Here is a 112,531-nt window from a genome sequence, read left to right on the forward strand (position 1 = left end):
CGCGCGGAATTCGGCAACGCGATGCGCCATGTGCAGTCGGCCATAGCGGCGATACAGCCGATGGATTCGGTCGAGCGTTACGAGGGTCTCGGCGTGCGGGTGATCGCGGAGTCCGCCCGATTCACAGGTCCGACCAGCATCGTGGCCGGCGATTACCGGATCGACGCCCGGCGTTTCGTCGTTGCCACCGGATCGCGGGCCGGGCTGCCGCCGATCCCGGGGCTCGATACGGTGCCTTATCTGACCAACGAGACCCTGTTCCGGAACACGGTCCTGCCGACCCACCTGATCGTCGTCGGTGCGGGGCCGATCGGCCTCGAGATGGCCCAGGCGCATCGGCGACTGGGCGCGCGGGTGACCGTGCTCGAAGCCTACCGGGCGCTCGCCAAGGACGACCGGGAACTGGCTGCCATCGTCATCGACCGGCTGCGCGGCGAGGGCATCGAGATCGTCGAGGGTGCCGAGATCACCGGCGTGAAGTCGCGCGACGGCATCGTGGTCACGCTGGCCGGCAAGGGCGGCGGCGACCCGCGCGAGATCCGCGGCAGCCATCTCCTGGTCGCCGCCGGACGTCGACCCAACGTCGACGGTCTCGACCTCGAGAAGGCCGGCATCGAGTACGACAAGGGCGGGATCAGCGTCGACCGCCGGATGCGCACCACCAACCGCAAGGTCTTTGCCGTGGGCGACGTCGCGGGCGGGCCGCAGTTCACCCATGTCGCGGGCTACCAGGCGGGCATCGTGATCCGGAACGCGCTGTTCCGGCTGCCCGCCAAGGTCGATTACGCGGCGCTGCCCTGGGTCACTTTCACCGATCCGGAGCTCGCCCAGGTCGGCCTCGCGGAGGATGCGGCACGGGAGCGCCATGGCCGCATCAGCATCCTGCGCTGGCCCTATGCGGAGAACGACCGGGCCCAGACCGAGGGCCTGACCGACGGGCTGATCAAGGTGATCGTCGGCCGCCGCGGGCGGATCCTCGGCGCCTCGATCGTCGGTGCGCAGGCCGGCGAGCTCATCCAGCCCTGGGGCCTTGCCATCGCCAACGGGCTGAAGATCGGCGCGATGGCCGGTGCGATGGTCGCCTATCCGACGCTCGGCGAGATCAGCAAGCGCGCTGCCGGCAGCTACTATACCCCGTCGCTGTTCAGCAACCGGACGCGGGCGCTGGTCCGTTTCCTCGCCCGCTTTGGCTGAGCGGGCGCGTCACAGGGTCGTGATGCGAGTTGATTCGCGTGCCTTGCGCCCCGGTTCCATGTTGGAAGCGGCAATGCGAACCCGCATCCGCCCTGCGAACGACATGAGCTACTGGAGGCTTCACAATGCTCAAGGAACTGATGACTGCGGCCGCGATCTCGGCTCTGGCAAGCGCTGCCATCGTGCCGACGGCGATCGCCGCCTGCGCGCCGACCAAGAAGGCCGCCTGCAATCCCTGCGCCGCGAAGGCCTGCAATCCGTGCGCGGCGAAAGCCTGCAATCCCTGCGCGGCAAAGGCCTGCAACCCCTGCGCTGCGAAGAATCCGTGCGCCGCGAAGGCGTGCAATCCGTGTGCCGCGAAAAAGACGACCGACTGAACCTGCGACCACGGGGCGGGCGCTCCGGCGCCTGTCCGACCCGGTTCCGGAACCCGGCGTCTGCAATGGCGCCGGGTTCCGATTTTCGCTAACGTGGCGCGATGTCGAGCCCCCTACGCGCCATGCCCGTCGCGGCGGACAGCCTTTCAGCCCGACTGCTTGTCCTGACCGTCGCGTTCGTGATGCTGAGCGAAGTCCTGATCTTCGTTCCATCGGTCGCCTTCTTCCGGGTCAATTACCTGGAGAAGATGGTCGAATCGGCGCATCTCGCGTCGCTGACGCTGATTTCCTCGCCCGACTACATGATCAGCGAGGCGCTGAAAGAGGAGCTCCTGGCCGCGATCGGCGCCCGCGCCATTGCCTTCAAGAGCCCGAATACCCGCTCGCTGATCCTCAGCGAGGCAATGCCGCCGAAAGTCGATGCCCGCTTCGATCTCGAGGAGCGCAGCCCGCTGACCCTGATGGCGGACGCGCTCGCCACCCTGATGATGCCGGACGGCAGGATCATCGAGGTCAGCGGACCGATCGCGCAGAATCCGAATGCCTCGATCGAGGTGCTGATGGACGAGACGCCGTTGCGCGCCTCGATGCTCGGCTATGCCTGGAACATCCTGCAGCTCTCGGTGATCATCTCGCTGCTCACCGCGACGCTGGTCTACCTGGCCCTGCAATGGATGATGGTCCGGCCGATGCGACAGTTGACCGCCAGCATGGTCGCCTTCCGGCGCGAGCCGGAGAACGCGTCCCGGGTCGTCGAGGCAACGCGCCGCCGGGACGAGATCGGCGTCGCCGAGCGGGAATTGCGCGAGATGCAGATCGGGCTTCGCCAGGCGCTCCACCAGAAAACCCATCTCGCGGCGCTCGGCGCGGCGATGACCAAGGTCAACCATGATCTCCGCAACATGCTGGCGGCGGCGCAGATCCTCTCGGACCGGCTGAGCCAGAGCAGCGACCCGGAGGTCACGCGCCTTGTGCCCCGGCTGTTCTCCAGCATCGACCGGGCAATCGACCTTTGCACCTCGACGCTGCGTTACGGGCGCGCGGTCGAGCCGGAACCGAAGGCAAGCTGGTTCCCGCTGCTCGGGCTGCTGCACGAGGTCGAGGGCGCGGCGGGATTGCCGGCGGAGGGCGCCAGCGGCTGGCAACTCGACGTTCCAGCGGATCTCGCGGTTCATGCCGACCGGGAACAGCTGTTCCGGGTCTTTCTCAATCTCGGACGGAACGCAGTCGAAGCGCTCGGCGAGGGCGGCCGGATCTGTGTGGAAGCGCGTCCCGTCGGCGACATGCTTGTCATTGAATTCGCCGATAACGGTCCGGGCCTGCCGCAACGTGCCCGGGACCATCTGTTCGAGCCGTTCGCCGGTTCGACCCGTGCTGGCGGCACCGGCCTCGGCCTGTCGATCGCGCGCGAGCTGCTGCAGGCCCATGGCGGGGCGATCGAGCTCGCCCGGAGCGATGCATCCGGTACGGTATTCCGGATCACGTTGCCCATGCGGAAACTGCGTCGGGTCGAAACGGCGGCGTAAGGGTCTGTTTACGATTTCCTGCTCTGCTGTACGGCGAAAACAACCGTCTTCCGCCTGCGCGAGCCCGACCCCGCCGATGAACCGCCTGATCGCCCATGCTGCCCTCCTCGCTATGACGGCGATGCTGCTTGCCGGCTGTACCTCGGCTGCGATCGCGGTCATCGACGAGAAGATTTCCTCGATCGTCGACATGGACTGCACCTCGGTCGGCCTGATCCTCAACGGCAGTTATTGCCGGAGCCGCGATAGCGACGTCGCGGCCGCGGCCCCGGTCTACTGCTATCGCACGCTCGGTCGCATCGACTGTTATGCAAGCGAAGCGGAAGAGGGCAGCGGCACCAGCCCGCGCGTTGCGCCAAAGGCCACGGTCGCCAGCCCCTTGCCACCGGCCGCCGGGCAGGATGACCATGACGGCGAGCGGCTGGCAACGACCGAGTAGGCCGGGCGACCGCCGCCGCGGCGAGGCTCGCTTCCCCCATTGCGGCCCGAGGCGGGCATCGTCATCATGAAGTGCGCTTTCGCCAACTGACGGACGCTTCATGACCTGGGATCCCGCCACCTACCTGCAATTCGCCGACCAGCGCCTGCGCCCCGCGATCGACCTGATGGCACGCATCGACCTCAGCCGGCCGATGCTCATCTACGATCTCGGTTGCGGTGCGGGCAATGTCACGAGCCTGCTCCGCGAACGCTGGCGCGAGGCGGTCATCACCGGCGTCGATTCCTCGGCGGAAATGCTGAAGGCCGCCGCCGACAGCCATCACGGCATCGAGTGGCGGCAGGCCGACATCGCCAGCTTCAGCCCGACCGATCGCGCCGAGCTGATCTTCTCGAATGCCGCCCTGCACTGGCTCGGCGACCATGAGACGCTGTTCCCGCGTCTGCTCGGCCTGGCCGCGCGGGACGGCATGCTCGCCGTCCAGATGCCGGACAATTTCGACCAGCCGTCCCATGTCGCCCTCGCCGAAACGGCGGAGGATCGGCGCTGGCGGGACAAGCTTGCCCACCTGATCCGCCCGGCCCCGGTGCATGGCGCGGAATTCTACCGTTCCTGCCTCGGCCCGCAGGCCAGCGATGTCGATGTCTGGCGGACCACCTATTATCACGAGATGGAGGGTGAGGACCCGGTCTACCGCTGGACGTCGGGGACCGCGCTCAGGCCCTTTCTCGCCCCGCTTGACGAAACCGAGAAGGCATCCTTCGTCGAGATCTACAAGGCGCGCCTGCGCGAGGCCTATCGCCCTGCCGCGGACGGGCGGATGCTGTTTCCGTTCCGCCGGCTCTTCATCGTCGCCCGCCGCGCCTGATCCGGGCGTGTCGCGGCGATGATCTTTCTCGTCACCGACTTCGGGCTGGAAGGACCCTATGTCGGGCAGATGAAGGCGGTGCTGGCGTCGAGGGCGCCCGGAGTTCCGGTCATCGACCTGTTCGCCGACGCGCCCGCCTTCCGGCCGCGACCGTCTGCCTACCTGCTGGCCGCCTATGCGGCGATCGGGGCGCCGGGGTCGGTGTTCCTCGCGGTTGTCGATCCGGGGGTCGGCAGCGAACGCGCGGCGCTCTTCCTGCAGGCCGGCGGGCGCTGGTTCGTCGGTCCCGACAACGGCCTGCTGGCGATCGCCGCGCGCGCCGGCGAGGCGCGTGTCTGGCGGGCTGGGACCAATGCTGCGCCGCTCTCGGCGACCTTCCACGGCCGCGACCTGTTCGCCCCGCTGGCCGCCGATCTGGCGCTCGGCCGGCAGCCCGATCGAGACGAAGGTGCGCTTGCCGACATGGTCGGCGCGGATTGGCCGGACGACCTTGCGGAGATCGTCTATCTGGATCATTACGGAAACGGAATGACGGGTATCCGGGCGGCGACACTCGGCCCCGATGCGACCGTGGAGGTAGCCGGGCAGCGACTCGGCCACGCCCGGACCTTCTCGGATGTCGCGGCGGGGGCGGCCTTCTGGTACGGCAACGCCAACGGACTGGTCGAGATCGCCGTCAGCGGCGGTCGCGCGGACGCCGTGCTCGGCCTCGAGATCGGCATGGCCGTGACGGTCGGCATTCGGCCCTGAGCGGTCTTGCGATCAGGTGGTCTGGTAGCCCGCCGAGCGCCAGGCCCCCATCGATCCGAGGAAGACGTCGACTTTCGTGAAGCCGGCCCTGAGCAGGACCGATGCGGCGATCGTCGCGCGGGCGCCGCTCGCGCACATCACCGTGTAGTGGCGATCCTTCTCGAGCCCGTCGAGTTCCGTCGGAAGCTTGCCGACATAGACATGCCGCGCCCCTTCGACGCTGTCGGCGTCGAACTCGGCATCGTCGCGCACATCCAGCAGAGTCCAGCCGTCAGGACCATCCGCGACGCGGCGCGCGACCTCGCCAACGTCGACGGCGGCGACCGATCGGAACGGCCGCCCGTTGGCCGCCCAGCCCGTCGGCGCCGCGGCCAGGAACCCGGTGACGCGGTCGTAACCGATCCGCGCCAGATGCCGGGCCGCCGTCTCGGCCTGGGCGGCGTCGGTGGCGACCAGCATCAGGTCCTGTTCCGGGTCGAGCAGCCAGCCGGCGAAGGCCGGCACCATGTCGTCCGGGATGGCGAGGCTGTCGGGAAAATGCGCGCCCAGAAACGCGGCCACGCCGCGCACGTCGATCGTTACCGCCTTGCCGCTACACTCCACGAATGTCGCCAGGTCGAGGGACGGCGGGGTAACGACCCGGTTCATCGCGGTGCCGCCTTCCAGGTTGAGACGCTCCATCCGTCGGAAATAGGGCGGCTGATCGTGATGCTCGGCGACTTTCCGTGCGACGAAGGTTTCCCGGTCGGCGATCCGCAGCATCGGGTTCGACTGGCGTTCGTAGCCGATCGTCGAGAACTCGCGGTCAGCCATGTTGTCGCCGCATACCGAACCGGCGCCATGTGCCGGGTAGACGATGGCCTGGTCGCCGAGTGCTGTGATCTTCCGCAGGCTGTCGAACAGCAGGCCGGCGACCTCCTCGGCGCGGTCCGGATAGAAGTCGGTCCGTCCGACATCGCCGACGAACAGCGCATCGCCCGTGAAGACGCCGACCGGCTGGTCGCCGAAGTCGGTGTCGAAGACGGCGAAAGAGAGGCTGTCGTCGGTATGACCGGGCGTCTCGACGACCTTGAGACGGAGCTTGCCGAAGGTGAAGTCATCGCCCTCGCGTACGGTTTCCGCATAGCGCACGGCGCCGTCCGGGTTGGGACCGTGATGCACCGTCGCCCCGGTCAGGCGGGCGAGTATCGGCGCCCCTGACACGAGGTCCTCGTTGCGATGGGTCTCGAAGACACGGGTGATGCGGCAGCCCAGCGCCCGGGCCTTCTCGACATAGATCTCGCAATCGCGGCGCGGGTCGATCACCGCGGCCACGCCGCCGTCCCCCAGTAGATAGGAGAGATGGGCAAGGCCGTCCGATTTCACTTTCTCGATGAACATGATCCGTCGCTCCGCAAGTTGGTGGTTGCCGATCACCGGTCATAACGAATCTGCCCGGTAGAGGTTCCGGTGCGCATTCCGTCCGGTCCGTGCTTTCGCCCCGAACGGGAACATCGCGGGCCCGGGCTGCGTTGACCGGTCACGTTCCGGTCGGAAACGGAGAGAAGGAGCCAAGATGTCCACGTCTGCATCCTCGGCGCTTACAACCCGAGAAGAAGCCGCGCTTTATCGCATGGTCACGGCCGAGCATATCTGCCCGTTCGGTCTGAAGGCCCGCCATCTGCTCAGGCGCAAGGGCTACGACGTCGAGGATCATCCGCTCGAATCGCGCGCCGAGGCCGACGCCTTCATGGCGCAGCACGATGTCGAGACCACGCCGCAGGTTTTCATCGGCGGCGAGCGGATCGGCGGCTACGACGCGCTTCGCCGTCATTTCGGCCTCGCGTCCGAGCAGGGCGAGGGAACCTCCTACCAGCCGGTGCTCGCGGTTTTCGCGGTGGCCGCCCTCATGGCGCTGGCGACGAGCTGGTCGCAGTTCGGCGCACTGCTGACCGTCAGGACCGGCGAATGGTTCATCGCCTTCAGCATGGCCGTTCTCGCGACCCTGAAGCTCCGCGATCTGGTCGCCTTCTCGAACCAATTCCTCGGTTACGACCTGGTCGCCCAGCGATGGCCGCCCTACGCCTGTCTCTATCCGTTCGGCGAGGCGCTCGCGGCGATCCTGATGATCGCCGGCGCGTTGATCTGGATCGCGGCGCCGGTCGCCTTCGTGGTTGGATCGATCGGCGCGGTGTCCGTCTTCAAGGCGGTCTACATCGACCGGCGCGAGCTGAAATGCGCCTGCGTCGGCGGCAACAGCAACGTGCCACTCGGCGCGGTCTCGCTCACCGAGAATCTCATGATGGTGGCCATGGCGGTCTGGATGACCGTCAGCTAGAGCCCCGGCCTCAGTCGCCGAGCGCCACGCCCTCGCGCCGCGGATCGGCGCCACCGAGCAGACCGTCTTTGGTGACCTGGATGCCATGCAGGCCGCTGGTCAGCGAACGGATGTCGACCTTGTGCCCGATCGCTTCGAGTGACGGCCCGAGCGCCGCCGCATCGGTATCCGCCTCGAGATCGATTGCCCCCGTCCGCGTGACGTAATGAGGCAGTTCGATCGCCGCCTGGATATCCAGCTCCCAGTCGAGCACGGCGAGCAGGGTCTGGGCGACAAAGCCGATGATCCGGCTGCCGCCCGGTGAGCCCACGGCGAGCATGAGGTTGCCGTCGCGGTCGAGCACCAGGGTCGGCGACATCGAGCTGCGCGGCCGCTTGCCCGGTTCGACCCGATTGGCGACCGGTCCGTCCGGCCCGTCCGGGCGGAACGAGAAATCGGTGAGCTGGTTATTGAGGATGAAGCCGCGCACCATGTGGCGCGAGCCGAAGACATTCTCGACCGAGGTCGTCATCGAGACCGCGTTGCCGTCGCCGTCGACGACCGCGAGATGGCTGGTCGAGGGCAGCGCCAGGTCATGCCCGGGAACGACTTGCCCGGCCCGGCCGGGGGGATCGCCGGCGGCGGCCGGTTCACCGGCCCGCTCCGGGTCGATCAGGTCCGCCCTGGCAGCCAGGTAGCCCCGGTCGAGCAGGCCCGCGACAGGCACCGAAACGAAGTCCGGGTCGCCCAGGTAAGCGCCCCGGTCAGCGAAGGCGAGGTGGCTCGCGCGGGCGAACAGATGCGCTGCCTCGGGCGACAAAGGCGCCATGGTGGACAGCGGAAAGCGTTCGAGCAGGCCGAGGATCTGCAGTACCGCGACCCCGCCGGAGGTCGGCGGTGGCATGCCGCAGACCCGCCAGTCCCGATAGGGCCGGCAGAGCGCCGACCGTTCCTTGGCCACATAGCCTGCAAGATCCGCGACCGAGAGCGCGCCCGGGTTGCTTGCCGCGTTGCGGACCGCATCGACGATATCGGCAGCGATCGGACCGGTGTAGAAGGCGTCGGCGCCGCCCTCGGCGATCTGGCGGAGCGTGTCGGCAAGCGCCGGGTTTCTCAGCAGGGTGCCGACTGCCTTCGCCGTGCCGTCTGGTTCGTAGAAATAGGCCCCGGCCGCCGGCTGAAGCGGCAGAAACCGGTCGATCGACAGCAGGTAGTGCAGCCGCTCGGAAATCTCGAATCCGTCGCGGGCGAGCGCGATCGCGGGCTCGAACAACCTTGCCCAGGCGAGCTTGCCATGCGCCCGGTGGGCGAGCTCGAGCATGCGGAGCACGCCGGGCGCGCCGACCGAGCGGCCGCCGACCACGGCCTCGTAGAATTTCATCGGCTCGCCGTCCGCCTGCAGGAACAGCGTCGGAGCGACCGCCGCCGGCGCGGTCTCGCGTCCGTCGTAGGCGGCGACCGCGCGATCGCTCTGCCGGAAATGCAGCATGAAGGCGCCGCCGCCGATGCCCGACGATTGCGGCTCGACGAGGGTGAGAACGAGCTGGGCGGCGATCGCCGCGTCGACCGCAGATCCGCCGGCCCGCAGCATCTCCAGTCCGGCCTCGGTCGCCAGCGGATTGGCCGCCGCGATCATGTATTTCCCGGCATGCGCCGGCGGCTTGGCGTGCGCATCCGGCGCGAGGCCGCCGGCCAGCAGGGCCAGGAGCATCAGCAACGGGGCGAAGAGGCCGGGGTTTCGGTACGGGCGTGAACGGGTCCGGTCGGGCAACATCCCCTCCCTGCGGATTGTCGCGCGCCGCAGGTTCGCGGCGGTCGCTGGAAGTCCGGCATGCGCGGCGCGTTGACCGCCGCCGGGGGCGCCGCTAGGCTCGGCGCACGGTTCGAGAGTAGGGGGTTCAGTGAGGCCGGGGAAACGAAATCTCATCACCGATGTGGACGGCCTGAAAGTCGGCAATGCCGCCGATCCGGTCCTCCGCAGCGGTGTTACCGTCGTCATGCCGGACACCCGCGGGGTGGCCGGTGTCGATGTCCGCGGCGGTGGTCCCGGGACGCGCGAGACCGAGGTTCTGCGTCCCGATTGCATGGTCCAGCAGATCGACGCGATCTGCCTGAGCGGCGGCTCGGTCTACGGCCTCGACGCCGCTTCCGGTGTGGTCGGCTGGCTGCGCCGTGCCGGCCGGGGGATTCCGGTGCATGGCCATCACGTGCCGATCGTTCCGGCAGCGATCCTGTTCGATCTCGGCAATGGCGGGGTGAAGGACTGGGCGGATGAATCGCCGTACCGGGCGCTTGGCCGGCGCGCCGCCGGGGCGCTCGATCTCGACTTCGATCTCGGCAATGTCGGCGCCGGTTACGGGGCCATGGCCGGCCGCATCAAGGGCGGCCTTGGCAGCGTGTCGCTGGAGAGCGACGACGGCATCGTCGTCGGCGCGCTGGTCGCGGCCAACCCGGTCGGATCAGTCACCATGCCGGGCACGGCGCAATTCTGGGCCTGGCCGTTCGAGCAGGACGATGAATTCGGCGGCCTCGGCGGACCAGCCGAGATGCCGTCGATCGACCGGGAAATTCCGGTCGAGTCGCGGCTCGCGGGCAACACCACGATCGGCGTCGTCGCAACCAACGTGACGCTCGGCAAGGCCGAGGCCCAGCGTGTCGCGATGATGGCCCAGGACGGCCTGGCGCGCGCGATCCGGCCGATTCATACGCCTTTCGACGGCGACACGATCTTTACGCTTTCGACCGGGAAGAAGGCGATGCCCGAGCCGGCACCGCTGACAATCGCCCGGATCGGATCGATGGCCGCCGATTGCGTGGCGCGGGCGGTGGCGCGCGCGATATACTCGGCGGAGACTCTGGGGGAGTTACGGAGTTACCGCTCGTTCCACGCTGGCAGGACGGCCGGCTGATTCAGGAGGAGGCAAGAATGAGAAAATTGTTTGCAGCGGCGGCACTGGGGTCGCTCGCCCTGGTGCCGTTCCAGGCCCAGGCAGCGAACGACAGCGTTGTCGTCGGAATGCAGCTGGAGCCGCCGGGACTGGACCCGACGACCGGTGCCGCGGCGGCGATCAGCCAGATCACGCTTTACAACCTGTTCGAGGGGCTGACCCGGATCGATGCCGACGGCAAGGTACAGCCGTTGCTCGCCGAAAGCTGGACGACCAGCGACGACTACATGACCTGGACGTTCAAGCTGCGTTCCGGCGTCACCTTCCATGATGGCGAGGCGCTCGATTCCAGCGACGTGAAGTTCACCTTCGAACACAACGCCGTCGAGGGCACCCAGAACAAGCGGGCCGACCGGTTCCGCAACATGGAATCGATCGAGACCCCGGATGCGACGACCGTGGTCATCAAGCTGAAGACCCCGAGCGCGACCTTCCTCGCCAGTCTCGCGGAAGCCACCGCGGTGATCGTCGATCCCTCGGACATCGAGACCAACGAGACCGAACCGGTCGGCAGCGGCCCGTTCAAGTTCGTCAAATGGAACAAGGGACAGTCGGTCGAGCTCGCCAAGTACGACGGCTATCGCGACGCCGCCGACATCAAGCTCAACTCGGTCACCTTCCGCTTCGTCGCCGATGCGGCGGCGCAGGCCGCGTCGCTGCTGTCCGGCGACGTCGATTACTACCCGCTGTTCGGTGCGGTCGAGGCGCTTGGTCAGTTCGAGAACAACCCGGACTTCGAGGTTCTCGTCGGCACCACCAACGGCGAGACCATCCTCTCGACCAACAACAAGGCGAAGGCGCTCTCGGACCTCCGCGTCCGCCAGGCGATCGCGCACGCGATCAACCGCAAGGAACTGATCGACGGAGCGATGTACGGTTACGGCACGCCGATCGGTTCGCATTTCGCGCCGCATCACCCGGCCTACGAGGATCTCACGGGCACCTATCCCTACGATCCGGAGAAGTCGAAGGCGCTGCTCAAGGAAGCCGGCTATGGCGACGGCCTCGAGCTCTCGCTCAAGCTGCCGCCGACCGCCTATGCCCGCAACGGCGGCCAGATCATCGCCGATCAGCTCGGCAAGGTCGGCATCACCGCGAAAATCGAGAATGTCGAATGGGCGCAGTGGCTCGATCAGGTCTACAAGAAGAAGAACTACGATCTCTCGATCGTCAGCCATGTGGAGCCGATGGACATCGGGATCTACGCCCGGCCCGACTATTACTTCCAGTATGAGAACCCGACCTTCAACGAACTGATCGAGAAGGCGGATTCCGCGGTGACCGAGGAAGAGCAGGACAAGTATCTCCGCGAAGCGCAGGAGATCCTCGCCAAGGATGCCGTCAACGGCTACCTCTTCCAGCTTGCCAAGGTCGCTGTCTACAAGAAGGGCCTGGTCGGCGCCTGGAAGGATTCCCACCTCTTCGCCAACGACATGGCGCGGATGCACTGGGAGAACTGATCCGCCGCGAACGCGCGGAGATCGAAGGCCCGCCGGCTGACCCCGGCGGGCCTTTTCCTTTGCCTGCTCGGCAGGTCGTCTGCCGTCGGGGCTGTGTCCGGAAAGATGGGGCTGCGCACGCGGCGCACGAAAGAGGCCGGCGCGCGTGTCGCGGCCGGCCCGGTTCGTGTGCTCTGCTCCGACGGCGCTCTATGCAGCGGCGCCTGCCCGGCTTCAGCGGACGTAGATATGGACCTCGTTGGTCGCGGCCGCCGGGCTGGTGGTCGAGGAAAGCGCGACGCGCGACGGCGGCAGGCCCATGTCGGTCAGCGTCCGGAGCACGCGCTGCGCCTGTCGCGAGGCGGCCGTCTGGTTCTGCGCATTGCTTGCCGCGCTACCCTGGGCCGGGACCACGGCGACCAGGTTAAACTGGGCCTCGGGGCGCTGTTGCAGGGCGCGGGACACGGCGTTGTAAAGCGCCTGTTCGTAGGCCACGTCCGGCCGGTCGAAGCGGATCACCACCAGCGGCCGGCGATTCTCGATGGCGAAGCTCGAACGCCCGGCCGCCGACGAGGAGAGCGCCGGGGCCTGGGAGGCCATCGGCGCGGCCGAAAGATAGGCGCGGTTGGCCAGGCTCTGGCCGTATATCTCGCCGTTCTTGATCGCCAGCGAGAGCGTCGTGAGGTTGCCGCGCTCGTTGCTGAGATAGGTGGTCTGGCGCGAAACGTCCTCGGACAGTTCGTTGAGCAGCCGGTCGATCAAGACGACGGTGCGGTTGGTCTCGTCCTCGAGGATCGCGAGTTGGCGGTGGTCCTCGTCGATCGCGCCCGACAGGCCGTAGGTCGCGCGCGCGGATTCGAGAAGGAAGGCGGACATCGAGCTGTCGGCCGCGACCTCGTTGGCGAGGCTGTTCATGGCCGCGATATCGATCGCGATTCGGTCGAGCTCGGCCTGGGCCTGGTTCCACTGGTTGATCAGGACCGGGTTGCCGGGTGTCGTGCCGAGCTGCAGGCGCGTGTTGATGGCCGCCATCGTGCCGTGATAGCGCTGCGAATTCTGTGTCGTCGAGACGCGGATCTGCTGAAGCTGGCGGTTGCGCGCGTTGAGCCGGAGCTGAAGCTGCTGCAGTTCGCCCCGCATCTGCTGGGTCTTCTGGCCGACGAAGGTGCCGGTGGTCGAGAAGGGGGTGACGCCCGGTGCCTCGAACGAGCCGGTGCCGAGTTGCGGCGGCTGATTCGGCAGCGACGATGGCTGTCCATACGGGCTCAGCGTCGGCTGGGCACTGCCCTCCGACGGCGCGGCCGCAATGGCGATCTTCTCGGGCGTCTCGCCGCTCGGGTCGTCACCGGTCAGCGACGGCCAGAGCGAATCCGACATGAAGGAGCAGCCGCCAAGCAACAGCGCAGCGCTCATCGCGATTGAAAAACCGGCCCGTGAACTCATGTGGTTGGATACTTCCGCGTTGCCAACAAATCCGCCACCCCGCTGGCGGGCAGGACCAGCCTGCCGGACAAGCCCTAATCACTCGTGAAGGAGCGGAAGCCCCTCCGCGAGTAGCGGCGAGTGTAACCAAAGGAGGGTACTGCCACAAGGCGCATTTCCCTTGCGATTCCGCCACTTTTGGCAATTTCTTCGGGTGTTGCTTTTTTCGCCCGCATGGGCGCTTGCCTTGGACGCCGCTTTTGAGTAGTGTCCCGGCCTCGGTCGCGGCAGGCGCTGACAATGCGTGCGACGCGGCCGTTCTTATACCCCTCGGGCGCCGGTAGCTCAGCTGGATAGAGCACCAGACTACGAATCTGGGGGTCGGGAGTTCGAATCTTCCCCGGCGCGCCACTTTTCCACCATATCCGTACGAACCGCGGCCTGATCCGGCCCCTGGGCTGACGCTCGGCTGCGTCCGCGCCGTCGGGAACCCGGCCGCACGAAGGCGAGTCGGGTCCAGCGGATGCCAGGCCGGGGAATGATCGCCGCCTGGTTTTCCAGCACGCGGCGCGTGGCAAGGCCGTTCGCCGCGGCAAGCCCCAGGGTCTCGGCGGTTCCCACCTCGAACATCCGCCGGCCTGGCGGCACCGTCCCGTGGCGGATCGTGAGTGTTAGCAGTCCGCCTGGCGCGAGCAACCCGGCGATGACCGGCATCGCCCGGGCCCGTTCCGCCGCATCCAGATGCATCCAGACCGCCGTCAGCATGACGATATCGAATGAGACGTCGCGCCAGGCGAGGCGGGACAGCTCGGGCAGTGCGTCGTCGAGCCACTCGATGGCCGGATCCGGATGCACCAGGCGCGCGCGCTCGCGGAACTCGCGAACCGGTTCGACCGCGACGACCCGGTGACCTCGTGCGGCCAGCGCGGCGGCATCCCGTCCGGTCCCGGCGCCGATGTCGAGTGCCCGGCCCGGCCGGTCCGGCATGAGATCGAGAAACTGCCGATGAACCTGCTCGAGCGTGAGCGCTTCATACGGGGCAACGAGGGCATCGGCTTCCGCGGCGTAGCCGGCTGTGCTCGCCGGCATCTCGCCGTCGGTCATCAAGCGGATGCGCCGAACTTGATGACGAGCGACTGGCCGGTCGGCAGGAAGAGCGGCTTCTCCGGCTTGTCGGCGAAGAAATCGTCGATCGCGCGGCGGGCGCCCGGGCAGGAAACGAGGCCGTAGTCGTCGCAGATCATCATCCCGCCGGGCGTCATGCGATCGTAGAGGAAGCGGAAGGAGGCAAGCGTCGGCTCGTAGAGATCGACATCGATATGCGCCAGCGCGAAACGTGTATCCGTCAATTCGGCAAGGCTGTCCGGTATCCAGCCCGGATGATAGACGCAGTTCCCGAACCCGGCGAGCAGATGTTCTACCTCGGCCCGGGTCACCGCGAGATCCCCGGCCCGCCAGTCGTTGGCAAGCCCGGTCTGGCGCACCTGGTCAACCGGCTGCGGTGTCGACAGGCCGGCGAAGGAATCGACCAGGTGATGCGGCCGCGACGGCTCGGCGAAGCCGGACAGGATGAAATGCGAGCCGCGGCCGTAACGCACCCCGCATTCGATGCTGTCGCCCTTGATGCCCTCGTGTCGAAGCGTTTCGGCGGCCGAGAAAAGCGTGAAACAGCGGTCGATCGGAATGCCCGGCGTGACGCCCCAGCGGTCAGTCGCCGCCTGAAAGGCACCGGGCAGCATCCAGGCGATATGGGACTTGTAGACATGCAGCTTGTGATCGCCGGCCAGTGCTTCGAGATGGCGGTGCCAGGCTTTCCGTCGCCGGTCCGGCGTCCCGAAATAGCGCTTCCAGAGATTTCTCGGCTTGAGGATCGCGCGCATCGTCGACTGGTGAAATATCCCCCGGGAATCGCCATCATATTAGAAAAGCGTCGATTTCCGGCAGATCTTTTTTCCGCCCGGCTCAGCCCCCTGCCGGAAAGCAAGACGGCGACCCGAAGGCCGCCGTCCACTGCTACTACCGTAACTCGGTACTCGGGTCGTGATACGCTGACGCCACTCTTACGCGGTCACTGCGTTACTGGTGTTACGCGGTTACGCTACGCGGTACTGAAGGCGGGCGAGGTCATGCGGTCGACGGCATAGCCCGAGTGCGACGGAAATAGCCGAGGCCGAGGAGGGCCAGGCCGAGGAGGCCGAGCGCGCCCGGCGCCGGAACCTCGTAGTTTCCGCTGTAGAGCACGCCGAACGGGTTCGCCTGCGGGCTGGCGCCGGTGCCGGTCTGGTAGGCGACGATGGTCAGCTCGTGCAGGCCGGTGCCGAGCAGGAGTTCGACGATCCTGTAGCCCTCGTTCGGCTCGCAGCCGATGGTGCCCCGGGCGCAGACATTGTCGGTGAAGTTGGCGGCGATCAGCAGCGCGCCGTCGAGATAGAGGTCGGCGGTGTCATCGGCCCAGACGGCGAAGTTCAGCAGGCCGGTGTTGGCACCGAAATCGAAGCTCTCGGTAATCGTCATGATCGACCGGCGGCCGTCCGGATTGCTCACCGAACCGGATTTCGGCGCCAGCGTCGAGCCATCGATACCTGTGTCCGCGTAGGAAACCCAGGCCGCTCCCCGGCCGTCCGGATTGGCCGGCTGCCAGAGCGGGTGCGCCTGGATCTGCTGCAACGTGCAGGCGCCGGCGCTGCCGGAACCGGGGCCGAGCGTGCAACTGCCGCCGCCGGCCTTGGAAACGATCGGCGTCGCGGCGGCAAGGCCGGCGATGGCGGTCATCATGAAGCCCGCGACTGCAACACCGGCGATCCTGATCAATGCATTCATGGTCGTTGTCCCCTGAAAAAGCCGTTCTCGTGCATCAAGGAAAGAAAATGCCGTGCCAAGAATGGGAAATATAGAATCAATCACTTAGATAATTAACAAACGATTAACACGATTCAGTGTCAGAACGACTTACAACATTCGGCTTCATTAGAGAGATTATCGCATGCGAATCTTCACAAGTGATGAACAGTGGTTAAGATCGCTTAATAATATGTGTTCCACATGCCGAACTGGCTCGTGCTTATCGCAATATTCCCGCGCGAATATTTACTTCCTATTAACGATTATGGCATTAACTGCTCCGTGAGCAGTAATAATTGAACGCCGACGCGCCGAAGCGCCGACCGGCAGGAGACACCACCCGCCATGTCCCGTCGCCCGGAAGACTGTCTGCCACCCGGTGTTCTTGCCGATTTCGCGCATGCCCTCGCCGACGAGGATCCGGCGCCGTGCGGCACGAACATGCTTCTGTCGGCGCATCTGACCGGCCTGCCGCCGCATGCGGAAGTGATCGCGGGCGGTGCCACCTTCACGGGCAAGACCAATTACACGATCACCCCCGACGAATTCGACAGTCTCGAGATCCGCCTTCCGGCCGGCGAGATCTGCCATGCGGTCCGGGTCGAACTGGTGTGGCTGGACGGCTCCGGCCGGCCCGGCAGGCGCGAAATCTCCCTGCCGCTCGAACGGCAGCCGGCGCCCGCCGTCGCGCCGGCGACGGCAAGGGCAACCGTCGCTGCCTGAGCCGTTCCGTGTTCGCGTCGGGCTAGGCCCGGTCGATGACTTGTGCCGATGCAGTTCGGGGCGGCTGTCCCCGGAACGCACGAGGCGCGCCCGGTGGCCGGACGCGCCTCGCATCTTGAACCGGCGCTGTTGCGCCGTCGTGTCAGCCGGCCTCGCCTGGCGGTCCGTCGAACCGCCGGGAGGTCCGGGGCCGGGTCAGGCGACCTCGAACAATCCCGCCGCGCCCATGCCGCCGCCGATGCACATCGTGCAGACGACATACTTGGCGCCGCGCCGCTTGCCCTCGATCAGGGCGTGGCCGACCATCCGCGATCCGGACATGCCGTAGGGATGGCCGATCGCGATCGCGCCACCGTCCACGTTCAGCCTGTCGTTCGGAATGCCGAGCTTGTCACGGCAATAGAGGACCTGGACGGCGAAGGCCTCGTTGAGCTCCCAGAGATCGATATCGTCCATCTTGAGGCCGTTGCGCTCGAGCAGGCGGGGTACAGCGAAGACCGGGCCGATGCCCATCTCGTCCGGCTCGCAGCCGGCAACGGCGAGGCCGCGGAAAAAGCCGAGCGGCTCGATATTGCGCTTCTCGGCAAGCTTCGCGTCCATCACCACGCAGGCCGAGGCGCCGTCCGAGAGCTGGCTGGCATTGCCGGCGGTGATGAAGGCGTCCTCACCCATGACCGGCTTCAGCTTGGCGAGCCCGTCAAGCGAGGTGTCGGGCCGGTTGCCCTCGTCGCGGGAGAGGGTCACTTCCTCTTCCAGGGTTTCGCCCGTCTCCTTGTTGACCAGCAGCTTGACCGTCGTCATCGGCACGATCTCGGCGTCGAGACGGCCGGCCTGCTGGGCGGCGGCGATCCGCATCTGGCTCTGCAGGCCGTACTCGTCCTGGGCCTCGCGGCTGATGCCGTAACGCTTGGCGACCACCTCGGCGGTCTGGATCATCGGGTAATAGACTTCCGGCTTGTGCTCGGCGATCCAGGCGTTCTCCGACCGGAAGCGGTTCATGTGCTCGTTCTGCACGAGGCTGATCGATTCGAGGCCGCCGCCGATCGCCACCGGCACGCCGTCGACGATGACCCGCTGGGCCGCCATCGCGATGGTCTGCATGCCGGACGAGCAGAACCGGTTGACCGTTACGCCGGACGTCGTGACCGGCAGCCCCGCGCGAATCGCGGCCTGGCGGGCGATATTGCCACCGGCGGCGCCTTCCGGGTTGGCTACGCCCATGATCACGTCCTCGATCTCGGCCGGATCGACGCCGGCCCGCTCGACGGCATGCTTGATGGCGTGGGCGCCGAGATCGGCGCCGTGGGTGTTGTTGAAGGCACCGCGATAAGCCTTGCCGATCGGGGTGCGGGCGGTCGAGACGATTGCGGCCTCAGCCATGGTCGGTGTTCCTCCGGAGATCTTGAACGCTGGTTCTGAATTCGCCACCGACTTTATGCAGGGACTTGGCCCAGGTAAAGCGGATGACGACGATTCAGGTCGCCCGGCGCCCGCTACCTGTCGGCGTCGCGCCCGCCGAACAGAGCGATTGCGGCATCCGCGGCGGCCTCGAAACTGGTGTCGCCCCGGGCGAGTCGATCGCAGAGCGCCTCGAGTGCCGGTCCGGTGCCGTCCTGGATTCGCGTCTTGAGACGCTCGGCGGCGAGCGAGGCGAGCAGCCGGCGAACCCGCCCGGCCGGATCGGGCCGCGCGACCCCGGCCTCGCGGCGGGCAAGGATCGCCTCGGCGAGCTCCGGCACGCCGCGCCCGGTCAGGGCTTCGGTTTCGAGGACCGGAACCGGTTTGCCGAAGGCGCCACCCAGCATCGCCTCCAGGCGCCGCCGGCTGGCCCGGGCAAGCGGGCTGTCGGCCTTGTTCACGACCATGATGTCGGCGATCTCGAGAATTCCGGCCTTGATCGTCTGCACGTCGTCGCCGAGGCCGGGGGCAGAGATGACGATCCGGCTGTCGGCGAGTTCGGCAACCTCGATCTCGGACTGTCCGGCGCCGACCGTCTCGACCAGGACGATATCCTTGCCGGCGGCGTCCATGACGTCGATCACCCGGCTAGCGGTACGGCACAGGCCGCCGAGGTGGCCCCGGCTCGCGAGGCTCCGGACGAAGACCTCGCGGTCGCCGGCATGACGGGTCATGCGGATCCGGTCGCCGAGCACCGCGCCGCCGGTGATCGGACTGGAAGGATCGACGGCGATGACCCCGACCGAGAGCGCGCGGTCGCGGAAGGCGTCGACCAGCGCGGCGACCAGCGTCGATTTGCCGGCCCCCGGCACGCCGGTGATGCCGACCACGTGGGCGCGGCCGAGACGGGGCGCGATGGCGGCCAGCAGTGGCGCCTGTTCGGCGCGCTCGTTCTCGACCACGGTGATCGCGCGGGCAAGCGCCAGCCGGTCGCCGGCGAGCAGGCCGGCGACCCAGTCGGGCGATGCTGCGGGGACTTGTGTAGTGATGATCCCGCTCCGCCGTTCAGAGAATGTCGAGCACGGCTTCGGGCGGACGCCCGAGCGCCGCCTTGCCGTTCGCCGTCACCACGGGGCGCTGCATGAGCTTCGGGTGAGCGGCCATCGCGGCGACCAGCGTCGCCTCGTCGAGCGACTTGTCGGCCAGGCCGAGCGCCTTGTACTCTGCCTCGCCGGTGCGCAGCAGGTCCCGGGCGGAAATCCCGAGCCGGGCAATAAGGTCGCGTAACCCGGCCTCGTCGAGCGGCGTTTCCAGGTATTCGACGATCTCGGGCTCGATCCCGCGGTCCTGGAGCAGGGCGAGCGTCTCCCGCGACTTGCTGCAGCGCGGGTTGTGATAAATCGTGACGGACATGGCTTTCTCGGATGCTTCGGGTGTGACGTTGCGATCGGCGCAAAGGAAAGCCACGCCGGGGGGCCTTGTCAAACGTCGTCTGCTGTGACTTGTTTCGCAGCCGCCGGCGGAAGCCGGAATCGCGCGCAGCCGACGCGCCCGCAACAGTGAAGACGCCATGATCCGATCCTCCGATCGCCCGTCCGGCGCCCTTGCCGGCACCGTCAATTATGCCGACTGGCTTGGCCTCTGGACCCTGTACTGGAAGGAAGTGCAGCGCTTCCTCGTCGTGCCGATGCAGACGCTGGCCGCGCCGGTCATGACGACGCTTCTGTTCTTCGCGATCTTCTCGCTCGCCATCGGTGGCGACGGACGGGGCGTTGCCGGCGTGCCGTTCGCGCATTTCATCGCGCCGGGGCTGCTGATGATGGCGCTGCTGCAGAACGCCTTCGCCAACAATGCCTCCTCGATCATGATCTCGAAGGTCCAGGGCAATATCGTCGACGTGCTGATGCCGCCGCTTTCTCCGGCCGAGCTGACCATCGGCTATGTCATGGCCGGCGTGACGCGCGGCCTCGTCGTCGCCGGCATGGTCGCGCTCGTCATGTGGCCACTCATCGGCCTCGGCTTCGTGGCGCCGCTGCTCGCCTTCTATTTCGCCTTCGCCGGTTCGCTGATGATGTCCCTGGTCGGCATTCTCACCGGCCTCTGGGCCGACAAGTTCGACCATCTGGCGACCATCACGAATTTCGTCGTCACGCCGCTGGCGCTGCTCTCGGGCACCTTCTATTCGATCGACCGCCTGCCGGAATCGGTACAGGGCATCGCGCAGTACAATCCGATCTTCTTCCTGATCGACGGCTTTCGCCACGCCACGATCGGTGTCGGCGATGCCCATCCGCTGACCGGGGCGATCGCGGTCGGGGTGATCGACGCGGCGCTCGCGGTCTTCGTCTACCTGCTCGTCCGCCGAGGCTACAATCTGCGCGCCTGAGCGCCGCTTGACAGGGGCCCGAAGCGCCCCGATAGTGTCGCGCTTTCCGGCATTTCGGGGGGCTTGAGGGAGTCTCTCCGACCCGGCAGGGAGACTCCAGTGGAATCAGCCGTATTGCCCACCTATGCCCGCGCTCCGCTCTCGTTCGAACGGGGCGAGGGCGCCTATCTTTTCGACGAGGACGGCCGCCGCTATCTCGATTTCGGCGCCGGCATCGCCGTCTGCGCGCTCGGCCACGCGCATCCTCATCTGGTCGCGGCGCTGACCGAACAGGGCAGCAAGCTGTGGCACAACTCCAACGTGTTCCAGATTCCCGGCCAGGAAAAGCTCGCCCGACGGCTGACCGAGCGCTGCGCGCTGGACGCCGCCTTCTTCACGAATTCGGGCGTCGAGGCGCTCGAATGCGCGTTCAAGATCGCGCGCCGCTACCAGTATGAGCAGGGCCGGCCGGAACGCTATCGCATCCTCACCTTCGACGGCGCCTTCCATGGCCGCACGCTCGCCGGCATCGCGGCCGGCGGCCAGGACAAGCTTCTGAAGGGCTTCGGGCCGAAGGTCGACGGCTTCGACCAGTCGCCGTTCGGCGACCTGGCGGCGGCCAAGGCGGCGATCGGGCCGGAAACCGCGGCGATCCTGGTCGAGCCAATCCAGGGCGAGGGCGGCATCCGGGTTGCCGATCCGGCCTTCCTGAAGGGCCTTCGTGCGCTCTGCGACGAGCACGACCTGCTGCTGATGTATGACGAGGTGCAGTGCGGCATGGGGCGCACGGGCAAGCTTTTCGCCCATGAATGGTCCGGCGCCGCGCCCGACGTCATGGCGCTTGCCAAGGGCATCGGCGGCGGCTTCCCGCTCGGCGCCTGTCTCGCGGTCGAGAAGGCGGCGAAGGTCATGACGCCCGGAACGCACGGGACCACCTATGGCGGCAACCCGCTGGCGATGGCGGTCGGCAACGCGGTTCTCGACGTCATGCTGGCCGACGGCTTCCTGGAGACCGTCGAGCGGCGCGCCAACCACCTTCGGCAGCAGCTGTCGGGCCTCGTCGACCGGCACCCGACGATCCTCGAGGAACTGCGCGGCCAGGGCCTGATGCTCGGCCTCAAATGCCGGGTGCCGAACGGCGACCTGGTGACGGCGCTCCGCGAGCACGGGATGCTCGCGATCCCGGGCGGCGATAATGTGGTCCGCCTGATCCCGCCGCTGATCATCAACGAGAGCCACATCGCCGAGGCGCTGGAAACGCTCGATGAGGCGTGCCGGGAGCTGGAAGGGTGAGTGGTCCGAGGCACTTTCTCGATCTCAACCGTATCGACGCGCCGTCGCTACGCGGCATCGTCGATACGGCGGCGACCGTGAAGCGCGCGCGCGCCGGCTTCTCGCAGGGCACGCGCGACGCCGGCCGGCCGCTCGACGGCAAGCTGCTGGCGATGATCTTCGAGTTTCCCTCGACCCGGACCCGTGTCTCCTTCGACGTTGCCATGCGCCAACTCGGCGGCGAGACACTGATCCTGAAAAGCGACGAGATGCAGCTCGGCCGCGGCGAAACGGTGGCCGACACGGCGCGCGTCCTCTCGCGCTACGTCGACGCGATCATGATCCGCACCGACAGCCATGCGAAGCTGACCGAACTGGCCGAGCATGCGACGGTGCCGGTGATCAACGGCCTGACCGACCGCTCCCATCCCTGCCAGCTTATCGCCGACGTGATGACCTTCGAGGAACATCGCGGCGGGATCGCCGGCAAGGTTGTCACCTGGGCCGGCGACGGCAACAACATGGTCAATTCCTGGGTCCATGCCGCCGGCCGCTTCGATTTCGAGCTTCGCCTCGCCTGCCCGCCGGAATGCGCGCCCGATCCGCGCGCGCTCGATTGGGCGAAGGAGAACGGTGCCCGCGTCGTCGTCTATGACGACCCCTTCGCGGCGGTCGCCGGCGCCGATTGCGTGGTCACCGATACCTGGGTCTCGATGGGCGAGGAGGCGGCCAACCGCCACAACGCCCTCAAGCCCTATCAGGTCAACGAGGCGCTGATGGCGGCGGCGGCCAGGGAAGCGATCTTCATGCATTGCCTGCCGGCACATCGCGGAGAGGAAGTGACCGATGCGGTCATGGACGGTCCGCGTTCGGTGGTCTTCGACGAGGCCGAGAACCGGTTGCATGCCCAGAAGGCGATCCTGCTGTACTGCCTCGACCGGTAATCCCGCACACCCTGACCCCCGACCGGGCGCCCGCTGCCCGGGTCGCGAGCGGATGAGAGCATGAGCGATCGCATCGCAACCGACGACATGATCCGGCCCTTTCAGCTCGAGAGCGGCGATGTCCGGGGCCGCCTGATCCGGCTCGGCGGTGACCTCGACAGGATGCTGACGCGGCACGACTATCCGGCACCGGTCGCCGCCCTGCTCGGCGAGGCGGTCATGCTGGCGGCCCTGCTCGCCTCCGTGGTCAAGGAAGGCGGGATCTTCTCCGTCCAGGCCCAGGGCGAGGGGCCGGTGCGCTTCCTGGTCGCGGACTATCGGGACGGCGGCGCCCTTCGCGGCTATGCCAGCTTCGACGCGGATGCGGTCGCCGAGGCGCTGGAAGCCGGGGGCGGTTCGTCGAAGGTGCCGAAGCTGTTCGGGCGCGGGCATCTGTCGTTCACGGTCGATCGGGGCGAGGAGGCGGAGCCCGGTGAGGCGCCGCGCTATCAGGGCATCGTGGAGCTTGCCGGCGACACGCTGGCCGAATGCGCGCAGCGCTATTTCCTGCAGTCCGAGCAGATCGAGACCGCCCTCAAGCTCGCCGTGGCGCCGGTGGTCGACGGCGACGGGAACACGCGATGGCGGGGTGGCGGCCTGCTTCTGCAGCGCCTGCCCGGCGAGGCCCACGATGAGGCGGAGCGCGACGAGGCTTGGCTCGAGGCGCTGGTTCTGGCAGGGACCGCGACCGCCGGCGAGCTGACCGACCCGACGCTGGACGGTGACAGTCTTCTCTACCGCCTGTTCCACGAACCCGGCATCCGCGTTTTCCCCGAGACGCCACTCCGGGAACGATGCACCTGCGGCGCCGAACGGGTGCGCATGGTGCTGGGTTCGTTCCCGCCGGCGGAGATCGTCGAGATGGAAGTGAATGGGCAGATCGAGGTGAAATGCGAATTCTGCGGCCGGCGCTACGATTTCCCGCTGTCGGAGTTCGAAGGGAATGGCGACGGGGATGGCGGTGCAGCTTGAACCGGCCGTCGGTTCTCTGTTAATGCCTGTGTGATCGGACCCTGAAACGCGCGGAATCCCTGACCATGATTCGGAAGCTCGCCCTGTCGATCCTGGCCGTTGCCGGCCTCGCACTGGCCGCCTGTTCGACGCCGCCGAAAGAACCGGTCTTCCCGGATATCACCTTCGCCCACAAGCCGCAGATCCGTCTCGCGGTCAGCGCGATCACGGTTCGCGAAAGCTATCTCCCGCCGCTCAAGGCGCCCAATGTCGAGCATGAATTCCCGGTGACGATCTCGCAGGCGGCGCGCCGCTGGATCGCCGACCGGCTGGTTGCCGTCGGCGGCCCGGGCGTGGCGACCGTCGATATCGTGCAGGCGAGCGCGGTCGAGACCGAGCTGCCGAAACAGGGCGGGGTCAAGGGCCTGGTCACCAAGCAGCAGGCACAGCAGTATGACGCCACGCTCAAGGTCGAGATCACCGTCCAGGAGCCTTCGGGCGCCGGCGGTTTCGCCGCGGCGGAAACCGTGCGCACCATCAGCGTGCCGGAGAACATCACCCTGAACGAGCGCGACAAGGCCTATTACCGGCTGACCGAGGGCGTGATGAACGATTTTGACATGGTGATGGAGGACAAGATCCGGCAGTTCCTCGGCGCCTATATCCGTTGACCGGACGTCCTCCGCCGCCGCTTCCGATCAAATCGCGAGCGGCAGGCTTTCGATGCCGCGAAAGCGGATGCGGTTGCCGAGCTTGGCCGGACCGGTCGCCCTGAGCCCCGGAAAGCGCGCCGTGATCCGCGAGATGGCAACCCGGCCCTCGATCCGGGCCAGCGTGTTGCCGGCGCAGATATGGATGCCGACACCGAACGCGAGATGACGGTTCGGCTTCCGCTCGATATCGAAGCGCTCAGGCGCGGGGAACTGTGTCCCGTCGCGGTTCGCCGCGCCGATCATCAGATGCACGACGGCGCCTGCCGGAACCGGCTGGCCGCCAAGCGTGACGTCGCGGACCGCGCGCCGGTTGTTGATCTGGATCGGCGACTGGTAGCGCAGAACCTCCTCCACGCAGCCCTGGGCACGGCCCGGATCGGCACGCAGCCGGGCTGCCTGTTCGGGGTGCCGCAGCAGTTCGTGGATGCCGTGCGCCAGCATGTTGGTCGAGGTCTCGTGGCCGGCATTGAGCAGGAAGATGCACTGGTGCAGCAGTTCGAGCTCGGTCAGCCGCTCGCCGTCCGCCTCGGCCTCGATCAGCGCCGTCAGCACCTCGCCGGAGCGGCCGTCGGTCGGATTGCGGCGCCGGAAGGCGACCAGTTCGCGCAGGTAGCGCTTGAAATCCTCGACCGCGCCGCAGCCCTCCGCGAAGGCGGCCGCGCTCAGCGTCGGTTCGAGCCCGCCCAGGATCGCCTGGGCCCAGTCGCGGATGCGCGCCCGGTCCGGGGCCGGCACGCCGAGCATGTCGCAGATCACGTCGACCGGCAGGCGCCAGGCGAAATCGGTGACCGCGTCGATCGCGCCGGCCTCCTCGAAATGGTCGAGATAGCCGTCGACCAGCGCCTCGACGCGCGGCTCCAGCACGGCGAGCGCTTTCGGCGTGAAGGCCGCCTGGAAGAGCCGGCGGATCCGCGTATGGTCCGGCGGGTCGCGGAACACGAGGCTGGTCGTGTGATGCTCGTAAAGCGGGCTGTCGCCGAACTTCGGCTTGAAGTCGAGTTTCTTGTCGGAGCTCCAGTTCGCCGGGTCGCGATAGACCGCGACGCAATCGTCGTAGCGGGTCAGCAGGTAGGAGCCGTCGCCCATGCGGTGGATCGGCGATTGCTCGCGGAGCGCGGCGAAATAGCGGTAGGGATCGGCGATGAAGTCGCCCGGCAGGGCGCGCAGGTCGAAGCCGCCGACATCCGGCGCCGGCTGCCCGGCCCGGTCGTCATCGTCGTTCGCCGCGTCCTCGCGCATTCGTTGCCTCTCCCCTTGCTCGGGCCTCCGAACGCCGTGTCACAGCTGGCCCGGGCCGTCAGTTCTCCCGCACATGTTCGGCCAGCCGCCGCATGAAACGGTCGCAGGCGGCGATCTGGTCGAGCGCGATCCATTCGTTCGGCTTGTGCGCCTCGCGGATGTTGCCCGGGCCGCAGACCACAGTCGAGGAGCCGGTGCCCTGGAAGAGCCCGCCCTCGGTGGCGTAGGACACGACCTCGGTATCGTTGCGCCCGGCGAGCCGCTTGACCAGTGCCTCGGCCGGCGAGTCCGTCTCCGGGCGCAACGGGGTCACCGTGGCGCGCGTCTCCGACACGATCTCGGCGCCCGGATGGATGGCGCGCATGCGCGGCAGCAGAACCTGCTCGGCATAGTCGTCGAAACGGCGCCGGATGGTCGGTCCGTCATCCTCCGGAATGCTCCGGCAATCCCACTGGAAGGTGCATTCGCGGGGAATGATGTTGCGTGCCGTGCCGCCCTTGATGGTGCCGACATTGATCGTCGTGTAGGGCGGTACGAAGGGGCTGTCGGCGGGCGCGCCGGCGATCAGTTCCTCCTGCGTCCGGCCCAGCCAGGCGACCAGCTCGGCCGCGTAGGCGATGGCGTTGACGCCGGTCTGCGGGGCCGAGGAGTGGGCCTCGAGCCCGCGCACCGTCGTGTTGGTCGCCATCGTCCCCTTGTGCGCGTTCACCACCTTCATCTCGGTCGGTTCGCCGACGATGACGATCTCTGGCACCGGGCCGTCATGCTCGATATGACGGATGACGCCATGGACGCCGACGCAGCCGATTTCCTCGTCATAGGAGAAGGCGAAGCGGACCGGGGTCTTGAGCGGCCGTTTCACCAGTTCCGGGACGAGCGCCAGCGAGCAGGCGATGAAGCTCTTCATGTCGGCGGTGCCGCGGCCGAACAGCCGGCCGTCGCGCTCGACCACGGTGAACGGGTCGCTGTCCCAGGGCTGGCCCTCGACCGGAACCACGTCGCTGTGGCCGGAGAGCACGATCCCGCCCTTGTCGGCCGGGCCGACGACGGCATAGAGATTGGCCTTCTGCCCGGTCTCGTCCGGGATCAGCCGGGACTCGATCCCGAAGCCGGACAGATAGTCGGCCACCCACTCGATCAGTTGAAGGTTGGACCGGAAACTGGTGGTGTCGAATCCGACGAGGGTTTCGACGAGCTGTCGCGAGGTGAGTGCGGTTGCCAAGGGAAAAACCTTCTTGAAATACGCGGAATACGCTTTCCGGCAGGGTAATGCCCGGCCGGGGCCCCGTCCAGCCGTCAGCCACACGGTATCGGGTTTCGATCGCGGGAGTGTTTGCAAAGGTGTGATCCCGATTGCTTTCCAGTCTTGCCGGGTCATATGGTTGCGCATGGATCAATCGATTGACCTAAAGTCAGCCCGGGACACGCGCGAGCGCCTGATACTGGGCGCGCTCGGGTTGTTCGCGGGGCGCGGCTTCGAGGCCACCTCGACGCGGGAACTGGCCCGCGCCGCGCACGTCAACCTGTCGGCAATCGCCTATCATTTCGGTGGAAAGGAAGGGCTCTACGCCGCCGTCGTCGAGCGCGTGATCGAAGACATGGCGCCGAACCGCGAGGGGCTGGCCCACTTCATCCGTTCGGGGCTCGACGAGGCCGCAGGCGACCCGGCCCGGCTCGCCGAACTGGCACGGCAGGTCGTGCGGCTGATCATCCGGACCATCTCGACGATGCCCGGCCATCGCATCCGGATGCAGCTCCTCTATCACGAGATCCAGCAGCCGTCGGACCATTTCGCGGCGATCCGGGAGCGTCATTTCGCGCCCCTGCAACGGACCGTCGGCGCCCTCGTCGCCGCCGCGACCGGGCTCGACCCGGCCGACGAGCGGACTCGGATCCAGGCCCATATGACCATGATGCTCTGCGTCCAGTTCGTCTTGAACACCAACCTCGTGCAGGCCAGCCTCGGCTGGAAAAGCCACGGCGAGGCGGAATTCGAGAAGCTCGCCGGGATCGCCGGCGACTGGGTCGTCCGCGCGCTCGGCCTCGAGTATGCGGCCGCGACCTGGCCGGAGGACGTCTGATGGGCCGGCTCTCGACGACCCTGAAGATCATTCTGCCGGTCGGGTTGCTGGTCGTCGCGGTTGCCGTCTTCGTGGCGCTGAAGGAAACCCGGCCGGTCGCCGAGCCTGCCCCGCGGCTGGAACGCAGCTGGCCGATCGCCGTGGCGACAGTCTCGATTGGTGACGAACAGCCGACGCAGCGCGTCTTCGGGACGGTCGTCTCCGGGCGTACCGTGTCGATGCGGTCTTTGGTCGCCGGCGAGGTCGTGGCGGTCGGCGAGAATTTCCGGAACGGCGGGATCGTTGCCAGGGGCGAGATGCTGATCGAGATCGATCCCTTCGAATACCGGATCGCCTTGCGGGAGATCCGCGCGCAGCTCGCCGAGGCGCGCGCGCGACTTGTCGAATTGCGCGCCCGCCGGGACATGGAGAAGGCGGCGCTGGCGCGCGAGCGCGAGATGCTCGGCCTCGACGAGCGCCAGCTTGCCCGCTCCGAGGAGCTGTTCAGGCGGGGCAACGTCTCCGAGCGCGCACTCGACGATTCGCGGATGGCGCTGGCGCGGATGCGCCAGGGGGTTTCCGGCCGCGAATTCTCGGTCACCGCCGAGAGCGCCCGGGTCGCCCAGCAGGAGGCGACGATCGAGCGCCTTGAGGCGGAGGAAGCGCGCGTCGCCCGCGACCTCGAGCGGACCCGGCTGGTTGCGCCCTACAACGGTTTCCTGCGCGGGATCCAGGCCGAGATGGGCCGCCGCCTCGGCGTCAACGACGCGGTTGCCGAACTGATCGATGCGGACAGCCTTGAAGTCGCGGTCCGCCTTTCGGATGCGCAATATGGCCGCGTCTACGGCTCGCCGGAGGGGCTGATCGGACGTCCTGTGCAGGTGATCTGGCAGGCCGGCCGGGTTGCGCTGACCCATGCCGCGCGGATCGAGCGGGTCGGCGCCGCGGTCGAGGCAGCCAGCGGCGGCATCGAGATCTATGCCCGGCTCGCCGACAGCAACGCGGCGAGCCCGCTCCGGCCGGGCAACTTCGTCGAGGTCCGGATGTCGGACCAGGTCTATGCGGACGTCGCCCGGCTGCCGGAAAGCGCGCTGCACGAGGGCGACAGGGTCTATGTCGTCCGTGACGGCCGGCTCGAGCCGCGCGACGTCACGGTCGTCGCGCGAATGGGCGACGACATGCTGGTCCGGGGCGCCCTCGATGACGGCGACCAGGTGGCGGTCACCCGCTTTACCGGCATCGGCCCGGGCCTCAAGGTCGAGATCCTCGCGCCATGAACCCGCTCTCCGTCGTCCGGCTGTTCGTCCATCACCGGACCGCGGCGAACCTGCTGATGATCCTGATGATCGTGGCCGGCCTGTTCGCGCTGCTCAGGCTCAACACCCAGTTCTTCCCGACCTTCTCGATCGATATCGTCTCGGTCACCGTGCCCTGGCCGGGCGCCAGCGCCGCCGATGTCGACGGCAACATCATCGCCGCCATCGAGCCGGAGGTCCGCTTCCTCGATTCGGTCCGCAAGGTGACCTCCTACGCGGCCGAGGGCCAGGGCACCGTGGTCATCGAGTTCGAACCCGGCAGCGACATGCAGGCCGCGCTCTCGGATGTCGAGCAGGCGGTCGCGCGGGTCACCACCCTGCCGGACGAGAGCGAGCGGCCGATCATCAAGCGGGTCATCGCCTATGACACGATCGCCCGGCTGGTCGTCTCCGGGCCGTTCTCCGAGAGCGCGCTCAAGAGCTTCGCCAAGGAGATCCGCGACGAGCTGCTGGACCGGGGGATCGACAAGATCGACCTGGTCGGCGCGCGTGACGAGGAAATCTGGATCGAGATCGACGAAGGCGAGCTGCGCCGCCTGGACCTGACCCTCGACGATGTCGGCCGGCGCGTCGGCTCGATCTCGCAGGACCTGCCGCTCGGCACGGTGGGCGGACCGGTCGAGAAGCAGCTCCGCAGCCTCGGCGAGGTCGAGGCGGCCGATCTGCTCGGTGCGGTCGAGATCCGTTCGGGGCCGACCGGCGAGCGGGTCCTGTTGCGCGACGTCGCCCGCATGAGCGAGGCCTTCGACAAGGACGCCCCGGTCGCCAGGCGCCTGCACGATCCGGCGATCGAGCTGCATATCCGGCGCGCCTCGGCGACCGACGCGCTGGTCGCCCAGCGAACGATGCAGGACTACATGGCCGAGAAGGCGGGGACCTGGCCGGAGACGCTGCGGGTCGAGATGTTCGACGTCATGGCCAACCTGATCCGCGATCGCATCGAGCTCCTTCTGCGCAATGGCGTCTCCGGACTGATCCTCGTCCTCGGCGTGCTGTTCGTCTTCCTGAACGGCTGGGTCGCCTTCTGGGTCGCGGCCGGCATTCCCGTGGCGATGCTGGCGACAGCGGCGGTGATGCTGGCGACCGGGCAGAGCATCAACATGGTCAGCCTGTTCGCGATGATCATGACCCTCGGCGTGATTGTCGACGACGCGATCGTGGTCGCCGAGCACGGCTCGTCGCGGCGCGCCCTCGGCCTGTCGCCCGGCGAGGCGGCCGAGGAGGGGGCGACCCGGATGCTTGCGCCGGTGGTCGCCTCGTCGCTGACCACGATCGCGACCTTCCTGCCGATCCTGCTGGTTTCCGACATCATCGGCCAGATCATCGCCGCGATCCCCTATGTCGTGGTCGCGACGCTCATCGCCAGCCTCGTCGAATGCTTCCTGATCCTGCCGGGTCACATGCGTCATGCGCTGTCCGGCCAGGGACTGCGCGACAGCCGGCTCCGGCAATGGTTCAACCGTCATTTCGATGCCTTCCGGGACGGTCCCTTCGTTCGCGCGGTCGGTTTCGTGGTGCGCTGGCGGTATGCCTCGGCGGCCGGCGCGCTCGGACTGCTGATCGTCGCCGCCGGGCTGATCGTGGGCGGGCGGGTGCCGTTCACCTTCTTCCCCTCGCCGGAGAGCGATACGGTCAATGCCAACATCCTGTTCGCCCCGGGCACGCCCAGGGAGACAACGACGGCGATGATCGAGGAGCTGGAACGCGCGCTCCACGTCGCCGAGGAGAAGCTGACGGACGGCGCCGGCGGGCTCGTGCTGATGGCCTTCGGCAAGTCGGGGATCAGCCAGGGAGACGACTTCTCCTCGGTCCGGGGCGGCAACCGGGGCGGCGTCCATGTCGAGCTTGCCCCCTCCGACCATCGCGACATCCGCACCGCCGAGTTCATCGAGGCCTGGCGGGCGGAGATCCGGCCGCTGCCGGGGCTGCAGCGGCTCGCCCTCATCGAGCGGTCGGGCGGCCCGCCGGGGCGGGAGGTCGACATCAGGCTCTCGGGCGCCTCGAGCGACGTCCTGAAACAGGCCGCCGAGGCGGTCAAGGACGCGCTGGGCCGGTATCCCGGGATCAGCGATATCGAGGACGACCTGCCCTACGGCAAGCAGGAACTGCTGCTCGAACTCACGCCGCGCGGGCTCGCCCTCGGCTTCACCACCGACAGCGTCAGCCGGCAGGTCCGGGCCGCCTTCGAGGGGACGATCGCGCGCAAGTTCGCCCGCGGCGACGAAGAGGTCACGATCCGCCTCAAGTATCCGCGCGAGCAGGCGACGCTTGCCGCGATGGACCGTCTCTACCTGAAGAGCCCGACCGGCGCCGAGGTGCCGCTGACCGAGGCGGTGCGGTTCAACGAGCGGATCGGGTTCGACCGCATCCGGCGCGAGGACGGCCACCGCGAGGTCGCGGTCACGGCCGAGGTCGACGAGGATCGCGCCGATGCCAACCAGGTGCTGGCGAGCCTCGCGGCCGACGACCTGCCGCGAATCGCCGGCGATCTGGGGATCGACTATTCCTTCGCCGGCAAGGCGGAGGAGCAGGAACGGACCTTCGGCGACATGAAGTTCGGCGCGATGATCGGGCTTGCCGCGATCTACATCATTCTTGCCTGGGTCTTCTCGTCCTACGGCCGGCCCTTCGTCGTGATGTCGATCATTCCGTTCGGCTTCGTCGGCGCCGTCGTCGGCCATATGGTGCTCGGTTACGCGGTGACAGTGCTCAGCCTGGTCGCGCTGCTCGGCCTCGCCGGCATCCTGGTCAACGATTCGATCATCCTTGTCTCGACCATCGACGAGCGTATCTCGCGGGGCGAGCGGGTTCGCGACGCCATCGTCCAGGGTACCGCCGACCGCCTCCGGGCGGTGCTGCTGACCTCGCTGACGACGATCGGCGGGCTGGCGCCACTGCTGTTCGAGACCAGCCTGCAGGCGCGCTTCCTGATCCCGATGGCGATCACCATGGTCTTCGGCCTGATGACGGCGACCCTTCTGGTGCTGTTTCTCGTGCCGGCGCTGACCCATATCGCCGAGGATATCGGCGGCCTGTTCCGTGGCGCCCGCGTCGCGCGCCGGCAACCCGACGCCGGTCGCGCCGCCTGATCAGATCTGCCAGAAGCGGCGGGTGAACAGCACCAGCACCGTGAACAGTTCCAGCCGGCCGATCAGCATCCCGCCCGACAGCAACCACTTCGCCGTATCCGGCAGCGGCTGGAAGTTGCCGGACGGACCGATGATGTCGCCGAGGCCGGGCCCGACATTGGCGATCGCCGTCGCCGCACCCGATACCGCGGTGACGAAATCGAGGCCGAGCGCGGTCAGCGCCAGGGTCAGCAGGCTGAAGGACAGCAGGAAGAGAAACAGGAAGCTCATCACCGATTCGATGGCGGTATCCGGCAGCGGCCGCCCGTTGTAATGCGGGATGACGATGCGGTTCGGTTGCCAGAGCTGAAGCATCTGCATGCGGGCGGTCTCGAAGATGACCTGGAAGCGGAAGATCTTGATGCCGCAGCTCGTCGAGCCGGCGCAACCGCCGATGAACATGATGAAGAAGAAGGCGCAGACGGCGAAGCCGCCCCACAGGCCGTAGTCTGTCGTCGCGTAGCCGGTGCCGGTCATCACCGACGTGACGTTGAAGGCCGCGTAGCGCAACGCGTCCGCCACCCCGGTTCCGTGGCGGAGTATCTGCAGCAGTGCCATCGCGGCGATGAAGAGGCCGAGGATGCCGAGAAACCAGCGGACCTGGCTGTCGCGGAGCAGGGCGACCGGCTGGCCCTGCACGGCCCGGAAATAGAGCAGGAAGGGCAGCGCGCCGAGCGCCATGAAGAGCGTGACGATCCAGTCGATGGCGGCACTGTCGAAATGGCCGATCGAGAGATCGTGGGTCGAGAAGCCGGCGGTCGAGATCGCCGTCATGCTGTGCGCGACGGCGTCGAACACCGACATGCCGGCGAGCCACAGGCTGATCGCGCAGGTGATCGTGAGCAGAAGGTAGATCGAACCGATGGCGGCCACGATCTGGGTCGTGCGCGGCATGACCTTGTCGGGCGAGTTCTCGGAACTTTCCATCCGGAAAAGCTGCATGCCGCCGACCTGCAGGATCGGCAGCACGGCGATTGCCATGACGACGACGCCGACGCCGCCCAGCCATTGCAGCAGGGCCCGCCAGATCAGCAGGCCCGGCGGCGCGCCGTCGAGCCCGGTGATGACGGTCGCCCCGGTCGTCGTCAGCCCGGACATCGCCTCGAAGAAGGCGTCCGTGTAGCTCATGTTCAGTTCGGAGAAGTTGAACGGGACGGCGGCGAAGGCCGGCAGGATGATCCAGACGACCGTGGTCAGGATGAAGGCTTCGCGTAGGCCAACCTCGGTAAGCTCGGCCCTGTTGGAGAGAAAGAGCCCGATGCCGACGAACACGGTGACGATCGCGCTGCCGGCGAAGACCTGCCAGTCGGCATGGCCGGCAAACAGGTCGACGATCGCCGGGATCATCATGAACACGCCCAGCGTCGCGACCAGCAGTCCGGCCACCATCAGAACGGGGCGATAGTCGATCACGTCGGTTGGTACTCCCACCGCCATCCTCGCGGGTGGCTGGGATCATCGGCGCTCGGACGACGCATGTCCATGCGGGATTGGTTGCCGTCCGTTGCCGGACGCGACCGGCATGCTCAGCCGGTCGAGGTGCCGATCATGGTGAGCAGCTCGCGGCGCGTGGTCGGATCGTCGCGGAACGCGCCCAGCATGCAGCTGGTCACCATCGAGACGCCGTCCTTGTGGACGCCGCGCGTCGACATGCACTGATGCTCGGATTCAAGGACGACCGCGACGCCGCGCGGCGTCAGCGCCTCCTGGATCGTCTGGGCGATCTGCGCGGTCAGCTTTTCCTGGATCTGCAGGCGCTTGGCAAAGGCGTCGACGACGCGGGCGAGCTTGGAGATACCGACCACCCGGTCGCTCGGCAGGTAGGCGACATGGGCCCGGCCGATGATCGGCAGCATGTGGTGCTCGCAATAACTCTCGAAGCGGATATCGCGGAGCAGGATGACCTCGTCATAGCCTTCGACATCCTCGAAGGTCCGCTCCAGATAGGTGGCGGGATTCTGGTCGTAGCCGGCGAAGAATTCCTCGTAGGCGCGGACGACGCGGTCGGGCGTGCCGATCAGGCCTTCGCGGTTCGGGTCGTCGCCGGCCCAGCGCAGAAGCGTTCGAACGGCTTCCTCGGCCTGCTGCCGGCTCGGTCGTTTGATCGCGGTCGAGCCGCTTTCTGCGCTGCTTTCGGCCAGGGCCTGGGAATTGGGAGAATCCAACACGCTCGCTCCTACTCCGGATGTCGTAATACCCGGCCGGCAACGAGCAGACAGGGCGAAAAGCAATATGGTGTAAGGAAATCCGGAGGCAACCGCAACTTGCACCGGGTCAGTGGACGGCGGAGCCCTCGTGCGGACTGTCGAGCGAAAAGGCCGGAATCGCGACCTCGAAGACCTCGCCGACGGCGTTGGTCATCTCGTAGGCGCCGACCATGATCCCGGACGGCGTCGAGAGCGGCGTGCCGCTGGTATATTCGAAACTGCCGCCCGGCTCCAGGATCGGTTGCTCGCCGACGACGCCGGCGCCGCGGACCTCCTGGACCTGGCCTCGGGCATCGGTGATCTTCCAGTGACGGTTGAGCAGGGTGACCGTTTCGGTGCCGTTGTTCTCGATCCGCACCTGGTAGGCCCAGACATAATAGTCGTCGTCCGGTTCCGATTGATCCTCGAGGAAGACCGGTCTCACGCAGACCCGGATATGCCGGGTTTCCTTGTCGTAGGTGCCAGTGTCGGTCATCGAACGATCATCACGCCATCTGCTCTGCCGGCCAGGGGCAGGCCGACCCGTTCGGCGGAGTATCGCGATCGCCCGGTGGGTTGTCCAGAGACGGCGCGCTCAGCCGTCGCGCTCCGGAAGGGCGGCGTACCAGAGCTCGACCCGGCGGTTGGCCGGCTCGACCGCGCCATCCGCCGTCGCCACCCTCGGCCGGCTCTCGCCCAGCGCCTCGATCCGGATGCGGGCCGGGTCGGCACCGCGATCGCGGAGATAGTCGGCGACCGCCTCGGCCCGCTTCAGGCTGAGCCAGAAATTGTAGCTCGGCAATCCGGCACTGTCGCTGTGGCCCTGGATCAGCAGCGTCCGGCCGTCGACCCCGGCGCCGCCGAGCGGCAGTTCATCGAGGTTGCGCATGGCGCCGGCGTCGAGCTCCCGGCTGTCGAAGTCGAAATGCACGAGACGCCGCGGCGTATCCGGTGTCGGCAGATGGGCGGTCGCCGGGCCGGCGGCGGTCAGGATCGCGGTCAGGCCGTCACGGCAATAGGCGATATCGGCGCTTTGCCAGTTCTCCTCCTGCTGCTCGATCCAGCAATCGAAGAGCACCTGGGCCCGCGCCGCGCCGCCCGGGTCGCGCTCGCGGGCGCCGCCGTCGAGCCAGCGCAGGAGGGTCTCGCGCCGGGCGGCGATCAGGGTCCGCTGGGCGGCCGGCAGACTCCAGTCGGCGAGCGCCTCCGGTCCCGGCCGCTGGCCGCTCGCCGCGCTCAGGCCCTTGGCCGCGAAATAGGCCTGGTCGGGCCAGTCCTGTTGTGCCAGTTCGAGTTCGGCGAAGGCGAGATACTCGCGCGCCAGCGCTGCGTCGAACCCACCTGCCGCATCGCCGCCGCCGGACGCGCTCCGGCGCAGCGCATCGATGTTGGCGGTGGTGCAGGCCCCGATGCCGAGGATCAGCACCAGGGCCAGTGCACTGCCCGTGAGGAGTTTCCGCGTTGCCATGATCGAGCCTCCCGTCGTCGAACCGGGAGCGAACGTCGCAGGACAACAGGGCGGTCTCGGGTCGCCTTCGTGGTTCTTTCGGGGCGGCGCGGGGACGAATTGTGGCGGTCAGCCGCCGAGCGCCTGGTCCAGGTCCTCGATCAGGTCTTCCGCGTCCTCGAGCCCGACCGACAGGCGCACGAGTCCGTCGGAGATGCCGAGACGGGCCCGTTCCTCCGGCGTCAGACGCTGGTGCGTCGTTGTCGCCGGATGCGTCACCAGACTCTTCGCGTCGCCCAGGTTGTTGCTGATATCGATCAGCCCGAGGCGGTCGAGAAAGGCGAAGGCACCGGCCTTGCCGCCGGTGACCTCGATGGCGACCATCGTCCCGCCGGCGGACATCTGGCGCGCCGCCAGGTCGGCCTGCGGGTGGTCCGGATCGCCGGCGTAGAGCACCCGGGCGACGCCCTTGTGTCCCTTCAGGAAGGCCGCGACCCGGGCGGCGTTCTGGCAATGCCGTGCGACCCGCAGGTCGAGCGTCTCGAGGCCCTTCAGCATCAGCCAGGCATTGAACGGGCTGATCGCCGGTCCGGTGTGGCGCAGGAAGGACTTCAGGTGGGTTTCGCAGAATTCCTCGGAGGCGAGGATGATCCCGCCGAGCGCCCGGCCTTGGCCGTCGATATGCTTGGTCGCGGAATAGACCACGACATCGGCGCCGAGCGCCAGCGGGCGCTGCAGCATCGGGGTCGCGAAGACATTGTCGACGACCAGCCGCGCGCCGACGCTGTGGACGATCTCGGCGACGGCCGGGATGTCGATGATCTCGAGCATCGGGTTGGAGGGCGTCTCGATGAAGGCGGCGACGGTTTCCGGCCGGACCGCGCGGCGCCACTGGTCGAGGTCGGTGCCGTCGACCAGCGTCGTCTCGACGCCGAAGCGGGGCAGCAGGTCCTCGACGATATAGAGACAGGAGCCGAACAGCGCCCGGGACGCCACGACATGGTCGCCGGCCCTGACCTGCGAGAGCAGGGCGGCGTTGACCGCGGCCATGCCGCTCGCCGTCGCGCGGCCGGCCTCGGCACCCTCGAGCAGCGCCATCCGTTCCTCGAACATGGCCACGGTCGGGTTGGCGTAGCGGGAATAGATGAAGCCGGTTTCCTCGCCCTTGAAGCGGGCCTCGGCGGCCTCCGGGCTGTCGTAGACATAGCCCGAGGTCATGAACAGCGCCTCGCTGGTCTCGCCATGCGGCGAACGGTGCGTGCCGCCCCGGATCAGCCGGGTGGCGGGGCGCCAGTTCTGCGCGGCGCGATCTCCGTCGGAAGTCCTGTCGTTCATTTTTCGCTCTCCTTACCGGCGGAGCCTGCGCAAAAAAAATCCCCGACCAATGGGGGTCAGGGAGCGCATGCCCCGACCTTTTAGCGTGTTGTTTTACGTGGCCGCAAGCCGGTCGGCACAAATCACCACGTGGCCGAAGCTTTAGCGGCGCGGGGCCGGATCGTCAAGCGGGACGGCTAGTCCGCTTGCGGCGCGCCGAGTTCGAGGACGGTGCCGCCGGCGGCACGGGCGTCCTCGGCATCATGGGTAACCAGCAGGGTCGGCAGGGCATGGGCCCGGGCATGGTCGAAGACGAAGCGCCGGATCCGGTCGCGGAGCCCGGCGTCGAGGCGCGAGAAGGGCTCGTCGAGCAGGAGCGCGCGCGGCCGCGCCAGAAGCGTCCGCATCAGCGCGACCCGGGCGCGCTGGCCGCCGGAGAGGGTGGCCGGATCGCGCTCGCCGTAGCCGTCCAGTCCGGCATCGTCGAGCGCCGCGGCGATCGCCGCGGCGCGCGCCTTCCGGCCGCGCACGGCGGGATCGAGACCGAAGGCGAGGTTGTCGGCGACGGAGAGATGCGGGAACAGCAGGTCGTCCTGGAACAGGATGCCGACACGCCGGCGTTCCGGCGCGAGGTCGCGAAGCGGGCGGCCGTCCAGCGCGATCTCGCCGCTGGCCCGGAAGGCCGGGTCCAGGGTGCCGCAGATCAGCGCCAGCAGGCTCGATTTTCCGCAGCCGCTCGGCCCCATCAGGGTCACCACGTCGCCCGGCGCGACGGTCAGGTCGAGCGGGCCGAACAGCGCGCGCGGGCCGAGACGGAGCGAGACGCCGCGAAGCTCGAGCGTGTTTGCCGGCATGCCTGTCATGCGGCGGTCCGCATGCCGCGGCGGCGGCGGAAGCACCAGGCCGGGATGATCAGCGCGGCGAGGAAGGCGAGCCCCGGAAGGATCATCTGGACGACCGCGTAGAGCCCGATCAGCCGCCGGTCGCCACCGGCTGCCAGACCGACGGCCTCGGTGGTTACCGTGGTCACCCGGCCGGCCCCGGCGAACAGCGTCGGCAGATACTCGCCGACGGACACGGCGATCCCGATCGCCCCGGCAACGAGGATCGGGCGCAGCAGGAGCGGCAGGCGCAGGCGCCAGAACAGGGCGGCGGGCGAACGGCCGAGCGCCAGCCCGGTGCGGAAATAGCGCGGGTCCAGGTCGCGGTAGGCGCCGCCCAGGGCGAGGAACACATAGGGCAGGACGAACAGGAGATGGCTCCAGGCGACCGCCGGCCAGGTGCCGTCGGCGCCGGCCTGGACGAGCAGGATCTGGATCCCGAACAGGAACGCGACCTGCGGCACCAGCAGCGGCAGATACAGCAGCACGAGGCCGCGCCCGCCGTTCGCATTCGCCGTCGTGCGCCGCTGGCCGGCTTCGAGACTCGCCAGCGCCAGCACCAGCGCTGCCCCGGCGGCGGCGATGGCGATCCCGGCGGTGGTCGCGACATGCCCGCCGAGTGCCGGGCCATGCCGGACGGCGGCGTCTAGGCTCCAGTCGGAGGGCAGCGGGTCCGGATAGCGCCAGCGCCCCGCACCGGCCCAGAGCGCCATGGTGGCGAGACCGGCGGTGGCCGTTCCGAAAACGGTGATCGCTGTCCCGGCCGAGAGCATTGCGCCGAAGCGCCCGGTGCCTCCCCGGCGGCCCGCCATCAGCCGCCGGCGGGCGGCCCGGACAATGACCCGTTCGGCGCCGAGCCAGAGCAGGACCGTGCCGGCGACCAGCAAGAGTTGCAGGATCGCGCCGGCCGATGCCTGGAAACGGAAGGCGAGATCCGGATCGTTGAACCAGCGCACCAGCAGGACCGCGAGGGGCGGCGGGGTCGCCGGGCCAAGGATGATCGCCATGTCGACGGTTGACATCGCGTAGGTGAGCACGGCGAAGACCGGCAAGCGGAGCTGCGGATAGAGCTGCGGGAAGGCGACGGCGCACCAGGCGCGGGCCTTGCCGTAGCCGAAGCCGCGGGCCTGCGCGACCTGGCCTGCGGTCGCCGTCTGGCCGCTGGCCGCCAGCATTATGAGGAAGAGAAAGGGTACTTCCTTCAGGACCAGCCCGCCGATCAGCGCCAGGCCGAGCGGATCCTGCACGATCGTCAGGTCGGGCGGCACGGGCCCGGCGAGCGGCGCCCAGAACAGCCGGAACAGCCAGCCGCTCGGCGCGATCAGGAAAGCGAGTCCGAAGGCGAGTGCCGCATGCGGAACGGAAAGCAGCGGCGCGATCAGCCTGCGAAGGCGCGCGATCAGGCGACTGTCATGCCAGTGGGCGAACAGGGCCGTGACGATGGCGACCGAAAGCAGCGTCGCCGTGAGCCCGGTGCCGAGTGAGAGGCCGACGGCGTTGCCGAGGCCCGGATAGGCGAACAGCGCCTGCCAGGGGGCGAGCGACAGTCGTTCGCCGCCGAGCGCGGGCAGATACCCGAAGGCCGGGCCGAGGGTCCACAACAGGCCGGCGAAGAGCGGGCCGAGAAAGAGCGCGAGCGTGAACGGCGGGACGAAGCGAAGCAGCCCGCCCCGACGTTGCACCGCGGTCAATGGCCGTAACGGCGCTGCCACTCGGCTTCGAGCGCCCCGACCCAGCTCGGATGCGGTTCGGGCAGGCTCGGGGTCAGTTCCTCTGGCGTCAGCGTCGCCGGTCCGAGCTTCAGGTGACGAAATCGGGCCCGTTCCTCGACCGGCAGCGCGGCGACGTCGAGCACGGTGAAATCGCCCCACACGGCGGGGTCCTGCTTGTGCAGCTGGGCCTCCGGCGAGATCAGGAAGTTGGCCACCACCATCGCCCCCTCGCGGGCCGAGGCGTTGAACGGAATGGCCACGAAATGGCTGTTCGAGAGCGTGCCGGCATCGAAGATGAAGGTCCGGGTGCTCTTCGGCAGCAGACCGTTCGCGATGTCGTTGCTGGCGGTTGCCGGGTTGAAGGCCATCGCGATGTCGACCTCCCGGTCGTCGAGCATGCGGCGCAGCCTTGTCGAGCTCTCGGGATAGTTCTTTCCGCCCCGCCAGAGATGCGGCCGCAGTTCGTCCAGGTAGGCCCAGAGCGGCGCGGTGGTCGCCTCGAAGTCGTCGCCGACCGGGCGCAGCAGGCGATCGCGATCGGTCGCGAGTTCGAGCAGCGCCTGCTTCAGGAAGCTCGTGCCGACGAAGTCCGGCGGCTGCGGATAGGTGAAGCGGCCCGGATGGGTGCGTGCCCAGTCGAGCAGGCGCACCGCGCTCTTCGGCGGCGAGGCGAGAACGTCGCGGTCGTACATGAAGATGAAATGGGCCATGCCCCAGGGCGATTCGAAGCCATCGGTCGGAACAGTGAAGTCGAGGATCGTGCTGGGTTTCTCGGCGACGTCGACATAGCGGAAATTCGGCAGCATCTCGGCGAACGGGCCGTACAGGAGACCGTTGCGCTTCATCGCCGCGAAATTCTCGCCGTTGATCCAGATCAGGTCGATCGAGCCGCCGGCGCTGCGCCCGGCCGCCTTCTCCGCCACCACGCGGGCCACGGCCGAACCGGTATCGGTCAGCTTCACATGCTCGACCGTGACGTCGAACTGCTCCTTCACCCGTGCCGCGACCCAGTCGATATAGGCGTTGATCACCGTGTCGCCGCCCCAGGCGTTCCAGTACACGGTCTGGCCCTTTGCCCGCTCGGTCAGCGCCTGCCAGTCCTCGACCGGGGTCGACGACGCGGCCGCGGTCCGGCCGGGCACGATCGCTGCCATCGCGGCGAGCAAGAGGACGAGCGCGGAAAGGGTCGCCATGATACGCGTGTTACAGGTCACAATCTCGGAACTCCGGCAGGATTCGTGTTGCTCCGGCGCACCTTACGCACTTTTGCCGGCCACGGAAATAACGCCGCATCGCGATCCCGTGACCGCCGCCCGCGAGATCGCCGCCGATTGCGGCCCCGCGGCCTATTCCGGCGGGGTCAAGGCGATTTGGGCCTTCCGCCGAAACTGGAGGTCATGCTAAGTAACGGTCGGAGCGCGGGTGTAGCTCAGTGGTAGAGCGTCTGCTTCCCAAGCAGAATGTCGAGGGTTCGATCCCCTTCACCCGCTCCAGCTTCCCGGTATTGCCAGTAGCGCCTTGCGCCGCCGCGTCAGTCCAGGCGACTGACCGGCGCGGCCAGCACGTAGCCGATGCCGCGCACCGTCTTGATCAGTTCGGGCGTGTTCGGGTTCGTCTCGATCTTTTTCCGCAGCCGGCCGATCAGCACGTCGATCGAACGATCGTAAGGCGTCCAGTCGCGCGAGCGGGTCAGGTCCATGAGCTGGTCGCGGCTGAGCGGAATGTTGGCCGATTGCGCCAGGCAGCGCAGCAGGTCGAACTCGCCGCTGGTCAGCGTGATCTCCCGGTCGGCTGCGTCGGCAAGGCGACGGCGTGTCAGGTCGAGCGTCCATTGTCCGAAACCGAGAATGCCGCCGCTTTCCTTCGGCGTCGGGGCGGGCGCGTAGCGCCGCAGCACGCTGCGCATGCGCGCCAGCAGCTCGCGCAGTTCGAAGGGCTTGCCGATATAATCGTCGGCGCCGATCTCGAGCCCGCGAATGCGGTCCATCGGGGTATCGTATGCGGTGATCATGATGACCGGCACTTCCGACCGGCCGCGCAGCGTGCCGAGCAGCTCGATCCCGTCGGCGTCCGGCAGATTGACGTCGAGGAGCATGAAGTCGATATCGTCCTCGTCGAGGCGACGCCACATGTCCCGCGCCGAGGCCGCTTCCACGACCGCCATATCCTCGCTGGACAGGAATGTCGCGACCATCAGGCGCAGATCGGCGTCATCCTCGACGATCAGGACCCGGATGTCTCGCTTCGTCGGATCGGATTGGGTCACGTCGCCGTCTGTCTTCCTGCGCACTTGTGTCTGGCATGGTTGCCCGACACTTGTTGTCAAAAGCTTGCGATCGGGATACCGGGCACGCGAATTCGATACTGGGACAGCGCGGCGCCGCGGAGTTGCGCGGTTCCCGCCTATGTGCCATATCCAGCATATCCAGTCGCGCGTTCCGGGGAAAGGGACAGCCGGGCGCGAATCACCGGACGCCGCTGGCACATGTGGGGTGATGGAACGAATGTTCGCGTCACCTGTTCAGGAGCCGGAAGTTCGCTTCCGGCCACGGTTACGGAGGCCGCCCGAACCGGGGCTGGCGGAGCCGCTGTCTATGTGGTTAGGGTGTGCCCCGGTCCATGATCGGGGCCGTGTCCCGATGGCCTGTTCGATAGCTTTCCGTCGGCACCTCGTATCCGAGTGAACAGTCGTCACGAGTGAGAAAGCCGGGGACATTTCTCTAATGGCCTATACGCAGCATTTCGGCCTGCGCGACGCGCCTTTTGCCGCGTCCACGATGCGTCACAGCCTTCTGGCGCTCGATGCCAACGAGCGCCTCCGGCGATCGATCGGGCGAAGCCTGGCGCGTGCCGGGGCGATCTATCTTCTGGCCGGCGACAGCGCCGCCACCCGGACCGCGCTCCTCCAGGCGCTTGCCGAGGATCGCGACGGCGAATCCAGGCGGATCGTCCTGGATGCCGCCGGCATGGGGTTCGAGGACCTGGTGCACGAGGCGGCCCGCCTGCTCGATTTCCGTGCGCCGGGCAAGTCCGGCACCGACCAGGCGGCCCTGCTCGCCTTCATCATGGCCGAATGCGCGGCGATCCGGCCGCCGTTGATCCTGTTGAACAACGCCGATTGCGCCGCCGACGATCTCTTTCGCGGCCTCGCGCGGATCTTCCCGGCCAGTGGCCCGCGCGAACGCATGCCGCGCGTCGTTCTCGCCGGCGGCGACGCCTTTCCGGCCCGCTTCGAGGCCGCGGCGCCGGGCGACCTGCTGGCCCGCCGGGCGGAAACCTACACGATCGGCCCGCTGTCGATCGTCGAGGCCGAGGAGTTCATCGACAATTGTCTCGAGCAGGTCGGACATAGCAGCGAAGGCCTGTTCGAGCCGCAGGCGATCGTCCGTCTGACCGAGATCGGGGAAGGCCGGCCGGAGGCAATTGCCCGGCATGCCGAGCGGGGCCTCATTGCCGCCAGCGAGCGCGGTGCCCCGCGCGTCGGCGCCGAGCACATCGTGCCGGAACAGGTCGCCGTCCCGCTCCCTCCGGCGACGTCGCCCGCGCCGAAGGCGGAAGCCGCGCCTGCCGCGATACGCCCGGCGGCCGGCGACTTCCATCGTCCCGAGGATCGGCCGGGCCTTCCGCCACGGAAGCAACCGTTGCCGGCGAAACGACGGCGTGGTCTGCTGCTCGCCGCCACCATCCTGCCGCCGCTGGTCGTGGCCGGGCTGGTTCTGGCGGTTCTCACGCGGTCCGGATGGGACATCGACAGGGTCGCGGGCCTGTTCCAGGGCAGCGGTTCGACCGCCGTCAACCCGAGTTCGGCCCAGCCGGCCGCCGACCAGGCGCCGGCACCGGCCGAGGCCGATCCGATGCCAGTCGGTACGGGGCTGGACGTGCCCATGCCCGATCCGGAGGAAGTGCTGCGCCTGCGTGCCGAGACCCTCGAGGGCGCGATCGACGATCTGACGGCCAATCTGGGCGTTGTCATCGGTGAGCGCGACGGACTGTCGGTCCGGCTGCGGACCGTCAAGGAAACCGAGCAGGCACTGCGCAGCGATCTCGAAGCCGCGCGTCAGCGCATCCGTGACCAGGCGGTGGCCTTCGGCACGACGCAGCGGCAGCTTGCCGAGGCAAGGTCGCGGCTCGCCGAAATGGAGAGCAGGCTGGCGAGCGTCGAAGCGGCCCGTGGCAGCGCGGCCGAGTTGGCCACGGGAGCGGAAAGCGACGCCCGCGCAGCGGCCCGCTCGCTCGCCGAGGCGAAGGCCGCGAACGATACGCTCCGGGCCGAGATCGGCACGCTGCGCGACGATCTGGACCGCCTGAAGACGGTCGCCGATACCGTGCCCGGCCTGAAGCGTGACCTGGCGCGGCAGAAAACCCTCTACGAACAGGCGGACGGCAAGATCGCGCGGCTCGAGCAGCAGCTTGCGACGGTCACGGCCGAACGGAACCGGATCATGGCGGCGGTCGCAGATCGCCCGGCCGCGGCGGTGGAAACGCCGGCCGCTGAACAGCAGATCGCCTCGCCGGCCGACCCGAAGAAGACCGAGCTTTCTCCCGAAGTCGATACGCTGCTGGCGCGCGCCGCGACCCTGGCCGAGAACCAGCAACTGACCGTGCCGCCGGGAAACAACGCGGTGGAAAGCTACAAGGCGGTCCTCGAACAGGCGCCCGACAACGAGACCGCGCTCGCGGCACTCGACCGGCTGAAGTCGGATTTCCTGCTCTGGGGGCGTTCGGCGATGGCCCGCGGCGAGTACGATGCGGCGCTCCGGCAGTACCGAAAGGCGTTGTTCGTCGATCCGCGAAACGACGAGGCGCTGGAGGCATTGAACAAGGCCCGCGAGAAGGCCGGCGTCGCAGGGGCGACGGTGACCGCGTCGGCCGATCCTACCGGGCTGGCGCGGCCCGAGACCGGGCGCGCCATGACGGCTGCCGGGAGCGGCGATCTCTCGACTCTCGGGGCCTGGCTTGCGACGGGCGGCGATGTCAACCAGCGTGACGGACGTGGCTGGACGCTCCTGATGCACGCGGCGGCGGAAGGCCAGACCGAGACCGTCGACTGGCTGCTCGACCGGGGGGCCGAGCTCGGCCGGCGCGACGCGGATGGCCGGACTCCGTTGCTGCGCGCGGTCTGGGACGGCCGCTCTTCGGTGGTCGCCCTGCTGCTCGAGGCCGGTGCCGACGTCAATGCCCGCGATGGCGAGGGGCGAACCCCGCTTCAGGTCGCCGCGGCGCGCGGCTACGAGGCGATGCTCGGGCAACTGGTCGCTGCCGGTGCCAACCTCAACAGCCGTGACCAGGATGGTCAGAGCCCGCTGATCGCCGCCGCCGTCAACGGCCATGTTTCGGCGGTCGCCACCCTCATCCGGGCCGGCGCGGATGTCAACGCGGCGGACGAGAACGGACGGACGGCCCTTCTCCAGGCGATTGCCCGCCGCCAGGAGCCGGCGGCCCGGCTGCTGCTCCAGGCCGGGGCCGAGATCGACCATGCGGACAGCACCGGCGAAACCGCGCTCATGGCTGCGGCGACGATGGGCGAGGCCGCGCTCGCCGAGGAGCTTCTGCGGCGCGGCGCCGATCCGACCCGGGTGAATGCCGGGGGTGCCAGTGCGGCCGATATTGCACTTCGCCACGGACGCATTACCCTTGCCCAGCGGATCGCCCGCGCCACCAACTGAGCGCCGGCGCGACAAGGTTCGACAAGGGGGAACAATGCGCGATATCGAAACGGCGCGCGTGGCGCTTCGGGCCGGGCAGACAACGTCGCTTGCCCTGACCGAGGCGGCGCTCGACCGCGCCCGCGATCCGGCCGGCGAGGGGGAGCGGGTTTTTACCCGGCTTTACGCGGATCGGGCGCTGCAGACCGCGCGGGCAGCCGACATGCTCCGCGATGCCGGCCATGCACCGTTGCCGTTGCAGGGTATTCCGATCTCGATCAAGGATCTCTTCGACGTCGCCGGTGAGCCGACGCCGGCCGGTTCGGTGGTGCTGCGCGACGGCCCCGTGGCGGCAGCCGACGCGCCGATCGTCGCCCGCCTGCGCGGCGCCGGGGCGGTCCTCGTCGGGCGTACCAACATGACCGAGTTCGCCTATTCCGGGCTCGGCCTCAACCCCCATTACGGGACGCCGCGAAATCCGTTCGACCGGGCGACCGGGCGGATTCCCGGCGGCTCCAGTGCCGGCGGCGCCGTTTCGGTCACCGACGGCATGGCGCTCGGCACGATCGGCACTGATACCGGCGGCTCCTGCCGGATCCCGGCCGCGCTCTGCGGCATCGTCGGTTACAAGCCGAGCCAGCAGCGGGTGTCCCGGGACGGTGCCGTGCCGCTCTCGACCAGCCTCGATTCGATCGGACCGCTGGCCCGGACTGTCGCCGACTGCGCCCTGCTCGATGCGGTTATCGCCGGCGAGGCGGAGGTCGCGCCGCCGCCACCGTTTCCGCTCGACCGGCTGACCGTCGGGGTGCCCGGCCACTATGTCATGGAAGGCATGGACGACGATGTCGCCCGCGCCTTCGAGCGGGCGCGTTCAGCGCTGTCCGCCGCCGGGCTCCGGGTCATCGATATCCCGCTCGCCATGCTCGAACGCCTGCCGGCGCTCAACAGCAATGGCGGCATCGCCTCGGCCGAAGCCTTTCACTGGCATCGCGATCTGCTGGCGACGGGCGCCAACCGCTACGACCCGAACGTCTCCGCGCGCATTCTCGCCGGCCGCGAACACTGCGCCGCCGACTATATCGAACTGCTCCGCCAGCGCCGCGCGATGATCGCGGAATTCGCCGCCGAAACGGCCGGCCTGGACGCGCTGATGATGCCAACGGTGCCGACGATCGCCGCACCGATCGCGCCGCTGCAGGCGGACGAGGCGGCCTATCGGCGAACCAACCTGCTGATGCTCCGGAACCCGTCCGCCTTCAATTTTCTCGATGTCTGCGGCATCAGCATTCCCTGCCATGAGACCGGCGCCGCCCCGGTCGGACTGATGCTGACGGCGGCGAACGGTGCCGATCGCCGGCTCTTCGCGATCGCCCGCGCGGTCGAGGCAGTCGTCGCGCCCCGCGAGGCCTGAGCGGGCATTCCGCTCAGAGTGGCCAGACGGTGATCAGGGCGGGAAGGCCGACGGCGACGATCAGCAGCTCGAGCGGCAGCCCGAGCCGCCAGTAGTCGCCGAAGGAATAGCCGCCGGGGCCGAGAATGAGCGTGTTGTTCTGATGCCCGATCGGGGTCAGGAAGGCGCAGCTTGCCCCCAGCGCCACGGCCATCAGGAAGGCGTCGGGATTGACGCCGAGGCTGTTGGCGAGGCCGTAGCTGATCGGCGCCATGACGACCGCGGTCGCGGCATTGTTCATGATGTCGGAAAGCGTCATCGTGACAACCAGGATGATGCCGAGGATCACCACCGGGCCGAAATCGCGCGAGAAGGCGAGGATCTGCTCGGCCAGCAATTCCGTCGTGCCGGTCGATTCGAGGGCGCCGGCGACCGGCACCATCGCGCCCAGCAGGACGACGACCGGCCAGTCGACGGCGTCGTAGAGTTCCCGCGGCGGCACCACGTTGATCATCACCATGGCACCCGCCGCCAGGCAAAGCGCCAGCACCAGAGGCACGAAGCCGAGCGCGGCGGCGGTCACGGCCAGGATGAAGATGCCGGCAGCCGGCAGCGCGAGATGACGCTTGCCGAGAACCCAGTCGCGGCCGGCGAGCGGCAGACAGCCGATCGCCGTGATCACGTCGGGCAGCGCCTCCGCGTCGCCCTGCAGCAGCATGACGTCGCCCGCCCGGAACTGGATCGCGTCCATCTTGTCGCGAAAGGGACGGCCCTGGCGCGAGACCGCGATGAGATTGACGCCGTGCTTGCGGCGCAGGCCGATTTCCTTCGGTGTCCGGCCTTCGATCTTGGCGCGCGGCGGTACCACGGCCTCCATCACGGTGACGTCGTCGGATTTCAGCAGGTCGCTGCGGCTGCCCTCGATGCCGACGAATTTCAGGTTGTAGGCCTTGCGCTGCTTCTCCAGCGCCGTCGGATTGGCCTCGACGATCAGCAGGTCGCCCTCGGCCAGCCGCAGCCAGGGCAGGCCGTGGAAGCGGCGCTGCTCACGGCGGATCAGGCCGACGATCCGGATCCCGTCGTCGCCGCTCTTGTCTTCCAGCTCGCGGACCGTAAGGCCGATCGCCTTCGAATCCTCGGTGACCCGCAGCTCGCTGACATATTCCTCGATCTCGTAGAGCGCGGCGGTGTTGGCGCGGGATTTGTGCGAGCGCGGGATCAGGCGCCAGCCGCCGAGCGTGATGAAGGCGAGGCCGGCGAGCGCCACGGCGAGCCCGACGGGCGTGAAGTCGAACATCTCGAACGGCCCGTCGCCGACCTGCCCGCGATAGGTCGCCACGATGATGTTGGGCGGGGTCCCGATCAGCGTGATCAGGCCGCCGAGGATGGAGCCGAAGGAGAGCGGCATCAGCAGGATGCCCGGCGGACGCTTCGCCTTGATCGCCGATTGCATGGCCGTCGGGAGCAGCAGCGCCAGCGCACCGACATTGTTCATGAAGGCGGAAAAGGCCGCGGCGATTCCGGAGAGCGCGGCGATATGGGTTGTGGTCGTGCGTGTCGCCGGCTCGATCAGTCCGGTAATGAACTCGATCGCGCCCGAATTGGCGAGTGCGCGCGAGACGATCAGCACGGCGATCACGGTGATCACCGCGGGATGGCCGAATCCGGCGAAGGCCTCGTCGATCGGGATGAGGCCGAAAGAGACGGCGGCGAGCAGGGCCGCGAGAGCGACCAGGTCATAGCGCCAGCGGCCGTGGATGAAGAAAACCAGCGCGCAGGCGACGATGCCGGAGATGATCTGCTGTTCGACCGTCAAGATGCCTCCACCAGCCCGGGGCGCACGACCGGCGGGATGTCCCACTCGGTCCGGCTGGCATAGCGTTCGACGAGGAAATCGACGAAGGCGCGAACCTTCGGCGAAAGGTGGCGGTTGTGGGAGAAGACCGCGTAAATGGCCGTGTCGAGCGCGCTCGGGCTGGCCGTGTAGTCCGGCAGGATCTGCACCAGCCGACCGCTCGCGATATCGGACTGTACCATCCAGGACGAGAGCAGCACGATGCCGAGCCCGTTCAGCGCCGCGGCCAGCAGCGCTTCGGCATTGTTGCACTGCAGATTGCCACTCACGCGGATTTCCTTCATGCCGTCCTCGCAGCGGAACCGCCAGGTGTCCTGGTGGCCCGTCTGCTTGTAGAGAAGGCAGTTGTGGCGTTCGAGTTCCGTCGGCGTCGTGGGCACGCCGTGTTTGCGGAAATAGTCCGGGCTGCCGCAGACGACGCGGTTGTTGTTGGCGAGCTTGCGGGCGATCAGGCTGGAATCCTTGAGCTCGGCGATCCGCACCGCGAGGTCGATGCCGGCCTCGATCAGGTCGATGATGTTGTCGGTCAGGATCAGGTCGACGCTCACCTCGGGGTGGCGGGCGACGAATTCCGGGATCGCCGGCGCGATATGCAAGCGGCCGAAGGCAACCGGCGCGGTCACCCGAAGGCTGCCGGTCGGTGAGGCGCCGAGCTTGGTGACGGCGAGATTGGCCTCCTCGATATCGGCCAGGACCTGTTTCGCCCGCTGATAGTAGATCAGCCCGGCTTCGGTCAGGCTGAGCTTGCGCGTCGAGCGGTTGAGCAGGCGCACGCCGAGCTTGTCCTCGAGCCCGTTGATCTGCCGCGATACCGACGACGGCGCCAGACCGAGCTGGCGACCGGCAGCGGAAAAACTGCCTGCCTCGACCGCCGTCGTGAGGAGTCTCATACCCGTTTCGCTATCCATCGGTATTCCGTCTTTGCATGTACAGCATCGATGATGCTCCAAAACCTTCTATTTATCCGACACAGACAAAGCGACATAAAGTCGGTAGTGGCATTCGGCAAACAGGAATCAGTCCAATGACCCCAAGCCATTTCCCACGTCACCCGCTGGCAGACGACCCGATCCGGCAGGCTCTCGAGCGTGGCCGCGACCTGCATGCCCAGGCTGTTCGGGGCGGTGTCCGCCAGGTGCTCGACATCGTATCCAGCGCGCTCGCCGCATCGTTCCGCGTCAGCCGCTTGCGTCGCCGCTCGATTTCTCCGCGCGGCGAGTGCGTTGCCTGCGGATAAAGTCGTCCATCATACGTCGAGGTTCGTCGCTTTCGAAAGAGCATGCGAAGGCGTCGATTCCCGCCTGGATCCCGGCACTGAGCGGCATTTCCTCCCAGGCATGCATCAGCGCCTTCTGGTCGGCGACCGCTTTCGGGCCGGCCGGCAGGATCTCGTCGATCCAGGCGGCGATTGCCTGGTCAAGCGCGTCGGCCGGAACGATCCGGTTGACGAGGCGCATGTCCCGCGCCGCGCCGGCGTCGATGGTCCGCCCGGTGAGCAGCAGATCGGCGGTCGCCGCCATGCCGATCAGGCGCGGCAGCAGGGCCGCCTCGATAACCGAGGGTATGCCGACGCGAACCTCCGGCATGCCGAACTGGCTGCCGTGCGCGGCGACGCGGTAGTCGCACGCGGCCGCGACCTCGAGACCGGCGCCGAGGCAGAACCCTTCGATACGCGCGACGACCGGGACCGGAAGGGCGCGGATATCGGCGCATAGCGCGTGCAAGGCGGTGATGAATCGGCGTGCGCTGTCCGGCTCGAGTGTCGCCATCTCGAAGATGTTGGCGCCGCCGATGAAGGCGCGCCCGCCGGCCCCGGTCAGGATCACGGCGCGCAGATTATCCACCTCCCGCACGGCACCAAAGGCCATGCGGAGCCGTGCAACCTCGGCGCTGCCGACCGTGTTCAGTTTGCCACTGTTGTCGAAGGTAAGCGTCGCGATCCGGCCGCCGCCGTGATCCGCGATCGCCGTCTCGACGCGCGGCGCGGGTATATCAGACATTCTGACTGGCTTTCTGGTTGTCCCCAGCCGGTATCGGAGCATGCGTCGGGACGCTTTGCAAGCGTATGACCTTTTGACTTTGTCGTGAGTCTTTCTAGGTTATGGGCAGGTTGCGCCCCGCATGGCGACGACAGGAAGGTGGGACGATGTTCATTCAGACCGAAACACGCGACGACGGACGCACGATCGGCTTCTTCCCCGGGCGCGCGGTGCTCGATCAGGGGCGCAAGCGATTCGCCGACGCGGAGGCGGCTTCCGCCTCGCCACTGGCGCAACGGATCTTCGCCGTCGACGGTGTCGAGAGCGTCACGCTGGACGGCGACAGCATCGTCGTCAGCCGCACATCGTCGGCCGACTGGGTGAGCATGAAGCCGGCCGTTCTCGGCGCGATCATGCAGCATTTCACGAGCGGCGATCCGGTGCTCGTCGAGGCCCCCGAGGTCTCCGATGCGCCCGAGGCGGCGCCTGCGGACAGTCTCGAGGACGAGGCCGACCCGGAAGTCCGCGCCAAGCTGATCGACCTGATCACCACCCGGATCCGACCGGCAGTGACACAGAGCGGCGGCGAGATCGAATACAAGTGGGTGCGCGACGGGATCCTCTACCTGCATCTGGCCGGCGCCGGCCTGCAGATGAAAGCCGGCATCGAAAACATGCTTCGCCACTACCTGCCGGAGATCCAGGCAGTCCGCGACTGGCGCGAATCGCTGCCGAAGCCGGGTCTCGGTACCGACCGCGGCCAGGCGATCGCCCGTTTCCTGGACGAGCGGATCAATCCGTCGGTCGCCTCCCACGGCGGCCATATCGCCCTGGTCGACGTGCAGGACGATCGCGTCTTCATCCGTCTCGAGGGCGGCTGCCACGGCTGCGGCATGGCGGACGTGACCCTGAAGCAGGGTGTCGAGGTCGAGATCAAGCGGGCATTCCCGGACATCTCGGCGGTGCTCGACGTCACCGACCACGCAAGCGGCAACAACCCCTACTACCAGGCCTGAATACCGCTACGCGATTGACCGACGGGTCAGGTCCGGCTGGTGGCGGACCGTAGTCCTCTGAGGCGGTAGACGTCGATGCGGCCGCTGCGGCCGCGGATATCCCGGTCGCCCACCGTTTGCCAGTCCAGCGCCCGGGCGGCCTCACGGGTGTCGCCCGAGGCGAGCACGATGCAGTCATTCGTGTCGTCGATCTCGCGGCCGAGCGCTTCCAGCCGCTGGGCGACATTCACCGTATCGCTGACGACCGTGTAGTTGATGCGCCCCGGCGCGCCGATATTGCCGACCACGACCCGGCCGGAATGAAGGCCGATCCGGAGCCGGATCGGCGGCTCGCCGTCGCGCCGGCGCCGGACATTCTCGGCTTCCGCGCCGGCGGCGATCGCCTGTGCTGCCCGGCAGGCCCGCAGCGCATGGTCCGGCTGGGCCTCCGGCGCACCCCAGAAGGCCATCACCGAATCGCCGATGAACTTGTCGACAGTGCCATCCTCCGCCTCGATGCAGGCGGTGATCGTCTCGAAATGCCGGTTCAGGAGGCTGGCGACGCGCGAGGCCGACAGTCCTTCCGCGAGCCTGGTGAAGCCGACGATATCGGTGAACATCACCGTGACCTCGCGTTCCTCGGAATCTTCCGGGCCGGTCGCGACCAGTCGCTCGACAAGGCGTTTCGGCACGTAGCGCTCGAACCAGATCAGCCCGCGCAGCATCGAGTTGTAGGCGTCGGCGGCATTGTTGAGTTCGCGGAAACGGGTATGCGGCAACGGCGTGACCCGGGCGAAGTCGAGGCGCGAGATCTGCGAGGCGGCGCGTGCCAGCGCCTCGATCGGGCGGGCGATCCGCCGGCCGAGCAGGATCGCGGCGGCGATGGCGAGCAGCAGGATGACGAAACCCGTCACCGTGCTCGCGATCAGCCGATTGAATTCCGCGCCGATCTGGTCATCCCGGTAATAGACACCGACCTGCCACGGCTTGTCGGAATAGCCATAGAGCGTCCTGTAGAGAAAGAAATGCCCCTCGCCCGGGCGGGAGCGGGTCCTGTGGCCCTGGACCTCCGAGATGTTGGCGATGAAGCCCAGTTTCGGGTTCTCCGGGTTCCACATCTCCCGCAGCACCGGGTCGCTGAACTCGGCGAGCGGCGGCAGCGGCCTGTCGGGGCCGAGGGTGGCCAGCGCCGCCGGCAGATCCTTGTGGGCGAGAACATAATGATCGTCGTAGAGGATGAAGCTGGTGCCGCCGGGAAGTGCCTTGCTCGCACCCAGGAAAGTGGTGAAGGCGGTGGTCGGAACGACCGCCAGGTAAGCGCCGATCAGCCTGCCGTCGCGGTTTACGGGCTGGACGAACCAGACAATCGGCTTGCCGGTATCCGGCTCGAAGATCACCGGCCCCCAGAGCGGCGATGCATTGCGGCTGATGGCCTCCAGCATCGCGATCGCGATCGGGTCGGCGGCGAGATCCTCGGAACCGAACTGGCCATTCTCGCGGACGATGTAGCGGAGCCGCAGATTCGTATCGACGAAACCGGCCGCGGCGACGTCGGGCGTTGCCGAGAGAGCGGCCCGGATTGTCCGCCGGAGATCGCGGTCATCGGTCGGATCGACGGCACCGACATAGGTCAGTTCGGCGAGGTAGCCGAGTTGCGCCTCGATTGGATCGAGATGGTTCTCGATACTGTCGACGGCCGATTGCACGGCGAGACGAGCGACGTCCTGACCGAGATCGCGGGTATTGCTGAAACTGGTGTAGAGGCCGACCGCGAGCACGCTGGCCACGGCAGTCAGGGTCAGCAGGCCGAGTGCGAGCGCCAGCGCGCTGGCAATCGAAAGCCGCGTGATCCGCTTGCGCGGGCCACCGGCCTCGGCGCTGTCAGGCTTTCGCGGGCGCGATCGCATAGGTCATGGTGGCGTGCGCGGCGGGCTCGTCCTCGCCTTCGACGGTCATGGTCGCCTCGCCGAAGACGAGCGTCCGTCCGGCTTTCAGGATGCGGATCTCGGCGATCAGGTCGCCGGCCCGGGCGGCGCGCAGGAACGAGGTATTCTGGGTGACCGTGGCCATCTCGCGAAAGCCGCCGAAGCGGCTCGCGACCGCGAAGACCATGGCCGTATCGGCGGTCGCCATCAGCGCCTGGCCGCAGATCATGCCGCCGGTCCGCGCGATATGCGGGCTGTTCGGAAGCCGCATCCGGACCCGGCCGTCGTGGATCGCCTCGATCGCCAGGCGCAGGTCCTGAATCCACGGCGCGAACCGTTCCCGCAGCACCTCGTTCGCTTCGTCGAGGGTCATGAGCCGGGCCTCCCCCTTGTTGTCCGGCGATCCGCCCGTGTCGATCCCGACCGGCAGCGCCCGCGCAACTTGATACGGGCAGCGCCGGCGGAGCGTCAAGGGACTGTGGGTCGATGGACAGCCCCGGAGCGGACGCGCATAGTTGCGTGATGGGAAGCGTGGTCATCTTCGAACTGCTGCTCGCCGCCGCTGCCGGCTGGGCATTCTGGCGCGGCTGGCGGCCGTCCGGACCGGAGATGATCCCCTGGATGATCGGTTTCGCGGCAATTGCCTTCGCGGCGCTGGTCGGCGCCCTCCGCTACGGCGGCATCGATGCTCTCGAACCGGTCCATCGCTTCGTTTCGACATTCGCCGGCGGGGCCGGCATCCTGCTGATCGCGGCGTCGGTGGCGCTCCGCCATCTCGTCACGGTGCCGGCAAACTGGAAGACGCCGGTCGCCTGGGCTCTGGTCGGTGCGGTCGCCGCGGCGGCGGTTGCCGGTGTCGGCGATGTCGGTATCGCCGGCCGGGCGGTCGCAATTCTGCTGATACTCGGCGCCGTCCTTCGCCAGTGGACGGCGCGGCCGCGCGTTGCCCACCTGCTGCTGCTCGCCGTTGTCTTCCTGCTGGTCGCCGCCTACGCCGCCCGCCCGGCTGCCGAACTGGTCGGCCTGAACGGGCTCAATGCCTATCACCTGCTGCTGACGGTCGGGGTCGTGATGTTCGGACTGGCGATCCGCCCGACGCGCTGAGGGAAGGGCAGCCTTGCGGCAAATTATTTTAAGTATAAAATAGTTTGCCCGAGACAGGGGCGCCCGAGCGGCGGCGCCCGGGATGGAGGTCAAGCGATGCGGATCAGGATCATCGGCGGAGGCCCGGCCGGGCTCTACTTCGCCCTGCTCATGAAGAAGGCCGATCCCTCGCACGATATCGTCATCTACGAGCGGAACCGGTCGGACGACACCTTCGGATTCGGGGTCGTCTTTTCCGACGAGACGCTCGGGAATTTCCGCCTGCACGACCCGGAAAGTTTCCGTTCGATCACCGATGCCTTCGCCTACTGGGACGAGATCGACGTTCATTTCGACGGCGAGGTGATCCGTTCCGGCGGGCACGGGTTCTGCGGGCTCGCCCGCAAAGACCTGCTGCTGATCCTGCAACGGCGTGCGATCGCGCTGGGTGTCGATATCCGCTTCGAGACCGAGCTCGACGATATCGAGGCGCTCGACGGCGATCTCATCGTCGGTGCCGACGGCATCAACTCGCTGGTCCGCGAGCATTACAAGGACGCCTTCCGGCCGGAGCTCGACTGGCGGCGCAACAAGTTCGCGTGGTTCGGCACGACCAAACCGCTGAAGACCTTCACCTTCCTGTTCCGCGCCAACGAGCACGGCCTGTTCCAGGTTCACGCCTACCGGTACAACCGGGAGCATTCGACCTGGATCGTCGAGACCTCAGAGGAGACCTGGCGGCGCGCCGGCCTCGACCGGATGACGGAAGCGGAATCGCTGCGATATTGCGAGGAGCTGTTCCGCGACGATCTCGACAACCACCCGCTGCTCGCCAATCGCTCGGTCTGGCGGACCTTCCCGACGGTGAAATGCGCGCGCTGGGTGCATGAGAATGTCGCGCTGCTGGGCGATGCGGTGCACACGGCGCATTTCTCGATCGGCTCGGGCACCAAGCTCGCCATGGAAGGCGCGATCGCCCTGTTCGAGGCCTGCCGCGACAACACTTCGGTCGCCGATGCGCTGGCTGCCTACGAGCGCGACCGCCGCGAGGAAGTCGAGCGACTGCAGCACGCGGCCCAGGTCAGCCTCGAATGGTTCGAGCATACGCCGCGCTATCGCGGTTTCGAGCCGCTTCAGTTCGCGGTCAGCCTGCTGACCCGCTCGAAACGGGTGACCTACGAGAATCTCGGCGTGCGCGACCCGGCCTTCATCCAGGGCGTCGACCGCATGGTGGCTGCCCGTGCGGCCCGCCAGAGCGGTTGCCCGGTGCCGCTGGACCCGGCGCCGCCGCCGATGTTCACGCCGTTCCGGCTGCGCGACATGACGCTGGTCAACCGGGTCGTGGTCTCGCCGATGTGCCAGTATTCGGCCGAGGACGGGATGCCGAACGACTGGCACCTGGTTCACCTGGGGGCGCGGGCGACCGGCGGCGCCGGGCTCGTCTATACCGAGATGACGGATGTGCTGGAGGACGGCCGGATCACGCCGGGCTGCGCCGGCATGTGGAAGGACGAGCATATCGCGCCCTGGGCCCGGATCGTCGATTTCGTGCATGCCAACAGCCGGGCGAAAATCTGCATGCAGCTTGCCCATGCCGGTCGCAAGGGCTCGACCTGCCTGCCCTGGGCCGGTGGCGCCGACATGCCGCTGCCGGGCGGCAACTGGCCGCTGATCGCGCCGTCGGAACTGCCCTATCTGCCGGATGTCAGCCAGGTTCCGCAGGCGATGGACCGGGATGACATGGACCGGGTCCGCGACGGCTTCGTCGCCGCGGCGCGGCGCGCCGAGGCGGCCGGCTTCGACATGATCGAGCTGCACATGGCGCACGGCTACCTGCTGTCCGCCTTCATCTCGCCGCTGTCGAACCGGCGGACGGACGAGTATGGCGGCAGCCTGGAAAACCGGATGCGCTTCCCGCTCGAGATTTTCGACGCGATGCGGGCCGCCTGGCCGGAAGCGAAGCCGATGTCGGTCCGCCTCTCGGCGACCGACTGGGTCGAGGGTGGGCTGACCGGCGATGACTCGGTCGCGATCGCCCGCCTGCTGAAGGCCCACGGCTGCGACATCGTCGACGTGTCGACCGGTCAGACCTCGCCGGACGCCCGTCCGGTCTATGGCCGCATGTACCAGACGCCGTTCGCAGACCAGATCCGCCAGGAGGCGGAGATCGCCACGATGGCGGTCGGCAACATCACCAGTGCCGACCAGGTCAACACCATCGTCGCCGCCGGGCGCGCCGACCTTGTCGCGCTGGCACGGCCCCATCTCGCCAACCCGCATTTCACGCTCGCCGCCGCCGCCCATTACGGCTACGGCGCGCAGTTCTGGCCGCCGCAATATGCCTCGGCCCGGCCGCAGGCCGAGGCCCTTGCCGACCGGGAGCGCGAGGAACTGGCCGAGCTCCGCGAGGAGGCGGCGCGCGGCCGCCGGGTGCAGAGCCGCCGGGAGGCCGCGGAATAGGCACGGAACGGGGCGTCCCCGGCTTGACTTTCCGGCCCCGTTGCCTCTTGTTCGGGCCTCCGGCGGGATAGCCGATGCAAGGTCGAAGGGAAGTGACGATGGCGAATTCGGAGAGCGCGCCCGGCGCGGCTGCCCGCGAGCTCTATCTCGTCTTCGGTGGCGAGGTCGTGGACACGCAGACCAAGGATTACGCGGATCCCGGAAAGCTCGATATCCGCGGCATTTTCGCGAGCTACGACGAGGCGCTTGCCGCCTGGCGCGCGGCCAGCCAGCAGTATGTCGACAACGCCTTCATGAAATACGTCATCGTCCGGCTTTTCTGACGCCGTTGTCCGGACCGCGCCGGACGCTTTGCGGCGTCCGCGGATCACTTTCCCTTGATTCCGCGACCCCCGGCCGGCTCGACCATGCTAGGCTCGTGATCGTTGCTGAAATCTCCGGGCGGCTGCCGCCCGGCCGAGAACCGTCAACGTTCACTTGCAGGGAACTACGCCGATGAGGAGCCTTTTCCGTCCCGGTCGTTCGGTCGTCCATTGCATCAACGGCGCGGCCGCGTCCTCGCACCCGCTGTCCAGCCTCGCCGCCGTCGAGGTGCTGCGGCAGGGCGGCAACGCCATCGATGCGGCGGTCACCGCCTGCGCGGTGCAATGCGTGGTCGAGCCAATGTCGACCGGCATCGGCGGCGACTGCTTCGTGCTCTATTCACCGGGCGGCAGCCGTGACGTGGTGGCGCTGAACGGGTCCGGGCGGGCCCCGGCCGGGCTCGACGCGGCGCAGCTTCAGGCGCAGGGACTGTCCAGCATTCCGACCGAAAGCCCGCACGCGGTCACCATCCCCGGCGCGATCGATGCCTGGTCCCGGCTGCTCGCCGATCACGGCACCTGGGACCTGGCCCGGGTGCTGGCGCCGGCGATCACCTATGCCGAGGAAGGCTTCGCCGTCACCCCCCGGGTCGCCTGGGACTGGAGCCGGTCCGGGAGCCGTTTCTCGAATCCGGAAACCGGCGCTCGCTTCTACCTGAAGGACGGTGTCGCCCCCGTCGCCGGCGAGCGCTGGGCCTCGCCCGAGCTTGCCGCGACGCTCAGGCGGATCGCCCGCGACGGCCGCGACGGGTTCTACAAGGGGCCCGTGGCGGAAGACATCGTCGGTTTCCTGAACGGCCTCGGCGGTCGCCATTCGCTTGACGATTTCGCCAGCCATACCTCGGAATATGTGACGCCGATCTCGAGCCGCTACCGCGACCACGAGGTCCTGCAGATTCCGCCGAACGGGCAGGGCATCACGACGCTGATCCTGCTCAACATCCTCCAGGGGTACGAGTTGTCGGGCCTCGATCCGAACGGTGCGCTGCGCCTGCATCTCGAAGCCGAGGCGACGCGTCTCGCCTTCGATGCGCGGAACCAGCATGTCGGCGATCCGGCGCATGGCGCGGTCCCGGTCGAGCGGCTGCTGTCGGCGGATTTCGCAGCCGAGCAGCGGGCGACCATCGATCCGGAACGGGCCGGCCGGCCGCTCGATTCCGCCGGTCTCGCCGCATACCGCGATACCGTCTACCTGACCGTCGTCGACAAGGATCGAAACGCCGTCTCGTTCATCAACTCGCTCTACTTCCCCTTCGGCTCGACGCTGGTCGCGCCGGAGAGCGGCGTCATGCTGCAGAACCGGGGAGCGGGCTTCCGGGTCGAGCCCGGCCATCCGAACTGCGTCGCGCCGGGCAAGCGGCCGCTGCACACGATCATCCCCGGCATGGTGTTCGAGGGCGATCGCCTGAAATGGTCCTATGGCGTCATGGGTGGCGGCTACCAGCCGGTCGGCCATGCCCACGTGCTGACCAACATGATCGACTACGGCATGGACGAGCAGGAGGCGCTCGACAACCCCCGCGCCTTCTACGAGGACGGAACCTATTACCTGGAAGAGGGGATCCCGGACGGGGTCGCCGCCGCGCTGCAGGGCATGGGGCACAACGTCAAGCCGGCCGGAAACCCCTACGGCGGCGGTCAGATCATCGGCATCGACTGGGACAACGGGACGCTTGCCGCGGCCTCCGAGCCGCGCAAGGACGGCATCGCGATCGGCTACTGAGCCGCGCACGGTTCGTCCGGAACTTCGGCGAGGTCAGGCGGGGAAGCAACCCGCCTGCCGGGCGCGGGCAAGGGCCAGCCGGTACACCGTCTCGATCGTCGGGACGGGCAGTCCGGCGATCCCGGCAAGCTCGATGATCGAGCCAACCAGCGCGTCGAGCTCCATCGGCCGGCCAAGTTCGAGATCCTGCATCATCGAGGTCTTGTGCTCGCCGACCGCCTCGGCCGTGGCGATGCGCTTGTCGACCGACATCGCGAAGCGGATGCCGAGCGCCTCGCCGACGGCCTTCGATTCCGACATCATCGCCGCGATGACGGCGCGCGTTTCGGGATCACGGGCCATGCCGGCAAGCGTCTGCATGGTCAGCACGCTGACCGGGTTGAACGACAGGTTGCCCCAGAGCTTCATCCAGAGCTCGTTGCGCAGGTCGGTGCGGACCGGCGATTTCAGGCCGGCCCCGACCATTGCCTTCGAGAGCGCCGTTGCCCGCTCCGACTTGCTGCCGTCGGGTTCGCCGAGCGGCAGCCGGTCGCCGTAGCTGTGGTTGACGACCCCCGGAGCCTCGAGCTCGGCGGCCTGCCAGACGACGGTGCCGATGGCGCGTTGCGGCCCGATGCCGCGCCACTGCACGCCGCCCGGATCGACGGATTCGAGCTGGCGCTCGGCATTGGGGCCCTCGACACCGTGGAAGTACCACCAGGGAATGCCGTTCATCGCCGTCACGACCGCCGTGTCGGGCCCGAGTAGGGGCTGCATGGCGTCGACAACGGTCGGCGCGGCGGTCGCCTTCAGGCTGACGATGACGTAATCCTGCGGGCCGAGATCAGCCGGGTTGTCGGTCGCCTTCGGGTGGCAGGTGAAATCGCCGGTCGGGGTCCTGACCCGGAGACCGTTGGCGCGGATCGCCGCCAGGTGCGCGCCGCGCGCGACCAGCGAGACGTCGAGCCCGGCACGCGAGAGCAGCCCGCCGATCAGTCCGCCGATCGCCCCGGCGCCGTAAACGCAGATCTTCATGCGCCGAGTCCGAGCTTGGCGGCGAGCCCGATGCGCTGCAGCTTGCCGGTCGCGCCCTTCGGGATCTCGTCGAGGAACAGGATCCTGCGCGGTACCTTGAAATCGGCCAGCCGCTCGCCGACGAACCTGCGCAGCACCGCCTCCTCGACCGTCGCGCCGTCGCGCAGCACGACGGCGGCGCCGACGTCCTCGCCGAGCTTGTCGTGCGGTATCGCGAAGGCGATCGCCTGGGCGACCGCCGGATGATCCATCAGCACTTCGTCGACCTCGCGCGGGCTGATCTTCTCGCCGCCGCGGTTGATGATCTCCTTCAGCCGTCCGGTGATCGTCAGATAGCCCTCGGCGTCGAAGACCCCCTGGTCGCCGGTCCGGAACCAGCCGTTCGTGAAGGCGGTCCGGTTGGCCTCCGGATTGTTCTCGTAGCCGGCCGTGACATTCGGGCCGCGGATCACCACCTCGCCTGTCGCGCCCTGCGGCAGGATGGCGCCGTCCGCATCCATGATCGCCACTTCCGGCCCGGCCGCGATGCCGACCGATCCGGGCTTGCGCGCCTTCGGCGGCAACGGGTTCGAGGTCATCTGATGGGTCGCTTCGGTCATGCCGTAGGATTCGATCACCGGCGCGCCGAACGCGTCTTCAAGCGCGGCCATGACCTGCGGCGGCAGCGACGAGGAGGACGAGCGGATGAAACGGAGCGGATGGGCCTTGATCGCCGCCTGGTTCCGTTCGGCGCGGCTCAGGATCGCCTGGTGCATGGTCGGCACCGCGCTGTACCAGTTCGCGCCGGCCTCCTCGAGCCAGGTGAAGAAGCGGAGCGCATTGAAGCCCGGCGTGCAGTAGACCGACCCGCCCGCGGCGAGGCTGGAAAGTGTTGCCGCGATCAGTCCGTGAATATGGAAGAGCGGCATGATGTTGAGGCAGCGGTCGGCCGGCGTCAGCGCCAGGGTGGCGCCGATATGGCGGGCCGAGGCGACCAGGTTCCGCTGCCTGAGCGGGACGATCTTCGGTCGCGAGGTGGTGCCCGAGGTATGCAGCACCAGGGCAATGTCGTCCGGGCCCGCCCGGCCCGGGCGGGCGCACTCGCCCCCCGCCGGGCCGTCGAGCGTGAAGCTGCCGGCAGGATCCGCGGGATCGAAGGACAGTTCCAGCACCGGGACCTTCTTCTCGGCCGCGACCGCGCGGGCCGGCGTCTCCCAGTCCTTCAGGACGACCAGCGCCCGGGCCTGGAGATCGTCGAGATAGAAGGCGAATTCCTCGGCCCGGTAGGCCGGGTTGAGCGGCGCGGTGACGGCGCCGGCGGCGATCGAGAGGAAGGCGCTGGCCATCTCGGGGCCGTTCGGCAGGACGATCGCGACCTTGTCGCCACGGCCGATGCCGAGGGCGTTGAGCCGGTCCACGGTTGCCGCGATCTGAGCCGCGAGACCGCGGTGATCCAGGGGCGGACGATCCGGGGCGAGCAGCGCCGGCGAGGTCGGGTCCGCCTGGCCGAGCAGGCCGGCCAGTGTATCCGCCGTTTCGGATGTCGAAGAAGCCATCGCAATTACCCTGACGCTGCGTGAGATCCGGGATTCCCTGCGTCTAGGATGTATCGGCCGGTCATCGCTTCTGCAAGGAAAGCGTGCAGACGGAAGGGCAAAGGAGCTTTGTCATGGCGCCCGGGGAACGGCGCATGCCGGAGCTGTCGACGGCTCAGATCCTGACTTCGACCCCGGCGATACCGAACAGCGCGATGCCCTGTTCGTCGGCGAGGCGATAGGCGTCGACCGCCTGCTGGTGACCGGAAGGCCCGGGGCCATCCTCGTCGTCGGCATCGAGCGCCTGGCCCAGCAACTGGGCGAGGAAGGGGCTGGAAACGCCGCGGTGGGCGGCGGCGCCGAAGCTGGCCGCGGCATTCTTCGCGGCATGGCCGGTCGCCTCGCTGGCCGACGATCCGGCAGTCTCGCGCTCCCTGCCGATCGCGTCACGGGCAGTCGGGCGGGGTTCCGGGCGGGTCTTCCGGATCGCCTCGAGCGGCTCGATCTCGGGTTGCGGACGGGTTCCGATCCGGCCCGCAAGCAAGGCAGCGGCGCCGAGAGGCCGATAGACCTCCGCCGTTCCTGTGCCTGCGATATGCGAACCGGAAATCAATGTGTCGCACCTGTCCTATTGAACCCAATCTACCTCACCTAGGGCTAATAGATTGCATTTTCGCTAATTTTCTTCAACCGGCCAGGGCGGGTCAATCATCGGATTGTGATCGTCGGCAACAGAACGGCGATTGTCCGCCGTGTCGGAGGCAATCCCCCTGCCGGCCTGGTCGGAGGGCCACGGCCGGCCCCTCGTGCCGTGATCGCGGACGCGCACCTGTATCGAAGAAAACGACTGCCCTGGAAAAAAGGGAGATAACCGGGAATGTGAACAGTCCAAATAACAATGATGGTTCAGTTTTCTGCGGCTGATCGTGGAAAGAAATAATGATGGTCAGTATTTCAAATTACCTTGTGAGTCTTATAGTATAATAAAATATTCAATGTATATTGAATATTAGTAATATCAAAAAATCCGTAATATGTTGACATATGAATCTCCGAAGCTAAGTTCAGGGACACACTGCAAATCGAATGTGGCCGGACGGAATCGCTTATTCCGCCCGAATAACCATGTCTGTATCAGACTTATGTCGGTAATTATTGGCGGAATATTTTCATTTGACTGACGTTGCACCAAAACTGGAAGTCTCCGGACTTTACAAGATTTTCGGGCCGTCGCCGGAACGCGCGCTGGCCCGCCGGCGGGAAGGGGGCTCCAAGGACCGGATCCTGTCGGAGACCGGCGACGTGGTCGCCGTTTCCGACATTTCCTTCTCGGTTCGGGAAGGCGAATTCTTTGTCGTCATGGGTTTGTCCGGATCCGGGAAATCGACCCTTATCCGCTGCCTCAACCGGCTGATCGATCCGACCGCCGGCCGGATTCTTGTCGACGGCGAGGATGTCGCGCAGATGGATGCCGAAGCGCTGCGCCAGCTCCGGCTCTCCAAGATGGCGATGGTCTTCCAGCATTTCGCGCTGTTTCCGCACCGGACGGTTGGCGAGAATGTCGAGTTCGGCCTCAAGATGCAGGGCGTCGATCGATCCGAACGCCGGGACCGTGCCCTCGAGGCGCTCGACCTGGTCGAACTGCGCGCCTGGGCCGACCGGTCGCCCGCGGCACTGAGCGGCGGGATGCGCCAGCGCGTCGGCCTTGCCCGGGCACTGGCCGTCGATCCGCAGATCCTGCTGATGGACGAGCCGTTCGGCGCCCTCGACCCGCTGATCCGGCGCGACATGCAGGAAGAGCTCATCACCCTGCAGCGGCGCTTCAAGAAGACGATCATCTTCATCACCCACGACCTCCACGAGGCTCTCCGGCTGGGGGATCGGGTCGCGATCATGCGCGACGGGCGTTTCGTCCAGGTCGGCGCGCCCCAGGCGATCGTCGATCACCCGGAAGATCCCTATGTGGCTGCCTTCACCCAGGATGTCGACCGCGGCCGGGTCTTCACCGTCGAGACCATCATGCGCGAACCGGAAACGCTCGTTTCCGGCGCGGACGACGTCGACGGGGCGCTCCGGCGGCTGCATGACAGCGGACGCAGCGGGCTGGTCGTTACCGGCGCCGACGGTGGCGCCAATGGCGTCGTCGGCCTGGCCGAGCTGTCTGCCGCGGCGTCGGCCGGCGGCGATGCCGGGGCCCTGAGCGCAGCGACGCAGGATGTGACGACAGTCGCGCCCGAAACGGCCCTCGCCGATATCTACGACCAGTGCACGGCCGGGTTGCCGATCGCCGTCGTGGACAAGGCCGGCAGCCTTTGCGGCGTGGTCGAGCCGCTCGACGTGTTCACCGCCCTGACCGGGAACGAGGGTTCCGAAGACAGGAAGGACGCCGGTCGCCTGGCGCGCTAGAAACATGGACAGACTTTCCGATATCTACGTTCTGCCGGTCGACGACTGGATCGAAAGCTTCGTCAAGGACTGGCTGGTGCCCAATTTCCGGCCCGCCTTCCAGGCGATCCAGTGGCCGATCGACCAGGTGCTGACCGGTCTTGACGCCTTCCTGCTGACGATCCCCCCGTTCCTCTTCATGGCCGTGGCGGTGCTTCTGGCCTGGCGCATCGGCGGTCGCGGCATCTCGCTTTTCACACTGGCCGCCCTCGTCCTGCTGGATCTCATGGGGATCTGGGACGATTCGATGACCACTCTCGCCATGGTGTTGACCTCGGTCGTGTTCTGCGCGGTCGTCGGCGTACCGCTCGGCATCCTCGCGGCGCGCAGCGACCGCTTCCAGACCGGCCTCCGTCCGGTCCTCGACATCATGCAGACGATCCCGGCCTTCGTGTACCTCGTTCCGATCGTGATGCTGTTCGGGGTCGGCATGGTGCCCGGCATCATCGCCACCATCATCTTCGCCATGCCGCCGCTGATCCGGCTCACCAATCTCGGCATCCGGCAGGTTCCGGAAGAAATGGTCGAGGCCGGCTATGCCTTTGGCGCGACCCGCCGCCAGGTCTTGTTCGAGGTCCAGGTCCCGATCGCCATGAAGACCATCATGGCCGGTCTGAACCAGACCCTCATGCTGTCGCTCTCGATGGTCGTGATCGCGGCCCTGATCGGCGCCGAGGGGCTCGGGCTCCTGGTCTTCACCGGGATCGGCCGCCTCGACGTCGGGGCCGCGGCGCTCGGCGGTATCGGCATCGTGCTGATCGCCATCGTGCTCGACCGCCTTACCCAGGCGCTCGGCGAACCGTCCCTCGGCGAGGAGAAGCGGTCCTTCCGCGGCCTCGCGATGCGGCTGGTCGGCGGCTCGCCGGCGGCAGACAAGGCGGACGAGAGTGCGGCCGACCCGGCCGGTCCCGCCGGTGCGGCGGCGAAACGCAACTGAATTCAGGCTTTCGGCCGTCCGTTCGCGGGGATGGCCGGGTGACATCGAGCTTCGAGATCCGGAGCGCGCCTCTCGGGTGCGTCCGGAACCGGAGGAATACGCGATAACGAACGAGGAAAGGATAGCGATCATGAACTTGGCAAATGCCGGACACATGATGAAATCCGCCATTGCGGGCGCCACGATGGGCGCGGCAATCCTGCTCGCCGGAGCGAGCGCCCAGGCGGCCGAACTGCCGGGCGAGGGCGTCACCGTCCACCCGGCCCGGGCGACCTGGGATACCGGCTGGTTCCAGACCGAGATCTACATCAAGGCGCTCGAGCGCCTCGGCTACGAGGTCAAGACCCCGAAGACCCTCGACAATCCGCCCTTCTACCAGGCGGTCTCGCAGGGCGACGTGGACTTCTGGGTGAACGGCTGGTTCCCGATCCACAATACCTATACGGAGACCTTCGAGAAGGGCGCCGAGATCGTCGGCTATGTCGCCCAGGGCGGTGCCCTGCAGGGCTACCTGATCGACAAGAAGACGGCCGAGAAGTACGACATCACCAGCCTCGAGGACTTCAAGAAGCCCGAGATCCGCAAGCTCTTCGACACCGACGACGACGGCAAGGCCGAGTTGGTCGCCTGCCCGCCGGGCTGGGGCTGCGAACTGGTGATCGCCCATCAGATCGAGGCCTATGGCCTCGAGGACGCGATCGATCCGATCAAGGCCGGCTATTCCGCGTCGATGGCCGACGCCATCGGCCGCTACGAAGCCGGCGAGCCGGTCCTGTTCTACACCTGGACGCCGAACTGGACGGTCGGGATGCTGAAGCCGGGCCGTGACGTGGTCTGGATCGAGGTGCCCTATCCGAGCCTGCCGGACGATCAGAAGATGTACGAGGACAAGACGACGGTCCCCGGCGTCACCGGCTGCGTCGACGATCCGTGCAAGATGGGCTGGCCGGCCAACGACATCCGCCCGGTCGCCAATTCCGAGTTCCTCGACAAGAATCCGGCCATCCGGGCGCTGCTCGAGAAGGTCCGGATCCCGCTCGACGACATCTTCGCCCAGAATGCCAAGATGTTCGAAGGCGAGGACAAGAAGGCCGACATCAAACGGCATGCCGACGAATGGATCGCCGATCACCAGAAGCTGTTCGACAGCTGGATCGAGGCGGCCGTGCAGGCGGCCTCCTGACCGGCTTTCACCGGGACTGGCCGGGGCTTCGAACGCCTCGGCCGGAACGATCGAGGGCGGCCTCCGGGCCGCCCTTTTTCGTGCCGTTCCGGGTGCGCTACTTGTTGCCGCTGAGCTTGTCGATCTGCGCCTGCATGACGGCGAGCTGCTGCTTGAGCTCGTCGAGCGCTTCCTTCGATTCGCCGCCCTTGGCGGGCGCCGCGCCTTCGGGCCGGTCGCCCTTGGTCCCGGGCGTGCTGTTGCCCGGCGCGACGGGCGAGAAGAGCTTCATCGCCTCCTGGAACATGGCCAGGTTCTGACGGCCGATTTCCTCGAAGGTGCGGAACGGGTTCAGTTCGCCGAAGGTCTCGGCGACGGCCGTCCGCATCTGCTCCTGGTTGCGGGAGAAGGTGCTCATCGACATTTCCAGATAGCCCGGCACGAGGCCCTGCAGACTGTCGCCGTAATAGCTGATCAGTTCGCGGAGGAAGGGCACGGGCAGCATGTTCTGACCCTTGGATTCCTCCTCGAAGATGATCTGGGTGAGGACCGAGCGGGTGATCTCGTCGCCGCTCTTCGCGTCGAAGACGACAAACTCCTTGCCCTCCTTGACCATTTTCGCCAGGTGGTCGAGCGTCACGTAAGACGACGTGTCGGTGTTGTAGAGGCGACGATTGGCGTATTTCTTGATGACGATGGTATCGGTCTGCTTCCCGTTTTCCTGTTTCACGTCAACGCGTCCCCGTTTCCTTGGCAAAGTCGGTTCACGACAGTCGCCGCGATTCAAGAACATGCCCCCGCAATGCGCAAGCGAATTGTGCAATGCGCAATATCGGGCCCGCGGCTCGCTGGCCGGGCCGCGCCGGGCGCGCTATCCTGCGCCGATGTCTGACGATCGCGAAATACGGGCGCTGGCGCGGCGCTTCCTCGACCTGTGGGAGCGCGAGACCGCGGCGCTCGGCGACGATCCGACGCTGCAGCGCTTCACCGGCGAACTGATGCGCCTTGCCGGCACGAGGCTCGGTCCGGGCAATCATGACGTTTCGCGGAATAGCGATACGCCGGGTTCCGTCACGGCGTCGGCCGAAGCGGACGATGGAAAGACCGGACGATGAACGGACCGCGATCCGGGCCGCGGCCGCTTGGCCTGCACCTGGCCGTTGCTACCGGCATCGCGCTCAGTGTCGGCCCGGGCTACGCCGCCGCGCGGGCCGGCGCCGTTCCCTGGCCGGACGGCCTGCGTGACGAGGCCGAGGGGCTGCTCGCCGACATGGCGGCGCACGATCCGGCCCGCCTCGGGCTGGCGATCGCCGAGGAAGGCCATGCCCGGCTTGGCCGGATGATTTCCGGGATCGACAAGTACCAGGGTCATTCCTACCGCCGGGATCTGGCCGATCCGCCCGTCCTGTGGCGCGAGGGTTCGACCCGGCTGCTCGATTTCGGCCCGGGGGATGCGGCGCCCGGCGACCGCTTGCCGATCCTGTTCGTGCCGTCGCTGATCAACCGCGCCTACGTGCTCGACCTGATGCCGGAACGCAGTTTGATGCGACATCTGGCGGCCCGCGGTTTCCGGCCGTTGCTGCTCGACTGGGGAATGCCCGGGGCGGACGAGCGCGCCTTCGATCTCACCGCCTATGTCGCCGGGCGGCTGGTTCGCGCCCTCGATGTGGCGGTCGACGCCCATGACGGCCGGCCGGTCGGGCTCGCCGGCTATTGCATGGGCGGCAATCTCGCAGTCGCGGTCGCCACCCTCGCGCCGGAACGGATTGCCCGCCTCGCCCTGCTGGCGACGCCCTGGGACTTCCATGCCGAGCTCAACCCGACGGCCAGGATGCTGGCGACCACCGAGACGCTGTGGGAGCCGGTGCTGGCGGCGGTCGGCGAGCTGCCGGTCGACTATCTGCAGGCGCTGTTCGCGAGCCTCGACCCGGGGTTGGCGATGCGTAAGTTCAGCCGGTTCGACCGGCTCGACCCGGCCGGACCCCATGCCGCCGAATTCGTCGCGCTGGAGGACTGGTTGAACGACGGGGTGGCGCTGCCCGCGGCGGTCGCCCGGGAATGCCTGGGCGGCTGGTACGGCGCCAACAGCACCGCCGGCGGCGCCTGGCGGATCGCCGGCCAGATCGTCGATCCGGCCGCCGTCCGGCTGCCGACCATGGCGGCGATCCCGGCCCGCGACCGGATCGTGCCGCGGCCCTCGGCGCTCGCCCTCGCCGGGACGATCCCCGATTGCCGGATCCTCACCCCGCCGTCCGGCCATATCGGCATGGTGACCAGCGCGCGCGCGCCGAGCGGCCTCTGGCGGGATCTCGAGGACTGGTTCGCCGGCGCCTGACAGGGCCGGTCGCCCGCTTCTGCCTCCGTTGTTCGATTTTGCACCTGCGAAATGCGGCGCAAGGTTGTATCGTGATGGGGAATCGCCGGGCGCAGGCCGGGTCCGGCATCGCCGGCAATGCGCATGCCGGCGGGCCCCCGGTCGGCAGCCGACCGGCCCGCGAGATACGGACATCGCCGCCCGTGAAATCCGGACGGCGACATGCCATCATGAAACGTCATCGTCAGGAGGATCGCCCATGTCCAAGAACGGCACCGAAATCGTCATCGCTTCCGCCGCCCGCACCCCGGTCGGCGCCTTCAACGGCGCCATGTCGGGCCTGCCCGCGCACCAGCTCGGCCAGGTCGCGATCAATGCCGTGCTCGAACGCGCCGGGGTCGCGGCCGCGGAGGTGAGCGAGGTCATCCTCGGCCAGATCCTCACCGCGGGCGAGGGCCAGAACCCGGCCCGCCAGGCCTCGATCGCCGCCGGCATGCCGGTCGAGGTCCCGGCCTGGGGCGTCAACCAGCTCTGTGGCTCCGGTCTGCGCGCCGTGGCCCTCGGCCACCAGGCGATCCTGAACGGCGATTCGTCGATCGTCGTCGCCGGCGGCCAGGAAAGCATGAGCCAGGCGCCGCATTGCGCGCATCTCCGCAACGGCCAGCGGCTCGGCAATCTCGAATTCGTCGACACGATGATCCGCGACGGCCTGTGGGACGCCTTCAACGGCTACCACATGGGCAACACGGCCGAGAACGTGGCCGAGCGCTGGCAGATCACTCGCGAGCAGCAGGACGCCTTCGCTGCCGCCTCCCAGGCCAAGGCCGGCGCGGCGATGAGCTCGGGCCGCTTCAAGGACGAGATCGCCCCGGTCACCGTGAAGACCCGCAAGGGCGAGACCGTGGTCGACCAGGACGAGTTCCCGCGCCCGGACACGACCGCCGAGAGCCTCGCCCGGCTCCGCCCCGCCTTCCAGAAGGACGGCACGGTGACCGCCGGCAACGCCTCCGGGATCAACGACGGCGCCGCCGCGGTGGTACTGATGACGGCGGCCGAGGCGGCGAAGCGCGGCATCACGCCGCTCGCCCGGATCGTCTCCTGGGCGCAGGCCGGCGTCGATCCGGCGATCATGGGCACCGGGCCGATCCCGGCCAGCCGCCGGGCCCTGGAGAAGGCCGGCTGGAAGGCCGAGGACCTCGACCTGATCGAGGCCAACGAGGCCTTCGCCGCCCAGGCCTGCGCGGTCAACCGCGATCTCGGCTGGGACACCGACAAGGTGAACGTCAATGGCGGGGCGATTGCGATCGGCCACCCGATCGGCGCCTCGGGCGCCCGGGTGCTGGTCACCCTGCTCCATGAAATGCAGAAGCGCGACGCCAGGAAGGGCCTGGCGACGCTGTGCATCGGCGGCGGCATGGGCATTGCCATGTGCGTCGAACGCTGACGTCGAATCGACGGGGCGATACATAACAAAACGCAGCAATACGGGGATGGATCATGGCTCGAGTGGCACTTGTTACCGGCGGTACGCGGGGAATCGGCGCGGCAATCAGCATCGGATTGAAAAATGCGGGCTATGTCGTCGCCGCCAACTATGCCGGCAATGACGAACGGGCGCGGGCGTTCAACCAGGAACACGGGATCGACGTCTACAAGTTCGACGTTTCCGATTTCGACGCCTGCGCCGCCGGCGTCGCCCAGGTGGAGAAGGATCACGGCCCCGTCGAGGTGCTGGTCAACAATGCCGGCATTACCCGCGACGGGACGCTGCAGCGCATGGACAAGATGAGCTGGCAGGCGGTGGTCGATACCAACCTGGGCTCCTGCTACAACATGTGCCACGCGGTCATCGGCTCGATGCGGGAGCGGAAGTTCGGGCGGATCGTCAATATCGGCTCGATCAACGGCCAGGCCGGCCAGTATGGCCAGGTCAACTACGCCGCCGCCAAGTCCGGCATTCACGGCTTCACCAAGGCGCTCGCCCAGGAAGGCGCGGCGCACGGCATCACCGTGAACGCGATCGCGCCGGGCTACATCGATACCGACATGGTCGCGGCGGTGCCCGAGAAGGTGCTGGAGAAGATCGTCGCCAAGATCCCGGTCGGCCGCCTCGGCAAGGCGAGCGAGATCGCCCGCGGCGTGCTGTTCCTGGTCGCCGACGATGCCGGTTTCGTGACCGGCTCGACGATGTCGATCAACGGCGGCCAGCATATGTATTGAGCCACCGCCGCACTTCGACCTATTGATGGAACGGCCGGGCGAACTTCGTCCGGCCGTTCGCATGTCACGGGATGAGAGAGTGACCGGGAATGGCTGATGGAGCCGGAACGACCGCCCGGAAGGGCAGCCTCAGGGCAACCCTGATCGGCGGCATCGCGGTGCTGCTCTGGGCGCTGCTTGCCCTGTTCACGGCGGCGACCGGCCAGGTCCCGCCGTTCCAGCTCGCCGCGATGTCGTTCACCATCGCCTTTCTCGTCGCCGTCGTCATGTGGCTGCGCCGCGGCCGGGCGGTGCTTGCCCGCCTGCGCCAGCCGCCGGTCGTCTGGCTGATCGGGATCGGCGGGCTGTTCGGCTATCACTTCTGCTATTTTCTGGCGCTGCGGAACGCGCCGGCTGTCGAGGCGAGCCTGATCGCCTATCTCTGGCCGCTGCTGATCGTCTTCTTCTCCGCGCTGCTGCCGGGCGAGCGCCTGCGCTGGTATCACGTGGCCGGTGTCTTCGCGGGACTGGCCGGGACGGTGCTGCTCGTCTCCGGCGGCGAACTCGCCTTCAAGGGCGAATACGCGCTCGGCTACGCGGCGGCAGGGGCCTGCGCCCTCATCTGGTCGGGCTATTCGGTACTGAGCCGCCGCTTCCCGGCTGTTCCCACCGACGTCGTCGGCGGTTATTGCGGGGCGACGGCGGTGCTGGCGCTGCTTTGCCATCTCGGCTTCGAGACGACCGTCTGGCCGGCCGGCGCGCTCGAATGGCTGGCCGTGGCCGGGCTCGGCCTCGGCCCGGTCGGCGCCGCCTTCTTCGTCTGGGATCACGGCGTCAAGCATGGCGACATCCAGGCGCTGGGGGCCGCTGCCTATGCCGCGCCGCTGCTCTCGACGCTGGTGCTGATCGCCACGGGTCTCGCCGCGCCGACGGCGGTCGTGCTGATCGCCTGCCTGCTGATCACCGGCGGCGCGGTGCTCGGCGCCGGCGGGCTCGTCCGTCGTCGCCGGACGGCGCCCGCCGGTTAAGCGCCGGATCAGTTACCGAGCAATTTCCTGAAGCTGCCGCTCGCCTCCTCCACGGCCTTGCCGGCACCGCTCGCGATGCCGCCGGTCGCGCCGGCGACGCCCTCGACCGCCTTGCCGGCGCCGGATGCGACGCCTTCGACGGCCTTGCCCGCGCCTTCCGCGATGCCGCCCAGGTTCTTCTGCAGGTCATTCAGCGTGTCGCCGACGCCGAGCCGGTCGGTGACCCGGCCGACGGCACCGGTCAGCGCCGCCATGACCGCCTCGACCACTTCCGCCGGGCTCGCGCCGCCATCATCCCTGCCGATGTCCCTCAGATGGATTTCCGGGAGCGCGGCGCCGATCGTCCGGCCCTGCAGGATGCTGGCCGAGACATTGACCCGGCCGCCCCGGATGATCAGGTCGTCGATGATCAGCTTCGGTCCTTCGCCGTTGGCGTCGGCCGTCTCTCCGCCGCCCTTCAGGCCGGCCTTCGCCATGTAGGCGTCGACATTGCGGCGCAGGGTGTCGATGTTGTTGCCGGTCTCGCTCATCTCGTAGGTCACGTCCGGCCCGTCAACGACGATCTCGCGGATGACGATGGCATCGCCGCCGATGCTGGCGGTGTCGATGGCGAGGCTGATGCCGCCGAGGGTGAAGGCGGCGGGGGTCGAGAAGCCCTCCGGATTGCCGACCTTGAAGCCCCTGAGCGCGCCGCTGCCGCCGGGAATGTCGATCGCCACCTCGTCGAGCGTGACACGGGCGAGCGTGACCTCGGAGCCGTAGGTCTCGACCCCGTCCCTGACGAGCACATCGAGCGAGGAGAGCAGGTGGATCGCCCCGCCCGCGATGACGGCGACGAGGAGCAGCAGCACGCCCCCGCCGATCAGCAGTCCACGTTTCATGTCGTTTCCCTTATTCTTCTGTTGTCGGAATGTCGGTTCGCGGACCGGGCGCCCAGTCGGGCGCGGCGAGGGTGAAGCCCTCGAATTCGAAGGCGGGTGCCACCGTGCAGCCGACCAGGGTCCATTCGCCAAGGCTCCGGGCGGCCTGCCAGACCCCGGCGGGCACCACCGCCTGGGGCTGCTCGCCCTTGTCCAGCGCCGTCCCGAGCCGGAGCCGGCGGATGTTGATGCCGTCGCCCGAGAGCTCGAGGGCGAGCGGTGCGCCGGCATAATGGTGCCAGACCTCGGCCGCGTCGACACGGTGCCAGTGCGAGCGCTGGCCGGCCTCCAGCAGGTAGTAGATGGCCGTCGAGTGGCCACGCCCGCCGGCGTGGGCGTCCCGGAAGGTCTCGCGGAAATGGCCGCCCTCGGGATGCGGGGCGAGGCCAAGGGCGGCGATGATCCCGGCCGCCGTCACGTGGCCCTGCCGGTTGCGGAAAAGTCGTAACGTTCGCTCATCAGCGTACTATATCAGCAGAAGGCGGCCGATGAAGTGATCGCCGCCACGACGCGTACAGGATAGGATCGGCATCATGCTGCGGGCGGATGTAATCGACCTACGGAACTTCTATGACGGCAATCTCGGCCGCGTCACGCGCCGCATCCTGCAGGCCCGGGTCCGCGAGGTCTGGCCGAACGTGCGCGGGCTCAACGTTCTCGGCCTCGGCTACGCGACGCCGTTCCTGAGGGGCTTCCGCGAGGAGGCGGAGCGCGTGCTGGCGATCATGCCGGCGACCCAGGGGGTCATCCACTGGCCGCCGGAAGGGCCCTGCGCCGTCGCGCTCGCGGAAGAAATGGCGCTGCCGCTCCCCGACGCGTCGATGGACCGGGTGCTGATGGTCCATGCCCTGGAGAATACCGAGGCCGTCCGGCCGCTGTTGCGCGAGGCCTGGCGGGTGCTCGCGCCCGGCGGCCGCCTGCTCGCGATCGTGCCGAACCGGCTCGGACTGTGGAGCCGCATCGAGGGCACGCCGTTCGGACAGGGCTTTCCCTACAGCCCGCCGCAGCTCGACCGGGTGCTGCGCGAGAACATGTTCTCGCCCCGGCTCTCCTCGGCCGCGCTCTACATGCCGCCGAGCCGCTACCGCTTCATCCTGCGTTCCGTTCGGGCCTGGGAAACGGTCGGCGGGCGGCTCGCCCAGGCGCTCGGCGGCGTCCTGGTGATCGAGGCCGACAAGCAGGTCTTCGCGGTGACCGGCCCGATGAAGGCGCGGCGCCTGCGCCGGCCGGTGGTTATCGCGTCCGGTCGTCCGGCCGCGGCGGGGCGGAGTCTTCCGCCGGCGCTGACGCTGGCGCCGCCGCCGGAGGGGCAGTCGGAATAGTTGTTCCGGGTGCGAAATGGATGACCCGCTGGGGAAACGGGATCTCGATTCCCTCTTCCTTGAAGCGACGGTCGATCTCGTAGCGCAGTTCGCTCGCGATGGTCAGCCGCTGCAGCACGTCTGCCGTGTAGCAGCGCAACTCGAAGGCCAGCTCGCTCGCGCCGAAGTCCGCGAAAACCACGAACGGGGCCGGTATCCGGGCGACCAGGCGATGATCCTCGGCGCAGGAAAGCAGGACCTTCCGGACCTTCTGGACGTCGCTGCCATAGGCCACGCCGACCGCGATCTCCATCCGCCCGTACCGGTCCTTGTAGGTCCAGTTGGTGACCGCCTGCGAGATCAGGTCGGCATTCGGGATGATGATCGAGGAGCGCTGGAAGGTCTCGATCTCGGTCGCCCGGATATTGATCTCCTTCACGAAGCCCTCGACCGATCCGACCACGACCCAGTCGCCGACCTTGATCGGTCGCTCGAACAGCAAGATTATTCCGGATACGAAATTATTGACGATATTCTGCAGCCCGAAGCCGATGCCGACCGAGAGCGCGCCCGCGACCAGCGCCAGGTTAGTGAGATCGATGCCGAGCGCGGCGATGCCGAGCGCGATCGCGATGACATAGCCGAGGAAGCTGATCCCGGTGCCGACCGAGTAGCGGATTCCGTCGTTCAGACCGACGCCCTTGAGAAGGCGCTCGGTCACGGCGCGCTGGGCGATGCGGGTCAGCGCGACCGCCCCGACAAAGATTGCCAGCGCGAACAGCACGCCATAAAGCGAGATCGTGACGCCGCCGATCTGCACGCCTTCGCCGAGCCAGCGCAGCCATTCCCGGATCTTCGAAGCGGGTACGCCCCAGGCCGGCAGGACCCCGATCAGCAGGATGAAGGCCAGGACCGGATCGAGGGCAGTGCGCACGAGGGATTTAAGGCGGCTGCGGATCTCGTGTTCAAGCGCAAGGTGACGACGCGCGACGGCCGAGCGGAAGGCGACCCCGACCAGTTCGCGCAGGAGGCTCCGGAGGATCACGACACCGCCGAGCACCAGTCCGGACACGAACAGGCCACGGAGCACGAAGGCGGTGACGTTCGCATGCCCGATCAGGGCCGCGCCGACCGCGCCGGCGGCCAGCAGGAGGACCAGGGCCCGCGCGATGCCCCAGATCGTCACGCCGCCGCTCCCGGCCGCCGCGCCTGTCGCCTCGTCGCTGCCTTCGGCGGGAGCCGGCATCCTGCCACGTCGCCAGTTGTCGCGCCGGACGAGGCCGATGAGGCAGGTCAGGGCGGCCAGCGCGAGTACGGTCTTGGCGACCGCATCCAGCGACGCGCCGACGGCAATCGCGGGGGCAAGTTCCGCCACGGCGAGCGCCAGCGCGATCAGGGCGAGCAGCAGGATCGTCCAGCGGTAGATGCGCCGGCTGCCTTCCGCACCGATGTTCAGAAGCTGCCAGCGCGGTCGCCCGGGCGACAGGATGGTCATCGCAACCGCGCGCGCGGTGAAGAAATAGAACAGCGCGAGCGCCACCGCCTTGACGAGATCCCGTGTCAGGCCGGTGATCGGCGAATCCGGGATATCGACGCGGAAATAGACCCCCGCGGTGATCGCCGCCGGTATCAGCCCATACGCGACCGCTCCGAGCAGGGCGACGACGAAACGCTCCCGGTAGGCCGGTTCGGCCGAGGTGGAGCGCTGCTCGAAACGCCGCAGCAGGCGCAGGCGGATATACATCGCGCCGAGGATCAGCGCGATCACCACCAGGAGCGTCCGCAGGAAGCGGAGCGCAACGTCGTCCCTATCGGCAAGGTCGGCGAACCACGCCGTGCCATGGACCGACAGTCGGGTCGTGATCGCCGCTGCGTTTGCCGCCGCGGCGCGCAGGGTCGAGGGCTCGAAGGGCAGGGGCGTCTGCTCTTCGAGATGATCGACAAGGCGCTGGCTGACAAGGCTGTTGAGATCGTCACGAACGCCGGCGACCTGCGCGTTCAGCAGTTCGGCCTGCGATTTCCTGGCATTGATGGCGGACAGTTCGTTCTGCAGGCGGGCGCGTTCGCTGGCTACCGCTTCGGATTCCGAGGGCTCGCCCTCCTTTGGCGCCGGACCCAGTGAATTCAGCAGCGTTTCGAGCGCCCGGCGTTTCTCCGCGATGCCCTCGACCACGGTGCCGATCTCGCCTTCGATCGTGTCGAGATCGGCATGCATCGACTTCGCCGTCTGCGCGTCGACCAGGCCCAGTCGTGCCTTGTCCTGGATGAGCTCCAGGGTCTGCTGCCAGGTTTCGAGCTGTTTCTGGAACGAGTCGGGCGCCGCCGCGGCGGCGCCGTGCAGGGCGAGCAGAAGGACCAGGAGGCCGAGAGCCGAAAGCAGCCGCAGGCTCGCCGCGTTCACGATCGACCGTTCATGGCGGTCCCTGCCCGGCATTGCTTTTATCGATCACCCCGGCTCAGCAGGAAGACGCCGGTGGCGCCGAAAAGATTGGCGACCCGACCGGTTCCGAGATGCCGCAGCGGCTTTCCGGTCTGGCCGGTGATGATGCTCTGCTCGATGGTGATGCCGAGATCGCGACAGAGCAGGACGAAATCGAGGATCGTGCAGAAGTGGATGTTCGGGGTCTCGTACCAGGCCGCGTCGAGGGCGTCGGTCATCGGCATCCGGCCGCGCAGCAGGAGGTCGAGACGAACCTTCCAGAAGCCGAAATTGGGGAACGAAACGATCGCCCGGCGCCCGACCCGGAGCAGTTCGTTCAGCACGGTGCGCGGCTGCCGCATCGCCTGCAGGGTCTGGCTGAGGATCGCATAGTCGAAACTGTCGGCCGGGTAGTCGACGAGATCGGTATCGGCGTCGCCCTGGATCACCGAGAGGCCGCGGCTGACGCAGGAGTTCACGCCCGCCTGGCTGATCTCGATGCCACGGGCATCGACATTGCTGTGGCGTGCGAGAAACGCGAGCAGGGAGCCGTCGTCGCAGCCGACATCGAGCACCCGGCTGTTCGCCGCGACCATCTCGGCGATGAGCAGCAGGTCGTCGCGGATCTCGATGTTCCGGCCGAGGCCGATGTCGATCGTGGCCATGCGGCGCTCCTCAGAGGATGCCCCGGCGTACCGCCGAGGCCTCGAGGAATCCGCCGATGGTGGCGAACATTTCCGGTTCGTCGAGCAGGAAGGCGTCATGTCCCTTGTCGGTCTGGATCTCGACGAAACTCACGTTCGCGGCCGAGGCGTTGAGGGCGCGGACGACGTCGCGGGCCTCGGTGGTCGGGAACAGCCAGTCGGAGGAAAAGGAAACGACGCAGAAGCGCGTCCGGCTGTTGGCGAAGGCCCGGGCGAGCACCCCGCCATGCTCGGCCGCGAGGTCGAAATAGTCCATGGCGCGGGTGATGTAGAGATAGGAATTGGCGTCGAAGCGGTCGACGAAGGTGATCCCCTGGTGGCGCAGGTAGCTCTCGACCTGGAAATCCGCATCGAAGCCGTAGGTCAGGCGTTCGCGGTTCTGCAGGTTGCGCCCGAACTTGCGGTGCAGCGCAGTCTCCGACAGATAGGTGACATGCGCCGCCATGCGGGCGACCGCCAGTCCGGCGCGGGGAGTTTCGCCGCTCTCGTAATAGTCGCCGCCACGCCACTGCGGATCGGCCATGATTGCCTGGCGGCCGACTTCGTGAAAGGCGATGTTCTGCGCCGAATGGCGCGCCGCGCAGGCGATCGGGACCGCGTTGGCGACCCGCTCGGGATAGGCGGCGGCCCATTGCAGTACCTGCATGCCGCCCATGGAGCCACCGATCACGCAGAACAGCTCGTCGATCCCCAGGTGATCGATCAGCAGCGATTGCGCGCGGACCATGTCGCCGATGGTGATGACAGGGAAGCCAAGGCCCCAGGGCCTGCCGGTCTCCGGATCGATTTCCTGCGGCCCGGCGGTCCCCATGCAGCCGCCGAGCACGTTGGCGCAGATGACGAAATACCGGTCCGTGTCGAGCACCTTGCCGGGCCCGACCATGCGGCCCCACCAGCCTGGCTTGCCGGTCACCGGATGGTCGCTCGCGACATACTGGTCACCGGTCAGCGCATGGCAGATCAGGACGGCGTTCGACTTTGCCTCGTTGAGCGTGCCATAGGTCATGTAGGACATGGCGAACGGCCCGATCTCGGTGCCGGAATCGAGGCGCAGCGGCGTCTTTTCCGCAAGCGTAACCGTGGAGCCCTCCCGTGCCGGAACGGCCCGCTTCATGTCCAGCCGTTCACGCATGGTCGTCCAACAAGGCTTGCAGTCGGGCAAAGTGTCGAATGGCCTGAATAGCTAAGTTGCAGGGCCTTCGGCGTCAACGTTTTCTTTGATTTTGCCCGGTCATCTCACTACAACTATCGGCCTTGTCACGAGGGGCCCGGATAGGCGTGTGTTGAACGATTCCGAAGGCAGTACAGGCGCGCTCGAAACGCTGCGCGCCGAGATCGACCGCATCGACGACCAGCTGCTGACACTCATTCAGCAACGGGTCGCCTGCGTCAACGACATCGCGCGCGCGAAACAGGCGAACGGCGGCCGGCCGGGCATTCGCCCGGGCCGCGAGGCGATGATCCTGCGCCGCCTCCTGGCCGGCTACGACAACGCCCTGCCGGTCCAGGTCGTGGTGCGGATCTGGCGCGAACTGATTTCCGCCTTCTGCCGTTTCCAGAGCCCTTACTCGGTCGCGGTCGTCGCGCCGGAGAAGTCGGTCGGCTACTGGGACCTGGCGCGCTCCCATTACGGAACCGCGACGCCGACCTCGCTGCATCGCTCGCAGCATGTCGTCCTGAGCACCGTCTCGGCCGATTCTGACGTCGTCGGGATCCTGCCCTGGCCGTGCCCGGAAGGCGATGAGGAACCCTGGTGGATCCAGCTCGTCGCCGGCGGCGAACGGACCCCGCAGATCATCGCCAAGCTGCCCTTCCTCGAACCCGGCGGTGGCCGCTTCGAGGATCTGAGCGCGATGGCGGTCGCCAATGTCGATCCCGAACCGTCCGGCGACGACATCACGCTGGCCGTCGCTGTGACCCGCGAGCAGGTCAGCCGGGCCCGCTTCAACACCGAGATCGAACGAGCCGGAATTCCCGGGCATTGCATCGATTCGCGCCAGGCTCGCTCGGGCGGCGACTGGATGCAGCTCATCGAAATCGACGGTTTCGTCGAACGCGGCGATCCACGCCTCGAGGCGCTCCAGGCCGCCGAAGGGGCCGACATCGAGCGCATCGTCGTGCTCGGCGCTTACGCCAAGCCGCTTCACTAGAGATCCGATCAGGCGACATTCCTCACCCGGGAGATTGAGTTGAGCTTGCCCGAACCGCAGCCAGGCATCATGGCGATCAAACCCTATCGTGGCGGCGCCCACAGCGCCGAGGGTGTCGAGCGGGTGATCACGCTGTCGGCGAACGAGTCGCCGCTCGGGCCGAGTCCCAAGGCGGTCGCGGCGGTTCGCGCCATGGCCGATCATGCCCATCGCTATCCGGACGGCGGCGCCACGGCGCTCCGCGAGGCGCTGGCCGCACACTACGGGCTCGAGGCCGATCGCATCATCTGCTCGAACGGCTCCGACGAGCTGATTTCGCTGCTCTGCGCCGCCTATGTCGGGCCGGGCGACGAGATCGTCATGAGCCGGCATGGCTTCCTGATGTATCCGATCGCCGCGACCGTCTGCGGCGGCAAGGTGGTGATGGCGCCGGAGAACGAGCTCACCGCCAATGTCGATGCGCTGATCGCCGCGGTGAGCGACAGGACGCGGATCTGTTTTCTCGCGAACCCGAACAACCCGACCGGGACGATGCTGCCGAGCGACGAGGTCGCGCGGCTGCGTGACGGCCTGCCCGAGCGTGTCCTGCTGGTGATCGACGCGGCCTATGCCGAATATGTCACGCGGAACGATTACAGCGCCGGCATGGATCTGGTTGCCCGTCATGACAACGTGATCATGACGCGGACCTTCTCGAAGATCTACGGGCTGGCCGGGCTCAGGATCGGCTGGGCCTACGGCGCACCGGGCGTGATCGAGGTGCTGCACCGGGTCCGTGGGCCGTTCAACACCAATGCGGTTGCCCAGGCCGCGGCCATCGCGGCGCTCGCCGATGTTGCCCATGTCGACGCGGCCCGGAGCCACAACGATATCTGGCGACCTTGGCTGGAACGGGAATTCCGTGCCCTCGGCCTGGAGGTCACGCCGAGTGTCGGCAATTTCCTGCTTGTCCATTTCCCGGGCGGTGACAAGGGCGCGCAGGCGGCCGACGCCTTCCTGGTCAAGCGCGGCATCCTGCTTCGCGACATGCAGGCATACGGTTTCGATCATGCGCTTCGCGTGACCGTCGGGCTCGAGGAGGAGAACCGGGCCCTGGTCGCCGCCCTCGCCGATTTCCTCGGCGCGAAGGGCTAGGGGATGGCCGGAAAACCGATCGTCGGGCGGCTGGCACTGATCGGCATCGGCCTGATCGGCTCGTCGCTGGCCCGTGCGGTGAAGCGTGGCGGCCTGGCGGGCGAGATTGTCTGCACCGCGCGCAGCGCCCGGTCGCGCGAGACGGCGCTGCGCCTCGGCATCGTGGATCGGGTCGAAAGCGACCCGGCCGCCGCGGTCGCCGGCGCCGATCTGGTCGTTCTCTGCACGCCGCTGCAAAGCTACGAGGCAATCACGAAGAGTATCGCCGGGGCGCTCGCGCCGGGCGCGATCCTCAGCGATGTGGGCTCGGTCAAGCAGCATGTCCTCGACAGCCTGGGGCCGCTGCTCCCCGAGGGCGTCCATCTCGTGCCGGGCCATCCGATCGCCGGCACCGAGGAATCCGGACCCGAAGCCGGCTTCGCCGAGCTGTTCGACAATCGCTGGTGCGTGCTGACGCCGGCCGAGGATTGCGCGCCCGAGGCGTTGGCGAAGGTCAGCGCGCTGTGGGAGGCGGTCGGCAGCCGGGTCGAGGTGATGGATGCTCGGCATCACGACCGGGCCCTGGCGCTGACCAGCCATCTGCCGCATCTGATCGCCTACAACATCGTCGGCACCGCGAGCGACCTCGAAGCCGTGACCGCGCAGGAAGTGATCAAGTATTCCGCCGGCGGGTTCCGCGACTTCACCCGCATCGCGGCCTCGGATCCGACGATGTGGCGCGACGTCTTCCTGACCAACCGCGAGGCGGTGCTGGAAGTCCTGTCCCGCTTCACCGAGGATCTCTTCGCCCTGCAACGGGCGATCCGCTGGGGCGACGGCGACGCGCTGTTCGACCTGTTCACGCGGACCCGGGCGATCCGCCGGCAGATCGTCGAGGCCGGCCAGGAAACCGCGGCACCGGACTTCGGCCGCCCGCATGGCGACGGCGGCGCCGACGAATAACCGCGAATTGCGGGTCGGCTGCGACCGCGGCTGTGATCCCGTTCACCGCGCCGCCCGCGCCCGCGTATCAGTTCTGGTGAAAGGCCCGTCCGGCCGTGCCGGGCGGTCCCCCATTCCGTAGCGTCCCGTTTTCCCGTCATCAACCGACGGCGCCCGCGGTGCCCGATCCCGACTGCGCGACCGAAGGGTCGACCGTTGCGCCGATCGCCGGAAACTGGAAGGATTCACACGATGGAAGACCAGCGTGGACTGCGTTTCTCCTCGGGCAGCGCGGGCAGCCGCGATGCCTACGAGGCGGCTCTGAGGGCCTTCAACGTCTATCGCGGCGATCCCGTCGCCATCATCGACAAGGCACTCGCCGAGGATCCGGACTTCGCGATGGGCCATGTCCTGCGGGCCGAGGTCCATGTCTCGATGTGGGAGCGTGGCGTGCTGCCCGAGATCGAGGCCAGCCTCGCCCGGCTCGAGGAACTCGGCAACCGTTTGAACGAGCGCGAGCGGATGCATGCCGGCGCGATCCGGCAATGGGCCGCCGGCGACTGGAACGGCATGCGCGACCGGCTCGACCGGCTTTCCGCCGAGTATCCGCGCGATCTGCTGGCGCTGCAGATCGGCCATCTGGCGGATTTCTTTCACGGCGACCGCCACAACCTGCAGGGCCGGGTCGCGCGGGCCCTGCCGGCCTGGAACCGTGACGACCCGGGTTACGGCATCCTGCTCGGCATGCGCGCCTTCGGTCTCGAGGAGAACGGCGACTATGCCGTGGCCGAGGAAACCGGCCGACATGCCCTCGCCCTGGATGGCGACGATTGCTGGGCACAGCACGCGGTCGCCCATGTCCTCGAGATGCAGGGCCGGCAGGCCGAAGGCGCGGCCTTCATGGAAAGTCGGACGGCGCACTGGGCCCAGGACGACAACGGCTTCGCCTTCCACAACTGGTGGCACACGGCGCTCTATCATCTTGACCAGGACCATGTCGGGCGGGTGCTCGAGATCTACGACCAGGGCGTCCGGCCGGAACCCAGCGACATCCACCTGATGCTGCTCGATGCCGCCGCGCTGCTCTGGCGACTGCATCTTCGCGGGATCGATGTCGGCGGACGCTGGCAGGAACTCGCCGATGCCTACGAGCGGACAGGCGACGACGGCTTCTATGTCTTCAACGATCTGCACCGCATGATGGCCCTTGTCGCGACCGGGCGGAACGACGCGGCGCAGCGCCTGCTCGACGCGGTCACCCGTGCGGCGGGCGAGGCCGGTACCAATGCCCGCATGGTCCGGGACGCCGGTCACGCGGTCGTCGCCGCCATCGAGGCATTCGGCCGAGAACGCTATGGCGATGCGGTCGACCTGCTGATGCCGGTTCGCTACAGGGCCTATGTCTTCGGCGGCAGCAACGCGCAGCGGGACATCCTCCACAGGACCCTGATCGAGGCCGCGCTCCGTGCCGGCGACAGGCCGCTCGCCATCGCGCTGGCGAACGAGCGAACCGTCGGAAGGCCGCATTGCCCGTTCAGCCGGTCGCTTGCGGCGCGGGCGGTGGCGCTGCACTGACGGCCGGACCATTGCGGGGCCGGGGCGGGCTCGCTCCGGCCCCGCCGACGATTCGGCCGCGCCGCCGGCTTCCCCTGATCCGCGGTCCGGCGACCCCGGCGCAGGCGGCCTTTACGCCTCATATTTGATTCTGCTCATTGACAGAGCCCCGGCGCATCACAATCCTGAACGGCGAGGCCGACCCGCCGCGCATTCCTGCGAGGGCGGAGAAAGGGAGGCTTATCATGGCAAATGACAAGGCGAAGACCGCGACCGGTGCGATCGAGGAAATGTTCCCGTTCGCGGCCAACATGACGGCGGCGTTTCCGGGCAACGAAGGGGCCATAAAGGCCTGGGTCGAGATGAACCGCACGATCGCGCAAGGCATGTACAAATTCTCCGAAGAGACGACACGCTTCATGGCCCAGCGGATGGAGGACGATCTCGAGCGTCAGCAGGAGATCATGGCCTGCAAGTCGCCCGAGGAGTTCTGGAAGGCCTACAAGGCCTTTGCCGACAAGGCGGCTGAGGACTACTCGCACGAAGCGGAGAAGATCCTGTCGCTGGCCACCGAGATGCAGACCGCCTGCGCGCATTTCGGCGACAATCTGCGCGACAAGAAGGGCTGATCGCCGGAAGGGTGGCGTCGCTCAGAAGAGCGGCCGCACCTTGAGCAGTTTCGCCGGGCCGAGATAGACCCGCCCGTCCGTGGCGCTCAGCGGCGCCGTCAGGGTCGGTCGCCCGTCGACCGTCGGCTTGGCAAGCAGCGCCAGCGCGATCTTGATCAGATTGGCGTCCTTGTTCCTGACGGTGCCGGTCTGGACGAGCGCATCGACGGCTTCGTTGAAGCCGGCGATCCGGGTTGTCAGCGTTCCGGCGGGCCGGCGTTCGTCGTCGAGCGTGAGCGTTCCCTCGGCCTGCAGGTCGAGATCGCCCCAGATCGCGGCGAAACGCCCGACCTCGATCCGGCCGCCACCGTCGCGCCAGGCGAGCAGCGACTTGCGCCAGGAACGGTCGGCGCGCAGGGGGCCGGTGACGAGGCTCTCGACGGCGACTTCCTGAACGACAGGTCCGAACGGCAGCGGTTTTCCGACGTCCGGCAGTTTCAGCGTCTCGGCCGAGAGCGCGACGTTGTAGCTGCCGGCCGGCAGGCCCGCCTCATCGCCGTGGTTGGCGCGCACGAAGAGGCGCGCCCGGGCCGCGTCGAGCGGCGGTCCGTCCGACGGGCGCCAGGACGGCGCGGTCATGTCGAGGGCGAAACGAAGCGGCTGGCCGGCGCCGTCGAGCACCAGGCTGAAGCGGTTCGTCTCGCTCGCGAGCATCGCCGTGTGCTGTTTCCCACCGTCGCTCCAGGCGATGTCCTGGCGGCCCTCGACGCTGCCGATCACGTGATTGAGCTTCCACGGCTGGACGATCGCCCAGACCCTCTCGGCCCGCCATTCGCCGCTCTCCTTGCCGCGCGACACGACCGCCTGCGGATTCACGACGTCGATGCGGATGCGGTAGGGGAAGCCGCTTCGTTCGATGCGGTCGAAGGCGATGTCATGGCCCTTGTCGCGCTGGGCGGCGGCCCAGCCTATGACGCCGTCGAGCAGGCGGTCGCTCAGCCAGTACCAGTATCCGGTATAGCCGCCGAGAACCGTGACGATCGCCAGGATTGCGAGAATGAGGCGCATGGTTCCGTTCCGAGAAGAGTGCTGGCGCTCGCGCGAAGCACTTTATATAGAGGTTCGACCGGAGCCGGTCGAGGCGGGTCGGCGCTACCTGTGGGGCAGTAACGAGCATGAACGCTGGCGAGAAGGAAAGCGGCGCCCTGCAGGGGCTTTGGCTCGCGGCCATGCCGGGCGTCTTCGTGCTGCTCTGGAGCACCGGCTTCATCGGCGCCAAGCTTGGCCTGCCCTATGCCGAGCCGCTGACGTTCCTGTCCTACCGGTTCGCCATCGTCGGCGTGACACTGGTCGTCTTCTCGCTGCTCACGGGGGCGTCCTGGCCGCGCCGGGGCATCGACTGGCTGCATATCGCCTTCGTCGGGCTGATGATGCACGGCATCTATCTGGGCGGAGTCTTCTCGTCGATCCACCTGGGTGTCCCGGCCGGGGTCTCGGCGCTTATCGTCGGCATCCAGCCGCTGCTGGTCGCCGCCGCCGCCGGGCCGGTGCTGCGCGAGCGGGTGACCGCCCGGCAATGGGCGGGACTGGTGCTCGGCCTTGGCGGCGTCATGCTGGTGGTCGAGCAGAAGCTCGCGGTCGGCGAGGGCACGCCCTTCGCCGTCTCGCTGTCGATCTTCGCCCTGGTCGGGATCACCGTCGGCACGCTCTACCAGAAGCGCTTCTGCTCGCACATGAACCTGCGCACCGGCAACGCGATCCAGTTCACCGCCGCCGGCGCCGCGGTCTGGCTGATCTCGCTGCTGACCGAGACCGGCGAGGTGGTCTGGTCCGGCGAGTTCGTCTTCGCGCTCGGCTGGCTGGTCGTGGTGCTTTCCTTCGGGGCGATGACGCTGCTTTACATCCTGATCCGCCGGGGCGCGGCGGCGCGGGTCTCCAGCCTGTTCTTCCTGGTGCCGCCCTCGACGGCCGTCATCGCCTTCTTCCTGTTCGGCGAGCAGCTCGGCTGGATCGCGCTGTTCGGGATGGCGCTCACCATGGTCGGGGTCGCGATGGTCAACCTGCGGCCTGCCAAGCCGGCGGTGCGGGCCTGATGGCCGTGACGCCGCGCCCGCTGCTGGAACCCGACCTGCCGCCGGTCGATTACCCGCTGCCCGATTTCCGGCCCGGCGAGGATCTATGGGTGTTCGGCTACGGCTCGCTGATGTGGCGGCCCGGCTTCGACCATCTGGGCATCGAGCCGGCGCTTCTGCGCGGCTACCACCGGGCCTTCTGCGTGCGCTCGGTGGTCCATCGCGGTACCCGCGCGCGCCCGGGCCTCGTTCTTGGCCTCGACAACGGCGGGGCCTGCCGGGGCCGGGCGATCCGCGTGGCCGCGCCCGACCGGGAATATGTCGTCGATTACCTCTATCGCCGGGAAATGGTGACCAGCGTCTACCGGCCGCGCATTGTCCGGGTCCGCCTGACCGCGCGCGACGAAACGGTCCCGGCGCTGGCCTTCGTGGTCGACCGGCGGCACGAGCAATATTGCGGCAAGCTGGCGCTCGACGAGGCGGCGGCCGTCATCGCCGCGGCCAGCGGGCGCGGTGGTCCGAACGTGGAGTACCTGCGCTCGACCATCACCCATCTCGACGAGCTTGGCATTGCCGAGGGGCCGTTGCACCGGATACTGGCGCTCGCCGAGACGGCGAAAGGTTAGCCTCGGTGCTTGCGGCTCAGCCGCATTTCGAATAGCCGCAGGACGTGCAGGTATCGCAATTCTCGAGCCGGAGCATCGCCGGCTCGCCGCAGCGCGGGCAGGAGCGGAAGGCCGTCGTGCCGCCGGGGCCGGCGGTGCCCGCGACGGCCATCTTCTTCGCCGACGGCTCGTCGCCGGATGCCTTGCGGTCGACCATGAAGCCGATTTCCACCAGATGCTGTTCGATCACCCCGCCGATCGCCGCCAGGATCGAGGGCACGTAGCGCCCGTCCATCCACTGGCCGCCGCGCGGGTCGAAGACCGCCTTCAACTCCTCGACCACGAAGGAGACGTCGCCGGCCCGGCGGAAGACGGCCGAGATCATCCGGGTCAGCGCCACGGTCCAGGCGTAATGCTCCATGTTCTTCGAGTTGATGAAGATCTCGAAGGGCCGCCGCCGGCCGTCCTTGATGACGTCGTTGATGGTGATGTAGATCGCGTGGTCGCTGTCCGCCCACTTGATCTTGTAGGTCTGGCCCGGCAGCACGCCCGGGCGATCGAGCGGCTGGGTCATGTAGACGACTCCGCCGGCCTCGTAGGCGTCGCCCGGCAGGGCCGGATCGACGGCGGTCTCCGCCGAGGCCTCGTGGCGGTCCGGCCCCTCCGAATCCTGCGCCGGGCGGGTCGCAAGCACGGCGCCGGTGATCGCGTTCGGGCGATAGGTCGTGCAGCCCTTGCAGTCGCTTTCGTAGGCCAGCCGGTAGATGTCCTTGAAATGCTCGAAGGAGATCGCTTCGGGGCAGTTGATGGTCTTCGAGATCGAGCTGTCGACGTATTTCTGCACCGCCGCCTGGACCCGGATATGGTCTTCGGGCCGGAGCGCCTGGGCATCCACGAAATAGTCCGGCAACGGCGCGTCCGGGCCCTTGATCGCGCGGAAGCGGCGGAGTGCGTAGTCGGTCACCTCCTCGGTCTTGCGGCTGCCGTCCGGCATCAGCACGGTGCGGTCGTAGGTGAAGGCGAAGACCGGCTCCAGCCCGCTGGAAACGTTGTCGGCGAAGATCGAGATCGTCCCCGTCGGCGCGATCGAGGTCAGCAGCGCGTTGCGAATGCCGTGCTCGGCGATGCCGGCGCGGATGTCGTCGGGCAATTCCCGGATCGCCGGGCGGTCAAGGTAGGCGTCCTTGTCGAAGAGCGGGAAGGCACCCTTCTCCTTCGCGAGGTCGACCGAGGCCCGATAGGCGGCATCGCGGATCGCCCGCATCCATTCCTCGATGCGCCCGATCGCCGCGTCGCTGCCATAGCGGATGCCGGCGAAGATCAGCGCGTCGGCGAGCCCGCTGACGCCGAGCCCGATGCGCCGCTTGGCGCGCGCCTCCTTGGCCTGGGCCTCGAGCGGGAAGCCCGACACGTCGACCACGTTGTCCATCATCCGGACCGCGGTCGCAACCAGCTTGTCGAGCGCCGCGCGGTCGACGTCGGCGCCGTCGGTGAACGGCTCCGCAATCAGGCGGGCCAGGTTGATCGAGCCGAGCAGGCAGGCGCCGTAGGGCGGCAACGGCTGTTCGCCGCAGGGATTGGTCGCCGAGATATGCTCGCAATAGCCGAGGTTGTTGCGCGCGTTGACCCGGTCGATGAAGATCACGCCGGGCTCGGCGTAGGCATAGGTCGCGCGCATGATCTCGTCCCACAGCGCGCGTGCCGGCACCGTCTGGTAAACCTTGCCGTCGAAGCGCAGGTCCCAGGATCCGTCCGCCTCGACCGCCGCCATGAAGCCGTCGGTGACGAGCACCGACAGGTTGAACATGCGGAGCCGGCCGGGGTCCTTTTTCGCGGTGATGAAGTCCTGGATGTCCGGATGGTCGCAGGCCATCGTCGCCATCATCGCGCCCCGGCGGTGGCCGGCGCTCATGATGGTGCGGCACATCGCGTCCCAGACATCCATGAAGGTGAGCGGACCGGAGGCGTCCGCCCCCACGCCCTTTACAAGCGCGCCCTTCGGCCGGAGCGTCGAGAAGTCGTAGCCAATTCCACCGCCCTGCTGCATGGTCAGCGCGGCCTCGCGGAGATGCCCGAAAATCCCGCTCATGTCGTCGGGCACGGTGCCCATGACGAAGCAGTTGAACAGCGTCACCTTGCGACCGGTGCCGGCGCCGGCGAGGATCCGCCCGGCCGGCAGGAAGCGGTAGTCGTCGAGGGCCTCGCGGAACCGCGCCTGCCAGGCCGCGGGGTTCTTCTCGGGCACGGCCAGTGCCGTGGCGACGCGATCCCAGGTCGCCTCGACGGTCGCATCGACGACATCGCCGTCGGTTCGCTTGAAGCGGTACTTCATGTCCCAGATCTGGCGGGAGATCGCGGCTGTGCTGGGCATTCTCATCCTCGATCGCGGGCCCGTTGCGGGCCTGGGCCATCAAGATAGGGCGCGGGCGCGCAGCCGACAACAGTGGCGGGCGCCACGGCGTATGGATCAGTAGAAGTGGCTGTCGTTGGCCGGCGCGAGGTCGTTCTCCAGCCGGTAGATCTGTTTTCGTCCGAAGCCCCGGATCTCGTGCTCGCCACGGTCGGTCATGCGGAATTCCTGCTGGATCAGGTCATGCATCTCGCCGGTCAGCAGGATCTCCATCGGCCCGCAGAGCGGTTCCAGCCGGGCGGCCAGGTTCATGCCAGGGCCGAAGATGTCGTAGACATATTTCTGTACGCCGACGACCGAGCCGATGACCGGGCCGGAGTTGATGCCGATCCGGGCCTCCCAGTTGAATTCGCTCATCGCATTGCGGCGCTTCAGGTAGCGGATGAAGCGGAGTGCCACCCGGGCGATGTTCCGGGCATGCTCGGGATTGCTTTCCGGCATGCCGGAAACCGCGATATAGGCATCGCCGATGGTCTTCAAGCGCTCGCAACCGAACTGTTCGACGATGCGGTCGAAGGAGGTGAAGATGTCGTTCAGTTCGGCGATCAGCTTGGTCGGCTCGTGGGAGACCGCCATCTCCGTGAAGCCGACGAAATCGAGCATCAGCACCGAGGCTTCCTCGAAGCGCTGCGGCGTGGTGACGCCGAACTGCTTCCACTCCTCGTAGACCTGTTGCGGCATGATGTTCAGAAGCAGCCGCTCGACCCGTTCCTTCTCCTTGCGGAGATCGCGGTTCTGGCGCTCGATCATCTTCGAATAGGACTCGATCATGTATTCGAGTTCCTTGATCTTCGAGATGTTCTGGCATTGCACCATGATCTCGCCGCGTCCGGGGCCGACAGCCCGATGGAGCTCGATCGCCAGCGTGATGACGCGCCGCTTGGGCTTGATCTCGACTTCGATCCGATAGTCCCGGCCGGCGTCCAGTTCCGCCTCCATCGCCGCCCGGTCGAGCGTCGGCAGCACCTCGAGAAGCGTCAATTCGTTGTCGTCGGCCGTGGGGAACCATTCAATGAAGGCGACGTTGCGGACGAGAAAACGGTATTGTTCCGGCTCGACGACAGCCAGCGCCACGCCGACCGAATCCAGAAGGAGCGAACGGAATCGCTCCATATCCATGGAGATCTGCCGGGCCGGCTCGCTCACCTGTCCTGTCCGGAAATGATGGCCGGCGCACGGGCCTCGATCTCGTTCATGACCATGTCGACGTCGGCGGCTTCCAGCCTGAACTCCTGAAGTGTTTCGCGGAGCAGCCGCGACATCTCGTCGAACGAGCCGCGATCGATCGCCAGCGTCGCATGCACCCGGCGAAGCGTGTCGTCGGCATAGGCAACCGGACCGCCCATCACGGAGGCGATGAACTTCGTCTGGTGGTCGACCAATCTGCGCATGTCGATGTCGTCGAAAAACGGGCCGATGACGTCGGAATCGATGGCCTTGTCGTAGAACGCCATGATGATCTTGCTCAGGTTGGCGAAGCCGCCGTATTTCTCGAAGAGAGTTACTGCCATTCTTACCCCCGATTCACCATCAGGATAGACTGTAGATGCGAAGAATCGCAATTAGCAGTTGGACATAAATGGAATGCCGGCGCCGTCGGCGCCCTAGCCGGCCGGCCGGACTTCGAGCAGCGCCCGGCTGCGTTCCTCGATCCTTCGTTCGAGCTCGGCGGCAAAGGTCTTGCGGTCGAGCCCCGGCGGAATGGCGGGCAGGATCTCCATGACCATCGTGCCCGGCCGCTTGGCGAAGCTCCGCCGGCCCCATAACAGGCCGCTGTTCAGCGCCATCGGCACGCAGGGCAGGCCGAGCCTGGCATAGAGCGCGGCGACGCCCGGCTGATAGGGCAGTGCCGCCCCCGGCTGTCCGCGGGTGCCTTCCGGGAAGACCACGATGGGGCGGCCCTTCGCCGCCGCCGCCTCGGCCTGCCGGACCATGTCCTTCAGGGCGGAGGCGCCGGCCTTGCGGTCGACGGCGATCATCTCGGTCTTCCGGCAATACCAGCCGTAAATCGGGATCGAGAGCAGTTCCCTCTTCATTACGATGGCCGGATCGTCGAGCAGGTCGTGAAAGACCATCGTGTCGAAGGCCGACTGGTGCTTGGCGGCGAGGATGAACGGGCCGTCGGGCAGGTTCTCCCGCCCGCGGATCTCCAGGCGGATGCCGGCGAACAGCCGCATCAGGACGATGACGCCGCGCGTCCAGAGCCGCTGGCCGCGTACGATCAGCAGGCGGTCGCCGAGCAGACCCGGCAGGAAAGCCAGGTTCATGATCGCCGACCAGAGCCAGAACGCGATGTTGAAGACGAGCGAACGAAGGAAGGTCACGAGGGGGCGGGCTCCGGCAGGTTGTCGGTCAGGCGGACGCGGACCAGGCTGACGAGATACTTGTTGAACTCGCTGAACATCACGAACAGCGCGCGTGGCCGGTACCACCAGCCGCCTGGCGTCACCGCATCGCTCCGGGTTGCGAAGGGCGTGAGCGAGAGCGCCGGCATCCGGGCGCGGAACTCGAGCATGCTGCGCGGCATGTGATAGCCCGTGGTGACGACGATCAGCGAATGAAATCCGTGGCTTTCCGCCCACAGGATGGCCTCGGTCGCATTGCCGCGGGTGTGCAGGGCGATGCGTCCGAGATCGACGCAGCAATCGAGCAGCTGTTCGTCCTGCCCGGTGGCCTGGCCGAGTATCGCCTTGGTCGTCGCCGGGTTGACCCCGGAGATCAGCAGCCGCCTGCCGAGTCCCTGGCGCAGGAGGTCGAAGCCGGCAACCAGCCGGTCGCGCGTCCCGGTCAGCACCACGATGCCGTCATGCGGGACCGCGACCGTCGTGCCAGGCGTCGGCATGCCGGCGCAGAAGCCCAGGAATCCGCCGAACCAGAAGAGCAGCAGCGCGCACAGCACGACGATCAGGTCGCGCGCCTCCGGCAGGTAGAACCGACGCATCAACGGGCGGTCTCCAGGATCTGTTCGGCGGCCTCGCGGAGATCCTCGGCGACCCGGACCGGCAGCACCTCGCGTGGCAGGCCGGCCGCCTGGGTCGCGATGCCCTTGCCGGTGCGCACCAGGATACGGCCGCAGCCGACCCGCGCGGCGGCTTCCATGTCGCGCAGCGCGTCGCCGACCATGACCGTCTCCGCCGGTTGGCAGCCGAACTGCCGCATCGCCTCGATCAGCATGCCGGGCGCCGGCTTGCGCCGCTCGCTGTGGCTGCTTGGCAAATCGGTGCAGGCGAAGATGGCGTCGAGCCGGCCGCCGCCGGCCAGGATCGTCTCGCGCAGCTTGCGGTGAATTTCCTCCAGCATCGACGGGCTGACGATGCCCTTGCCAACGCAGGCCTGGTTGGTGACGACGGCAACCCGGGCGCCGGCCTCGGTCAGACGGCGCACGCCCTCGACGGCGCCGGGCAGCATCCGGAGTTCCGCCGGGCTGCGGACATAGTCCGGGCGGTCCTCGTTCAGCACCCCGTCCCGATCGAGCAGTACCAGCATCCTCACATCATCCGCCTGAGCGCCGAAATCACCGTGTAGCGCGTCGTCGCGACAACCAGAAGCGCGAGCGCCGGACCGGCCAGCGCCATCGCGATCCAGCCTGCCACACCGATATGGAAACCGGAAACGAGCGGAATGTCGACCTGTGCCGCCAGCCCCTGCAGGGCGAGCGCGGCAGCGACGCCGAGAACCAGCCCGGGCACCGCGCCGGCGATGGTCAGCCGCAGGAAATGACGCTCGAACTGGCGCGCCACATAGGCGTCATGGGCCCCGACCAGGTGCAGGACCTCGATCACCGCCGACTGCGAGGCCAGGCCGGCCCGGGTGGCGAAGACGACGATCGTCGCCGTGGCGCCTGCGATCAGCAGGAAGACGGAGAGCGCGACAAGCTGCATGGCCCGGGCGAAGCGAACGAGCGGCGCCATCCAGGGCCGGAAATCCTCGACATGCGCCTCCGGCACGGTCTCGGCGAGGCGTGCGGCGATGGTCTCGGGGTCGAGCCCGGCCGCCGCGTCGAGCCGCACGTCGATCAGGCGCGGCAGCGGCAGTTTCGCGGTCACCTCGTCATCGCCGAACCAGGGGCTCACGAGGCGGCGAAGCTCGGCTTCCGGAAGCGCCGTCGCCGTTGCGACGCCGGGGATCTGGCGCAGGCGCTCGACCGCTGCCGCCTCGAGCGCCGCCATGTCGGCGTCCGCCCTGTGGGCGATCTCGACCGTCAGCTGGCTCTCGGCCGTGGCCTGCCAGCCGCCGACGGCGCCGTGCAGGCTCGATGCGCCGGCGATCGCGAGCGCGGCGAGAAACAGCATCACCGCGATCAGGTAGGGCAGGGTGCGGGCGGACCCGTCGCGCTCCAGCCGAAGCTCGTGGACTCTAGCCATTGCCGGCGTCTCCGTCGGCGGGTGCCGCCTCGGCGAAGGCAGGGACCCCGGCCGGAACGGTGCGAAGCTCGCCCTGGCTGATCACCAGCAGCGGGTTCGGGAAGCGCGCGATCAGCGATTCGTCATGGGTGGCGATGACCACGGTGGTACCGATCTTGTTGAGTTCGACGAACAGCCGCATCAGCCGGTGCCCCATCGTGGTGTCGATGTTGCCGGTCGGCTCGTCGGCGAGCAGCAGCTTCGGCCGGGCGATGACCGCCCGCGCGATGGCGACGCGCTGCTGCTCGCCGCCCGACAGGGTCGGCGGCCGGGCGTCCATGCGATCTTCCAGCCCGACCCAGGACAGCAGCTCGCGGACATGGGCGCCGATCTGATTCGCCGGCGCGCCGGCGATGCGCAGCGGCAGGGCCACGTTGTCGACCGCCGAAAGATGGTCGAGCAGGCGGAAATCCTGGAACACCACGCCGATCCGGCGGCGCAGCGCCACCAGGTCGGCGCGGGCGGCACGCGAGACGTCCTGGTCGAACATCGTCACCAGGCCGCGGCTCGGCCGGTGCGACAGCGACATCAGTTTCAGCATCGACGTCTTGCCGGCCCCGGTCCGTCCGGTCAGGAAATGGAAGGAGCCCGGCGCCAGCTCGAACGAGATGTCGCGCAACACCTCCGGGCCGTTGGCATAGCGCATGCCGACATTCTGGAAACGCACCACGATCGGGCAACCCCCTCAACGATCCGGCAATGGAAACCGGGTGGACGGCAAGGCCGCTTGACGACTGCCATCCAACCATCGGACCATCATGTTCACGCCGTTGCTCAACCTTGCGCCGGTATCAGCAACGGCCTATAAAGTTTTGGTTCGAAAGCAAAACTCCCGCGGATGATATTAACCTGTCCTTCCTGCGCAACGCGATATCTCATTGATCCGGCTGCGCTCGGCAGTGAAGGTCGTGTCGTGCGATGCGCGAAATGCAGCCACACCTGGCGTGAATTTCCGCCGCCGCCGAGCGCACTTCCCGATAACGAGATCCCGATCACCCCGCCGCCTCCGCCGGAGCCGGAGGACGTCGTCGCGACCGGCGAGGGCGAGGGCGCTCGCCGCAAGGAAAAGCGCGGCCGGGGTCGCGAACGCGGCCGCAACCTGCCGGCGCTGCGCAAGGAACGACGGTCCGGCTACGGTCTAATTGGCTGGCTTGCCCTGCTCGTCGTGGTCGCCGCGCTGTGTGCCGGGGCACTCCTTGCGCGCGAACAGATCGTCCAGCTCTGGCCGGCATCGAGCAAGCTCTACGGAATGCTGCAGATGCCGGTCAATCCGAACCAGATCGGTCTCGAGTTCGAGAACGTCAAGCCGTCCAAGCAGCCCGAGAAGAACGGCGAGATGTTCCTGATCGTCTCGGGCGACATCCGCAACGTTGCGCGCGAGACCCGGCCGTTGCCACGCCTGCGCATCGCGCTGCAGAATGCCGATCAGCAGGAAATCTACCACTGGACGGCGGATCTCGGCGTCTCCGAACTGGCGGCAGGCGACGTGCTGCATTTCTCGAAGCGGCTGAAGAATCCACCTGCTGCGGCGGTGGGCGTGAAAGTGACATTCGTCGAAACGGGCGGGCAGGAACAGTGATCAATACAACGGGACGCGGCCGCAAGAGGGCGGAGGTCTTGTACTCGGCCGCCGAGATCGCCGCGCGGAACGAGGAGCTGGCCGCCAGCATCGCCAGTTCGCTCGGCACCGACGTGCTGGTCGTGGCGATCCTGAAGGGCAGCTTCGTCTTCGCCGCCGACCTGGTCCGGGCGCTGCATCACGCGGGCGTGCAGCCGCAGATCGATTTCATGGCGCTCTCGTCCTACGGCAGCGCGACGGAAAGCTCGGGCAGCGTCCATATCAGCCGCGACATTTCCGACGACGTCCGTGACCGCAACGTGCTGCTGGTCGACGACATCCTCGAATCGGGCCGCACGCTGGGCTTCGCCAAGAAGGCGCTGGCCGAGCGCGGCGCCCGCGATGTCGAGGTCTGCGTGCTGCTCGACAAGCCGGGCAAGCGGGTCGTCGATCTCGATGCCGAGTTCGTCGGATTCACCTGCCCGGACCGCTTCGTGGTCGGTTACGGTCTCGATTATGCGCATTACTATCGCGAGTTGCCCTATATCGGCTACCTGGCGGATTGACGCGGGCAGTCGGGGAAATGGCGCGCATACTGGTTGCCGACGATGAGGAGACGGTCCGCGAGTTCGTGACCCGGGCGTTGCGATACCGCGGCCACGAGGTCGGCCAGGCGATCGACGGAGCCTCGGCGCTCGAAGCGCTGCAGCGCGAGCCGTTCGACCTGTTGCTCACCGATATCGTCATGCCGGTGATGGACGGCATCGCGCTGGCCCTCAAGGTCTCGCGCGACTATCCGGCGATGCGGATCCTGATGATGACCGGGTATGCCAACGAGCGGCAGCGGGCGCATAACCTGGACGCGCTGATCCACGACGTCATTCTCAAGCCGTTCTCGCTCGACGAGATCTGCGCCAAGGTCGACGAGGCGCTTGCCGTACCGCATGCCTGAAGGTTTCCTGGCCGTCCGCTGACGGCGTGCCGGGTCGCCTCAGAAGCGGCGCAGCAGCCGGTCGATATAATCAAGCTCGAAACGCGGGCGGCCGCGCTCGCCGGAGCGGCGATAGAGTTCGTTCAGAATTTCCCGGGCGCGCTGCAGGTCGGCCTTGTCGGGCACGCTGACATCGTCGCCGGTATCCCCCCAGTTGCCGCCGACCGGCCGGCCGAGCGGGTCGCGGGACGACGGATCGCCCGGATTCTGCGCGGTCCGGCCCTGCTCGCCCTGGCCCATCTGTTCCATCATCTCCTGCGCAAGCGCCTGGGCGCCGGCGCGGAGCTGTTCGAGGGCGTCGCTCTGCGAACCGAGCGCGCTTTCGGTTTCCGAGCCCTCCAGCGAGCGCCCGGCGTCGCGCATCATCCGCTCGGCCTGGCCGAGCGGGTCGGGGATCGCGCCGCGGCCGGCGCCGAGCCGGGCCATGATGTCGCCGAGCGCGCGGCGAAGCGCCTCCTGGCGGGCGGCGAGGTCGCCGCTGTCGCCCGGCTGACCCGGCTGTCCCTGCTCGCCCGGCTGTCCCGGCCGGCGCTGCCCCTGCTGGCCCTGCTGGCCGCGCTGGCCTTGCTGCGAGCGGCGAAAGGTCTCGTCGAGCAGTTCCTGCTGGCCCTGCATGAGATTGCCGAGTTCCTGGAGCGCCTGCTGGCCAGCCTGCTGCTGGCCCATGTTGGGCATCCGCCCGGCCTGCAGGTTCTCCAGCATCTGGCGAAGCTGGTTCAGCAGATTCTGCGCCATCTCCTTGGCGCCCGACTTGCTGAGGTCGCCGATGCGGTCGAGCATCTCCTGCAGGTCCTGCTGGTTCAGGGTCTGCGCGTCGGCGTCGATTTCAGGCAGTTCGCCGCCCTCGGCCATCTGGCGCTGGGCCTGTTCGGCGAGCGCCTGCATGAATTCCTCCATCGCCTGGCGCAGTTCGTCGATGAGCCGCTCGATCTCATCGTCGGGCGCGTTGCGGGCCAGCGCCTCCTGCAGCCTTTCCTGGGCACTGCGCAGCGCCCGCTCCGCCAGCGAGACATTGCCATCCTCGATCCGGAGCGCGGTCTCCCAGAGGATTTCCTGGACCTCCGGGATCGCCGCGGCGCCTTCCGGCGACAGCAGGCGATGCACGGCAATGCGGAGCGCGAGGAACGCGACGACGTCCTCGTGGTAGCGCTCGGGCACGGCGGAGATCGCCGAGAGCGCGCGGGCGATCCGCTCACGCTTCTCGGGCTCGAGGGTCAGCAGCTTGCGCTGTTCGACGATGGCGCGGGCCACCGGGTGGAAGAATACCCGTTCCGGCAACACCATGGAGACGGTCTCGCTCGCGCCCTGCTGGCCGGCATGGTCGCGCGCGAGAAGGCGCAGATCGACCCGTGTCCCCGCCCAGGGATGGGCGGTCAGGTCGTGAAAGCTCTGTCCCGTCGCCTGCCGGGGCGAAAGCGCCGGCAGGACGAGGGCGATTTCCAGATGCTCGCCGGTCACGTCGCCGGCGGTGCCCGAGGGGCCGGCGACAGGCCGTGTCAGCTCGACGACCGCGTCGGCGAGGCCGTAATCGTCGGCGGCCGAATAGCGCAGCCCGAGGGCGCTTCGCGCGGTCGGCATCGGCGGTTCGTCGAACGCGATCGTAGGCGGCAGGTCCGGGATGATCCGGACTTGCCAGGATTCGAGCGCGTTCTCGCCCTCGCGGACAACGATCTGCTCGGCCGTCGAGAGCGTCGATTCGATCTGGTAGTTGCTGGCGTCGATCGCCTCGAAGGCTTGCGCCTGCCCGTCGATGACGAGTTCGGGCGGCTGCTTGCCGCCGTTCAGGCGGATCAGCAGCGTGCTGCCGACCGGCACCGCGTGCACCGGGTCGGGCGCCGCCACCGCCGTCTCGACCACCGGTCCCGGGCCACCCGGCGCGGTCGCGTTCCGGGTCAGGAATACCGGCGGCAGGCGGGTATAGGGGGGCGGGCTGATCCAGGCCTCGATCTCGATCGGTGCGCGCGCGACCGAGAGGTCCGGGAGCAGCGCATGACGCAGCCGTTCCGGCGCGTCCTGGCCGGCGACGCCGACGCCGATCACCAGCAGCAGGATCAGGGCGCCGCGAAGGGCGCGCGGATCATGGCGGGCAAGTTCGGGATGCGGCAGGCCGGGGCGCAGGCGGCCCAACCGTTCGCGTGCGCGGCGCTGGTGCTCGTACCAGATCGCCCGCGTGGTCTCGTCGGCGCTGCTGTCGGCGAGTTGATCCTCGATCGTCGCCAGCGGCCGGTGCGGCACGCCGCTGTCGCGCTCGAGACGGCGCACGGCATCGAGCCGGTCGGGCGCCCGCAGGCCGCGCAGGCCGCGGACGAGAACGGCGACGAAACCGATCGCGAACAGCACGAGACCTGCGAGATGCAGCCAGCCGGGAAGATGCGCCCAAAGACCGACCAGCGAGAGAAAGACGAACAGGCCTGCGATTCCGGTCGCCGGCCAGAGCGCCGGCCACAGGCGTTCCCAGGCAATGGCGGCCCAGGCCAGGCGCTCCGGCAATCGAAGGAAGCCGTCGCGCCCGCCGTTCATTGTGCCGCGTCGCGCGCCGGTGGCGCGGCGTCCAGCCAGTCCGGTAGCCGGTCGCGGGACAGGAGGTCCTCGACGCTCTGGCGCGCGCGGACGACGGCGAAGCGGTCGCCGTTCACCAGCACTTCGGGAAGCAGGGGTCGCATGTTGTACGTCGAGGCCATCACCGCGCCATAGGCTCCTGCACTACAAATGGCCACCAAATCGCCGGCGGCAAGGGGCGGGGCGAGGCGCTCGCGTGCGAAGGTATCGCCGGTTTCGCAAACCGGGCCGACGAAATCGACCGGCTGGAGGGCCGTGCCCGATGCTGCCTCGCGGACCGGGACGATCTTCATGTAGGCGTCGTAGAGGGCCGGCCGGATCAGGTCGTTCATGGCGGTGTCGAGGATCACGAAGGTCCGGCTGGCACCCGACTTCACGTACGTCACCTCGCTGACCAGCAGGCCCGCGTTGCCGGCGATCAGACGGCCGGGCTCGAGCTGTATCTCGCAGCCGACATTGCCGGTGATCCGCCCGACCATCGCGCCGTAGGCGGCCGGCAGCGGCGGCTGTTCCATGTCATAGGGAATGCCGAGGCCGCCGCCGAGGTCGATCCGCTGGATATCGTGGCCGTCGGCGCGGAGCGCGTGCACCAGCTCGACGACGCGGGCGAAGGCGGCCTCGAAGGGCAGCAGGTCGGTCAGTTGCGAACCGATATGGACGTCGACGCCGACGATCCGGATGCCGGGCATCGCCGCCGCCTCGGCATAGACCGCCCGGGCGCGGGTCCAGGGGATGCCGAACTTGTTCTCCGCCTTGCCGGTCGAGATCTTCTCGTGCGTGCCGGCATCGACGTCTGGATTGACCCGGATGGTGATCGGCGCCGTCTCGCCGCGCGCCTCCGCCAGTGCGGAAAGGGCGGCCAGTTCCGGCTCGGACTCGACGTTGAACTGGTAGATCCCGGCGTCGAGCGCGAGGGCGATCTCGTCGCGAGTCTTGCCGACCCCGGAAAAGACGATGCTCCCGGCCGGGATGCCCGCCTGCAGGGCCCGGCGCAGCTCGCCGCCTGAAACGACGTCGGCGCCGGCGCCGAGGCGGGCCAGGGTGCGCACGACCGCGAGGTTCGAATTGGCCTTCAGCGAGAAGAAGATCTTTGCCCGCTGGCCGGCGAAGGCCTCGGCGAAGACCCTGTAATGGCGCTCAAGCGTTGCCGTCGAATAACAGTAGAAGGGGGTCCCCACGGCGCGCGCGATGTCGGCGAGCGGAACGCCTTCCGCATGCAGTTCGCCGTCGCGATACTCGAAATGGTTCATCGTTGCTGTTCCCGATAGGGCGCGCGCCCGGCCGAGGCCGTTCGCCCGCATCATGGCGGAGAAGCGCGTTGCCTGTCGAGGCCGGGGCCTCAGTCGGCGCTCTTCCTGTCCTTGCTGACCTGTTTGCCGGACGGCGCCGTCGGCTCGTTCTTCACGCCGCAGCCCGAGAGCGTCGCGGTGAACAGGAACGCCACCGCGAGCGCGAGCAGAGCCGCCCTCATCGGAGCGCCTCCCGCCAGCGGGCGATCTGGGCCCTGACCTGGGCCGGCGCGGTGCCGCCGTAGCTTTGCCGGCTGTTGACCGAATTGGCGACCCCGAGCACGTCGAAGAGCGCTTCGGTGATCCGCGGCTCGACCGCGCGCATGTCGTCGAGCGCCAGGCCGTCGAGGTCGACCGCCTTCTCCTCGGCCAGCCGGACCAGTTCGCCGGTCACGTGGTGGGCGTCGCGGAACGGCATGCCGAGTACCCGTACCAGCCAGTCGGCGAGGTCGGTCGCGGTCGAGAAACCGGACCCGGCGGCGGCCAGCATCGGCCCCTCGTTGACCGTCAGTTCGGCGATCATGCCGGTCATCGCGGCGACGCAGAGCGCCAGGTTGTCGGCGGTATCGAAGACCGGTTCCTTGTCCTCCTGCATGTCCTTGCCGTAGGTCATCGGCAGGCCCTTCATGACCACCAGCAGGCTGGTCAGGTTGCCATAGAGGCGCCCGGCCTTGCCGCGGATCAGCTCGGCGGCATCCGGGTTCTTCTTCTGCGGCATGATCGAGGAGCCGGTCGAGAAGGAATCCGAACAGGTCACGAAGCGGAACTGCGCGCTCGACCAGATGACGATTTCCTCAGCCAGCCGCGACAGGTGGCTCGCGGCGATCGCCGCGGTGCTCAGATATTCCAGCGCGAAGTCCCGGTCCGACACGGCGTCCAGCGAATTCGCCGTCGGCCGGTCGAAGCCGAGCGTCCCGGCCGTTGCCTGGCGGTCGATCGGGAAGGACGTGCCGGCGAGCGCCGCCGCGCCGAGCGGGCATTCGTTCATCCGCCGCCGGCAGTCCTGCAGGCGCCCGCGATCGCGGCCGAACATCTCCACATAGGCCATCATGTGATGGCCGAAGGTCACCGGCTGGGCGCTCTGCAGGTGGGTGAAGCCCGGCATGATGGTGTCGGCATGGCGCTCCGCCTGGTCGAGCAGCGCCTGCTGCAGATCGGCGAATCCCCGGTCGGCGGCGTCGAGTTCCTTGCGGACCCAGAGCCGGAGGTCGGTCGCCACCTGGTCGTTGCGGGAGCGCGCGGTGTGCAGCCGCCCGGCGGCCGGGCCGATCAGTTCCTTCAGCCGCGCCTCGACATGGGTATGGATGTCCTCGAGCGCCGGATCGACGCGCATCTTGCCCTCGCCGAACTCCTGCAGGATGGTCCGCAGGCCATCGGCGATCGCCCGGCCGTCCTCGGCGCTCACGATCTTCTGTTCGACCAGCATCTGGACATGGGCCAGCGAACCCTCGATATCTTCAGCGAAGAGCCGGCGGTCGAAATCGATGGAGGCGTTGATCTTCTCCATGATGGCCGCCGGGCCGCTGGAGAAGCGCCCGCCCCATTGCCGGTTTGACGAGGGTGCGTCGTTATGCTTGGTCATGGTTTCGGGCTCTGGCGTTGACAGGAAAGAAAGGCTGGGTGTGGCTGTGCTGAAATCGCTTCTGATCGCTGGACTGCTTATGGCCGGCTCGATCTTCCCGGCCGGCGCCGATGGCGGGACCCCGCCGCTGTCCGGCGACATGGCGAACTTTAACGTCTCTGCCGAGCTCAAGCCAGTTCCGGATATCGCCTTCGAGGCGCTCGACGGCACGACGCTTTCGCTGCGCGCGTTCCGCGGCAAGCTGCTGCTGGTCAATTTCTGGGCGACCTGGTGCGGCCCCTGCCGGCAGGAGATGCCCGAGCTCGACGCCCTGCAGGCGGAGTTCGGTTCCGACCGCTTCGAGGTGCTGGCGATCGGCCAGGATATCGGCGGCATGGAGAAGGTGACCGGCTTTTTCGCCGATTACGGGATCCGGCATCTGCGGCCGCTCAACGATCGCCGCTCGGCCTCGGGTCGCAGTCTCGGCGTGTTCGGCCTGCCGACCACGCTGCTGATCGATGATGAAGGTCGGGAAATCGGTCGTCTGGTCGGCCCCGCGGCGTGGCACGGGCCGGCGGCCAAGGCGCTGATCCGGCATTACCTGGATGCCGCCGTGAAGACCTGAGGAACCGTTCGGTGCCCGGCGCGCTCAGCGCGTCGGGACCGGAACCTCGCCGCGATAGTCGTAGAAGCCGCGCTGGACCTTCTTGCCGAGCCAGCCGGCCTCGACATATTTCACCAGCAGCGGGCAGGGACGGTACTTGCTGTCGGCAAGGCCGTCATAGAGCACCTGCATGACCGCGAGACAGACGTCGAGGCCGATGAAGTCGGCCAGCTCGAGCGGTCCCATCGGGTGATTGGCGCCGAGCTTCATGGCGGTGTCGATCGCCTCGACGGTGCCGACACCCTCGTAGAGCGTGTAGACCGCCTCGTTGATCATCGGCAGCAGGATGCGATTGACGATGAAGGCCGGGAAATCCTCGGCCGGCGTCGGCGTCTTGCCGAGTCGGACGGTGAGTTCGCGGATCGCCTGGAAGGTCCGTTCCTCGGTCGCGATGCCGCGGATCAGCTCGACGAGCTTCATCAGCGGCACCGGGTTCATGAAATGCATGCCGATGAAACGTTCCGGCCGGTCGGTGGTCGAGGCGAGCCGGGTGACCGAGATCGAGGACGTGTTGGTGGCGACGATCGCTTCCGGATTCAGCTTCGGGCAGACTTCCGCGAAGATCTTGCGCTTGACCTGCTCGTTCTCCGTCGCCGCCTCGATCACGAGATCGACCTTGTCGAGGAAGTCGTAGTTCGACGCGGTCTTGATCCGCTTCAGCGCGGCGACATGATCTTCCTCGCTGATCACGTTGCGGGCTGCCTGACGGGCCAGGTTGCCGTCGATCGTGTTGAGCGCTTTCGAAAGCGCCTCCTCGTTAATATCGGTCAGATAGACGTCGTAGCCGGCGAGGGCACATACATGGGCGATGCCGTTCCCCATCTGGCCGGCGCCGATCACGCCGATCGTGTTGATCTCGGGCAGGTTATCCACGCTCATTCGTTTACGCTCGCCTCGCTGCGCGCTCAGGAGAGCGCTTCTTCCAGTTCCGGGATCGCCTTGAAGAGATCGGCGACGAGGCCGTAGTCGGCGACCTGGAAGATCGGCGCCTCCTCGTCCTTGTTGATGGCGACAATGACTTTCGAATCCTTCATGCCGGCGAGATGCTGGATCGCACCGGAAATGCCGACCGCGATGTAGAGCTCGGGCGCCACGACCTTGCCGGTCTGGCCGACCTGGTAGTCGTTCGGCACGAAGCCGGCATCGACAGCGGCGCGGCTCGCGCCGACGGCGGCGCCGAGCTTGTCGGCGACCTTCTCCAGCAGCACGAAATTCTCGCCGGAACCCATGCCGCGACCGCCGGAAATGACGATCTTGGCGGCGGTCAGCTCGGGACGCTCGGACTTGGAGAGTTCCTCGCCGACGAACTCGGACAGGCCCGGATTGTCGGCCGCGCCGACCTTCTCGACCGAGGCGCTGCCGCCTTCAGCCGCGGCGGCGGCAAAGGTCGTGCCGCGCACGGTGATGATCTTCTTGGCGTCGCCGCTCTGCACCGTCGCCATGGCATTGCCGGCATAGATCGGGCGGATGAAGGTGTCGGCCGAGACCACCGCGGTGATGTCGGAAATCTGCGCAACGTCGAGCAGGGCGGCAACGCGCGGCATGATGTTCTTGCCGTTCGTGGTCGCCGGCGCGAGCAGCGCGTCGTAGTCGCCGGCCAGGCCGACGATCAGCGCCGCCGTCGGCTCGGCGAGCAGGTGGTCGTAGGCCGCGTCGTCGGCGTGCAGCACCTTGGCCACGCCGGCGATCTTGGCGGCCGCCTCGGCGGCCCCGGTAGCGGCGGCGCCGGCGACGAGGACATGCACGTCGCTGTCGACGGCGATTGCGGCGGTGACGGTGTTCAGGGTCGCCGCGGCCAGCGTGCCGCCGGCATGATCGGCAATGACAAGGGCGGTCATCAGATCACTCCCGCTTCGTTACGCAGTTTGTCGACCAGCTCAGCCACCGATTCGACCTTGACGCCGGCCTTCCGCTTCGGCGGCTCCTCGACCTTGAGAACCTTCAGGCGGGGCGCGATGTCCACGCCGAGCGCCTCGGGCGTCTGCTCGTCGATCGGCTTCTTCTTCGCCTTCATGATGTTCGGCAGCGACGCGTAGCGCGGCTCGTTCAGGCGCAGGTCGGTGGTCGCGATCAGCGGCATCTTGAGGGTCAGCGTCTGCAGGCCGCCGTCGATCTCGCGCGTCACCTTGGCGGCGCCGTCGGCGATCTCGATCTTCGAGGCGAAGGTGCCCTGCGCCCAGCCGAGCAGCGCGGCCAGCATCTGGCCGGTCTGGTTGCTGTCGTCGTCGATCGCCTGCTTGCCGAGGATGACCAGTTCCGGGCTTTCCGCCTCGACCAGCGCTTTCAGGATCTTGGCGACCCCGAGCGGCTCGACGGTCGCGTCGGTCTTGACCAGGATTCCGCGATCGGCACCCATGGCCAGCGCGGTGCGGATGGTTTCCTGCGCCTGCTGCGGCCCGACGGAAACCGCGATGATCTCGCTCGCGACCCCGGCTTCCCGAAGACGAATCGCCTCCTCGACGGCAATCTCGTCGAACGGGTTCATCGACATCTTGACGTTGGCGAGCTCGACCCCGGTCTGGTCGGCTTTGACGCGGATCTTGACGTTGTAGTCAACGACCCGTTTGACGGCGACAAGAACTTTCATTCGGCGCTCTTCGAATTCGTTGGACGGGTTGCGCGGGACCTAAGCGAACGAGGGAGATCGCTCACGCATGCGGCGCTGCACCATAGAAGCATGACATTGCGGTGTCAACGAATGGCAGCCCCCGGAATATGAAGGCATTCCGGCGCTCTCAGCGGTTTGCGCCGGGCTTCCAGAGCACGTCGCGGCCGCCGTTGTCATTCGCTTCCCGGGCGAGCACGAAGAGCAGGTCCGAGAGCCGGTTGATGTAGCGGATCGCGGCCTCGCTCACGACTTCCTCGCGGGCCAGGGCAACGACCCGCCGTTCCGCCCGCCGCGTCACGGTGCGGGCCTGGTGCAGGAACGCCGCCGCGGCCGCGCCACCCGGCAGGATGAAGGATTCGAGCGGTGCCAGAGCGGCGTTCACCCGGTCGATCTCGGATTCCAGCCAGGTCACCTGCGGATCGGTCACGCGAAGCCGCTCCCGCGTCGATCCTTCCGCCTCCGGCGTGCAGAGATCCGCGCCGAGGTCGAAGAGGTCGTTCTGGATCCGTGCCAGGGTCTCGTCGAGCCGGCCCGCGGCATGCAGGCGCGCCAGCCCGATCGCCGCGTTCGCCTCGTCGACGTCGCCATAGGCATCGACCCGGAGCGCGTCCTTGCCGACCCTGCTGCCGTCGCCGAGCGAGGTTTCGCCGCGATCGCCGCCACGGGTATAGATCCGGGTCAGTTTGACCATGTCCCCTCCAATGCTGCCTGGCGCCGGGTTCCGCCCGTCAGGACGGCGCGCCCATCATCCACAGGGCGGCCATGATGAGGATCACGGCGAGGAATTGGAAGAGGATGCGAAGGCGCATCAGCTTGTTGGCGTTGCGGCGATTGAATTCGCCGCCGCGCAGCATCGAGAAGATGCCGACGCCGAGCACCGCGACGGTCGCGAGGACCATGACCGGTATGAGGAGGGCAAAAACGTTCATTGGCGAAATATAGTGCGTCGCGCGCCAACCGCACAGGGGCCTTGCCGAAGCCTGCCGCCTCCGGCTATTAGCGATGCATTCGGTCGTGGGAGTATGCGTTGGAAGCTGCGGATATCGTCATCGTCGGCGGCGGCGTCATCGGCAGCGCCGTTGCCTACTTCCTGAAGGGGCCGGCGCGATTTCCCGGTCGCGTCACCGTCGTCGAACGGGACGCGAGCTATTCGGAAGGCTCGACCGCGCGGTCGGCCGGATCGATCCGCCAGCAGTTCTCGACGCCCGAGAATATCCGCATGTCGCAGTTCGGCCATGCCTTCCTCGGCTCCCTGCAGGAGCATCTGGGGGTCGATGGCGATCCGGTCGATATCGGCTTCCACGCGGCCGGATACCTGTTCCTTGCAACCCCTGCCGGCCTGCCGGTGCTGGCCGCCAATCACGCCATTCAGACCGCCGAGGGGGCGGAAATCGCGCTGCTCGACACCGCGGCGCTGGCCGCACGCTATCCCTGGCTCGCGCTCGACGACCTTGCTGCCGGCACGCTCGGGCTCGCCGGCGAGGGCTGGTTCGATGGCTACGGCCTTGGCCAGGCCTTCCGGCGCAAGGCGCGCTCGCTCGGCGTCGACTATCGCCACGACCGGGTCGTCGGGCTTGACCGCGATGGCGCCCGGATCACCGCCGCGCGGCTTGAAAGCGGCGGGCGGCTCGCCTGCGGGGCACTGGTCGACGCGGCCGGGCCGCGCGGCGCCGAGATCGCCGCGATGGCCGGGCTCTCGCTGCCGGTGCGGCCGCGCAAGCGCTTCGTCTTCGTGTTCGACTGCCGGGCCGCTGCCGACGGCCGCTTCGCCGACTGCCCGCTGGTGATCGACCCGTCCGGCGTCTATTTCCGTCCCGAGGGCCCGCAGTTCATCACCGGCCTCTCGCCGGGCGTCGACGATCCCGACCCTGACTGCCTCGATCTGGAAGTCGATCACGACTGGTTCGACGAGCGGATATGGCCTGTGCTGGCGGCGCGCGTGCCGGACTTCGAGGCGATCAAGATGATCCGGGCCTGGGCCGGGCACTATGCCTACAACACGCTCGACCAGAATGCCGTGCTCGGCCCCCACCCGGAGATCGGGAACTTCTATTTCGCTAACGGCTTTTCCGGGCATGGCCTGCAGCAATCGCCGGCGGTCGGTCGCGCCATCGCCGAACTGATCGTCGAGGGCGGCTATCGCAGCCTCGATCTCTCGCGCTTCGGCTACGAGCGGATCGTCGCCAACGAGCCGGTACTGGAGAAGAACGTGGTCTGAACAGTCGCCGACACCGTGCCGTGACCCCGGACACGGTTCGTTAAAGCCGGCGGGGCTATGCTCGGTGCCTGTTGACGAACGGGGATCCGAACGACGCCAGGTGGCGGCGGCGCGATCCCCGGAAGCGCGGAGGATCGCAATGCCGGCACGCTGGCTTGTCGTCGCCCTGGGCCTTCTGCTGCTCCCGGCGTTTACCGCCGGGCCTGCTCCCGCGCCGCTTCCGTCCGGCCGGATGGCGCTGGTCTTCTTCGATTCGCTGGCGCTGATGCGGGGCGAGGGGCAGGACGCCAGCGTTCCGGGCCTCGTCCGTCGCTTTGAAGGGCCGGTCGTGATCCGCCTGCGGGGCAGCGCGTCTGCTCGGACCCGGGCCGAGGTCGCCCGCATCGCGGCGCGTCTGAGCGACTGGACGGGGCGCCGGTTCCGGCTTGTGGACGAGATACCCTACCGAACCCGGCATATCGACATCACGGTGCATGACGATGCCCGGGTCGGCGCCCGCCACGGCGACGAGGGCGCGGTCTGCTTCACCCGTACATGGGGCCGCCAGGGCCACCTGTTCCGCGCCGCGATCGACATCGGCGCCGATTACGCCGATTGCCTGGCGCACGAGATGATGCACGCGGTCGGGTTCGACAATCACTGGGCCGGGCGCGACGCCGGGGCGGACTGCCCGTCGGTATTGGCGCACCGTCATACGGATGCCCGGACAAGCGATTTCAGCGCCTTCGACGAGATGGCGATCCGCCTGCTCTACAGCGCCGAACTCAGCCCCGGGATGGTGCGGGCGGAGGCGCTCGCCATCGCCCGCCGGGCATTGATGCCGGGGCGTTCGGCCAGCTGACGGCCGTATCGCGCATGCTGACGTTGTCGCCGCACCGTCACGTGACCTCCGAACGAAGCCATTCCAGCACGGCATCTCGCGCGGCGTTCGACTTTCGCTGCGCGGGTTGAACCACGTAATAGCCGCCCTGGTCCTCCCGCCCGTCCTGCCACAGGACGACGAGCCGGCCCTCGGCGAGCGAACTGCCCAGAAGCAGACGTGGCACGAGCGCGATGCCTTGCCCGTTTGCCGCGGCATCCATGGCCAGCGCGGTCTGATTGAACTGCATGATCCGATGCCGGGCGCCATTGGCCGTGTCGGCGAGCAGCGCTTCCCAGTATCGGTGGCTGTCCTGGATCAGGCGGCGATCGGCCAGCGCGCCGATATGGTCGACGGCACTGACGGTCTTTCCGAACTCCGGACTGCAGACCGCGCAGAGGTCGAGGCGGGCGAGCAGCGACCATTCCAGACCCTTTCCGAACGGTGGGCGCCCCTGGCGGATCGCCAGGTCGATGCCGTCGGAGCGAAAATCCGCGAGCCGTTCGCTCGCCATCGTGTGGAGATCGATGTCGGGATGTCGCTCGGCGAAGCGGCCGAGCCGGGGCACCAGCCATTTCGCGGCGAACGACGGTGTCATGCTGAGGGTTATACGGGCGTTCTCCGGCCGGAGCTCACGGGTCGCCTGTTCGATGATCGTGAATGCCCGGCGGAGCGGCGCGTGATAACTGGCCCCGCTCTCGGTCAGTGCCAGGCCGCGGGCCTGCCGCAGGAACAGCGGCACCCCGAGGTCGGCCTCCAGCCGCCGGACCTGCTGCGCCACCGCCCCGGGCGTCAGGTTCAGCTCGTCCGCGGCGCGTCGGAAATTGAGGTGCCGGGCGGCGGCATCGAACATCCGCAACATGTTCAGGTTCGGCATTCGCACGGGCGGAGCGGCTCTTTCAGGCAGTAGATTTTCTACAGTCTCGCGCGACAAGCGATGATTGGTCAAGCGGCCGTCCGCGGTTCATGTTGATGACGGAATGTGACAACGGGAGAACCAGTCATGACGTCATCGAAGGTTGCGCTCATCACGGCAGGTGGCAGCGGCATGGGCGCGGACGCCGCCCGGCGGCTGGCCGCGGACGGTTACGAAATCGCGATCCTGTCATCCTCGGGCAAGGGTGAAGCCCTGGCGAAGGAACATGGCGGGATCGGCGTGACCGGTTCGAACCGCTCGGTCGAGGATCTGCAGAAGCTTGTCGACCTTGCGATGGAACGCTGGGGGCGCATCGACGTGCTGGTCAATTCCGCCGGCCACGGCCCGAAGGGTCCGGTGCTGGAAATCAGCGACGACGACTGGCACGTCGGGATGGAGGTATATCTGCTGAACGTCGTGCGGCCGGCCCGCCTCGTCGCCCCGGTCATGTCGGCGCAGGGCGGCGGCGCGATCGTCAACATCTCGACCTTCGCGGCCTTCGAGCCGGACCCGTTGTTTCCGACCTCGGGCGTGTTCCGGGCCGGGCTGGCCGCCTTCACCAAGCTCTTCGCCGACAAGTATGCCTCCGACAATGTCCGGATGAACAACGTTCTTCCCGGCTTCATCGACAGCCTTCCCGAAACCGCCGACCGTCGCGCGCGGATCCCGATGGGGCGCTATGGAAATGCGGACGAGGTTTCGGCCCTGATCGCCTATCTGGCGTCGGACGCCGCCGCCTACGTGACCGGTCAGAATATCCGTATCGACGGCGGGCTGACCCGTGCCGTCTGACGCGATCGTCGGGTTGCGGGGTACGGGCCGGATTGCCTTCGCGATCAAGTGGATCGCCTCGGCCATGCAGATCCTCGGATATTCCGCGACGGCCGTTGGGCTGGCGCCGTGGAATATCTACCTGTTCCTGGCCGGTCTGACGGGCTGGCTCGCCGTCGGCGTGCTGTGGAACGACAAGGCGATCATGCTGATCCACCTTGCCGCCCTCGGTGCCATGCTGGTCGGGCTGGCCGGCGGGTCCTAGTTCGCGCCGTCCAGCAAGCGGCGGGCGATGACCTGGGCCTGGATCTCGCCGGCGCCCTCGAAGATGTTGAGGATCCGGGCGTCGCAGAGCACCCGGCTGATCGGGTACTCCATGGCGAAGCCGTTGCCGCCGTGGATCTGCAGCGCGTTGTCGGCGGCGCCCCAGGCGACCCGGGCGGCAAGCAGCTTGGCCATGCCGGCCTCGAGGTCGCAGCGCCGGCCCTCGTCCTTGGCGCGTGCCGAGGCGTAGGTGAGCTGACGGGCGATCATGATCTCGGTCGCCATCCACGCCAGCTTGCCGTAGACGCGCGGGAAGGCGCCGATCGGCTTGCCGAACTGGATCCGCTCGCGGGCGTAGGCGAGGCCAAGTTCGAGCGCGTTCTGGGCGACGCCAAGCGCGCGCGCCGCGGTCTGGATGCGGGCGCTCTCGAAGGTCTGCATGAGCTGCTTGAAGCCGTTGCCCTCGCTGCCGCCGAGCAGGTTCTCCTTCGGCACCTCGAAGCCGTCGAAGCCGATCTCGTATTCCTTCATGCCGCGATAGCCGAGCACCGGGATCTCGCCGCCCGACATGCCCTCGGCCGGGAAGGGATCGCCCTCGGTGCCGCGCGGCTTTTCGGCGAGCAGCATGGAGAGGCCCTTGTAGCCCGGCGCGTCCGGGTTGGTGCGGGCGAGCAGGGTCATCACGTCGGCGCGGGCGGCGTGGGTGATCCAGGTCTTGTTGCCGGTCACCTTGTAGACGTCGCCGTCGAGGCGGGCGCGGGTCTTCAGGCTGGCGAGGTCGGAACCGGTGTTGGGCTCGGTGAAGACCGCGGTCGGCAGGATCTCGCCGCTGGCGATCTTCGGCAGCCAGCGCGTCTTCTGCGCGTCGGTGCCGCCGAGCAGGATCAGTTCGGCGGCAATCTCCGAGCGGGTGCCGAGCGAGCCGACGCCGATATAGCCGCGCGAGAGCTCTTCCGAGACCACGCACATCGATGTCTTGCCGAGGCCGAGGCCGCCGAAATCCTCCGGGATGGTCAGGCCGAAGACGCCGAGTTCGGCCATCTCCTCGATCACCGACATCGGGATCAGTTCGTCCTTCAGATGCCAGTCATGGGCGAACGGCACGACCTTCTCGTCGGCGAAGCGGCGGAACTGCTGCGCGATCATGGTGTAGGTCTCGTCGAGACCCGGATCGCCGAAATCGCCGGTCGTCGTGCCCTCGGCGATCAGCGTCCCGATCTGTGCGCGCACGCCCGGCGCATCGCCCGCCGCGATCAGCCGGCGCACCGCCGGGGTCAGTACGCTGGCCATCGCCGCCTCGTCGAGGCCGAAATGGGCCGGTCGGACGATCTCGCCCTGGGTCATCGCCACGCCGCCGGCGAGCTGGCCGAGATATTCGCCGAAGCCGGCCTGCAGGATAAGCCGCTCGATCTCGCCGAGCTTGCCCTCGTCGTCAAGCCGGACGGCCCAGCCGCGCAACTCGCGCAGGGCCTCGACATAGGTCGCGATCCAGGCGAAGCCGTGGGCGCGGAACTGCTCTTGCTCGAGGCGCGCGGTATCGATCCGGCCGTCGGCGCCGCCGACCTGTGCCGCGACCCGTTCGGCGACCAGCGAGCGGTAGCGCTCGGCCGCCTCGACCGCCTCGCCGGTGATTGCCAACAGATCGTCGAGAAGCGGGCCGGTGCCCGCCGCGTCCGCTTCGAGTGCCGCAGCCGTCATCGTTCTTCCTTACAACGCGAGTATCTTCGAATGTCGATGCCCCCGCCCGGATCGCCCGTGCGGGACGGGACGGGCGGGGGCTATGCCGTCCGCCCGGTCAGCCGTTGCCGGCCTCGATCGCATCCTCGACCGTGCGCATGCCGGGATATTTCGCCGACACCAGCACCGCCATGTTCCCCGGCTTGTGCTCGTTCTTGTACATCTTCATGTGCGCGCGCGGGATGTCGGACCAGGAGAAAACCTCGCTCATCACCGGGTCGATGCGACGCTCGATCATCAGCTGGTTGGCCTGGGCGGCCTGTTTCAGGTTGGCGAAATGGCTGCCCTGGATGCGCTTCTGCCGCATCCAGACGAAGCGCGCATCGAAGGTGATGTTGTAGCCGGTGGTGCCGGCGCAGAAGACCACCATGCCGCCGCGCTTGACCACGAAGCAGGACACCGGGAAGGTCGCCTCGCCCGGATGCTCGAAGACGAAATCGACGTCGTTGCCCTTGCCGGTGATCGCCCAGATCGCCTTGCCGAACTCGCGGCACTTCTTCATGTAGGCGCCGTAGGCCTCGGTATCCTCGACCAGCGGCATCTTGCCCCAGCAGTCGAAGTCCTTGCGGTTGATGACGCCCTTGGCGCCGAGCGAGAGCACGAAATCGCGCTTCGATTCGTCCGAGATCACGCCGATGGCGTTGGCGCCGGCGGTCGAGATGAGTTGGATCGCCATCGAGCCGAGGCCGCCGGAGGCACCCCAGACGAGCACGTTGTCGCCCGGCCGGAGGATATGCGGGCGATGGCCGAACAGCATGCGGTAGGCGGTGGCGAGCGTCAGCGTGTAGCAGGCGCTTTCTTCCCAGGTCAGGTGGCGCGGCCGATGCATGATCTGGCGCGACTGCACCCGGGCGAACTGCGCGAACGAGCCGTCCGGCGTCTCGTAGCCCCAGATCCGCTGGCTCGGCGAGAACATCGGGTCGCCGCCGTTGCATTCCTCGTCGTCGCCGTCGTCCTGGTTGCAATGCACCACGACCTCGTCGCCGACCTTGAAGCGCTTGACCCGGCTGCCGATCGCATAGACCACGCCCGAGGCGTCGGAACCGGCGATGTGGTAATCGGCCTTGTGGATGTCGAACGGGCTAACAGGGACGCCCAGTCCGGCCCAGACGCCGTTGTAGTTGACGCCCGCGGCCATCACGAGAATCAGCACCTCGTCCGGGTCGATCGTCGGCGTATCGACGACCTCGACCTGCATCGCCTTGTCGGGCAGGCCGTGCCGTTCGCGCCGAATCGCCCAAGCATACATCTGCTTCGGTACATGTCCGAGCGGGGGAATCTCGCCGACTTCATAGAGGTCTTTGTAGACGCCTTTCGCCGCACTTTCGGTCGTCGCGTCGGCGACGCTTTCGGTTTCAGCCATGGCCATTCCTCCAACCTTCCTTGTCTCGCGGGCGGCGCGCCGCTAGGCTCGCAACCCGATCATTTCAGCCGTCTCCCGCGGCCGGAAGCGGCGAACTGAGGGCGATCTAAGAGGATCGATCAGGATGCTGCAAGTTCTTTTTGCACCGCAGCAG

At 67.8% G+C, this 112,531-nt stretch carries 104 protein-coding genes, 2 tRNA genes, 1 pseudogene and 1 riboswitch (1 of these 108 cut by a window edge); of the genes and pseudogenes, 52 read left to right on the forward strand and 55 right to left on the reverse strand.

The window, feature by feature from the left end:
* The 6 genes from OCH7691_RS03665 to OCH7691_RS03690 all read left to right on the forward strand — a co-directional run.
* Positions 1–1,194 carry the 3' portion of a dihydrolipoyl dehydrogenase family protein gene (locus OCH7691_RS03665; RefSeq protein WP_085882046.1) on the forward strand. Its footprint begins 225 nt before the window's first position, so 1,194 of the gene's 1,419 nt are visible here — the last part of the coding sequence; its start codon lies beyond the left edge, outside the window; it ends in the stop codon at positions 1,192–1,194.
* A gap of 125 nt (positions 1,195–1,319) precedes the next feature.
* Complete coding sequence (locus OCH7691_RS03670; protein ID WP_139839503.1) at positions 1,320–1,571, forward strand: hypothetical protein; 252 nt, start codon at positions 1,320–1,322, stop codon at positions 1,569–1,571.
* Positions 1,572–1,672: 101 nt separating this feature from the next.
* Positions 1,673–3,097, forward strand: a complete 1,425-nt coding sequence (locus OCH7691_RS03675; protein WP_085882047.1) for an ATP-binding protein — start codon at positions 1,673–1,675, stop codon at positions 3,095–3,097.
* A gap of 76 nt (positions 3,098–3,173) precedes the next feature.
* Positions 3,174–3,536: a hypothetical protein gene (locus OCH7691_RS03680; RefSeq protein WP_085882048.1), complete on the forward strand. Its 363-nt coding sequence runs from the start codon at positions 3,174–3,176 to the stop codon at positions 3,534–3,536.
* A gap of 100 nt (positions 3,537–3,636) precedes the next feature.
* A complete protein-coding gene (locus tag OCH7691_RS03685) occupies positions 3,637–4,404 on the forward strand; it encodes a methyltransferase domain-containing protein (RefSeq protein ID WP_085882049.1) in 768 nt (255 codons plus the stop codon).
* An 18-nt stretch (positions 4,405–4,422) separates the two neighbouring features.
* The gene (locus OCH7691_RS03690; RefSeq protein WP_085882050.1) at positions 4,423–5,154 is read left to right on the forward strand and encodes an SAM hydrolase/SAM-dependent halogenase family protein; all 732 of its coding nucleotides are present in this window, start codon (positions 4,423–4,425) and stop codon (positions 5,152–5,154) included.
* 12 nt (positions 5,155–5,166) lie between these two features.
* Here the strand turns inward: OCH7691_RS03690 and OCH7691_RS03695 are convergent, their stop codons facing one another.
* The gene (locus OCH7691_RS03695; protein ID WP_085883478.1) at positions 5,167–6,534 is read right to left on the reverse strand and encodes an MBL fold metallo-hydrolase; all 1,368 of its coding nucleotides are present in this window, start codon (positions 6,532–6,534) and stop codon (positions 5,167–5,169) included.
* A gap of 175 nt (positions 6,535–6,709) precedes the next feature.
* Between OCH7691_RS03695 and OCH7691_RS03700 the strand changes: the two genes are divergently transcribed.
* Positions 6,710–7,471 (forward strand): MauE/DoxX family redox-associated membrane protein, encoded by a 762-nt coding sequence (locus OCH7691_RS03700; protein ID WP_085882051.1) that lies wholly within the window; start codon positions 6,710–6,712, stop codon positions 7,469–7,471.
* 10 nt (positions 7,472–7,481) lie between these two features.
* On the opposite strand, the gene ggt (OCH7691_RS03705) is transcribed toward OCH7691_RS03700, so the two are convergent.
* Positions 7,482–9,161, reverse strand: a complete 1,680-nt coding sequence (ggt, locus tag OCH7691_RS03705) for a gamma-glutamyltransferase (RefSeq protein ID WP_245826524.1) — start codon at positions 9,159–9,161, stop codon at positions 7,482–7,484.
* Positions 9,162–9,351: 190 nt separating this feature from the next.
* On the opposite strand from ggt (OCH7691_RS03705), the gene OCH7691_RS03710 reads away from it, so the two are divergent.
* Together OCH7691_RS03710 and OCH7691_RS03715 are read left to right on the forward strand one after the other, a co-directional pair.
* Entirely contained in the window at positions 9,352–10,359 is a 1,008-nt protein-coding gene (locus tag OCH7691_RS03710; protein WP_085882053.1) for a P1 family peptidase, read from the forward strand.
* A gap of 17 nt (positions 10,360–10,376) precedes the next feature.
* Positions 10,377–11,858 carry an ABC transporter substrate-binding protein gene (locus tag OCH7691_RS03715; RefSeq protein ID WP_085882054.1) on the forward strand — a complete coding sequence of 494 codons (1,482 nt, stop codon included), beginning with the start codon at positions 10,377–10,379 and terminating at the stop codon, positions 11,856–11,858.
* 213 nt (positions 11,859–12,071) lie between these two features.
* Here the strand turns inward: OCH7691_RS03715 and OCH7691_RS03720 are convergent, their stop codons facing one another.
* Positions 12,072–13,280: a hypothetical protein gene (locus OCH7691_RS03720; protein ID WP_085882055.1), complete on the reverse strand. Its 1,209-nt coding sequence runs from the start codon at positions 13,278–13,280 to the stop codon at positions 12,072–12,074.
* Between the two features lie 313 nt (positions 13,281–13,593).
* On the opposite strand from OCH7691_RS03720, the gene OCH7691_RS03725 reads away from it, so the two are divergent.
* A tRNA-Arg gene (locus OCH7691_RS03725) sits at positions 13,594–13,670 on the forward strand.
* Here the strand turns inward: OCH7691_RS03725 and OCH7691_RS23800 are convergent.
* The 3 genes from OCH7691_RS23800 to OCH7691_RS03740 form a co-directional block, all read right to left on the reverse strand.
* A complete protein-coding gene (locus OCH7691_RS23800) occupies positions 13,626–14,363 on the reverse strand; it encodes a class I SAM-dependent methyltransferase (protein ID WP_217807913.1) in 738 nt (245 codons plus the stop codon). The genes OCH7691_RS03725 and OCH7691_RS23800 overlap by 45 nt on opposite strands.
* Positions 14,363–15,139 (reverse strand): TylF/MycF/NovP-related O-methyltransferase, encoded by a 777-nt coding sequence (locus OCH7691_RS03735; protein ID WP_085882056.1) that lies wholly within the window; start codon positions 15,137–15,139, stop codon positions 14,363–14,365. Before OCH7691_RS03735 ends, OCH7691_RS23800 begins: the two co-directional genes overlap by 1 nt.
* A 244-nt stretch (positions 15,140–15,383) precedes the next feature.
* Positions 15,384–16,079: a hypothetical protein gene (locus tag OCH7691_RS03740; RefSeq protein WP_085882057.1), complete on the reverse strand. Its 696-nt coding sequence runs from the start codon at positions 16,077–16,079 to the stop codon at positions 15,384–15,386.
* A gap of 366 nt (positions 16,080–16,445) precedes the next feature.
* Between OCH7691_RS03740 and OCH7691_RS03745 the strand changes: the two genes are divergently transcribed.
* Complete coding sequence (locus OCH7691_RS03745) at positions 16,446–16,823, forward strand: hypothetical protein (RefSeq protein WP_085882058.1); 378 nt, start codon at positions 16,446–16,448, stop codon at positions 16,821–16,823.
* 195 nt (positions 16,824–17,018) lie between these two features.
* Here the strand turns inward: OCH7691_RS03745 and OCH7691_RS03750 are convergent, their stop codons facing one another.
* The 3 genes from OCH7691_RS03750 to arsC form a co-directional block, all read right to left on the reverse strand.
* Entirely contained in the window at positions 17,019–18,203 is a 1,185-nt protein-coding gene (locus OCH7691_RS03750; RefSeq protein ID WP_085882059.1) for an acetyl-CoA C-acyltransferase, read from the reverse strand.
* Between the two features lie 113 nt (positions 18,204–18,316).
* Positions 18,317–19,273, reverse strand: coding sequence for a methylmalonyl Co-A mutase-associated GTPase MeaB (gene meaB / locus OCH7691_RS03755; RefSeq protein ID WP_306456038.1), 957 nt, complete (start codon positions 19,271–19,273; stop codon positions 18,317–18,319).
* A gap of 13 nt (positions 19,274–19,286) precedes the next feature.
* The gene (arsC, locus tag OCH7691_RS03760) at positions 19,287–19,634 is read right to left on the reverse strand and encodes an arsenate reductase (glutaredoxin) (RefSeq protein WP_085882061.1); all 348 of its coding nucleotides are present in this window, start codon (positions 19,632–19,634) and stop codon (positions 19,287–19,289) included.
* A 157-nt stretch (positions 19,635–19,791) separates the two neighbouring features.
* Between arsC and OCH7691_RS03765 the strand changes: the two genes are divergently transcribed.
* From OCH7691_RS03765 to OCH7691_RS03785, 5 genes are all read left to right on the forward strand, one after another.
* Entirely contained in the window at positions 19,792–20,607 is an 816-nt protein-coding gene (locus OCH7691_RS03765; protein ID WP_085882062.1) for an ABC transporter permease, read from the forward strand.
* A gap of 99 nt (positions 20,608–20,706) precedes the next feature.
* Positions 20,707–21,879, forward strand: a complete 1,173-nt coding sequence (locus OCH7691_RS03770) for an aspartate aminotransferase family protein (protein WP_085882063.1) — start codon at positions 20,707–20,709, stop codon at positions 21,877–21,879.
* Entirely contained in the window at positions 21,876–22,802 is a 927-nt protein-coding gene (gene argF, locus OCH7691_RS03775; protein ID WP_085882064.1) for an ornithine carbamoyltransferase, read from the forward strand. Before OCH7691_RS03770 ends, argF begins: the two co-directional genes overlap by 4 nt.
* Positions 22,803–22,862: 60 nt before the next feature.
* Positions 22,863–23,813 (forward strand): Hsp33 family molecular chaperone HslO, encoded by a 951-nt coding sequence (locus OCH7691_RS03780; protein WP_085882065.1) that lies wholly within the window; start codon positions 22,863–22,865, stop codon positions 23,811–23,813.
* Positions 23,814–23,878: 65 nt separating this feature from the next.
* Positions 23,879–24,463 (forward strand): hypothetical protein, encoded by a 585-nt coding sequence (locus OCH7691_RS03785; protein ID WP_085882066.1) that lies wholly within the window; start codon positions 23,879–23,881, stop codon positions 24,461–24,463.
* A 27-nt stretch (positions 24,464–24,490) separates the two neighbouring features.
* Here OCH7691_RS03785 and OCH7691_RS03790 read toward each other — a convergent pair whose 3' ends face one another.
* Both OCH7691_RS03790 and argE read right to left on the reverse strand, forming a co-directional pair.
* Positions 24,491–25,744, reverse strand: a complete 1,254-nt coding sequence (locus tag OCH7691_RS03790) for a cytochrome P450 (protein ID WP_085882067.1) — start codon at positions 25,742–25,744, stop codon at positions 24,491–24,493.
* Between the two features lie 58 nt (positions 25,745–25,802).
* Entirely contained in the window at positions 25,803–26,966 is a 1,164-nt protein-coding gene (argE, locus tag OCH7691_RS03795; RefSeq protein WP_217807777.1) for an acetylornithine deacetylase, read from the reverse strand.
* Positions 26,967–27,132: 166 nt separating this feature from the next.
* Here argE and OCH7691_RS03800 point away from each other — a divergent pair, with 166 nt between their 5' ends.
* From OCH7691_RS03800 to OCH7691_RS03810, 3 genes are read left to right on the forward strand one after another with little or no spacing between them, the layout of a single operon-like run.
* On the forward strand, positions 27,133–27,825 hold the full coding sequence (locus OCH7691_RS03800; protein ID WP_085882068.1) for a CerR family C-terminal domain-containing protein: 693 nt from the start codon (positions 27,133–27,135) through the stop codon (positions 27,823–27,825).
* Positions 27,825–29,081 (forward strand): efflux RND transporter periplasmic adaptor subunit, encoded by a 1,257-nt coding sequence (locus OCH7691_RS03805; protein ID WP_085882069.1) that lies wholly within the window; start codon positions 27,825–27,827, stop codon positions 29,079–29,081. Before OCH7691_RS03800 ends, OCH7691_RS03805 begins: the two co-directional genes overlap by 1 nt.
* Positions 29,078–32,209, forward strand: coding sequence for an efflux RND transporter permease subunit (locus OCH7691_RS03810; RefSeq protein WP_085882070.1), 3,132 nt, complete (start codon positions 29,078–29,080; stop codon positions 32,207–32,209). Before OCH7691_RS03805 ends, OCH7691_RS03810 begins: the two co-directional genes overlap by 4 nt.
* Here the strand turns inward: OCH7691_RS03810 and OCH7691_RS03815 are convergent, their stop codons facing one another.
* The 8 genes from OCH7691_RS03815 to OCH7691_RS03850 all read right to left on the reverse strand — a co-directional run bounded on the left by OCH7691_RS03815 (position 32,210) and on the right by OCH7691_RS03850 (position 40,981).
* Entirely contained in the window at positions 32,210–33,679 is a 1,470-nt protein-coding gene (locus OCH7691_RS03815; protein ID WP_217807778.1) for a TrkH family potassium uptake protein, read from the reverse strand.
* Positions 33,680–33,774: 95 nt separating this feature from the next.
* Positions 33,775–34,389 (reverse strand): GTP cyclohydrolase I FolE, encoded by a 615-nt coding sequence (gene folE, locus OCH7691_RS03820; protein WP_217807914.1) that lies wholly within the window; start codon positions 34,387–34,389, stop codon positions 33,775–33,777.
* Positions 34,390–34,522: 133 nt separating this feature from the next.
* Positions 34,523–34,930, reverse strand: coding sequence for a Co2+/Mg2+ efflux facilitator ApaG/CorD (apaG, locus tag OCH7691_RS03825; RefSeq protein WP_085882072.1), 408 nt, complete (start codon positions 34,928–34,930; stop codon positions 34,523–34,525).
* Between the two features lie 99 nt (positions 34,931–35,029).
* Positions 35,030–35,902, reverse strand: a complete 873-nt coding sequence (locus OCH7691_RS03830) for an OmpA family protein (RefSeq protein ID WP_085882073.1) — start codon at positions 35,900–35,902, stop codon at positions 35,030–35,032.
* 108 nt (positions 35,903–36,010) lie between these two features.
* On the reverse strand, positions 36,011–37,216 hold the full coding sequence (metZ, locus tag OCH7691_RS03835) for an O-succinylhomoserine sulfhydrylase (RefSeq protein WP_085882074.1): 1,206 nt from the start codon (positions 37,214–37,216) through the stop codon (positions 36,011–36,013).
* Positions 37,217–37,276: 60 nt separating this feature from the next.
* A riboswitch (SAM riboswitch) is annotated at positions 37,277–37,355 on the reverse strand.
* Positions 37,356–37,392: 37 nt separating this feature from the next.
* Entirely contained in the window at positions 37,393–38,049 is a 657-nt protein-coding gene (locus OCH7691_RS03840) for an ATP-binding cassette domain-containing protein (protein ID WP_370853102.1), read from the reverse strand.
* 5 nt (positions 38,050–38,054) lie between these two features.
* The gene (locus OCH7691_RS03845; protein WP_217807779.1) at positions 38,055–39,788 is read right to left on the reverse strand and encodes an ABC transporter permease; all 1,734 of its coding nucleotides are present in this window, start codon (positions 39,786–39,788) and stop codon (positions 38,055–38,057) included.
* Entirely contained in the window at positions 39,764–40,981 is a 1,218-nt protein-coding gene (locus OCH7691_RS03850; RefSeq protein ID WP_085882076.1) for an ABC transporter substrate-binding protein, read from the reverse strand. Before OCH7691_RS03850 ends, OCH7691_RS03845 begins: the two co-directional genes overlap by 25 nt.
* Positions 40,982–41,206: 225 nt before the next feature.
* On the opposite strand from OCH7691_RS03850, the gene OCH7691_RS03855 reads away from it, so the two are divergent.
* A tRNA-Gly gene (locus OCH7691_RS03855) sits at positions 41,207–41,281 on the forward strand.
* Positions 41,282–41,319: 38 nt separating this feature from the next.
* On the opposite strand, the gene OCH7691_RS03860 is transcribed toward OCH7691_RS03855, so the two are convergent.
* Positions 41,320–42,054 (reverse strand): response regulator, encoded by a 735-nt coding sequence (locus OCH7691_RS03860; protein WP_217807780.1) that lies wholly within the window; start codon positions 42,052–42,054, stop codon positions 41,320–41,322.
* A 457-nt stretch (positions 42,055–42,511) separates the two neighbouring features.
* Here OCH7691_RS03860 and OCH7691_RS03865 point away from each other — a divergent pair, with 457 nt between their 5' ends.
* The gene (locus OCH7691_RS03865; protein ID WP_085882077.1) at positions 42,512–45,454 is read left to right on the forward strand and encodes an ankyrin repeat domain-containing protein; all 2,943 of its coding nucleotides are present in this window, start codon (positions 42,512–42,514) and stop codon (positions 45,452–45,454) included.
* 34 nt (positions 45,455–45,488) lie between these two features.
* Positions 45,489–46,844 (forward strand): amidase, encoded by a 1,356-nt coding sequence (locus tag OCH7691_RS03870; RefSeq protein WP_085882078.1) that lies wholly within the window; start codon positions 45,489–45,491, stop codon positions 46,842–46,844.
* Between the two features lie 13 nt (positions 46,845–46,857).
* Here the strand turns inward: OCH7691_RS03870 and OCH7691_RS03875 are convergent, their stop codons facing one another.
* The 3 genes from OCH7691_RS03875 to OCH7691_RS03885 all read right to left on the reverse strand — a co-directional run bounded on the left by OCH7691_RS03875 (position 46,858) and on the right by OCH7691_RS03885 (position 50,678).
* The gene (locus OCH7691_RS03875) at positions 46,858–48,639 is read right to left on the reverse strand and encodes an SLC13 family permease (RefSeq protein ID WP_085882079.1); all 1,782 of its coding nucleotides are present in this window, start codon (positions 48,637–48,639) and stop codon (positions 46,858–46,860) included.
* The gene (locus OCH7691_RS03880; RefSeq protein WP_217807781.1) at positions 48,636–49,568 is read right to left on the reverse strand and encodes a LysR family transcriptional regulator; all 933 of its coding nucleotides are present in this window, start codon (positions 49,566–49,568) and stop codon (positions 48,636–48,638) included. The genes OCH7691_RS03875 and OCH7691_RS03880 overlap by 4 nt, the downstream gene beginning before the upstream one ends.
* Before the next feature lie 288 nt (positions 49,569–49,856).
* Positions 49,857–50,678, reverse strand: coding sequence for an enoyl-CoA hydratase (locus tag OCH7691_RS03885; protein WP_085882081.1), 822 nt, complete (start codon positions 50,676–50,678; stop codon positions 49,857–49,859).
* Between the two features lie 146 nt (positions 50,679–50,824).
* Here OCH7691_RS03885 and OCH7691_RS23480 point away from each other — a divergent pair, with 146 nt between their 5' ends.
* A complete protein-coding gene (locus tag OCH7691_RS23480) occupies positions 50,825–51,673 on the forward strand; it encodes a NifU family protein (protein ID WP_217807782.1) in 849 nt (282 codons plus the stop codon).
* A gap of 26 nt (positions 51,674–51,699) precedes the next feature.
* Here OCH7691_RS23480 and OCH7691_RS03895 read toward each other — a convergent pair whose 3' ends face one another.
* Positions 51,700–53,559, reverse strand: coding sequence for an adenylate/guanylate cyclase domain-containing protein (locus tag OCH7691_RS03895; RefSeq protein ID WP_085882082.1), 1,860 nt, complete (start codon positions 53,557–53,559; stop codon positions 51,700–51,702).
* Complete coding sequence (locus tag OCH7691_RS03900) at positions 53,534–53,950, reverse strand: PaaI family thioesterase (protein WP_085883484.1); 417 nt, start codon at positions 53,948–53,950, stop codon at positions 53,534–53,536. Before OCH7691_RS03900 ends, OCH7691_RS03895 begins: the two co-directional genes overlap by 26 nt.
* 113 nt (positions 53,951–54,063) lie before the next feature.
* Here OCH7691_RS03900 and OCH7691_RS03905 point away from each other — a divergent pair, with 113 nt between their 5' ends.
* From OCH7691_RS03905 to ggt (OCH7691_RS03920), 4 genes are all read left to right on the forward strand, one after another.
* Positions 54,064–54,681, forward strand: a complete 618-nt coding sequence (locus OCH7691_RS03905) for a DUF6962 family protein (RefSeq protein ID WP_139839505.1) — start codon at positions 54,064–54,066, stop codon at positions 54,679–54,681.
* A 96-nt stretch (positions 54,682–54,777) separates the two neighbouring features.
* A complete protein-coding gene (locus OCH7691_RS03910) occupies positions 54,778–57,120 on the forward strand; it encodes a bifunctional salicylyl-CoA 5-hydroxylase/oxidoreductase (protein WP_085882084.1) in 2,343 nt (780 codons plus the stop codon).
* A 98-nt stretch (positions 57,121–57,218) separates the two neighbouring features.
* Positions 57,219–57,443, forward strand: coding sequence for a DUF4170 domain-containing protein (locus tag OCH7691_RS03915; protein ID WP_085882085.1), 225 nt, complete (start codon positions 57,219–57,221; stop codon positions 57,441–57,443).
* A 172-nt stretch (positions 57,444–57,615) separates the two neighbouring features.
* Positions 57,616–59,205 carry a gamma-glutamyltransferase gene (gene ggt, locus OCH7691_RS03920; protein WP_085882086.1) on the forward strand — a complete coding sequence of 530 codons (1,590 nt, stop codon included), beginning with the start codon at positions 57,616–57,618 and terminating at the stop codon, positions 59,203–59,205.
* Positions 59,206–59,238: 33 nt separating this feature from the next.
* Here the strand turns inward: ggt (OCH7691_RS03920) and OCH7691_RS03925 are convergent, their stop codons facing one another.
* The 3 genes from OCH7691_RS03925 to OCH7691_RS03935 form a co-directional block, all read right to left on the reverse strand.
* Positions 59,239–60,219, reverse strand: a complete 981-nt coding sequence (locus OCH7691_RS03925; RefSeq protein ID WP_085882087.1) for a 2-dehydropantoate 2-reductase — start codon at positions 60,217–60,219, stop codon at positions 59,239–59,241.
* On the reverse strand, positions 60,216–61,754 hold the full coding sequence (locus OCH7691_RS03930) for an acyl--CoA ligase (RefSeq protein ID WP_085882088.1): 1,539 nt from the start codon (positions 61,752–61,754) through the stop codon (positions 60,216–60,218). The genes OCH7691_RS03925 and OCH7691_RS03930 overlap by 4 nt, the downstream gene beginning before the upstream one ends.
* A gap of 154 nt (positions 61,755–61,908) precedes the next feature.
* A complete protein-coding gene (locus tag OCH7691_RS03935; protein ID WP_085882089.1) occupies positions 61,909–62,277 on the reverse strand; it encodes a hypothetical protein in 369 nt (122 codons plus the stop codon).
* Positions 62,278–62,906: 629 nt separating this feature from the next.
* Here OCH7691_RS03935 and OCH7691_RS03940 point away from each other — a divergent pair.
* The 3 genes from OCH7691_RS03940 to proX all read left to right on the forward strand — a co-directional run bounded on the left by OCH7691_RS03940 (position 62,907) and on the right by proX (position 66,298).
* The gene (locus tag OCH7691_RS03940; RefSeq protein WP_085883485.1) at positions 62,907–64,139 is read left to right on the forward strand and encodes a quaternary amine ABC transporter ATP-binding protein; all 1,233 of its coding nucleotides are present in this window, start codon (positions 62,907–62,909) and stop codon (positions 64,137–64,139) included.
* Positions 64,140–64,143: 4 nt separating this feature from the next.
* Positions 64,144–65,115, forward strand: coding sequence for an ABC transporter permease (locus OCH7691_RS03945; protein WP_085882090.1), 972 nt, complete (start codon positions 64,144–64,146; stop codon positions 65,113–65,115).
* A gap of 130 nt (positions 65,116–65,245) precedes the next feature.
* The gene (gene proX, locus OCH7691_RS03950; RefSeq protein ID WP_217807783.1) at positions 65,246–66,298 is read left to right on the forward strand and encodes a glycine betaine/L-proline ABC transporter substrate-binding protein ProX; all 1,053 of its coding nucleotides are present in this window, start codon (positions 65,246–65,248) and stop codon (positions 66,296–66,298) included.
* A 97-nt stretch (positions 66,299–66,395) separates the two neighbouring features.
* Here proX and phaR read toward each other — a convergent pair whose 3' ends face one another.
* Entirely contained in the window at positions 66,396–67,007 is a 612-nt protein-coding gene (phaR, locus tag OCH7691_RS03955; protein ID WP_217807784.1) for a polyhydroxyalkanoate synthesis repressor PhaR, read from the reverse strand.
* Between the two features lie 154 nt (positions 67,008–67,161).
* Between phaR and OCH7691_RS03960 the strand changes: the two genes are divergently transcribed.
* The 5 genes from OCH7691_RS03960 to yddG all read left to right on the forward strand — a co-directional run bounded on the left by OCH7691_RS03960 (position 67,162) and on the right by yddG (position 71,818).
* Entirely contained in the window at positions 67,162–67,392 is a 231-nt protein-coding gene (locus tag OCH7691_RS03960; protein ID WP_139839506.1) for a hypothetical protein, read from the forward strand.
* Complete coding sequence (locus OCH7691_RS03965) at positions 67,389–68,612, forward strand: alpha/beta fold hydrolase (protein WP_085882093.1); 1,224 nt, start codon at positions 67,389–67,391, stop codon at positions 68,610–68,612. The genes OCH7691_RS03960 and OCH7691_RS03965 overlap by 4 nt, the downstream gene beginning before the upstream one ends.
* 238 nt (positions 68,613–68,850) lie before the next feature.
* Entirely contained in the window at positions 68,851–70,035 is a 1,185-nt protein-coding gene (locus OCH7691_RS03970) for an acetyl-CoA C-acetyltransferase (protein ID WP_085882094.1), read from the forward strand.
* A 53-nt stretch (positions 70,036–70,088) separates the two neighbouring features.
* A complete protein-coding gene (gene phbB / locus OCH7691_RS03975) occupies positions 70,089–70,811 on the forward strand; it encodes an acetoacetyl-CoA reductase (RefSeq protein WP_085882095.1) in 723 nt (240 codons plus the stop codon).
* Positions 70,812–70,900: 89 nt separating this feature from the next.
* Positions 70,901–71,818 carry an aromatic amino acid exporter YddG gene (gene yddG, locus OCH7691_RS03980; RefSeq protein WP_085882096.1) on the forward strand — a complete coding sequence of 306 codons (918 nt, stop codon included), beginning with the start codon at positions 70,901–70,903 and terminating at the stop codon, positions 71,816–71,818.
* 8 nt (positions 71,819–71,826) lie between these two features.
* On the opposite strand, the gene OCH7691_RS03985 is transcribed toward yddG, so the two are convergent.
* The gene (locus OCH7691_RS03985) at positions 71,827–72,699 is read right to left on the reverse strand and encodes a hypothetical protein (RefSeq protein WP_085882097.1); all 873 of its coding nucleotides are present in this window, start codon (positions 72,697–72,699) and stop codon (positions 71,827–71,829) included.
* A gap of 10 nt (positions 72,700–72,709) precedes the next feature.
* Positions 72,710–73,156 (reverse strand): cupin domain-containing protein, encoded by a 447-nt coding sequence (locus tag OCH7691_RS03990; RefSeq protein WP_085882098.1) that lies wholly within the window; start codon positions 73,154–73,156, stop codon positions 72,710–72,712.
* A gap of 115 nt (positions 73,157–73,271) precedes the next feature.
* Here OCH7691_RS03990 and OCH7691_RS03995 point away from each other — a divergent pair, with 115 nt between their 5' ends.
* On the forward strand, positions 73,272–74,060 hold the full coding sequence (locus tag OCH7691_RS03995; RefSeq protein WP_085882099.1) for a methyltransferase domain-containing protein: 789 nt from the start codon (positions 73,272–73,274) through the stop codon (positions 74,058–74,060).
* Here OCH7691_RS03995 and OCH7691_RS04000 read toward each other — a convergent pair.
* Genes OCH7691_RS04000 through metX form a run of 3 tightly spaced genes read right to left on the reverse strand, consistent with a single transcriptional unit; the run spans position 73,972 to position 78,276 of the window.
* Positions 73,972–76,473, reverse strand: coding sequence for a mechanosensitive ion channel domain-containing protein (locus OCH7691_RS04000; protein WP_085882100.1), 2,502 nt, complete (start codon positions 76,471–76,473; stop codon positions 73,972–73,974). The genes OCH7691_RS03995 and OCH7691_RS04000 overlap by 89 nt on opposite strands.
* 5 nt (positions 76,474–76,478) lie before the next feature.
* The gene (gene metW / locus OCH7691_RS04005; RefSeq protein ID WP_085882101.1) at positions 76,479–77,123 is read right to left on the reverse strand and encodes a methionine biosynthesis protein MetW; all 645 of its coding nucleotides are present in this window, start codon (positions 77,121–77,123) and stop codon (positions 76,479–76,481) included.
* A gap of 10 nt (positions 77,124–77,133) precedes the next feature.
* Positions 77,134–78,276: a homoserine O-acetyltransferase MetX gene (gene metX, locus OCH7691_RS04010; RefSeq protein ID WP_370853103.1), complete on the reverse strand. Its 1,143-nt coding sequence runs from the start codon at positions 78,274–78,276 to the stop codon at positions 77,134–77,136.
* 169 nt (positions 78,277–78,445) lie between these two features.
* On the opposite strand from metX, the gene OCH7691_RS04015 reads away from it, so the two are divergent.
* The 5 genes from OCH7691_RS04015 to OCH7691_RS04035 all read left to right on the forward strand — a co-directional run bounded on the left by OCH7691_RS04015 (position 78,446) and on the right by OCH7691_RS04035 (position 83,550).
* Entirely contained in the window at positions 78,446–79,312 is an 867-nt protein-coding gene (locus OCH7691_RS04015; protein ID WP_176244906.1) for a chorismate mutase, read from the forward strand.
* Positions 79,313–79,351: 39 nt separating this feature from the next.
* Positions 79,352–80,446 (forward strand): histidinol-phosphate transaminase, encoded by a 1,095-nt coding sequence (hisC, locus tag OCH7691_RS04020; protein ID WP_085882104.1) that lies wholly within the window; start codon positions 79,352–79,354, stop codon positions 80,444–80,446.
* A gap of 3 nt (positions 80,447–80,449) precedes the next feature.
* On the forward strand, positions 80,450–81,388 hold the full coding sequence (locus tag OCH7691_RS04025; RefSeq protein ID WP_085882105.1) for a prephenate/arogenate dehydrogenase family protein: 939 nt from the start codon (positions 80,450–80,452) through the stop codon (positions 81,386–81,388).
* 231 nt (positions 81,389–81,619) lie between these two features.
* A complete protein-coding gene (locus OCH7691_RS04030; RefSeq protein ID WP_085882106.1) occupies positions 81,620–82,942 on the forward strand; it encodes a tetratricopeptide repeat protein in 1,323 nt (440 codons plus the stop codon).
* A 224-nt stretch (positions 82,943–83,166) separates the two neighbouring features.
* The gene (locus OCH7691_RS04035) at positions 83,167–83,550 is read left to right on the forward strand and encodes a phasin family protein (protein WP_085882107.1); all 384 of its coding nucleotides are present in this window, start codon (positions 83,167–83,169) and stop codon (positions 83,548–83,550) included.
* 21 nt (positions 83,551–83,571) lie between these two features.
* On the opposite strand, the gene OCH7691_RS04040 is transcribed toward OCH7691_RS04035, so the two are convergent.
* Positions 83,572–84,597: a DUF2125 domain-containing protein gene (locus OCH7691_RS04040; protein WP_085882108.1), complete on the reverse strand. Its 1,026-nt coding sequence runs from the start codon at positions 84,595–84,597 to the stop codon at positions 83,572–83,574.
* 161 nt (positions 84,598–84,758) lie between these two features.
* Here OCH7691_RS04040 and OCH7691_RS23805 point away from each other — a divergent pair.
* From OCH7691_RS23805 to OCH7691_RS04050, 3 genes and pseudogenes are all read left to right on the forward strand, one after another.
* Positions 84,759–85,091: pseudogene (locus OCH7691_RS23805) on the forward strand (EamA family transporter); the annotation flags it as partial.
* Positions 85,077–85,622: a DMT family transporter gene (locus OCH7691_RS23810; RefSeq protein WP_370853104.1), complete on the forward strand. Its 546-nt coding sequence runs from the start codon at positions 85,077–85,079 to the stop codon at positions 85,620–85,622. The pseudogene OCH7691_RS23805 and the gene OCH7691_RS23810, both read left to right, overlap by 15 nt.
* On the forward strand, positions 85,622–86,227 hold the full coding sequence (locus OCH7691_RS04050) for a gamma-glutamylcyclotransferase (protein ID WP_085882110.1): 606 nt from the start codon (positions 85,622–85,624) through the stop codon (positions 86,225–86,227). Before OCH7691_RS23810 ends, OCH7691_RS04050 begins: the two co-directional genes overlap by 1 nt.
* 16 nt (positions 86,228–86,243) lie before the next feature.
* On the opposite strand, the gene OCH7691_RS04055 is transcribed toward OCH7691_RS04050, so the two are convergent.
* The 8 genes from OCH7691_RS04055 to ftsE form a co-directional block, all read right to left on the reverse strand.
* A complete protein-coding gene (locus OCH7691_RS04055) occupies positions 86,244–88,577 on the reverse strand; it encodes an adenosylcobalamin-dependent ribonucleoside-diphosphate reductase (protein ID WP_085882111.1) in 2,334 nt (777 codons plus the stop codon).
* 96 nt (positions 88,578–88,673) lie between these two features.
* Positions 88,674–89,762, reverse strand: a complete 1,089-nt coding sequence (locus tag OCH7691_RS04060; protein ID WP_217807785.1) for an adenylate/guanylate cyclase domain-containing protein — start codon at positions 89,760–89,762, stop codon at positions 88,674–88,676.
* Positions 89,759–90,127: a group I truncated hemoglobin gene (locus OCH7691_RS04065; protein WP_085882112.1), complete on the reverse strand. Its 369-nt coding sequence runs from the start codon at positions 90,125–90,127 to the stop codon at positions 89,759–89,761. Before OCH7691_RS04065 ends, OCH7691_RS04060 begins: the two co-directional genes overlap by 4 nt.
* A 93-nt stretch (positions 90,128–90,220) precedes the next feature.
* Positions 90,221–90,940 (reverse strand): lysophospholipid acyltransferase family protein, encoded by a 720-nt coding sequence (locus tag OCH7691_RS04070; RefSeq protein ID WP_085882113.1) that lies wholly within the window; start codon positions 90,938–90,940, stop codon positions 90,221–90,223.
* Positions 90,937–91,557 carry a YdcF family protein gene (locus OCH7691_RS04075; protein ID WP_085882114.1) on the reverse strand — a complete coding sequence of 207 codons (621 nt, stop codon included), beginning with the start codon at positions 91,555–91,557 and terminating at the stop codon, positions 90,937–90,939. The genes OCH7691_RS04070 and OCH7691_RS04075 overlap by 4 nt, the downstream gene beginning before the upstream one ends.
* The gene (locus tag OCH7691_RS04080) at positions 91,557–92,102 is read right to left on the reverse strand and encodes a D-glycero-alpha-D-manno-heptose-1,7-bisphosphate 7-phosphatase (RefSeq protein ID WP_085882115.1); all 546 of its coding nucleotides are present in this window, start codon (positions 92,100–92,102) and stop codon (positions 91,557–91,559) included. Before OCH7691_RS04080 ends, OCH7691_RS04075 begins: the two co-directional genes overlap by 1 nt.
* A 2-nt stretch (positions 92,103–92,104) precedes the next feature.
* On the reverse strand, positions 92,105–92,980 hold the full coding sequence (locus tag OCH7691_RS04085) for a cell division protein FtsX (RefSeq protein ID WP_085882116.1): 876 nt from the start codon (positions 92,978–92,980) through the stop codon (positions 92,105–92,107).
* Positions 92,973–93,689 (reverse strand): cell division ATP-binding protein FtsE, encoded by a 717-nt coding sequence (ftsE, locus tag OCH7691_RS04090; protein ID WP_085882117.1) that lies wholly within the window; start codon positions 93,687–93,689, stop codon positions 92,973–92,975. Before ftsE ends, OCH7691_RS04085 begins: the two co-directional genes overlap by 8 nt.
* Before the next feature lie 168 nt (positions 93,690–93,857).
* Between ftsE and OCH7691_RS04095 the strand changes: the two genes are divergently transcribed.
* From OCH7691_RS04095 to OCH7691_RS04105, 3 genes are read left to right on the forward strand one after another with little or no spacing between them, the layout of a single operon-like run.
* A complete protein-coding gene (locus OCH7691_RS04095; protein ID WP_085883488.1) occupies positions 93,858–94,598 on the forward strand; it encodes an MJ0042-type zinc finger domain-containing protein in 741 nt (246 codons plus the stop codon).
* A 38-nt stretch (positions 94,599–94,636) separates the two neighbouring features.
* On the forward strand, positions 94,637–95,143 hold the full coding sequence (hpt, locus tag OCH7691_RS04100) for a hypoxanthine phosphoribosyltransferase (RefSeq protein ID WP_245826468.1): 507 nt from the start codon (positions 94,637–94,639) through the stop codon (positions 95,141–95,143).
* A 17-nt stretch (positions 95,144–95,160) separates the two neighbouring features.
* Entirely contained in the window at positions 95,161–95,529 is a 369-nt protein-coding gene (locus OCH7691_RS04105; protein WP_085882119.1) for a response regulator, read from the forward strand.
* A 39-nt stretch (positions 95,530–95,568) separates the two neighbouring features.
* Here OCH7691_RS04105 and OCH7691_RS04110 read toward each other — a convergent pair whose 3' ends face one another.
* The 4 genes from OCH7691_RS04110 to argH form a co-directional block, all read right to left on the reverse strand.
* Complete coding sequence (locus OCH7691_RS04110; protein ID WP_085882120.1) at positions 95,569–98,088, reverse strand: TIGR02302 family protein; 2,520 nt, start codon at positions 98,086–98,088, stop codon at positions 95,569–95,571.
* Positions 98,085–99,377 (reverse strand): diaminopimelate decarboxylase, encoded by a 1,293-nt coding sequence (lysA, locus tag OCH7691_RS04115; protein WP_085882121.1) that lies wholly within the window; start codon positions 99,375–99,377, stop codon positions 98,085–98,087. The genes OCH7691_RS04110 and lysA overlap by 4 nt, the downstream gene beginning before the upstream one ends.
* An 89-nt stretch (positions 99,378–99,466) precedes the next feature.
* Positions 99,467–99,598 (reverse strand): hypothetical protein, encoded by a 132-nt coding sequence (locus tag OCH7691_RS23745; protein WP_281251883.1) that lies wholly within the window; start codon positions 99,596–99,598, stop codon positions 99,467–99,469.
* Entirely contained in the window at positions 99,595–100,998 is a 1,404-nt protein-coding gene (gene argH, locus OCH7691_RS04120) for an argininosuccinate lyase (RefSeq protein ID WP_085882122.1), read from the reverse strand. The genes OCH7691_RS23745 and argH overlap by 4 nt, the downstream gene beginning before the upstream one ends.
* A gap of 40 nt (positions 100,999–101,038) precedes the next feature.
* On the opposite strand from argH, the gene OCH7691_RS04125 reads away from it, so the two are divergent.
* Complete coding sequence (locus OCH7691_RS04125; RefSeq protein WP_176244907.1) at positions 101,039–101,602, forward strand: TlpA family protein disulfide reductase; 564 nt, start codon at positions 101,039–101,041, stop codon at positions 101,600–101,602.
* Between the two features lie 24 nt (positions 101,603–101,626).
* Here the strand turns inward: OCH7691_RS04125 and OCH7691_RS04130 are convergent, their stop codons facing one another.
* The 5 genes from OCH7691_RS04130 to OCH7691_RS04150 form a co-directional block, all read right to left on the reverse strand.
* Entirely contained in the window at positions 101,627–102,520 is an 894-nt protein-coding gene (locus OCH7691_RS04130; protein WP_085882123.1) for a 3-hydroxybutyryl-CoA dehydrogenase, read from the reverse strand.
* A 26-nt stretch (positions 102,521–102,546) separates the two neighbouring features.
* Positions 102,547–103,479: an electron transfer flavoprotein subunit alpha/FixB family protein gene (locus OCH7691_RS04135; RefSeq protein ID WP_085882124.1), complete on the reverse strand. Its 933-nt coding sequence runs from the start codon at positions 103,477–103,479 to the stop codon at positions 102,547–102,549.
* Complete coding sequence (locus OCH7691_RS04140; protein WP_085882125.1) at positions 103,479–104,228, reverse strand: electron transfer flavoprotein subunit beta/FixA family protein; 750 nt, start codon at positions 104,226–104,228, stop codon at positions 103,479–103,481. Before OCH7691_RS04140 ends, OCH7691_RS04135 begins: the two co-directional genes overlap by 1 nt.
* Positions 104,229–104,376: 148 nt before the next feature.
* Positions 104,377–104,940, reverse strand: coding sequence for a cob(I)yrinic acid a,c-diamide adenosyltransferase (locus OCH7691_RS04145; protein ID WP_085882126.1), 564 nt, complete (start codon positions 104,938–104,940; stop codon positions 104,377–104,379).
* 37 nt (positions 104,941–104,977) lie between these two features.
* Positions 104,978–105,178: a twin transmembrane helix small protein gene (locus tag OCH7691_RS04150; protein ID WP_085882127.1), complete on the reverse strand. Its 201-nt coding sequence runs from the start codon at positions 105,176–105,178 to the stop codon at positions 104,978–104,980.
* Positions 105,179–105,276: 98 nt separating this feature from the next.
* Here OCH7691_RS04150 and OCH7691_RS04155 point away from each other — a divergent pair, with 98 nt between their 5' ends.
* Both OCH7691_RS04155 and OCH7691_RS04160 read left to right on the forward strand, forming a co-directional pair.
* Positions 105,277–106,467, forward strand: a complete 1,191-nt coding sequence (locus OCH7691_RS04155) for an NAD(P)/FAD-dependent oxidoreductase (RefSeq protein WP_085882128.1) — start codon at positions 105,277–105,279, stop codon at positions 106,465–106,467.
* A gap of 139 nt (positions 106,468–106,606) precedes the next feature.
* Complete coding sequence (locus OCH7691_RS04160; RefSeq protein WP_085882129.1) at positions 106,607–107,308, forward strand: DUF2927 domain-containing protein; 702 nt, start codon at positions 106,607–106,609, stop codon at positions 107,306–107,308.
* A 37-nt stretch (positions 107,309–107,345) separates the two neighbouring features.
* On the opposite strand, the gene OCH7691_RS04165 is transcribed toward OCH7691_RS04160, so the two are convergent.
* Positions 107,346–108,188: a LysR substrate-binding domain-containing protein gene (locus OCH7691_RS04165; RefSeq protein WP_217807786.1), complete on the reverse strand. Its 843-nt coding sequence runs from the start codon at positions 108,186–108,188 to the stop codon at positions 107,346–107,348.
* 141 nt (positions 108,189–108,329) lie between these two features.
* Here OCH7691_RS04165 and OCH7691_RS04170 point away from each other — a divergent pair, with 141 nt between their 5' ends.
* Positions 108,330–109,034 carry an SDR family oxidoreductase gene (locus OCH7691_RS04170; RefSeq protein WP_085882130.1) on the forward strand — a complete coding sequence of 235 codons (705 nt, stop codon included), beginning with the start codon at positions 108,330–108,332 and terminating at the stop codon, positions 109,032–109,034.
* The gene (locus OCH7691_RS04175) at positions 109,024–109,278 is read left to right on the forward strand and encodes a DUF6552 family protein (protein ID WP_085882131.1); all 255 of its coding nucleotides are present in this window, start codon (positions 109,024–109,026) and stop codon (positions 109,276–109,278) included. The genes OCH7691_RS04170 and OCH7691_RS04175 overlap by 11 nt, the downstream gene beginning before the upstream one ends.
* Here the strand turns inward: OCH7691_RS04175 and OCH7691_RS04180 are convergent.
* Together OCH7691_RS04180 and ccrA are read right to left on the reverse strand one after the other, a co-directional pair.
* Complete coding sequence (locus OCH7691_RS04180) at positions 109,275–110,975, reverse strand: acyl-CoA dehydrogenase family protein (RefSeq protein WP_085882132.1); 1,701 nt, start codon at positions 110,973–110,975, stop codon at positions 109,275–109,277. The two genes, OCH7691_RS04175 and OCH7691_RS04180, sit on opposite strands and share 4 nt — an antisense overlap.
* Positions 110,976–111,072: 97 nt before the next feature.
* Entirely contained in the window at positions 111,073–112,377 is a 1,305-nt protein-coding gene (ccrA, locus tag OCH7691_RS04185) for a crotonyl-CoA carboxylase/reductase (RefSeq protein ID WP_085882133.1), read from the reverse strand.
* Positions 112,378–112,531: the final 154 nt, after the last annotated feature.

The sequence above is a fragment of the Oceanibacterium hippocampi genome (assembly GCF_900172325.1).
Taxonomy (GTDB): domain Bacteria; phylum Pseudomonadota; class Alphaproteobacteria; order Sneathiellales; family Sneathiellaceae; genus Oceanibacterium; species Oceanibacterium hippocampi.

Excerpts from the sequence above, each read along its gene's own strand:
- OCH7691_RS23800 (WP_217807913.1), bottom strand. The coding sequence starts at position 14,363 with ATGACCGACGGCGAGATGCCGGCGAGCACAGCCGGCTACGCCGCGGAA.
- OCH7691_RS03810 (WP_085882070.1), top strand. The coding sequence starts at position 29,078 with ATGAACCCGCTCTCCGTCGTCCGGCTGTTCGTCCATCACCGGACCGCG.
- OCH7691_RS03870 (WP_085882078.1), top strand. The coding sequence starts at position 45,489 with ATGCGCGATATCGAAACGGCGCGCGTGGCGCTTCGGGCCGGGCAGACA.
- metZ (WP_085882074.1), bottom strand. The coding sequence starts at position 37,216 with ATGAACGACAGGACTTCCGACGGAGATCGCGCCGCGCAGAACTGGCGC.
- OCH7691_RS04140 (WP_085882125.1), bottom strand. The coding sequence starts at position 104,228 with ATGAAAGTTCTTGTCGCCGTCAAACGGGTCGTTGACTACAACGTCAAG.
- OCH7691_RS03735 (WP_085882056.1), bottom strand. The coding sequence starts at position 15,139 with ATGCGCGCGATCCTCAAGCCGAGAAATCTCTGGAAGCGCTATTTCGGG.
- OCH7691_RS04130 (WP_085882123.1), bottom strand. The coding sequence starts at position 102,520 with ATGAGCGTGGATAACCTGCCCGAGATCAACACGATCGGCGTGATCGGC.
- OCH7691_RS03830 (WP_085882073.1), bottom strand. The coding sequence starts at position 35,902 with ATGGCAACGCGGAAACTCCTCACGGGCAGTGCACTGGCCCTGGTGCTG.
- OCH7691_RS03670 (WP_139839503.1), top strand. The coding sequence starts at position 1,320 with ATGCTCAAGGAACTGATGACTGCGGCCGCGATCTCGGCTCTGGCAAGC.
- OCH7691_RS04095 (WP_085883488.1), top strand. The coding sequence starts at position 93,858 with ATGATATTAACCTGTCCTTCCTGCGCAACGCGATATCTCATTGATCCG.
- OCH7691_RS03695 (WP_085883478.1), bottom strand. The coding sequence starts at position 6,534 with ATGTTCATCGAGAAAGTGAAATCGGACGGCCTTGCCCATCTCTCCTAT.
- ggt (WP_085882086.1), top strand. The coding sequence starts at position 57,616 with ATGAGGAGCCTTTTCCGTCCCGGTCGTTCGGTCGTCCATTGCATCAAC.
- OCH7691_RS03690 (WP_085882050.1), top strand. The coding sequence starts at position 4,423 with ATGATCTTTCTCGTCACCGACTTCGGGCTGGAAGGACCCTATGTCGGG.
- OCH7691_RS03745 (WP_085882058.1), top strand. The coding sequence starts at position 16,446 with ATGTCCCGTCGCCCGGAAGACTGTCTGCCACCCGGTGTTCTTGCCGAT.
- OCH7691_RS03740 (WP_085882057.1), bottom strand. The coding sequence starts at position 16,079 with ATGAATGCATTGATCAGGATCGCCGGTGTTGCAGTCGCGGGCTTCATG.
- OCH7691_RS04080 (WP_085882115.1), bottom strand. The coding sequence starts at position 92,102 with ATGCTGGTACTGCTCGATCGGGACGGGGTGCTGAACGAGGACCGCCCG.
- argH (WP_085882122.1), bottom strand. The coding sequence starts at position 100,998 with ATGACCAAGCATAACGACGCACCCTCGTCAAACCGGCAATGGGGCGGG.
- OCH7691_RS04000 (WP_085882100.1), bottom strand. The coding sequence starts at position 76,473 with ATGCCGGGCAGGGACCGCCATGAACGGTCGATCGTGAACGCGGCGAGC.
- OCH7691_RS04135 (WP_085882124.1), bottom strand. The coding sequence starts at position 103,479 with ATGACCGCCCTTGTCATTGCCGATCATGCCGGCGGCACGCTGGCCGCG.
- OCH7691_RS03925 (WP_085882087.1), bottom strand. The coding sequence starts at position 60,219 with ATGAAGATCTGCGTTTACGGCGCCGGGGCGATCGGCGGACTGATCGGC.
- OCH7691_RS04110 (WP_085882120.1), bottom strand. The coding sequence starts at position 98,088 with ATGAACGGCGGGCGCGACGGCTTCCTTCGATTGCCGGAGCGCCTGGCC.
- OCH7691_RS04150 (WP_085882127.1), bottom strand. The coding sequence starts at position 105,178 with ATGAACGTTTTTGCCCTCCTCATACCGGTCATGGTCCTCGCGACCGTC.
- ggt (WP_245826524.1), bottom strand. The coding sequence starts at position 9,161 with ATGCTCCTGGCCCTGCTGGCCGGCGGCCTCGCGCCGGATGCGCACGCC.
- OCH7691_RS03780 (WP_085882065.1), top strand. The coding sequence starts at position 22,863 with ATGAGCGATCGCATCGCAACCGACGACATGATCCGGCCCTTTCAGCTC.
- OCH7691_RS04035 (WP_085882107.1), top strand. The coding sequence starts at position 83,167 with ATGGCAAATGACAAGGCGAAGACCGCGACCGGTGCGATCGAGGAAATG.
- OCH7691_RS03700 (WP_085882051.1), top strand. The coding sequence starts at position 6,710 with ATGTCCACGTCTGCATCCTCGGCGCTTACAACCCGAGAAGAAGCCGCG.
- proX (WP_217807783.1), top strand. The coding sequence starts at position 65,246 with ATGAACTTGGCAAATGCCGGACACATGATGAAATCCGCCATTGCGGGC.
- OCH7691_RS23745 (WP_281251883.1), bottom strand. The coding sequence starts at position 99,598 with ATGAGGGCGGCTCTGCTCGCGCTCGCGGTGGCGTTCCTGTTCACCGCG.
- OCH7691_RS03895 (WP_085882082.1), bottom strand. The coding sequence starts at position 53,559 with ATGCGATCGCGCCCGCGAAAGCCTGACAGCGCCGAGGCCGGTGGCCCG.
- OCH7691_RS04145 (WP_085882126.1), bottom strand. The coding sequence starts at position 104,940 with ATGGTCAAACTGACCCGGATCTATACCCGTGGCGGCGATCGCGGCGAA.
- OCH7691_RS04085 (WP_085882116.1), bottom strand. The coding sequence starts at position 92,980 with ATGGCTAGAGTCCACGAGCTTCGGCTGGAGCGCGACGGGTCCGCCCGC.
- metX (WP_370853103.1), bottom strand. The coding sequence starts at position 78,276 with ATGAAGCGGGCCGTTCCGGCACGGGAGGGCTCCACGGTTACGCTTGCG.
- OCH7691_RS03885 (WP_085882081.1), bottom strand. The coding sequence starts at position 50,678 with ATGTCTGATATACCCGCGCCGCGCGTCGAGACGGCGATCGCGGATCAC.
- OCH7691_RS03910 (WP_085882084.1), top strand. The coding sequence starts at position 54,778 with ATGCGGATCAGGATCATCGGCGGAGGCCCGGCCGGGCTCTACTTCGCC.
- OCH7691_RS03865 (WP_085882077.1), top strand. The coding sequence starts at position 42,512 with ATGGCCTATACGCAGCATTTCGGCCTGCGCGACGCGCCTTTTGCCGCG.
- apaG (WP_085882072.1), bottom strand. The coding sequence starts at position 34,930 with ATGACCGACACTGGCACCTACGACAAGGAAACCCGGCATATCCGGGTC.
- OCH7691_RS04105 (WP_085882119.1), top strand. The coding sequence starts at position 95,161 with ATGGCGCGCATACTGGTTGCCGACGATGAGGAGACGGTCCGCGAGTTC.
- OCH7691_RS04180 (WP_085882132.1), bottom strand. The coding sequence starts at position 110,975 with ATGACGGCTGCGGCACTCGAAGCGGACGCGGCGGGCACCGGCCCGCTT.
- OCH7691_RS03905 (WP_139839505.1), top strand. The coding sequence starts at position 54,064 with ATGGACAGCCCCGGAGCGGACGCGCATAGTTGCGTGATGGGAAGCGTG.
- OCH7691_RS04050 (WP_085882110.1), top strand. The coding sequence starts at position 85,622 with ATGGCCGTGACGCCGCGCCCGCTGCTGGAACCCGACCTGCCGCCGGTC.
- OCH7691_RS03930 (WP_085882088.1), bottom strand. The coding sequence starts at position 61,754 with ATGGCTTCTTCGACATCCGAAACGGCGGATACACTGGCCGGCCTGCTC.
- OCH7691_RS03945 (WP_085882090.1), top strand. The coding sequence starts at position 64,144 with ATGGACAGACTTTCCGATATCTACGTTCTGCCGGTCGACGACTGGATC.
- arsC (WP_085882061.1), bottom strand. The coding sequence starts at position 19,634 with ATGTCCGTCACGATTTATCACAACCCGCGCTGCAGCAAGTCGCGGGAG.
- OCH7691_RS03850 (WP_085882076.1), bottom strand. The coding sequence starts at position 40,981 with ATGGCGACCCTTTCCGCGCTCGTCCTCTTGCTCGCCGCGATGGCAGCG.
- OCH7691_RS04075 (WP_085882114.1), bottom strand. The coding sequence starts at position 91,557 with ATGCGTCGGTTCTACCTGCCGGAGGCGCGCGACCTGATCGTCGTGCTG.
- OCH7691_RS03785 (WP_085882066.1), top strand. The coding sequence starts at position 23,879 with ATGATTCGGAAGCTCGCCCTGTCGATCCTGGCCGTTGCCGGCCTCGCA.
- OCH7691_RS03685 (WP_085882049.1), top strand. The coding sequence starts at position 3,637 with ATGACCTGGGATCCCGCCACCTACCTGCAATTCGCCGACCAGCGCCTG.
- yddG (WP_085882096.1), top strand. The coding sequence starts at position 70,901 with ATGGCTGATGGAGCCGGAACGACCGCCCGGAAGGGCAGCCTCAGGGCA.
- OCH7691_RS23480 (WP_217807782.1), top strand. The coding sequence starts at position 50,825 with ATGTTCATTCAGACCGAAACACGCGACGACGGACGCACGATCGGCTTC.
- OCH7691_RS03675 (WP_085882047.1), top strand. The coding sequence starts at position 1,673 with ATGTCGAGCCCCCTACGCGCCATGCCCGTCGCGGCGGACAGCCTTTCA.
- OCH7691_RS04025 (WP_085882105.1), top strand. The coding sequence starts at position 80,450 with ATGGCCGGAAAACCGATCGTCGGGCGGCTGGCACTGATCGGCATCGGC.
- OCH7691_RS04030 (WP_085882106.1), top strand. The coding sequence starts at position 81,620 with ATGGAAGACCAGCGTGGACTGCGTTTCTCCTCGGGCAGCGCGGGCAGC.
- OCH7691_RS03715 (WP_085882054.1), top strand. The coding sequence starts at position 10,377 with ATGAGAAAATTGTTTGCAGCGGCGGCACTGGGGTCGCTCGCCCTGGTG.
- OCH7691_RS04055 (WP_085882111.1), bottom strand. The coding sequence starts at position 88,577 with ATGCCCAGCACAGCCGCGATCTCCCGCCAGATCTGGGACATGAAGTAC.
- phbB (WP_085882095.1), top strand. The coding sequence starts at position 70,089 with ATGGCTCGAGTGGCACTTGTTACCGGCGGTACGCGGGGAATCGGCGCG.
- OCH7691_RS03840 (WP_370853102.1), bottom strand. The coding sequence starts at position 38,049 with ATGCCGGCAAACACGCTCGAGCTTCGCGGCGTCTCGCTCCGTCTCGGC.
- OCH7691_RS04160 (WP_085882129.1), top strand. The coding sequence starts at position 106,607 with ATGCCGGCACGCTGGCTTGTCGTCGCCCTGGGCCTTCTGCTGCTCCCG.
- OCH7691_RS03805 (WP_085882069.1), top strand. The coding sequence starts at position 27,825 with ATGGGCCGGCTCTCGACGACCCTGAAGATCATTCTGCCGGTCGGGTTG.
- OCH7691_RS03790 (WP_085882067.1), bottom strand. The coding sequence starts at position 25,744 with ATGCGCGAGGACGCGGCGAACGACGATGACGACCGGGCCGGGCAGCCG.
- OCH7691_RS03970 (WP_085882094.1), top strand. The coding sequence starts at position 68,851 with ATGTCCAAGAACGGCACCGAAATCGTCATCGCTTCCGCCGCCCGCACC.
- metW (WP_085882101.1), bottom strand. The coding sequence starts at position 77,123 with ATGGCCACGATCGACATCGGCCTCGGCCGGAACATCGAGATCCGCGAC.
- OCH7691_RS03800 (WP_085882068.1), top strand. The coding sequence starts at position 27,133 with ATGGATCAATCGATTGACCTAAAGTCAGCCCGGGACACGCGCGAGCGC.
- OCH7691_RS03965 (WP_085882093.1), top strand. The coding sequence starts at position 67,389 with ATGAACGGACCGCGATCCGGGCCGCGGCCGCTTGGCCTGCACCTGGCC.
- OCH7691_RS03880 (WP_217807781.1), bottom strand. The coding sequence starts at position 49,568 with ATGAGACTCCTCACGACGGCGGTCGAGGCAGGCAGTTTTTCCGCTGCC.
- OCH7691_RS03900 (WP_085883484.1), bottom strand. The coding sequence starts at position 53,950 with ATGACCCTCGACGAAGCGAACGAGGTGCTGCGGGAACGGTTCGCGCCG.
- OCH7691_RS03680 (WP_085882048.1), top strand. The coding sequence starts at position 3,174 with ATGAACCGCCTGATCGCCCATGCTGCCCTCCTCGCTATGACGGCGATG.
- OCH7691_RS04170 (WP_085882130.1), top strand. The coding sequence starts at position 108,330 with ATGACGTCATCGAAGGTTGCGCTCATCACGGCAGGTGGCAGCGGCATG.
- OCH7691_RS04040 (WP_085882108.1), bottom strand. The coding sequence starts at position 84,597 with ATGCGCCTCATTCTCGCAATCCTGGCGATCGTCACGGTTCTCGGCGGC.
- OCH7691_RS04065 (WP_085882112.1), bottom strand. The coding sequence starts at position 90,127 with ATGGCAGTAACTCTCTTCGAGAAATACGGCGGCTTCGCCAACCTGAGC.
- OCH7691_RS03720 (WP_085882055.1), bottom strand. The coding sequence starts at position 13,280 with ATGAGTTCACGGGCCGGTTTTTCAATCGCGATGAGCGCTGCGCTGTTG.
- OCH7691_RS04165 (WP_217807786.1), bottom strand. The coding sequence starts at position 108,188 with ATGTTGCGGATGTTCGATGCCGCCGCCCGGCACCTCAATTTCCGACGC.
- OCH7691_RS03995 (WP_085882099.1), top strand. The coding sequence starts at position 73,272 with ATGCTGCGGGCGGATGTAATCGACCTACGGAACTTCTATGACGGCAAT.
- OCH7691_RS03960 (WP_139839506.1), top strand. The coding sequence starts at position 67,162 with ATGTCTGACGATCGCGAAATACGGGCGCTGGCGCGGCGCTTCCTCGAC.
- OCH7691_RS03985 (WP_085882097.1), bottom strand. The coding sequence starts at position 72,699 with ATGAAACGTGGACTGCTGATCGGCGGGGGCGTGCTGCTGCTCCTCGTC.
- OCH7691_RS03915 (WP_085882085.1), top strand. The coding sequence starts at position 57,219 with ATGGCGAATTCGGAGAGCGCGCCCGGCGCGGCTGCCCGCGAGCTCTAT.
- OCH7691_RS03750 (WP_085882059.1), bottom strand. The coding sequence starts at position 18,203 with ATGGCTGAGGCCGCAATCGTCTCGACCGCCCGCACCCCGATCGGCAAG.
- lysA (WP_085882121.1), bottom strand. The coding sequence starts at position 99,377 with ATGAACCATTTCGAGTATCGCGACGGCGAACTGCATGCGGAAGGCGTT.
- ccrA (WP_085882133.1), bottom strand. The coding sequence starts at position 112,377 with ATGGCTGAAACCGAAAGCGTCGCCGACGCGACGACCGAAAGTGCGGCG.
- OCH7691_RS03765 (WP_085882062.1), top strand. The coding sequence starts at position 19,792 with ATGATCCGATCCTCCGATCGCCCGTCCGGCGCCCTTGCCGGCACCGTC.